The organism is Paenibacillus sp. P2(2022), from assembly GCF_029522175.1.
Taxonomy (GTDB): domain Bacteria; phylum Bacillota; class Bacilli; order Paenibacillales; family Paenibacillaceae; genus Paenibacillus; species Paenibacillus polymyxa.
Genome location: NZ_JAKWFI010000003.1, coordinates 288,358 through 403,700 on the forward strand (window position 1 = coordinate 288,358; position 115,343 = coordinate 403,700).

A 115,343-nucleotide genomic window follows, 5' to 3' on the forward strand; every position below is an offset into this window, starting at 1 on the left:
GTACATTGGACAGCGTAACAACAGACAGGAGTAGCCCTCCAAACAATATAGCAGAGACCCCTACCCCATTGGCACGATAGCCTTTTTTTAAGGTGGGAAGAATCATCGCAAACGTAACCATCTCGCCGTACGGTAGCATTACGGCCTGCGAATAAACTACTTGCCATATCCGCTGCCAGCCATGCTCGGCTATGGGCAATATATTGCCCACATCCACAATGCCTGCCAACAAAATCAACATATTAGTAGCGAGACCCAGCAGCAGTAGCAAAATCAACATGATAACGGCCGTCCGGCCTGCAACCTCAATTCCCAAATACACCACATACATGACAAGTACAACCATTAAGCCACAGATGACTGTCAACGGCGTATGCTGAAGTGTACGGTCAGCAATCAGGATCCCCGTGTCCCTAAGATCCCGTGCTCCGCCGTAGAGAAAAAACACGATATATAAAAAAGCAAGCGCGCTCCCTGCTTTCTTGCCCAAAAGAGCTCTGCAGTATTGTGTCATAAGCAAATCAGGAAAACGTCGGTGCAGGCTGCCATAGCATACAAAAAGCACTGCCCCAACAATCGTGGAAATGAGGATGGCGATCCATGCATCCTTACCCGCATCCCTTCCGGGAATAGACATCATGGATGTGCCCAATTCAAACAGCACCATGAGAGAGATCATTTCTTTTGAACTTATCTGTGTCTTCTTCATCGCCTTCCCCCCTTCCTGATTTCACTAGTCGGCTTCTCCCCTTGAGTACGGGTTGGTTCGCGACTGTGTATGCTTCAATACCGAAGTCACCTGAACACGAACGGTGCTTTCTGCAAAATAACGGCTCCAATCGGAAGAGAGCCTTTTCCATTGTTTTGGGTATCTCCTCTCAAGTGCAAGACCTAAGCCGAACACATCGCTGCCAGTACGCTGAACCTCTTTGACGGTTGATAAAATGACGCGTTTCGTTTCCTCTGCCCATTGCTCCTGCAATCGTTTGATAACCTCTGAACTTTTCAGGTTAATGGAACATTCAGCTTCCTGTATTGCTCCGGTCTGCTTCAAATGAATTACAAAAACAGGCTCCCCTCGCTCCATCTGACTGTCTATATGGGTTTTAGAGAACAAGGTTTCAATACTAACGGTTTCCCCTTTCTTATCACAACTCATTGTTGTTTCCGCACTTTTCACTTTGTTATTAATCAAAGACAGTCCAACTGCTTGGCCATCGTCCAACCAGCGGACAAGACGATCTTTTTGGAATACTCCCATCCCATTAATGTGAACAACTGCTTCCGGTAAGACATTGTCCACATTGTCCTTCCGTGAGGCCTGCTCCAAATTGCCGCTCACCTCTACGCCCGTAAGCACAGGACCACTCCCTTTACTGGACATGCTGCGAATGACATCATCGACACTCACCGCGTAATCCCCAGCGTACAAATTTTGAGATAATTCCAGCTTTCCTGAAATATCATTAGCGGGAATGCGGCCGATCGCAGTCATGGTTGCCAGTACATCCTTTCCAGTTTCACCGCGTGCTATCAGCATTTTCATCGTCAGACGGGTTTCCGTATACCTTTCCAGAAAATCCAGCGTATCGCCAATTCCATGCCGTGCCAGCTTTTCTCCGATGACGACCAATCTGGCATGCGCCAAAGAAATAGTCCGTGGGATCCTCTGTGAAGCTTTGCGAATCGCTTGAAACAGACTTTTGCCCTTTTCCCGATACAAAACGACAGGGGTATCTCCTCTCGCTTTGGCTCCAGCGATTTCATCTGCCACGATCACCTGCAGGGAGACCTCATATTCTGACTCCCCCGCCATATCAATTCCTATTCCCGCTACTACGGCTCGCTGGTTCAACTCCACAGAATCCCAGCAACCGGATAACAATGGAGCGAACAGAAGCAAGACCAAACACAGTCCTCCTATTCTCCCCTTAAAGGTTACAGCACTTTGTTCATTCCTCTTCCCCTGATACACCCTGATTGCCCCCCTCCTGCATCGGCGTGGTTTTATCCGAAGGGGAATTTCCGCTTCCATCCTTCATTCGTTTCTGGTTCTTAGACGTAATGCTTTTAGGACGTTTCTTCATCATCCAGAATGGGAGTCGCAATACGGCATCCTTTTGACTCTCCAGCACAAAAGGACTAAAAGGCGCCATGTAGGGCACCCCGAAGGAACTCAGACTGTTCATATGAGCAATTAGCGCAATCAGCCCCAATGTAATGCCGTATAGGCCCATGAACGCAGACAGGATCATGAAAATAAATCGGCACAGTCTCCCGGCTACTGCCATGTTGTAGGCTGGGATTGCGAAACTGGCTATCCCCGTCAGGGCTACTACAATCGTGAGCAGCGGGGTGACAATTCCGGCTTCCACAGCCGCTTGACCCAGCACAAGCGCTCCTATAACGGATACCGTTTGGCCACCCGCACGCGGCATTCGGATACCTGCCTCACGCAAAATCTCAAAGGTGATCTCCAGAATTAACGCCTCTAGAAATGCCGGAAAAGGAACGGATTCCCGCTGAGCTAATATGCTAATCAGCAATGGAGTCGGTATCATTTCATAATGATATGTTGTTAAAGCAATGTAGAGAGAAGGCCCTAGAATAAGAATAATGAAGCTGATATATCTAATGAGCCGAACAACAGTCGCCATATCGTAACGCTCTTCATAATCAGAAGAGTTCTGGAAAAATTGAGCAAACACTGTGGGCATCACCAATACAAACGGATTTCCGTCTATAATGAGCGCCACTCGGCCCTCCATAATATTGCTGCTGATGGTATCAGGTCTTTCCGTGTTAAAGATCGTTGGGAAGGGTGTGAAATGATTTTCTTGTATCATCTCCTCAACCATGCCGGACTCAAATATAGCGTCAATGTTGATGTTTTCTATCCGTTTACGAACCTCCTCTACGACACGTGGATTCGCAATATTCTTCATGTATAGCATGGCCACATTCGTGAGAGACGTGCTTCCCACTTGAAACATTTCCAGTGTAAGATCAGAGCTTTTAATCCGTCGCCGAACCAGAGAAATATTCGTGAACAGAGATTCCACAAATCCATCTTTTGGTCCTCTGACGACTGTCTGGGTTGTTGGCTCGCTGACAGCGCGTGTCTCTCCCCCACGTGTACCGCACGCAATGGCTTTTTCGCAGCCTTCCAATAAGATGATTGTGTCCCCCATTAACAATTGCTTCATCATGGAATTCCAATCATCACAGTCCTTCACTTCTCCAAGTGCAAGCGCGTGACTCTGTATTTTTGTGTACAGCGCCTCTGCGCTCTCCACCTCCACAGCTACCTCAGCAGATGGGCGGCTAAGCATGGATTTCATGATGAGTTCATTCACCGTATCCGTTTTGGCCATACTATCTAGAAACACAATAGCGGCGGGGACATCCGCCCTAAGGCCCACTTTAAAGCGGCGAATCAGAAAGTCTGGGCTATCTGACGTCAACTCCTTAACTTGCTGCAAGTTGGTTTCCAAACAAGCCTCGATTTTTAAATAGCGCGGAGAATTTCCATTCTTCTTATCCACACCCGATTTTCTATTATGTTTGCGATAGGGATAGCGAATCATGAGCAAACCTCCTCTCCAAATGGCAACAGTACACTACCTATTTCCTAATTAATGTATCTTTGGAGTATGCGCAATCTGTTCCCAGTTATGCACCAAGCACTCGATCGAAACGTTTTAAGCAAACCCAGCGTAATAAATTTGAATAAATTTTTAATTTTTAAGCCTAATGTCAGTTCTTTTTGATAAAATGAAGGAATATGCCTCTCGGGAGGGTTAACATCTTGTTTAGTACGTTTTTTGTAAATACCTGTATCCTTGTCACCTTTTTGTACATAACCGGTCTTGTTTCACAAAGGTATAAAATCCGTCTACACACCTTAACGCATAAGGTACATTGGATTGGTGGCGCTCTTTTTGGGTGCTATGGCATTGTTATCATGTACTACTCCATTCCAGTAGGATTTAATACCATCGCTGATCTTCGACATCTGGCTATCGTAGCTACCGCAACTTATATCGGCGCCCCAGCTGCGCTTATGGCAACGCTTTTTATATGTTTAGGCAGACTATTGCTGTTTGGTATCAACACTCAAGCCATCGTAGGCGCCATTTTTATGCTGCTCGCTGGTCTGGGGTGTGCTGTACTGTCACATTTATCCTGGTCGCGTTTACCCAAGCTGATTATGATGAATGTTTTTGCTTTGGGCATTATATTCTGTCCCCTTATGATAAATTTGAAAAATCTCGATGATGTTCTGCACGTGTATCCGCTCCAATTCTTCATTTCCATGGTCGGCGGATGTCTTCTGTACCTCATTGCTGAATCTATCAACACATCCAATGAGCTGTTACTTCGACTGGAGCATACCTCCTACACAGACCATCTCACTAATTTAAGCAATAGAAGACAGCTTGAGTTCTCATTGGAAGAACAGCTCCCTCAAGCTCGTCAACGTCATGAGCACTTATCTGTACTGGTGTTGGATATTGATCACTTCAAGGAAGTCAACGATACCTACGGACATGCCGCAGGCGATGCAGTGCTGCGTCAGCTTGGACAGATTTTAATGGAAAAGTGCCGTACTAATGATGTAGTCACTCGCAGCGGGGGAGAAGAATTCACCGTACTCTTGCCGAATTGTGCTTTTCGGCAAGCACTACGCATAGCTAATCAGATTCTTAGCGGAGTAAATCAGTATGAGTTTGTTTTAGCGGACGGACTTATTCTTAAAGTTACCGTGTCCATCGGCGTGACCACCTTCCCTGGTACAGGAGAAGATATATCCGGAGCAGCCCTGCTGGAACAGGCGGATAAAGCACTATATGAAGCTAAAAAAGCAGGACGTAATCGGGTTTGCTCCTATGAAATATAATTTGAGGCATGACCTTTACACAGAAATAGCCGATACAACCCTCTCTTGAGGATCGTATCGGCTATTATCCTTTTAAATGAAAAGATGTTAATCCCTTGGGGAAGGTGACTTGGCATCCTTATCTTCAGTATGATTGCAATTCCCTACCACAAGTGATGTACGCTTGGCGAGCGAAGCAAGCGTATGAGATTCCCATACTTCCAGCATGCGACGTTCACTCTCAGCTAAAATCTCAGATACGGCGATCGCCAACTCCCCGCAAAAAGGGTTCGTCTCCGGTTCATGCATCATCCCCGGGAAAATGGGATCACATATTTCAATGGCGTGGTATATATCAGCAAGTGTAATATGATCCGCCGAACGGGTAAGCACATAACCTCCCTCGCGCCCTTCACGTGCTGCAATCAAATCAGCCTGCACAAGCCGTGTCAGCACCCTGCGCACCAAAGTGACCTCGCAATCAATGGAGCGGGCAATAGAACCGCTGGCACAAAGCTCCCCGTGTTTTTCCAAATAGACAAGCGCCTTTACCGCAATTCCAAGCCATTTGGGCGTTGCGGTGCGTAGTCTTTTTTCACTATTCAAATGAGATGACACCCCTAAGCTGTAGAAACTTCGTTGAATGCATTGTACGTGATGTCAGATGTAAGTTCAAGCCTGAAAGCCGGAACCCTCTGGATCCCTAGCGCCCAAAGTAAAATGACCTAGTCGTACTTCTCCACTAAGTGACAGATAAACATCCCGGATGCCGGAGGCTGACTGTACCTTTTCCGAGAGTGTCACCCATGCTTGTGCCCCTCCTGTATTGCCCACATTGATGCGTGCCACAGCTTGGCTGTCTGGCCCATCCAAATGCAGTTCAATGGCTGCATCACTGCTGTTGCCTGACACGCGGCACTGAAACTCGGCTACACTCACCGTATTCATGTCTACGTCATAAAAAGCAATCCAACCAGAACGTTGCGCTGAACGTGGACGTACACAGGCCTCCCTTTGCTCCTTGCTTTCATCCAGCAGGATGTCGAAGCAATCATCAAAGTTTTCAGCTCGTATCCTTGGTCCAGCTTGCCGTGGTGGAATAACTTCACCTCGAACGTACACAGGATGCTCCAATCGAATATCTGCTGAGGAGGCACCTGCCAGCAGTGTATATTCACCCGATTCAACGCAATAACAATCCCGTGTGACATCCCAAATCGCCCAATCCTTTACCCGAACCGTAAAAGAGACCGTTCGCGTCTCACCTGACTCCAAGCGAATGCGTTGAAATCCACACAGTGTCTTCAACGGGCGCTTTACGCGCGAGGCTTCAGAGCGTACATACAGTTGTACAACCTCTTCGCCAGCAGCTTCCCCCCGATTCGTCACATCTACCCACACCTGGATAGTATCTGCGGCGTCAAGTGTAGCCATAGATTTAACGTTATCCTTATGGGCGTCTGTATGCAGATCACTATATTCAAATGGCGAATACGTTAGCCCGTGTCCAAATGGATATAACGGTTCACCTTCAAAATATTGATAGGTACGACCGCCACGAATAATATCATAATCCCTGATATCACCCAATTGATCCTCATTCTGAACCCAGGTCATGTTCAGACGCCCTGCGGGTGCGTAATCTCCAAACAATACATCCGCTATGGCTGTACCATGCTCTTGTCCCGCATGAGACGTATATACGATCGCTGGAATATGCTCTTGAAGCCAAGGAATCGCAAATGGATAGCTGCCCGTCAGAACCACAATCGTATTCGGATTGACGCGATATACTTCCTCGATAAGTCGTTGCTGGGAAGCAGCAAGTTCCAGGCCTGGGCGATCATTCTCTTCCTTTCCGTTAATGAGCGGGTGATTTCCAACGAATACAATCGCTGTATCTGCCGCTTGCGCAGCGGCTATCGCCTCCGCCAAGCCATCCGATACCGTCTCAATACGGAAAGTCGTACGGTCGGAGTCTGTGACATTAGATGCAGGAGTTGCGGATTCCATCACCTTTAAGGAGCCTTCCGTTCCTGCGATCACTGGCTTACCATTCCACGTGGTCCACAGATGCTCTCCTTGTTCTACAGGAGTCAGTCCAAAGACCTCTTTAACATACCAGCCATACGCTTCAGCAGCTGTCACGCGAAGCGTCTCCTCATCGCTCGTCACATAGGTACCCAGATGTTCATCATGCAGCGTCACGCTGCCATAGCCCCAATCTGTCATGGTCAATACCGTTGGCTCTCCATCCTGGGACAAGCGCATATCGCCAGAAGAATTAACTATGAGCTTCGCGCCATCAGTCGATGCCGTCAAGGTCACACGATCTTTGGCATCGGAGTACACGACACGTTCCTCCGCGCCCCCGCTTTCCAGCTTGGCACGAATCGCCTCCAGCGGTGTAACCCGGTAAGGTAGCGTACCGGAATACCAGTCGCGGAACACCTCATTGCCATGCAAACCAATGACCGCTACTTTGCCACACTGGGCAGGGTTCAATGGCAAAAGTTCCTGCTCATTTTTGAGCAGTACGATCTGCTCCCTCGCCGCACGCAACGACAATGCACGGGCTTGCTCTGTCATTAAAGCCTCCTCCCCGATGGAGGCATAGGGATTGTCTGCCGCCGGATCAAATTCCCCCAAACGAAAACGAACACGGAACGTATGGAACAATGCCCGATCCAAGTCCTCTTCTTGTAGCGAGCCCTGCTCCAAAGCTTCTCGAATCGCCTGCTTGGAGAGCTCTGCATCATCGGTAATGCTGTCAATTCCAGCGCGAATAGATTCAGCCACGCCCGGCGTATGGGAATCGTAATATTGATGGTCGTTTACAATCCCCATCACATCACCCGCATCACTTACGACAAAGCCGTCCATTCCCCATTCGCCTCTGACAATATCGTTAACACCATGGTATAACGTAGCAGGCGTCCCGTTAATCAAGTTGTAAGAAGTCATCATCGACTGGGCTCCGCCCTCCGTAAAAGGCTTCTCAAATGCTCTTAGATAATATTCTCGCAGGTTTCGTGGGTCTATGCTGGAGGAGCCAATACCCCGGTCCACTTCATTATTGTTACCTAGAAAATGTTTTAACGTCGCAACCGCTTTCAAATATACCGGATGATCACCCTGTATCCCTTTGACTAACTCCTTCGACAATTCTCCCGTCAAATACGGGTCTTCGCCGTAGGCCTCCTCATTCCTTCCCCATCTTGGGTCACGCTCCATATCCACTGTAGGCGCCCACAGGGTAAGACCGTTCAATTTTGGATCACGACGATAGTAGACACGCGCCTCATCTGCAATAACAGAGCCGATCTGACGCATTAACTCCGTATCCCAAGTACAGGCCAAACCCACAGGCTGAGGAAATGAAGTGGCCTCCCCCAACCAGGCTATCCCGTGTGCTGCTTCCGTACCGTGCTTGTAAGCTGCAACTCCCAAACGGTCAATGGCCGGCTGGTATTGCAGCATAGATTCGATCTTTTCCTCTAAGGTTAGTCGCGACACGAGATCCCGTACACGCTCATCTAGTTGAATCTTCGGATCTTGAAATAAATATTCGATACCCGTTGTTTCATGACTCAAATCCGTCATCTCCTTAGCTTCATTAAGATGATAAAAAGTTATGCACGAAAGCGCTTTAATATATCATAACGAAAAAGGAGTACACCAGCAACAATACCGAAAACATCCTAAATTGGATGAAATACAAACCGCGGCATACGAGAAAAAAAGTTACAATTTCTTTTTCTTATATAAAGCTAAAAATGATATTTTTTGGTATAATCAGGATATATCATTGAAGGAGGAAGCGCTGATGAAAAATACCGGAATGACACGGCCTCTGGATCAGCTGGGGCGAATTGTACTCCCTAAGGAAATGCGCACCACTATGGATATCAATATCGGTGATTCGCTTGAATTCTTCGTAGATGAAGAAGGATTTGTATTAAGGAAATACACGGGTGTCTCCTGCAAATTTTGCGGCGCAGTGGATCATTTAACTTATTTTCGGGACAGCTTTATTTGCGCTGATTGCATCCAGTTATTAAAGAACGATGAACATGTACATGCCACAAGCAACGATGCCATCCAGGCTCAAGAACATACCAAATCGAACCAAGCCAACACTACCTGGCAGCCCAAGCATTCCAGAGTGCAACAAGGTGAAATGGTAAAAAAGCTCCGCAAGCTGATTCAGGAACATCCGAACCTGCCACAAAAAGTGTATGCAGAAATGCTCGATATTTCCCAAGGCCGTGTGTCCCAACTGAAAAAGCTGCTCTAAACCTTCTAAAAATTTTTTTCCCAATATCATATACGATGTACTCGAAAACCTACTTATTTCACTGTAACTACAATGGCCAGGTGTAGAGTAAGGTGCATATCTGTGGATGTGTCCCTTATTCTATACCTGGCCTTTTCCTGCTTCTCGCCTCTATCAATGTGACAATAGTCACATACTCTCAATGTCTACGTATATACAATATATAGATCGAAACAATTGGTTATCACTAGATATCATCAATATGTTGTTTTTGTGAAAAATATATATTTTTTACTATATGGAGGGTTTTACGATGAAGGTGCTGGAGGAACATCAATTATACGACATCGGTGAGCGAGTCATTGGGGCACAAGATCTGGACATGCTGCGGGAGAATGCAAATTTAAATGGAGAATCGTTTAGCGGCAAAATGAGCAAGCTTGGCTCGGAATATGCCAAATGGTATGCGCGCCTGCGTGTACTTCCGCCTGAATTAACAGACGCGATTGACCATGGGTATGTATATGTTCACGATTTGGACCAATATGCGCTCGGAACTACAAATTGTATCTTTATCCCATTTGGTCGTTTGCTACAAGACGGTTTCAATACAGGCAATGGCTCTGTACGCACACCACAAACAATTATGTCTGCTATGGCACTGGTCGCCATCATATTCCAGTCTCAACAAAATAGCCAATTTGGTGGTGTCTCTGCCAATAAAATAGATTGGGATCTTGCTCCATACGTTGCTCGTTCCTTCCGCAAGCATCTGCGCAAAGGACTCCGGCTGTTCGAGGAAGAGCTAGACTCCCGTTGGTCTGACGACGAGCTGCATTTAGCCAATACTCACTTGCAAGAGGTCTGCCCTCGTTCATACTCATTCGCACGCGAAGAGACAGAGACAGAAACCCGGCAGGCGGCGGAATCGCTCATTCATAACCTGAACACGATGAGCAGTCGGGCAGGGGGGCAAATTCCATTCACTTCACTGAATTACGGGATGTGTACGTCTGCTGAAGGTCGGCTTGTTTCGCAATCGCTGCTGGAAGCCACGATTCGCGGACTGGGCAGCGGGGAAACTCCTATTTTTCCACAACATATTTTCCAATGTAAAAAAGGAGTCAACCAGGCAGAGGGCGATATCAACTACGATTTGTTCATAAAAGCGGTAGAATGCTCCAGCAAGCGGATGTATCCCAACTTTGTGAATGTGGATGCTACCTTCAATCTGCCTTATTACCGCGCAGATGACCCGGATACCATCATTGCCACGATGGGCTGCCGTACCCGTACCATTTCTGACCGTTTCGGCAGAAACCGCCAGAGCGGCAAGGGTAATCTCTCATTTAATACTATTAATCTGGTACGGCTCGGGATTGAATATGGTATTTGCACAGGCAAGCGTCTGACACCTGACCGTGACCGCTTTGACGCGAGACTGGAAGAGGTTATGCGAATTGCAGTAGACGGTCTAATCCATCGCTATCATATCCAGACCAGCCAGCCAGCCAAAGCCTCGGACTTTATGATGCGCGAAGGGGTATGGGAAGGCGGAAAAGAACTGGCACCTGATGAGAAGGTGGGAAGCGTCCTAAAGCACGGTACGCTTTCGATCGGATTTATCGGGCTGGCTGAGTGTATGAAAGCATTATACGGAAAACACCACGGAGAGGATGATTTTGTATACCGTGAAGCACAGCGAATCATCACCTCCATGCGCGTGTATTGTGATCGAATGAGTGAACATCACAATCTAAATATTACACTGTTCGCGACACCTGCCGAAGGGCTGTCGGGCAAGTTCACATTGCTGGATCAACGTGACTTCGGAGTTATTCCTGAAGTAAATGACCGGGAATATTACACGAATTCCTTTCATATTCCGGTGTATTACAAGCTCCCGGCTGCTCGTAAAATCAGCTTGGAGGCTCCGTTCCATAATCTATGTAATGCGGGTGCAATTTCATACATCGAGCTGGACGGTAATGCGCGGAATAACCCGGATGCGTTTCTTAAAATTGTTCAATACGCGCTGCATCAGAACATTGGCTACTTCTCCATCAACCATCCGGTGGATCGTTGTACGGAATGCGGCTATGAAGGAATTATCGGGACAAGCTGTCCTCAATGCGGCACGGATGAGGAACACACGCATTTTCAGCGTTTACGTCGGGTAACCGGATATCTGACAGGTGATTATACCGTTCGTTTTAATGCTGCCAAGCAAGCCGAAGTTCGCGACCGGGTGAAGCATAAGTGAATTTGTGCGGCTATATTCCGGAATCTCTGAATGAAGGATACGGCCTGCGCACCGTCGTATTCATTAGCGGTTGCCGCCATGCCTGTCCCGGCTGCTTTAATCCAGCTTCGTGGAACTTTCGCGCAGGGGAGCCATTCACGCCCAAGCGTCAACAGGAGGTCATCCGTGATATCATGGATAATCCGCTGTTGGACGGATTGACTCTCTGCGGGGGAGACCCTTTTTTCTCAGCAGCAGAATGCTCGCAATTTGTACGTGACTTCCGCGCGGCTTGTCCCGACCGAACCGTCTGGGCCTACACAGGCTTTGTCTACGAAGATCTGCTCATGGATCGGGAGCGACAGGAACTGGCGCTATTGTGTGACGTGATTGTGGACGGCCGTTTTGTTGAACAGCAAAAGGATTTGACCCTCCCCTTTCGGGGCAGCCGTAATCAGCGCCTGGTAGATGTGAAAGCCAGTACTCAAGCAGGTTACACCGTTTCATTAGCTTAAAGGCGATGTTCTACTTAGCAAGATGCTATACCAAAGACAAGTTCCCCACGATGGGTTGGACTTGTCTTTTTTGCATATAACTAACAGATTCCACTCCAGTTTCTATTACTGTTTCTATTGCACATCCTGTGAGTTTCACTTATGATGGTGAACAAGTATACGAGTGCATAATTATTCGTCATACCTTAATCGCATAGTTTGGAAATAGGTGTCTGTTCTATTCAGATCAGACTTAAAAGGGAAGCCGGTGCAAATCCGGGACGGTCCCGCCACTGTAAACGGGGAATGTTCAGCTGCTCATACACCCACTGGTCCACAGACCGGGAAGGGATGCTGAACGTCATGATCCGTAAGTCAGGAGACCTGCCTATTTTAACAACATCGCAGTACCTACGGAAGATAGGGAGGTGTTAAGAGCAGTCGCCGTATTTTTGAATTTTAATCGCGGAGGCATTCTTTCCCCTACTTATTTTTAGCCTTGGGGACAGAATGCCTTTTTTGGTACGTAAAAATAAACTGGCTACCACTTAGGAGGAAACCTACATGTCCATTAACGAACGATCTGCATTGTCCGGTTTGACTAGCAGTAATCTGGGATATCCGCGTATCGGCGGGAACCGGGAATGGAAGAAAGCACTGGAGCGCTTCTGGCAGGGTAGTATTAACGAAAGTGAACTGCATAGTGAGATGAAAAGATTGCGTCTGGAGCATCTGAGCAAGCAACGTGACAAAGGGATTGATCGCATTCCTGTCGGAGACTTTTCCTATTACGATCATGTGCTGGATACATCTGTGATGTTCGGTCTCGTACCCGAACGGTTCAACTATCGTCCTACAGGTCCGGTTCCTCTGTCTGTGTATTTCGGGATGGCACGTGGGCAGAAGGGAGCTACCGCCAGCGAAATGACCAAATGGATGAATACCAATTACCACTACATCGTTCCCGAATTGGAAAATGCGGCTCCAGTGCTCACTGAAAATAAGCCCTTACTCGCTTATCGTGAAGCAAAGCAGGAGCTAGGTATTGACGGTAAACCGGTTCTCATCGGTCCCTACTCATTTGTTGTTTTATCCAAAGGCTATGATCGTAAGGATCTGGCCTCTATTATACGAACCTTCCTGCCTTTATACGCCCGAGTCCTGTCCGAACTAGCAGCAGAAGGCGTACAATGGGTCCAAATCGATGAACCTGTCCTGACCACCTCATTCCCAGTAGAGGATCTGGATATTATTCAGGAGGTCTATGAAGCTTTGACCCAAGCTGCTCCCTCCTTAAACATCATGCTGCAAACCTACTTTGGTAGCCTAGATCATTATGAGCGTCTGACTGAACTTCCAGTCCAGGGACTGGGTCTTGATTTTGTCTATGATGATGGCGAAAATCTCCAGCATATATCGCGACATGGCTTCCCCAAAGAGAAAACGCTGGGTGCTGGTGTCATTGATGGGCGCAATATATGGCGCAGCGACCTGAATGCCGTGGCTGCGCTGTTGGGCCAGTTAGCAGAACAAATCAATGCAGAACAGCTTATCGTGCAGCCATCGTGCAGTCTGCTGCATGTGCCGGTCAGTCTGGAAGCAGAGCACAAGCTGGACCGAGAGCTGGTGCATGCCCTAGCCTTTGCCGATGAAAAGCTGGATGAAATCGCAGTCTTGGCGGCTGCACTTGGTAAGCATGATCCATCCGCACTTGCCAAGCTTGAGCAAAGTGCGGAAGCGGTAGCCCGCTTCAACAGCTCAGCGGCAAGGGTACAGACAGCTGCCGATTTGGCCGACCTGTTGGCAAAGGAGCCACTATCACGCAGCGTTCCTTTCGCCGAGCGCCGTATAATTCAGCAAAATAGGCTGAAGTTACCCCCACTGCCTACGACGACCATCGGCAGCTTCCCGCAAACTGCTGAGGTTCGCAAGGCCCGCCTGCACTATCGCAAAGGAGAATGGTCTGCCGAGCAATATCGGACATTCATCCAGCAGCAGATCAAGGAATGGATTGATATCCAAGAGGACATTGGCATAGATGTGCTTGTACATGGGGAGTTTGAACGGACCGACATGGTTGAGTTTTTTGGCGAAAAACTAAAAGGCTTTGCTTTTACACAAAACGGATGGGTGCAATCCTACGGCTCCCGCTGTGTTAAACCGCCGATTATTTACGGAGATGTGTCGTTCGATCAACCAATGACTGTGGAAGAGACGGCATTTGCCCAATCGTTAACCTCCAAGCCAGTTAAAGGAATGCTTACAGGCCCTGTGACCATTTTGAACTGGTCCTTTGAACGCAATGATATTCCACGCAGGCAAGTTGCTTTGCAATTAGCTCTGGCATTACGGGCAGAGGTAGAGGCACTCGAACAAGCGGGTATTAGCATGATTCAGGTGGATGAACCCGCAATTCGCGAAGGGCTCCCGTTGAAAAAAGAACAACAGCAGGCCTATCTGGATTGGGCGGTTCAAGCCTTCCTTGTGACCACGGCCACTGTTGAACCTGCGACCCAAATCCATACACACATGTGCTATTCCGAATTCCAAGATATGATCCAGTCCATTTCAGACATGGATGCCGACGTGATTTCTATTGAAACCTCTCGTAGTCATGGTGAACTGATTGTTAGCTTTGAGGATCAGGTGTACGACAAAGGCATCGGTCTGGGCGTGTACGATATCCACAGCCCGCGTATTCCTGATGAATCAGAAATGCTAAGCATGATTCAGCGTGCCTTGCGCGTACTGCCAGCAGATTTGTTCTGGGTTAATCCAGACTGTGGGCTGAAAACCCGCACCAAGGAGGAATCTGTCGCCGCGTTGCGGCAAATGGTACAGGCGGCTCAAGCAGCCCGAGCCGTGCTGTCTGTATCCAACTAATATTTTTATCGTATCCAATCACGTTGTTATATCCATCATATCCTATTCCCTTTTCGGTCTTTCTATTAGAGACCGGAAGGGAGTTATTTATTCCAAGTCATATAATGTATATAAACCTTGAATATGCTCGATTTTTAGCTGCTTCAGATGTACGCCTAAGCCATGCTCTCGATCCCAGGAACAATTAAAATTCAAATATAGTTCATCCTTTTCCGATGAGTCGGAAATCAGTATAGATATAAGCTGCATTCGATCCAGCAATTGCTCTGGTCGCTCCACATAAGGCGCATATTCATTAGGGTCCTCTCCCCATAAGCTGTATGCCTTCCGATACTTTTCCACGATGTCTACATAATGATGGTATATGGACTCCAATACTTGAGGATGGATCGCTGACGAACATGCCATATACTTCTCCCATGTCTTTCTCTGAGGTTCCGTAGGTTCTTCTATAGCCTGTGCCTGTTCTTCAGAGTCGGCTCCCACGATAAATTCGACTTCTACCTCCGACGGATGCCCGCAAAAATCAAGATGTACCACACCACGCAGTACAACCTCCTCCGACACATCCCAAGTCTCATCATCCTGTTCCAATTCCCTATACCAGTGCTTCCAGTCCATCCTTTATCCACCTCTTTATAATAGGTAATCTTTAGCTCTATTGAACACTTTACAATCTATCATTTTAATGAATGAAATTAAAGTAACATTCTGTGGGTGTTTCCAGCCAGAAATCGAGGAATTTCCAAATAAAACTACTTTATTCTACAAGATTTGCTATTCGTGTAAGCCTTCAAGAAAGAAAACCGGCCCATTTTGACCCGAATATTTTATTATTAAAAATTTAGTACCTTGCATTAATCAGTACATGATGTTAAATTATACCTGACTACTGATTTATAATTAGTACCCGTGACAAATTATGCACAAACACACGTTTCTTCCCCTTATTCCGAACGACACCTATGAATTATGATTACATCAGGAAGGGAGCATCGCTCGTGAATGTGAACATCCAATTCAAAAAAGGGGTACTGGAACTATGCGTTCTAGTTCTAATTGGACGTAGAGACCGCTATGGCTACGAATTGGCTCAAGCCGTCTCCCGTCATATCGAAGTAGCAGAGGGAGCCCTATATCCACTGCTTCGCCGTCTGGTATCCGAGGGATACTGCACGACGTATTTACAGGAATCGACCGAGGGCCCGCCCCGTAAATATTACCGGCTGACCGATACCGGCAGCCATTATACAAGATTACTTACACGGGAATGGAATGATTTTGTCCATCATGTCGCAAGCCTACTGAAGGAAGGAGATCCTGATGAATAGAAAACAGTTTCTTACAGAGGTGGAGCAGCGCCTATCTCCTCTCCCTGCAGAGGTACGCCATGAGTTGCTTAGTGATTTGAGCCAGCATTTTGACTACGGCTTGGCCAATGGAAAAAGCGAAACTGAAATTGCCCATGAGTTGGGGAACCCAGAGGATATTGCCCGAGAAGCATTGGATGTTCCCAATGTAGGCTGGAACGCTTCCCCTCCACTTCGCCAAGGAAGCTTCGCACGCAATCTTTTTACTTTCTTAGGGCTGCTGTTTCTCAACTTGTTGATTTCCATCCCGATTCTAGCTACCCTATGGGCGGTATGGGCTTCATTAACCGCAGTGGCGGTCAGTTTCGTTGCAGCCCCTCTACTCGCCGTCACTGATTATGCGCTCAACAGCACCTTTTACCCAACCAAATTCTTCTTCTCCATCACGTTAACAGGTATGGGGCTATTGCTGCTGCCTGGGGTACGTTATCTCCTACTCCTTATGGTAAAGGGCACAGTGCGATACTGGAAATGGAATCAGACTACCCTGAGGGGAGCTTACTAACAACATGAATAAAAAGTGGTTTATTGCAGCTGGGTTGTGCATTGTCATCGGTGTAGCCGGAATGGTGGTCTACGGCGCTCCATGGAATCAACAAGTAATGAAAGAAACAACAGCTATAAATAAAAAATGGACATTTACACGTGGTCAGCTTCAAAACCTGAAAGTGGACAGTTCTGATGATGTTTCTATTTTGTTCACTCCTGGCTCTGGCGACCAAGGTACGATACGCATCAGCGGAGAAGTTCAGACAAAAGTAGCCGACCAGATTCATAATGCCCGAATTGAGAACGGTAAGCTTACCATTCAATCGAAGCCGGCCCCTTCCTTGTCATTCTTTTCGTTTACCCCTGATTTGGATCAAACGATTACTGTAGAGATGCCTGCTGGGGAAACACTAGCTGATCTGCAGGTAGATACACATTCAGGAAATGTAAAACTTCAAGATGCCTCCGTGGAGAATACTTCTATTACTGCTACCTCAGGCACTGCCGAGATTACAAACCTCCGAAGTACCCACCTGATCGCAAATCTAACATCCGGTAACTTTATAGCCAATCAGCTTACAGCAGATATGGAGCTAAAGCTTACTTCAGGAGATGTCACCATCCGCGATTATAGCGGTAACGGCCTTCTATCCCTAACCTCAGGGGAATCTAATATTACGCAACGCACCGTATCCAACTTGGAAGTGAATTCTGATTCCGGTGATGTAAATATTAAGCAGGCTCCCGATTTTAAAGGTGTCTATAATGTCCACTCTGACTCTGGAAGCATAAACACTCCCGAATCTGTTCCCGGCGCCGCGAGCGTGATCAAGGTCGAAACCACTTCAGGGGATATTGATATTTCCAAATAGGAGGCTACTACATAATGTCTCATCAGGCGAAGTTTGGTTCTAGGGGTTTAACCTAGTATAATGTAACCATGTGCTCAGATGCACAACCACGTTATATAGTGATAAGGAGGAGACTGGATGGAACTTAAAAACAAAACAGCCATTATTACAGGAGCCAGCAAAGGAATCGGCAAGGCAATTGCCGAGACCTTGGCCAAGGAAGGCGTTAATCTGGGGTTAATCTCACGCACATTGACCGACCTACAAAAGCTGCAGGATTCACTGGGGAGTACATACGGTGTGAAAGTGGTGAGTGCTGTTGCAGATATATCGGATCGTACACAGGCCGCTGCTGCTGTAGCTTCACTGGAGCATGAGCTGGGTGCCGTCGATATTTTGATCAACAATGCAGGCATCGCCACCTTCGGCACAGTCGCAGATATGGACCCCGAAGAGTGGGAACGTATTATTCGCGTAAACCTGATGGGAACCTATTATGTTACACACGCCGCTCTTCCAAGCATGCTGGCGCAACAGAGCGGAAATATTATTAACATTTCCTCCACAGCAGGGGAACGAGGTTTTGCAACAGGCTCGGCATATTGCGCATCCAAATTTGCTTTGATGGGCTTCACGGAAGCACTGATGCAGGAAGTTCGCAAATCCAATATTCGGGTAACCGCGCTGACTCCAAGCACGGTCAATACAGAATTGGCGGTAAATGCGGGATTGAATATTGGTGACGAGGACCGCATGCTTCAGCCGCAGGATTTGGCCGATCTGACATTAGCTGCATTGAAGCTGCCGCCACGGGTTCAATTAAAAGTAGCCGGCATTTGGACAACCAACCCACAGTAATTCGACATGACATCTTAGATTCATTGGCTGCACCAAGCTCCGGCAGACGTAATTGTTCGTCATGCCGGAGCTTTTTTTAGGATAGCTATACCAAAACAAACTGTAATATAAGCGCTTTGTACTTCCAGCATACATAACATACAATTCCAGCAACCATAAGCGCATTCCAAGAAAGGGGAAAAATGATGAAGAATACAGGAATGACACGACCACTAGACCATTTGGGACGCATTGTGCTACCCAAAGAACTGCGCACCTCTATGAATATTAATATTGGAGATGCTCTCGATTTTTTTATTACACCAGAGGGACTGATGATTCGCAAGTATACGGGGGTTTCTTGTTATTTTTGTGGTGCCGTTGATCATTTAAGCTATTTCAGAGATCATCTGATATGCAAGAGTTGTATTGAGAACCTGAAGAGCGATAATCCCTCCAGTCATTTGAGTGAAGCACGTCCTGTCCAGCCGAAGAAAAGAAGGAGCTACAGAAATCAGAATGAGCTCCTGAATAAACTTAAGCAGCTCATGGAGGAATACCCTAATGTCTCTCAAAAAGAATTAGCCGAAATGCTGGAATTGTCTCAAGGTCGCGTCTCACAGCTTAAAAAGCTGCTCCTTTGAATCTATCCGTTCACCTCGTTTGTTAAAAATAATAAAAAAAGAGCCTGTCGGCTCTGGAATCATTCATTATTACGCAATGTCAGACTGCTCCATAATCGGGACTCGATAGGCAAGCAGGGACTCGTCTATTACGGCAGAAATAAACGATGCTTCTATTTCAGGCACCAGTCTAAGCGCATAGTTCCATGCGTTTTCCTCAATTTGCAGCGCAAGCCGTTGCCGGGTCCCGATCATGTTCTCTTGCTCCATCGCATCGGAGAGACCCTCTAATTCAGTATCGGCGGCGTGCCCGATCTCATGCGCAAGCACAACCGTAAAATACTCCTCAACTCGATCCGCGCTGCCGAACATCTGTAAACATTGTGTTTCAATAACATCCGTATACATGGTAATGGCGTGAGCATGCATAGCATATTTGCCCCCAATTAGCCGTCCACCAGGAAAACGTTTCTCCAGCTTCACTGTTACGCCTATAGCAGCCCGTTCCAAAAGCTCAGCGACAATGCGCTCTGCCTGATTTCTCTCCAACTTAGCTTCGCTCCTCAAACCAAGATATATAAAGTTATATTTACGATATAACTTATGAAATTATGAATGTACTCATACAATACATAGTACGATATTATACCTTTTTACAAAGGAGAATACCATGCCAGAAGATTATTATTTAGGCTGGGGAACACTTGCCCTTATTAATGCCGGCTTGGCACAGTCCAAAAATCGGAGCAGACTTAACTGGTTTGCGCTCTCACTACTTATAGGGCCGATCGCGACCCTATTGATCGTTGTCGGGGATAAACCGGATTCCTGATCCAGCAATTAGTCTCCCGTTAGGTTAACCAGAATGAAAAGGACAACCTTGCGGCTTTTCCGGCAGCGCTACATCTGTTGTTGGTTTAGCCTGTCTCGTCATATACGGCTTTTCCTGAACTCCAAAATTCGGCTTCACAAGCCGATTATCGTAAGAACTATGAAAAATATGTGTGGTTGCTGGGGATAATGGTGGAATCAACCACGTCCAATTACCTGTCAGTGCGCGGCCAGCCTTGGCTTCCCGTTCCTCAAACAACTTAAATTGGGCCGCTGCGGTATGATGGTCAACAATGCTGACCCCCGCTTTTTTAAAAGAATGCAGCACAGCAATGTTCAACTCCACCAGCGCCCGATCACGCCATAGCGTTGTTTCACTCGTCGTATCCAGCCCCATCAGTTTTGCCACCTGTGGCAACATATTATAACGGAAGGTATCCGCAAAATTACGGGCACCGATCTCTGTCCCCATATACCAGCCGTTAAACGGAGCTGCTGTATAGATGATACCGCCAATCTCCAGTGTCATATCCGAAATCATAGGCACAGCATACCAGCGCAATCCCAGAGTGGCTATACAAGAGAGTTCTGGATGCTCAATAGGCACCTCCATCACCAAATGTTCAGGAATATCAAAGAACTTGGGAGGCTGACCCCCCGCTTCCACAACCAGCGGCAATACATCAAAAGCAGTCATCGCTCCTTGCCACCCCATATCCCTACAAGCATTGGTGAAATCCACCGAGATTGGATCCCCGATGACCCCTTGATCCGTTTCATATCCAGCGTAACGAATGAGTTGATGGTTCCAGATACGAATATTCGGCTGTCCCGGCTGGGAGGCGCGAAATACAGTAAGCGTTGGCTTAATTTTACCGCCGTTCGTTCCTATACGGATATGCTCCAATAGCTCGTGAACTACTTGCGTCGCATCTGACGCTCCACGTGCATCCCTGACCAATAGCTTGTCCCAAAACAATCGACCGATACAACGATTGCTATTCCGCCAAGCCATAAGTGCCCCGTGTTCCAGCTCTTCGTAAGTATGATCGTATGTTCCAGTAGTCTCTATGTCGTGACGAATATTAAGAAGCCGGGCTTCCGCATTATCGCGGCTTCGACCCAGCTCCTCATAACATGTATATATAAACTGCTCCGCTTCATGCAAAAGCTGTTGTTTCACTTCCATAACCTACACCCCATCCCGGCAGCTCACTTCCTTATGAGCCTGTGGTCTTCCATGCTTCTTTGTCATTATACTCCAGTAGCAGGCCGGAACCAACGGGATGTATATCTTGTTCACCTGATCTCCATATCCGTGGAAAACACTCCCAGAAACTTATCCCAGATATGCGCTAAGCATCCAGATATGTTTATCCATTTCTTCTCTCAAGCCATTCAGAAGATCCTCTGTCGCTTTGTCCTGTGCCGCTTCTGCTGCTTCCATACCATTAGCCAGTTCAACAGTAATCGTTTTAAAATCGGCTACAACGGACTTCACCATATCTTCAGCTGTCTGCTCGCCTGCGGACTCCTGAATAGCTGACAGTTGCAAATGCTCCTTCAAGGTCGCAGCAGGACGGCCGCCAATAGCCAACAAACGTTCAGCAATCGTATCTAGATTAGCTGTTGCTTCATTGTAAAGCTCCTCGAATTTAGCATGCAGTGTGAAGAATTTAGGTCCTTTTACATACCAGTGGAAATAATGCAGTTTTGTGTACAATACAGACCAAGTAGCCACGTGTCGGTTCAATGCCTTGTGCAGTTCTTGAATTGCCTCTTGTGTAGGTGCGTTCGTATGATTTAATGTACTCATTTGTAAAATCCCCTCTCGTTATGATTCATAGTATAGTTGAGTGATGCTTGATACTCGCTAGCAGTAGTGTCTGATTTTCTTCTAAATCCCATGCGTAAAGCTAAAAAATATTTAGCAATTAATTTAGACTTAATCTAAATCCTGTTTTAATTATAACACTATGTTAGTGTTTTTCAAGCACTTTATTAGAGTTTAATCATGAAGATTATGTGAAGTTGCCAATTGATTAATATTCATCAAGTACTCCCAACGCATCATAAATAGGTTACAACAATTAGCCTCTACAAGATGTTAATTTTGTCTGCTACATAATAAAAAGAGCCGACCCGCAATGGATCAGCTCTACTTTTATTCTTATATTTCAGAAGGTTCCACGATTAAGGATACAACTTTGCCTGCATTTACATCAATCAAGCCATGATCGGTAATTTTCAAAGCCGGGCTAACTGGCAAAGAATGAGTACTGAGCGACATGATTGGATTGTAATGGCGATAGCCCAGCGACAGTAAGGCTGAACGCAGTTCCTTCACATGGGCAGCAACCATTTCTAGCGGTCCTTCTGTTAAAATTCCGCCCACCGTTAACGGTAAATGGGACAGCACCTTGCCATTTTCAACTACGCAAAAGCCCCCTTGGCTGGATAGAACCGTATTCGCGGCCAATATCATATCTTGCTTGTTATGCCCCACGACCAACAAGTTATGGTTATCGTGCGAATAGGTGGTAGCCACCGCCCCACGTTTAATCGTATCTCCCCCGATTAAACCGTAAGCACGGTTGCCGTTCTTGCCATACCGCTCAAACGTAGCAATGAGTCCATGTTCACCATGTTCCCATACCAGTTCACCCTGCTCTACTTGTGCAGGTGCAATCCGTTCGCTTGTAAAAGTAGATCCATCCTTGACCATCATAATACGGCATGGATGTGCGCCATCAGCTACATCCAACTTTACAGTAAAGTCCTGCTCCGTAAGCGGATTGAGCTTCACACTTTGATAAAAGTGGGCGGGAAAGCAACTTTTTACCGGTGCCTGATGGTATTCCTCGAATTTATCGAATACCTTGAGTCCGTCCTTATAGACTTGCTCTACATCAAATTGCTCCAGATCCGATAGCAGCACGAAGTCGGCTATTTTCCCTGGCGCAATGGTCCCGCGGTCATGCATACGCATCCGGGCAGCAGGAGTATACGTCGCTGCATAAATCGCATCCTCAGGCTTCATTCCCATCCCGATCGCTTTACTTACGATGTGGTTCAGATGCCCTCGCTCTACGAAAGAGTCCGGCATCACATCATCCGTTACGAAGCAAAAATGTTGTGCCACGTCTTCCTGAATGAGATAGTCCATCACCTCAGGGGTCATGGATTTTTCCTGGATCTCAATAAACATCCCGGCGGCCATTCTGGCCTTCATACCCTCAATGCTTTGGTGGGTATGGTCTGAGCCTATTCCTGCATAGATCAACTGATGCAGATCCAGATCAAGCAACTGCGGCGTATGGCCTTCAATGATCAGCTCTGGGTAGTTTTCACGAACGTGGCGTAAGATGCGGTTCGTCTTGCTCTCCGGATCACGAATGACATCCACATAATTCATAATTTCACCCAGACAGATCATCTCACCTGTTTGCAACAAAGCATCAATTTCAGGGATGTCAATTTCACCCCCTGAGGTTTCCAAAGGCGTCGCTGGAACAGAGCTAGGAATCCCGTAAAACATATCAGCCACGCAATCTTTGCTGGCCTCCATCATTTCCTGAATGCCTTCCAGTCCGAAAACATTCGCCATTTCGTGCGGTTCTGGTACAATCGTCGTGACCCCATTGCGAATGAGTCCATAGGAAAAGGTTGCTGGTGTCACCATTGTGCTTTCGATATGCAGATGGATGTCGATTAGGCCGGGAATCATATATTTCCCGTGCCCCTCCACAATTTCAGCAGCCTCAAAAGACTCCAGACCGCGCTGACCGATATACATAAACTTGCCGTCAAGTATAGCCACATTGCCTTCCTCGAACGTCTTGTAGTAACTGTTATACACCTTAACTTGTAAAATCATTTTGTCTGCACGCATGATGTATCTCCTTCATCGAACCCGCTGATTATTGGACCAGCACCATTTTGTCTGCCGGAAAATGCAGGGTAACCCGTTGACCACTCAAGTAAGGCGTATCCATTTCCTGATTAGCCGTAAAGTTTCCTTTCGCTGTCTCTACCACATACTGATAGCTGCGTCCTAGGTACGTACTTACCTTAATGACACCGGGAAGCTCATTTTCTCCTGTCTCGTTGCCTTCAGTTCGAATGACCAAATCATCCGGGCGAATAGCGCCTTGGCGAGCACCCGGTTGGACTGTACCCTGATTACGCACTACGCTAAACGAAAGGTCGCCTGTATTCAGTCGAATACGTTCCCCTTCTTCAGTGCGCTCGTCAAAGCTTAGAAAATTATTAAACCCAATAAAGCGGGCGACAAATTCGGTCGTCGGATATTTAAAAATGGTCGATGGAGCATCTAATTGCTCGATGTTCCCCTTATTCATAATCGCAACCTGGTCAGAAATCGAAAAACATTCCTCCTGATCGTGCGATACATATACGGTAGTGATGCCCAGTTCCTGTTGAATACGGCGGATTTCTACGCGCATATTCACACGCAGGTTAGCATCTAAGTTACTCAGAGGTTCATCAAACAACAGCAGATCGGGTTCAATTACAAGCGCTCGTGCAATCGCCACACGTTGACGCTGCCCGCCTGATAATTCGCCAGGGAAACGTTTTTCGAATCCCCCCAAGCTAACCGTATCCAGCATAGTCATAACACGTCGTTTTACATCATCTTCTTTTACTTTACGCAAGCGTAAACCAAAGGCTACATTATCAAAAACTGACAAATGCGGGAAAAGCGCATAACTTTGAAATACAAAACCGAAGTTCCGTTTATTCACTGGAACCCGGGTATAATCCTTATCACCAAACAAAAATGTTCCTTGTTTAGCCTCGAGAAATCCTGCAATAAGACGAAGTGTAGTCGTTTTGCCACAACCACTCGGTCCGAGCAACGAGAGCAATTGCCCCCGTTCGAGCTGCAAATCGAAATCCTGCAAGATCAGTTGGTTGTCATAAGCGACCGAGACGCGATCCAGAGTAAGCAGTGCCATAAGGTTGAAGCCTCCATTACCTTTTAGTGAAGTAAGACAATCCCATCAGTCGTTCAATCAAGAACATCAGGATACCCGTTAAAATCATCAGCATAACCGAGATCGCTGCAATCGTCGGGTCAAAGTAATTCTCGACGTAAGTCAGCATTTGAATAGGCAGGGTGCTGAAGCCCGGTCCTGTCATGAAGACGGAAATGTCGACATTGTTGAATGATTCCAGAAAGGCAATCAGGATAGCCGCAATAATACCTGAGCGGATGTTGGGTAGAACCACCTTGAAAAAGGTTTCCAGCCGTCCAGCTCCCAAACTAAGCGCTGCTTCCTCAATCGCAAAATCAAAGTTAGACAAACTGGATGCAATGACTCTAATGATGAACGGCAGCATAATCACCGTATGTCCGATCAAAAGTCCAGCGTATACCGGTAAATGGTACACAATGATCAAATAACGCAGCAATGTAAAACCAAGCACAATACCTGGTATAAGCAGCGGGGAAAGGAACAAGGCATTCAGCGCATCCTTCCCGCGAAAGGAAAACCGACTAAGTGCATAAGCGGCTGGCATACCGATTAACAACGCCAAGATATTGCCCAGCAGAGAGACGACAATCGACGTTTTGAATGTGGACATAAACAAATCCACTTCAAAAATATTTTCATACCAGCGCAAGGAAAAGCCCTGCGGAGGAAATTTTAATACCGTGCCCGGCTCGAAAGAAGTGACCGATATGATCAACAGCGGACCGAGCAGAAAGATGAAGACCAGCAGGCTAAAGAAGCCTAGTCCGTAATGTTTCTCCCGCATATCCACCTACCCCTTCGGATTGAGTTTATGGGCCGCCTTATTTAAGAGACCGACCACGATAAATGTAATAGCAATCATAATTGTCGCGATAACAGAAGCTAAAAACCAGTCGTTAAGCGTCATCGCATTTTGATACAAAAATGTAGCGATAACCCGCTGTTTTCCTCCCAGCAGTGCTGGGGTCGTATAAGCTGTCAGGCTGCCTACGAAAACAAGAATGCTTCCAATGATCAGACCCGGAACAGACAGCGGGAATACAATTTTACGAAATGCGCTGAATCTGGAAGCTCCAAGACTCTGCGCAGCATGGACAAGGTCACCGTCGATATTTTCAAGCACACCAATCAGTGAAATGATCATCAGCGGTAAAAACAAATGGACCAGACCAATAATCATCGCTGCCGGGGTGTACAAAATATTCAGCGGTTCATCCACGAGTCCTAAACTGATGAGCACGTTATTGAGTAATCCCTTGCGACCCAAAATGACCATCCAGCTGAATGACCGCACCACCGGACTCGTCAACAAGGGAAAGATAGCCAGCGCCAGCAAAATTCCTTTACGACGCGGGGCCTTTTGTGAAATATAATAAGCTGTCGGAAAACCGAGCAATACGCATACGAGGGTCGTTACGACACTGACCTCCAGCGTAGTCAGCAATATTTTCAGAAAATAAGGGTCCTTGAAGAAATGGAGATAGCCTTCTAGGGTGAATGAGCTGTTCTGTACAAAGGTCGAACCGATCGTCAACACAATCGGGATGACCATGAACACCGCCAGAAAGAGCAAACCTGGCAGCAGCAGCCAATACAAGTATGTTTTCTTCATGGGTAGCTCCTTGCGGTTATCAAAATGTTATTCCTTGTTCAGCACCTGGATAAACAGTTCCAGAAAAGCTTCGCTGTCCACCTGTTCGCACACAGTCATATTGGGACTATGATTGAGGCGGTTCTGCACATCGCCTACCGTTTGTCCGTCACATATGCGACTGGAGGTTTCCACGTCGACATATAACAGCGAGGTATCAACTAACCTCGAATTTAATGCCACACCTACGGCAAGCGGGTCATGAAGTGCACACGCTTTTACGCCGTTGCGTTCTTCATAACGCTTGGTATACACAGCCGTGCTTTCAGCTACATAATTACGAATCTCCGGACGGGTCAGACGAGCAATATGATCGGCAGTCAGCAGCGCCTTCCGTGTTACATCCAGCCCCACTTGTATCAATCGACCAAATCCTGCGTGAAATACGATCCGTGCGGCTTCAGGATCAGCGTACATGTTATACTCCGCTACAGGTGTGATATTGCCGCATCCGTGAATAACGCCGCCCATAAAAATGACCTCATGGACGTGATCCGTCAGATCGGGACACTTCAGCAGCGCCAACGCCAGATTGGTGAGCGGTCCGGTGCAAACCAGCGTTACTTCCCCCGAGTGAGCCATCACAGTCTCAATGATGATATCCGGTGCGAAACCTTCGGATGCAGAGATGGCTGGGACTATTCCACTCAATGCGCCTCCGATGCCGTCTTCTCCATGAACACGGTGCTCGTGCAGGCCTTTGCGTATTAATGGAGCCTCTGCCCCCCGATAGACCGGAATATCCGGTCTATCCAGCAGGTTGAGGATTTTGCATGTATTCAGTGTTGCTTGCTTAAGTGAAACATTACCGCATACTGTAGTAATCGCTTGGATATCCAGCTGACCACTTTTGGCCGCAAGTAAAATACCCAACGCATCATCAATGCCTGTATCTACATCTAATATGATCTTTTTCATTATTGTGCAACTTCCCGGTTCCAGCGATCTGTCCATGCCTTGATATGATCGTTAACGAATTTCATATCCAGCTTGGTCAGCTTATTCACTACATCTGCACCGTACGTAATTCCCTCTGTATCCGCACCAGACAGTACCACCTGTGTATTCACCGGAGAATCAACCTTTGCTTTGGCGGATTTTTCTTGAACTTCCTTGCTCAGCTGCCAGTTGATGAACTCCTCAGCCAGTTCCTTCTGATCAGACCCTTTTACTACATTAACTGTGTTCATTACTGCGTAGGCACCCTCGTTAGGAGCCACGAATTTCGCCCCTGGCACAGCTGCCTGCAAATCTTTGAAGTACATTTCCATAATCGGACCGCCCGCAATTTCCTGCTGGCTAAACATGTTTACGAACTCAGACGTTTTACTATAAAACTTAACAATATTCGGACTCAGCTCTTTCAGTTTCCCAAAGGCTTGGTCTTCATTAAATTCCTTGCTACCCGCTACCTTGGAGGCCGCATCCACCATCATCGGCCCAGCCGTTGCCGTAATATTCGGCAGAGTCACGTTTCCTTTGAATTCAGTGCCCCACAGATCAGCCCAGGAGGTCACATCTTTTTTCACCAGCTCCGGATTATAGGCAATACCGAGGCGTCCAACTGTATAAGCAGGTCCATATTCCTCACCCAGCGGTGCTTTGGCAATATCATAAATTTGGTTCAAATTCGGCACTTTACTGCGATCCAACTTCTCGAATAGCCCTTGTTGAATCCCCTGTTGGGCATAATAATCAGACAGATAAATCAGATCGACATCCGTGCTGCCTTGACTGATTTTGTTCAATCGCTCCGCATTATTTCCGATTTCTACAACAATATCAACGTTATGCTCCTTTTCAAAAGGCGCGTACACTTCTTTATTAAAAAAGTCCTCGGAGAAGCCCCATGTGGAAATAACTAGTTTCTTTTTCCCATCAGCTGAGCCATCTTTTCCATCTGCCTGACCACCAGTAGCATTGCTGCCGCAACCTGCCAGTACCACAGATGCCAAGGTCACAGCCATAAATCCTTTAAACCACTTTTTCATATGAAACTCCCCCTGTTTTTTATTCTGCACACCTTATGACACAAAAAAGAAAAGTACTCTTGTAAAACAAGAATACTTTTCTTCGTAAACAAAGAATAAGTTGATCCCGCTGCGCGTTATAACAGGTTCTCCCCTCAGATAGATCCGAAGCGAAAAGCCGAATATCCAATTTTATTAGGATTCTTTCAGTATGATGTTCGTAATGGCCCACTGCGTTGCTGAATCATAATCGCGCAGTAAAGCTTCTATATCGAGCTCCATATCCTCAATCAGCTTCTCGCGAAGTCTCTTCTTGTACAGCATGGACATTCGGAAATCCACTTCCAGCTTCAAGCCGGGGGCTTCCACTTCCAATGCCGCCGAGCGTGGAGAACGCCGGTGCTTCGCTACAAAGGTAACAATGTTGTTCTCAACGGTGGCCCGCAACAGCGTGGTCCCGAAGCCGAACAGTTCCTTTGAAACTTCATTGTAAATCTGGCACATCCGCTTCTTGCTTTCGTTACTGTCGAGCAGCGTCATGAACCCACCCTCATCAGCATATTACGTACAATCAATCTTTCAACACGATAGATTATACATAAATATACGATAAATAGCAAACTAAAATCCCTGATTCAATAGTATACATCGCGAAAAAGCGAACAATATGTCGAACTTTGTAGCTTTAGAACATTTTTTACACTTACCGACTTCAAAAATCTCGGTTTAGATCCATCCTACCAAAGGGCTGATAACAACGAAAGGAAATAAGTAGCTATTTCCATTGATCAGATGAAACTTACAACTGTAGCCCATACAACAATGCTCCAAAATAGCAGCAACTTCAAGCTACAGACTCCAAAGATGCTATTTTCGCATTTCGGGAGATATTTTTTCTTCTACTATATATGTAGTTTTTATGTACACACCATTAAACCGTACCCCGCAGAAGTCCCCTAGCGATAGTACGGTTCTTTTAAGTTATGTAGCTGGCACAACAACATAAAGTTAGCTATGATATACGCCTAATCACCATTGTGCTGCTCGTTTGCGCTTTTCTTCCCGCCGATCAGCTTCTTCCATTTTGCGAATATAACGTTTCAACTGCTCTTTATGCTCATCCAACTCGTGTATCCGTAATGTGGTTCCTTGGAGGAACGCCTCCATTTTGCGTGTTAATTCAGCAGCTGATTCACCCCGCCAGTCTTGCAAACGACTATATATAGTTTTCATCTGTTGCTCCTGATGCTGAAGTCTTTGCTTTAGCTGCTCGCACTGCTGTACAGCCCTCCGCAGATCCCCCAGGCTCAAAGATATTCTGCTCAACTCTTTCGCCTCCCGTTGTGTTCTTCCAGCTGCTCTTTCTTATTGATCCACCATCGTAAATTCCTGACCCTTGCGATCGATGTACTCTGCTATCTCTGTAATCGATTCCTGATACCAGCGATTAATTCGATCCAGTGTCGCCGTAGCACTATGCGCAAGCGGGGTCAAAGACTGACTTTCACTTGTTCCGATATGAGCCTGAAATAACTGAATGGACGCACGGGTATCACTAGAAAATCCATGCAAGCTAGAGCGCATCTGATTAGCCGCATGCTTTAGCTCTTCAGGTGTTAATTGAATTGTACCCCCATTTTTGTTGCCTACAAAATAAGCTCCACCATTAGCGCGGCCATTTTGTTGGCCTGCTCCCATCAAATTCACACCTAGGGCATTAGCAGCAAACTGACCGAAGGCACCCAGTTGTCCACCGTAGCGTTCGACCAAATCGCCCATGACTTGCTTGAGCTCTGCCTGCGCAGCCAGCATTTGCTCGTACGCTTGGACCCGCGGATTTCCTTCTACCAATTGTCCATCCATGGTGTACAGCGGATTGCTAATATTGCCATTTTCATCAAATGTGAAATGATCCATGCTATGCGTTGCTTCACCCAATACCGAATTATAGAACTTGGTAATTGCATCTTGCTGCATCATGGGCAACGTAATTGGGACATAAACAATGGGAGTCCATTTGGGTCCCAAAAAAAAGTTGGCCCATTTATTTTCTCTTTCGACTGGTAATGAAACAGGAACAGTGATTTTGGCTGCATTAGCTGTCTTATAATCATTGTCTATAAAGTAGGTTGCACCCACATGTGGCTGTGCATCATTAACTCCCGAACCAATAGTATCTTTCGGGTTGACATAAGCGACATTCGTCTTTCGAAAATCGCCATTTTCTACCTTCTTTTGAAGATCATCCGGTAATAGATGTACAATGCTTGGTGGATTATAACTGACGGATGTCAGTCCATTCCGCACCGCCACATATTCTGCCTCCGCTCCTCCTAAAGAATGGCCTGTGGTCGTTATCTCAGCAGAAGGATACTCTTTTTTTACAACATCATATAGATTTTGAGCTTGTGTAAATTGATTATTCTGATACTTTTCCTCATATTGAAGAAATGCAGTTTGCACTTGTGGTGGGAGTTTAGCCACCTCTTCCTTATTATTTTCATAATAATGATGGACTTCTTCCAACGTTTTTGCGCGTCCTCCGACGACATCGCTGATGTCCGTCCCCCAGTCCATCGCCACGCTCCACTTGGGCCGATCTGGAGGTTCTGTCCCCCTATAACCGATGATAACCTGATTGGTTTTTTCGTTATGGAATACCGTCGCATCGAATCCAGAACCGTTTGTGTCATGCAGCATAGCACCTTCAGGTTCAACAATCTTCCAGTCAGGAAGAATTCTGCTTTTAGCATCTTTAGCAGTCAAATCCCGGTCATACACTCTATCTGCAATGGTCCAATATGTTTTGTCGTTAATGTAGGTCAAGTTATTCCCACCTTGTCTATTGTGTAAATATATTATAGAGTTATGAAAAAAGGTGATTACCAGAAAAGGAGAATTGTAACTTGAACAGAAAAATCCAACTGATTCTGGCACTTATTTTAATTATTATGTATTTAGGAGGTTGTTCCAGCTTGTCCGACAAAGAGAAAAAAGAATTAGTAGACGTCGCCACTCCGATCGGCGTGGAATTTATTAAAGAACACTATAATGCTGATTTCATACTAAAAGATTATGTTGTGGACGATCCGGCTATCCACTCAAGAATATATCTGTATGGGTACATTAAAGGTCACGAAGACAGCAAAATTACTATTTATTACAGTTATAAAACCAAAGAAGTAATCGACGTCTCTGGGCCAGATTGGTTTATCGACAGCGAAGTTCCCAAATACAAGACCCCTTCTTCCTGAGAAAGGGCTATTATAAATGTTAACGTCTAATTTTTCCCAAATTAAGAAGTAGTATAATTATAGTGCATCCTATTTACGAGTGATATAGTCGAGAGGAAAAATAAGTATAAAGTCATTGGATTCAGTATTTCTGGTCATAGTACATAGTTTATGCGGAATAGGTCTTTGTAACTGTATGTTAGGTGAAAGTTGCACAGATGAACATAGAAATAAGGCTCCTAAGGAGCCTTATTTACTCGTTGCCTGACTTATTTAACGTTTTTCACTTTGAGCGAGAGGCTGATTTATATAAATAAAAGGATATTCGCCTTTGCTTATTTTACGTTTCCATTCTTGAACCATATCTTCCTGGGTCGGCGTTTTCTCATTCACGATTGCTCCTGTAGTTACTTTAGCCATGCTTTTCCCCTCCCTTGGTGGTTTTATTTACTGCGTCTTTATCTTTTCTCCAGTCATTTTGATGTTTCCGTCCATTTCGACCAAACTCGTTTTACATTTTAAACCGATGGCATCTTTGGCTGTGACTTGTATGGTGTTACCCGCATTGAGTACTAGGTTTCCATCAGCCTTAACACGGATGTCCTTTTTACTCCGCAATTCGATGCCATGGTCATCTAGCAGTCGAATCACTACTTCATCGTCGTTCCCCGTGATTAAAATTTCATTTTTCTCAAATATAATGGCTTTGCGGTACTTGGTCATAAAGATCTTCGTGGACGGGTCCTTAATAAAGTCGCCCCCTTTGGATCTCTTGCGGATTGAATGAGTTACAATGGCGTCCTTTTCTTTAGCGGTCGGAAAGTAAATATCTACAAAGTCAAACAACTCCGGCATACAGTACCATCCTGTATTTCCTTCCGATGTATAAAATGTAGCCGTTGGAAAAGCGTAGGTTTCCTTTACGTTCGGCTTGACCTTGTCCATTTCGTAAAAGAAAACCTTCACATGATCCTGCTCGATTCCAATGACCTTGGACTTCAACGAGATGCCACGAATGCTCTCATTTACAATCAAATCCTGCTTCATTCCATCCGCTGTAGTCAGCACATACTCATGCCACAAAGCACTATGACGTATAAACGCCACAGACTGCAGGACGTATAAAGTTTTCCCTTTAAATTTAACCTCAGCCCCAATTTGCAGTAGGACATGTTTGGCTCCTGTCGTTTGCACTTTATAATACAAAAGGTTATCGTCCTTGCCGGAACCTGGTTTGGTTTTTCTGGTCAAGGAGTAGTTATACTGTTTGAGCTCCCCTTGATTCACACCATCCGGTAATCCAAAATAAAACTGAGGTTTTTCTCCAATCGGATCAGGTATCAGTCCCCAACCGAGTCGAGACGCTATACGCTTCAAAAACGACCAGTCTGTTTCATCGAATTGCATCGTAAATTCCTGTAAAAGCTGATCTTTTAAGCGGCTCGTACAATTGGCTTTGGGATAGGATTTGAGCACATGTTCGAGCAATACTTGTAGCTTCATCTTTACATTTTGAAAAGTTTGTCTATGAAGCACTTCATCCAGCTGGCTTGTATAGGATAGAGCTTCGACGACCAAATGGGCTACATTGGACACCAACTTGATTCTAAACTGCGCGACTAATCCTCGAAATAATACAATCTGTTTATGATCATCATTCACATAAGATACAACTAACTTCGCCCCTGCTTCCATATGATCTGTATATTCTTCCATTTGGGCACCCGTTAACACACCTGTCAAAAAGACTTTCACATGCTCATTCATTTTCTGTACAACTTTAACTTTCGGGTTTTTAAGAGATAAAACCGTCCCGTTATACTTGATGATTGGATATCCCATGTTACCGCTCCCTTTTGTCGGTTAATTTACGTTTATCCGTTGTTTGCTTACATATTGAACGACATCTTGAATGGTTTGATTATGTCCCTGATCGTTAAGAGTCTCATCTAATGCAGGGATCGTGGTAAAAGTTTTATTTTTTTTCTGAAAATAAATATCCGCTATAGGGAATTCATCAACTCTACCAGGCCCATGAATCCCGTTGTCAACATCGGCAATGATGATAACATCCTTCAATCCATCCTTATTCACATCCTTGAAGGCCACTGCTTCTACTCCTCCGTAACGTGCAACCCACTCACGGTTCCCGTAGAAATTGGGGAATGAATATAGAATATGTCCTTGGTCATCCAGTAGGAAGAAAAAGAATTTACGAAAACCTTCTGGATACCCATATGTGGATACAAAACGTACTTTTCCAAAGCCTTCAAGAGTAGTTTGAAAAGACTGCGACTCTTCAATTTCATATTGGTCGGTATCCAATTTTTCACCGCCAACTGTGGAAACAGACTGATCCTCAACAGAACTTAGCTCACTCCATAGTTCCTCATTCTGCCTGATATTCTCTGGAATTTGTGCAAAATGAATTTCATACTCCGCATGGTCCCCTACTACATGAGCCATAGGCACACTCATCCCCAACGAATCATTTGTGAGATAACTAAACGATTCCATTTCTACTTCCGCAAGCGAACCTTTGGTTACATCTGCGTTGGCTAACAATTGCATCAAATCATCTTTTGTGAAATCACCGATTAATCCTTGTTGCTCCGGCTGAACAGCTGTAATCTTCCCGCTTTTTATAAGCTCAATAAAAGGTTTCTCGACCTTTACCAGATCCCTCAATCTTATTCTTGAAGCCTGCTTCATATCCAGGTTCGTCGTATAAAACATATGAGTAGGATAGGCTGCGTCCTTCACATAACGAATACCCTTATATTGAACGCTCAAGAATCGTTCACTTTGTCGTTTGATCTCATAATCAATTTCGACATGAACTCCAGAATTGGAATCCGCATAGTCGTGTAATCCTCCTAAAGCTTCGGTCTTAAGAATTTGGTTTAAAGATTTTTGCTTTGCAATATCCTTGAGTTTTGTAATTTGAGGGTATTTAATCACGATCCCATTTTTGGAATACTTCTCTCGAGTGAGCTCATAGCTTTGCGGTTCACCATGGGTATTCGAGGCGATGCTATATTCGGAATCAATACGGACTTCTCCACTTTTGGAGAACTCAATGATAAGGTTTTGTTCAGAATCATCACTGTTTATTAAGAAACCATCGCCGTGGTCTAAAACCTCGATACTCATGCTATCATGTTGTCGATTCTCGATAATAATAGGCCCATTCATATCCTTGTTCAGTTCCCACGCATCGGGGAGCTTCATCTTACCTACATCTATACTTTTCTGCATCCACTTTTGTCCAGACAACTCCCACAAATCAACAAATACGGGGTCTGGATGATATATGGAAACATGTCCCCCTAAACACAACTGTATTCCTTGGTCTGAATCTCGAACCACAAAGTCTGTAGTCAATTCTGGCCCGCCATCCTCAATCATCTGGGCGTGTACAAGTTGCTTCGAACTCCACCACTGAATAGATGTGTATTTATCTCCGATCGTACCTGTCAGCGTTTTAGGTGCTCTATAATTCACAATTCTAACGTTTAGCTGCCCACTTTTTAAATGAAACGATTTTGTTAAGATAGTGAAATTGTTATCGAACTTTTCTACTAATTCTCCATCCTTCATCTCTACACTTTCTGGCTCGTTTAACAACAAATTAAGTTCCTGTGTGAACTCCTCAAGCTTGTTTTGTCTGATATCAGAATCCTTATTCTCATCGTTGACTATACGAAGTTTTTGAACTAACGCATCCAACATTTTTGAATAAGAAATCGTTTTAACGTCATTTTTGAGAGAAAGTGTATGATTTGTTTCTGTTGCTGGAGGATCCTGTCCCTTCATGCATCCATTCAGCACTACACAGGAAATGAGTAATAACAGCACGTAACAAATTCGCACATACTTCAAGTAACTCATGCTGGAGATCACGCTTTCTACAATTTATCGTTCATCTCTATACTCATAATCTTCCACTTGCCTGACTGCTTTTCTAACGTAAATACAAGTCCTTGGTTTGATTCCTCTTCTTCTGAGCTACTCTTTACCAAAAACACCCGCTGATTAGCCTCATAAGCAATCTCTTTTACATTCAAGTCTAATCCTGTATAGTCCATAGCGGAAAAATCTATGATACTTTCAAAATTATTTTTTGGACTTGCTGACAAAGCAGTAAATTCCGCCATTTCAGGCAAGTGTATAAAGAAGCGATTCCTAAGATAATGATCCTCCAAATAATTTTGAATAATGTCTTTGGGATCCGTGGGATATACAAATTTTTTATTCTTATTTTCATATAGTACTTTTGTTTTTTCGGGTCCGGTACTGTCGAATTTTTGACAAGTTATTATTGTATGTTTCTGAGTATCCTGAAAACGGTAGTAACTCACATCCTCAAAAACACCATCTTTATTAATGTCCTCTAGCTTCCTGCTCCCTTGCCCTGTTGCTTCTGGATAATTGTAATTCAGGTTGCTAATTCGGTTATGGTCTACAGTAAATATAGAGAAGCCTTCTGCCTCATTCACTTCGCTAGTTGAATATACAACTATAAATTTTTGTTCTGTTTGATCTAATTTCATAATTTTCATGTCTGTATTAAGATGTGCAACCATAACTGGGTCCTCTAATTTACCAATGATGTGATAGCCAGCATCCTCCCGGACTACAAATATGTTGTCAATCCCCCCTTTTTCTAATCCAAAAGCAAGCACATATTCCGGCTTTCCATCAAGGTCCAAATCTTCTTTAAATATTCTCTGAAGCTGCTCATTTGAGGGTTGGACTTTCTTTATAAACTGATCTAATGTGTTAGAATCTGCGACGTAATTTCCATTTCTTTTATTAATCGGATTCGCAACATTACTATTTCGATCTTGTTTTTGAGCAGCAGACTCTGGCTCAGTCACGGCTTTTTGCTCTATCACTTGAGTGCTAGGATTGGTGGGGTCAACTGCCTGCTGCTTCTCATTCGTAGGTTCTACTGAACATCCATTCAAAAACAGACTAGTTAACAATATTAACAATAGTATTCTATTTATAAAGTTGATTTCACAAAACTCCCTTTTTTATATTAATTACTGCACGTTTATCCGTTGTTTGCTTACGTATTGAATGACATTTTGTAGCGTTTGATTATGGCCTGTTTGATTAATATTCTTATCCAATTTAGGAAGAGTAGTGTATGTGTTATCCTTTCTCTGAAAATAAATCCCCGCGACAGGCAGTGTCTCTATTCCGTGTGCATTAACTCCGGTGATATAATCAGCAATAATAACAATATCCGTACGTCCATCCTGATTCAAATCCTTAAAACTTACTGCTTTGATCCTATCAATCATTTTACCGTTGTTACCATAAAATTCGGGGAATTCGTACAGGATCTTGTTTTCCACATTTTTGTCACTGTTAACTTCCAAAAAAAACTTTGCTTGAATCAGATCATTCATATCCTCATCTTTTAAAGTGGATATAAACTTTACTTCTCCCCATCCATTAAGAGGGGTGGTAAATGATTGTTCTCTCTGAATAGTATATGGTTCTAGATCAGGATCGGGCTGAGCATCCTCTTCTACGTAATCACCACTACGTTGCTGCTTAACGGATTTTTCCATGTTATATTCAATAAAAATATTATTTACTTTCTCTGTTTTAGTATCCCAATTAATACTCAAATGTTGGCCATCTTTGGAGTAAATAACATTACCATTTTTCACAATACTTGGTTGTCCGTAAAGTTGTAGTACTCTGCTAAGTGTATCACCAATCTTCAATCCTCTTTTGGTTTTAAACTTGGGATTCTCCAAGCTCACAGCTACTAGATAACTTTCACCATCCACCAATTCCTCCCCTTCAAGTTCAATTTTAGATAAGACTACAAAATCAATTTCTGGATCTTCATATTTAGGATAAGACAAGCTCCATCTTCTATATGTTCCATTTCCACTAACATATCCCCGATTGAAGTTATCGTATCCTTCACCATAACCCCACTTACGGATAAGTTCTTTAATATCCGTATTTTTATCAATCTTGTGCGACCGATATGAGACTTCAAAGTCGTCGTCCTGAAGGAGTTTAGGATCGGCAGATACAACATTTTTGGCTTTGTCTAATTTTTTATCTGGATAGTAGCCAGTGTCTTCTTGCTTAACTTTGGTGGTAGCTGTTTCCCCACTATTAAAATCATGGATAGACGAAGAACTACATGCAGTTAACGCCAATATCATTACAAGCATTATAATGAGATAACCGTAGCCTTGCCTGTACATATCTTTTCCTCGTTTCTCATTATAGTTATCGTTTACCAACGATTGTCCACTCTCCGTTACGTTTTTTTTTGCTATCGTTACCATTTTGCACAGGTTTAAAATTAACATTAGGAAGCTTAATACCTTCGGATGCAGCAATTTTCTGAGCCACACTTTTATCGAGACTCAACAGATATTGTTCATAGTTAGAAGCTTCATTCCCACTAAATAAATTGTAAACTTCCTGCACATGTTCACCCCAATGGTTATCACTAGCATATTCCCCGCAATCAACTTGCTTTGATTTCATTCTAATGATTGGTGTGATCCAATTACAATATTGAAAAACGTTTCCTTTACCCGTAATCCCACTCAATTTATTGTTTTTTACTACGGCCTTTCTGAATTCCTGACCATAGTATATATAGCCCAATATTTTCCCAAATATTAAGCTATTGGCTTTCATCAAATCTTTAGCATAATTAGTTTCAGCACCATGTTCACCATCGGCTGCCCTATTTGTACTGCTAGTATTAAAACTGCCTGTTCCTTCTTGAATAATAATTGCTAACAAAAAACGGGGATCAATCTGAATGTCATACATTTCTTGTATCTTTTTTGTAGCTTCCCACAAACCGTGTATCTTTTCCTGATTCCATTGCATTTTAGTGAATTTTAATGAGCGTCTTTTAAATGTTTTTTCAGCTTTAGAACTACCGTTATACTGGAATTCAGCAGGTATCCATTTTCCAGCCGGAGTCTTTACGTTCGTTTTTATAGGTTCATCTTTCGATTCAGTGGTAATGGGTACTTCTGGTGGTGCTTTAGTACTCGTATCGATCAAACCTAGCTTCTCGCGAATTGCTCGTCCAGCCTTCTCAGCAGCCAGCTTTTCCCTGATATCTCCGCTTGCCTCCGCAGTCATCCAACGAACGGTTTCTTTTTGCATCTGTTCTTGAGCCCACTTGGGGAATGTGGCCATTTCACGTAATTTGCTTCGCAGCCCCTCTGCTAGCTTTTGTGCTTTACGCATGCCAACCTCATCACCGTTGGCTTGAGCAATGTACCAGTCCTCTTTGTATTTACGCAGCCAGGACTGGGCCCAGTCGGGGTAATTCAGTTTCTGTTTCTTCTGTTCTGCCACCAGATCAAAAGCCTGTGCTTTTCTGTGTGCATTAGCGGTTGTTAAAGCTTTCAACATAGGGGTTGCACCAAACGTTGGTTCTTTCCACTTCATATGCCTTCTCCTTTGTTAGGGATGCTAGAAGAATCGTATCTCCGACATACAGGTATCGTGATATTTGGTTCCTCGCTCTACGGCCTCAATCGATATTTTTACAAATGAAGTATGAATGGGCTTATCAAGAAATTCGTTTCTTATAAAATCATTATCTACCATTATGGTCTGTCCATTTGAAAACTCCAGTTTCATTCGTTTAACTCTATTATTTGCTTGGAAAGCATTAGATGACTTAGCTAAACCATTGATAAGCTCAAACCCCTTTAGTTCTTGCATAGAGCCGAAATCAATTCTGATCCACTCCCCGATCCCGTCTCCCTTAACTCCTTCACACCAGGCTGTTCTCGCATCTCCATCCATGATGTTACGGGCAGCATAGGAGTTCCCCGCCTGATCTGGAAGTGTAGATGAAGCAACAATTCTCTGTGCCGGAATGTTTTTCCGATATTTCATCAAATCCGTTGTAGTTTGTATCCATTGTGTAGGGGACACGTTATAGCCTATCCTGTGGAACACATTGGAGTATTTTATAGGCAGACCTGTTTGGATGTCTCGTTGTTGGATTTCACCCTTCAAGTTCAAATAAGCAACCCTGTGGTTATCCGAGGTTATAACAGGAGAGTCTGTGGCTTTCATTAGTAACTTCTTCTCCCCAGTCCTGATATTGAGCACATAAGCCTTATCATTATCGTTTGAATAAAGGACCATTTGATCGTTATACAGCCACTGTTCAATCTGTATGCCGTCTAATCCTGACTTGATTTGTTGGATTAGCTTGTTCTTGGACAAGTCATAGATCAATATATTATGGTTACTATCTACAAGGGCAAATTGGTTACTGTCAGGTGAGAACACGGGAAGAACGAGATAGTGACCATCGTATAAATGTCCTAATGCTTTCGTTTTCTGCATCTGATTTATATAATAAAAAAAGGCAGCATCCTCTGTGTAAACACATTTCCGCAAGTCAGGAGACATAACGGCGTAGTCCCTATTCGGCACCTTAAATTCAGTTATTTTCTTTGTGGTAGACAGATCAAAGATTTTGATCACTAAATAATTCAATTCGGTTGACTCTCTACATAAGGCAATACGCCTGCCATCATCCGAGAACCTATCCAGATACAACTCAGATTCAGGATACGCCTCACCTTCACTTGCATGTAATTTACCTATAATGTCGTCTAAATCAATATAGGTATTGCCTGTAGGATCATCCATGTCAGCTAAAAAATCCATAGGCATGTTTCCATTTTCCGCTTCAAACAACAACCAATTTACGGACTTTTTTGGTGGGGGAAGCTTCTTGGACTGAGAGACAGCAGCATGGGTTTCATCTCGCTCTGGTCCTACTTTTTGGCTCTCGTTCGATCGTATACAGCTACATAGCATGGAAAAGATTATGACTAATAACGCGATTTTACTTATCTGCATCATAGATTTTCCTCATTTTCTACAATTCATCACAATAACTTCAGCTCACCTATACATGTATTTGGGAAGTCCACGCCTTTTTTTACTTCTAGGATAGTAATCTTTACGAAAGAAGTTCGTATAGGTTCATCGAATTTAAAACGTGTGTCACTGTTCTCAAGCACTGTCGATTGTCCATCCGAGAAATCAAGTTTCATCCTCTGGATGGTATTCATGTCTATATACTTATTGTTAACCCATATAATTCCATCAACCATCTCTATACCTCTGACCTCTTGAGCTGAACCCAAATCTATAGTTACCGTTCCCCCTACTCCACCTGTCTTAGATCCTTCACACCAAGGGGTTAAATTATTATCATCCGTTAAATTGTCCACACGAAAAGAACGATTCCCCTGATTAGGCAATGTGGAAGAGGCCGTTATTTTTTCCACTTCGACCTTGTTGCTATACTTCATATAATCGGTTTTTGTATTTATCCACTGTATTGGTACTACCCAAGTACCTTCTCCATTTACAATGGACGAGATATCTTCTTTTTTTCCACTGGCTATATCAATCATGAACATTTTTACAACCTCATCATCTGCCAGTACTAATTTTTTTTGATCTGGAGATAGAATAAAGTCGCCCTCATTTTTAGTTATAAACTGTACTTTTCCAGTGGATATATCTAGTGAATAAATATCGTTTATGAAAGTATTATCTTTTTTATAAGTTGTATAAATAAGTTGGTTCCCCTGACCCCATTGCATAACGCTCGAGACACCTGTTCCTACAAGCAGGCGCTTTGCACCACTATTGCCAGACAGATCAAGCATTACGATTCCTGACTGACCATCCACAAAATAAAACTTGGTGTTATCCGGTGAAAAAACTCCTTGCCCATGAGAAATATTGCTCACGTCTGCTTCACCCTTTTCATTCTTCACTTCTGTAGTTCGGTTACTTATTGCATCATATAAACACAAATGCCCATTCATTACATATAAATATTTACTTAAATCAGAAGAGACAACAGGATATTGGGCAGCTGGCGGCAATTTAAACTCTTGCTCTTTTTCTTCCGTATCCAGATTGTACACTTCAATAATAAGTGGCTCCTCTGGTTGCTCCCCATAAACATCTCTTATAATCGCCATACGACTGCCGTCACTTGTTATTCTCCCGACATCTACCTGTGAGCCGCGATATTTTATACGTTCTTCACGAGTTTGCATAGTGTCAATCAGGTCGTCGATACGGATATTAGTTTTTCCAGTAGGATCATCTAAATCGGTCAAGAATTGAACTCGATCTTCTACGCCTTCTTGGCCATTCAAAAGCCAACTTTCTTTCTTTTCAGTCCCCTTTGCGGCATCCTGATTTATCTTAATTTCATTACTTGATGGTATATTAGGAGACTGCGAAGATGTAACAATGTCTCCATCTGTGGTTGCTGTACATGCAGACAACAACACTGAAAATACAATAATCAAAGCCACTTTTATATAACGCATGATTTCCCCTCTCTTTACACTCTCCAAAAATCCCCTTCATTAAGCGGGTTGTCCCAATTCTTTATGCGATTCTGTACTTCCTTATCCCTATTTATTTTTAATTGATCCATCGTCTTGAATAATACGCTTAACTGCTATTACGTTTGTATATATACGACCGTAAGACCCCTTCCAATCTTTGCTTAATTTATCTATCGTTACATTATGAGAAGGCTTTATATCTGAATCCATTTCACTAGGCTTAGTTGCGTTACCATGCTCGTGAATAAATTCCCCATTCCCGATATACATACCTACATGATTTGGTTGTCTTCCCTCCCTTTTTTTCCAGTCAAATAAGATTAAGTCACCTAACTTCAGATTTTTATAATTTCCACTAGAGCGTAAATTTTGATGATCAACCTCTATCCCCCGATTGATTTGGTCTCTTGTAGTACCGCCTATATGCACATCTAATATGGTCAAGTACACCGAGGAACTAAAATCAGAGCAGTCCATATATATAGGGGGATTATTAGGGTCTAGCTTCATCGTTCTAATTTTGGTATCCATACAATAAGGAATTTTGCCTAAAAACTTCTTGGCGAATTCTACAATGGCTTTCCTTTTCTCCTCGGCAGAACTGCTGGAAGGTGTAGGCTTCGTTTCCTCTTTCGACGGTTTATCAGGAGTAGTCGGCGTCTTCTTGCCCGGTTCCGTTTTCGTTGTTGGAGCTGCTGGCGTTGCAGCCTTATTAACCTTAGGCCATGGAAGAATACCATTGGCTACTTGATGCAGGTATACGGCCAGTACATCCCGACCATAACCCTTATTCTCCAGGCCGTATTTTTTCGCAAAATCATGCAGTGCGGCGTTAAGCTCTTTATCCCAATCGCCTGTAGTTGGTAGCTTGTACGAGAAGCTGTCTGGATACTTCTTGGCAAGCTTGTTCAAATTCTCTCTGGCAAGCTGACTGTTCACCCCGTACTTACTCCGCAGAGCGGCCGCTTCCTTAGCAATAGCCTTTTGGTCGGCAACGGTCAGCTTATGGGCCGCATCTGCGTATTGCCCGGACAGTTCCTCCAGCCGATTCGCATCCAGATAGGATTTGGCTGAATGACCACGAATCAGCTCGTTGATTAGCACGTTGTCACGCAGTTGGTTGGCGAGAAGATGCATCTGCTTTTGCTTGACCTTGTCGTTTGCGCCATGCGCTTCCCACCATTGGGACGTGTATCCATGCATTTGCGCTCTGGCCCAGGCAGGCATACGATCTATTTCTGCCACCTGCTGACGCAATTGCTTGGCCTTGGCCGCTGCTTCCTTGGCCCCCTTTTTGTCCCCTGCTGCCACGGCCTTGTAGTAGTCGGCTTTGTACTGAAGCAGCAAATCCTGTACCCATTGTGGATATCCCTTCCCCTTCAATTCTTGAATCAGGGATTGATAAGCTTTCAATTCGGCATCAGGCATCTGATTTTTCATGAACTTACTAGCCTTGATATGAAGTGTTCCATCGGTTCGGATATAGCTGGTTTTGCACGTCAGAGATATTTCGCGAGTAGCGGTCATCTGTACCTTTTTGCCATGCAGCACCAGGTCTGTATCGGCGTGAAAGGTAAGATCGTGATGACTGTACACGTGAATACCAGATGCAGGATTTAAGCGTACAAGTATCTTGTCTTTCTGGGTAGAGAGGGCCAATTCCTTATCATCGAATCTCGCCACTTTTTGTGATTTGGTATGAAGCAGCTTTCTGGATGGCTGGCTGATTTCATCTCCTGTGTAGTCTCTCTTACGCAGGGATTGAACTACACGAGCTTCCTTTTCTTTGTTGGATGGAAAATACAAATGGACATGATCCCCAAGCTCGGGCATGCAATGCCAGCCGATCCCATCACCGGTATACATAGTAGGGTAAGTAAACCAGCGTCCTTCAGCCTTGGACTGCGTGGAATCTACGGACAAGTGAAGTTTAACGGATTCGTTTTCGCTATTTAATTCAATAACCTTCCCTTCAATAGAAGCACCTTTGATAAACTGATTATGTATAACCTCCCTCGGAATGCCCGCTTCTGGAACGAGAACGTAGTCATATGTCATAATGCCCTGCTTCATCTCTGCATGAATCTGATCAATAACCCAATGCTTTCGTCGAAACAAGACCACATCTCCAAGTTCAAAACGTTTCGTGTCCTCCACTTCAGCATACGTATACTGGGGGCCTGACTTTGTTTTTTGGAGGGAAAAGTTAATGCTGCTCAGTTCACCTTTCACCTGTTCTTTTGAGGTACCTAACCATAGCCGCGGAAATACGGATGTAATCTCGGCAATCAGTCCAGTGTGCAGATGAGAGGCCATCCTTTTCAGAAACTCCCAATCACTCTCCCCATACTGAATAGTAAAGCCGCCCAGCTTTTGGTTGCTGTCTGTCAGGTCAATAAAATCGCCGTGTGGATAGCTATCTATAAGCTCCCGAAACAATTGATAATACGTCAAGCTGCTGTTTTGAAACGAACGATTTTTCCGTTGTCGATCCAGCATATATGTAGAAGAGGCTGCCTCTATGTACATGTGATATACACCATTTTTGAATCCAATTCTAATATGGGTGACGATTCCTTTAAAGATGCTTACTGTGCCTCGATCTTCATCCATCTCGTATACCTCTAGCACATCCTCATCATGCGCTAAACCATCATATTTCGCATGATCTTCATCCGGTATGAGAGCAGTGATGTACACTTTGCCGTGCTCATTTACCTTCAGTGTCAATTGAACATCCAGTAGACGGACAATTTCATACGGCGCATTCACTCTAATATTTCCATAAGTCAGCACAGTTCCTGCCAGTCCCATCTTACTCCCCCCATTTGTCTTAACATGTGATGTTTCTACAATGAGTAGCTATTCCTGCCCATCTGACGTGAATGAAATTTTTCCGCACCACATGCATAGGTTCGTGGAGCAGCTCATCAGAGCCGGAGATTGATCTACGTATACATCCTTCTTTCCATTCAACCAAGGCATAGACACGCTGGGTATGCAGGGTTGCGGAATGATTCTTCCAGAATTGCCCTTGTTAGCAGAAGAAACTGTAGGATTGTGCATACTACGGCACATGCCGAAAGATGCGATATGCGTCTGCGGGTGAAAATCCTGAATATTCCCCTGCAATTTATCACCAATACTAATCCCCCTGTTAGCTGAAACACTAAACCTGCCCGAATGACTTCCATAGGTACACTGTATCTGCGCCCCATCCACTACATAGCTCTCACTCATGATCGGACTCTCCTTTATATAGACGGCCTCTCCGTATCGACCTTTTGTAATTTCAAGCCAGCCAGATTAAACTTCAAAATACATTCAGCTACATCTAGGTCCACAATGATATGCTGATTGGCATGCTGAACCCTGAATATCTTATGATTCTCGACTGCATATTCATCTAAAATGATTTTCTTCAGTGTACCGTCCCTATGACATTCGCTAAGTGGTGATAAACACATCAGGCTAGGCGGATGAGCCAGCCAATACCTCGTTTGCTGCATACGCTGCATATCAGCAAAAACAATCAGCTTCCAGCGTAATCCGGCTTGGTATATATCAAAGATTTCCTTTAGTTGCTCAGAAACAATGGCTACTGGTTGCTCTATAAAATCAATATAGTCCGCATCGCCTGATACATAACATTGCAAAATAGACTCTTCATCAGTACACAATGAGCGTTCTGCCCATTCCAACATTTGTCTACGATTTGTCTCTACTGGAAACATATACTCTGTAATACGATTATCCTGTTGAATCATGTAGTACTCCATAAGCTGTTGGATACACCACCTCACTGATTCCTTTATACTCTCCTATTCTTATTTCCAAATCGTTCTCGCATTTCAATGCTTGGAATTCAGGGAGTTGTACAGCCTGCTGTATAGCGTCTTTAGCTAATTTCAAAATGTATTGATGAAATTCCCACGCAGCCTGAAGGACATATCGCTCGACATCAGGCTGAATAACCTTATTCATATAAGGTTTTCGAAGCTGATTCAGTTCGTCCTCCAGTTCTGCCAACAAGCTGAACGCCCAGCCTGCATCATAGGTTCCATGCCAAGGTTGAGGGTCAAAGTACCAATCCTTACCATGCACCTCGATGACATAGTTATAATTGCGATCCATCAGATATGTGCGCCGCATAGAATAGGTAATATATCCGATTCTTATTTTGGCCATTTCTGCAGAATTCGCTTGCAAGCAGATCAATTGAAAGGACTGGATAAAAGAGAAGATGAGCTCTTCTTTTCTGTGCTCATACAAAGACGCCACCTGATGTAATTTCTGATTCAACACAGCTTCCCCATAGGTCTTGTGGAAGTGATCTAGGGCTTCCAGTCTATTCATAATTCCACCTCTGAACCTATTATATAGAATATTTACATGATTTTACTGGTTCTATTCTCCTATTTAATTACACTTTTTTTCATATGATGAGATTGCAAACGAATGTATAAAAACCCAAAAAAATCATTTTATGATTTCATAAATGTGTACTCGCATACCCCATACCTCTTAGAAAAACTGTAGACTAGACCTAGGAGATGAAGGTTTGTGCAAATGAATAGGTAAATCGAAGTAGAAAGCTCGGTTTATAATGAAATAATCATGTATAATTAACGATACGCTCCAACAACACTTTCAGAGAACCAGGAATGGGGTACACAAACTACTAGAGTTTTGATAACCACCACTTTGCATCAGGATTGGAGACACATGACTACTTCACCTACAGGTTTTTATAATAGTATTCAAGAAGCTACCGCTCACGTCATTGATGTGCTGAGTGATATTTTACATGTAAATACCATTTTTATTGCCGCTAACGATGGGGTTACCAATGTGATTTTAGATTCATTTAACCGGGAAGAGGTACTGGTTCGCAATGGTGAGGAGCTTCCTTTTGAGCTTAGCTATTGCAGTCTGGTGCTGAACCATTCCGCCGATTATCTCACCATTTCGGAAACGTCTACTCACCCGCACACATGTGGTTTAGATGTGACTAAAACCATTGGGAACCACTCATTTACAGGAATTCCTATTCGCATGAAAGATGGTCAGGCTTACGGAACCATTTGTGTTTTGGATGCGCCATCTGCCCATTTGACAGAAACGGAAATAAAGGCTCTTCAGGCTATGGCTGTATTTCTGGGTTATGTGGTAGAACTGGAAAAAGACAAGTTCGATGCTGAAGTCTCTTCTATGAACAAGCTGGATTTGATTTCTTCCCTGAGTAATAAAATTCGGTTTTCGCTCACTGAAATTTGGGGAGCCACGGATCTCATGCTGACCACGGAGTTAACAGAAGAACAACAGCAATATATGAGTATCATGGAGTCGAGCAGTCGCTCACTTTTGATGCTGCTGAATAATATTTTGGATTATAGCAATATTGAATCCAGACAGATTGATGATCTTGAGGACCCATTTGACCTGAGAACGATGATGGAAAATGTGTTGAGCTTGTACACAGAAGTAGCTGTGCAACGGAATTTAGAATTGAAGCTGGATTGGAATCTTGCCAGTTCGCCTATTTTTATCGGGGATGAGGCTAAAATTCGGCGTATGCTGATTAATTTGGTGGATAATGCAGTGAAGTTTACAAGCACAGGATCAGTCATCTTATCTGCGACCACTCAATCTGTGACCGATGCGCCTGAGGTTGAATTGGAAGTACGGGTGAAGGATACCGGAATTGGTATATCTCCGAATAAGCTGAAATTGTGGCTTGAGCATGACCATGGGTACCCTCCCTCATATGACAATCCCGGCTTGGGTTGGCAGATTACCAAACAGCTGTTGAAACGAATGAATGGTAAAATGACAGGGATTAGCGAACCTGGTAGAGGGACGGAGATTACGCTCCAGTTTACCCTGAAAATATACCAGGAGTCAGCCTGAACAAACGGTAGGCTTGCGATCATATTGGGCCAATTAATAAAACCCGTGACGGATAACGTCACGGGTTTTAGCTATGCATACGCACTAGGCAGTATGATCACTGTATGCCACACGTTTGTGGACAGTTGGACTTAGTAACGTTTGGGAGCAGCCTGCTTGGCCAAATCCGCCATATACGTAAAGAAAGCTTCCGGGTCTGTATCATATACCAGGTTCACAGGGCGTCCATCCGCCTGTTCCACCGTTCTGCCCTGACTTGGGCCTTCTGCGATAACACTGCAATGCACCGTCTTTTTCTTGACAATATCCGGGCGTCCTACAGATGCAGTGGTTAGTACATCCCACAGGTAATATGTTGAGTTGGTCTCGCTATACACGAGCGGAGGACATCCTGCGTAGCAATTGCCCAGGAAATCAACGCCTTCATATCGGCGCTCGGCAGCCCAACGATTGCGTACGGCTGGAGTTAAAGGCACTTTGCTTGTGCTTTCCAGCGCTACCAGATCAATTGTGATGCCGCTTTGCCATACTCGATGGGCCGCTTCCGGGTCCCAGAACACATTCCACTCTGCGGTACCGTCATGCTCCGGCTCCTCCACATTCCCTTTTTCAAAGGTGCCGCCCATCCATACCAGCTTTTCAATCTTGGCTTCAATATCCGGTGCTTCATCCAGCGCCCGTGCCAGATCGGTTAGCGGTCCAGTGAATAGCAACAGCGTTTTACCTTCAGCTCCGCGTACCTTTTCAATTAGATGCTGATGAGCTGGCAGGGATGAAAGCGGTGCTTCCATTCGCCCCGATTCATTCAGCACAGGTAATGCATCTACATAGAAGGAATGTAAACGCCAAGCGGCAGGAAACGGATTTTTACCGCGTGAATTAGACTTGGCGACTTCAACAGGCCCTTTATTTTGTCCAAAACGATCAATAATTTTACGGCTGGCATCCGTCGCCGGCTCCAGGTAACCATCTGCTGGAATAACCGATACTCCGGTCAAATGAACCTGTTCCATCTGAAGCAGCATAAACAGGGATACTAGATCATCCACTCCACCATCATGATTAAAATAAACGTTTGTCTGACTCATCTGTCTCTTCCTTCCTTTATCCCCGTAAAACAGGCTTGTTCTTTTATCGGCAACCATCCTTCATTATGCCTGATCGCTACACAGGAGTAAATGTGTGATAGTACGTGCATCAGGGATTTTTTTATCTGCTCCATGCTTAAAAAAGGTAGAATTGTGTGTAATAACAGGGTAGAGGCATGGGTCCTAATCGGAAGCGTAGGAAGGAGAGATGCATATGACAGTCCGAACAATAGAAGAGTTGGAGCAGATCCGCAAAGAGTGTAAATCCATGGTGACGAAAAGGGCCGCAGCTTCAGGGGGAGCTGTATTGGTCCCCATTCCAGGGGCTGACGTTCTTGCTGATGTCGGCATTTTGATGCAGCTACTGCCTGCCATTAATGAAAAATTCGGATTATCTGAGCAGCAGTTGGAGGGTCTGGATGCAGAAACAAAGTCGATGGTGTATGGCTTTATCACTTCAATTGGCAGCAAGCTAATCGGACGACTCATCACCCGAGAAGCCATCGTGAAGATTTTGCAGAAAATGGGCATTCGCATCGCCACCAAGCAGGTTAGCAAGTTTGTCCCTCTACTGGGGCAAGGACTAGCCGCAGCGATTGGCTTTACTGCGATGCGAACCATTGGGAATCGGCATATCGATGAGTGCTACGAAGTGGCCAAACGCCTGCTGGAGCAACAAACTGCCGCAGATACGGCACGTAACTGGACGGTACCACAGCAGCCTCTAGATCCCGCGGGAGTTGATCAGTTGCCAAATCAAAATCCGGCAGCAGCGATTCCGCTACTGCCGACATCCCATAAAGAATAATTTTTCAGACTTAGTATTCTCCAATTCTCCAGCACGGGGTAACACAGGTCGAGATAGCCCCTGTATCTCCGTGCTTTTAACCATCTATCTTGGCTCCATAGGAGCGGGCCACTGCTACGGCCTGCTCGATATCTAGCTTGGCTCCGGTGATGTCCAAATCTTTAAAATTCACGCCATCCATCTTCGCACCGCGCAGGTCTGTTCCTTGAAGGTGGGCTTTGTGCAGCCTTACCCGAGTAAGATCCGCCTCCCGCAAATCTGCCTTTTCCAGATGGCATTCGGATAAATCAGCTTCCTTGAAGCGTATTTTTCGCAAATCCTGTTTTCTTAAATCTGCATGACGTAAGTTCGTATAAGACCAGTCTCCGCCCGTAATCGTGATCCCATCCATATTTGCTCCCGCAAAGTCTGAACCTACCAGCTTACAGTTATCAAAACGGACTACAAACAGATTCGCGCTGTTGAATAGACAATTGGTAAAAGCGGACTCCTTGTAGTGAGATGCATTCAGGATGGCTCCGGTAAAATCACAGTCCACAAAGGTACAACCTTCTACAAGAGACTCATTCATCTCTACACCCCGAAAGCGACAACGGGTAAACTCGCAATTTCTCCACTCGCCTTCTCTGGCATCCATTGAGCCAAAATCACGGCCTTCATAGACCTCATCTGTATAAAAGAACATATTTCCCTCTCCTATTCCTTATCCCCGACATCAGGGATTCAGCTTTTCGGCAACGACCGCTCAAAACCGTTTTTCATTTTTCCAAGCAAACCCTTCATCATCTTATGATCCTGTGGCGTAAACTCAGACATGCATGACCGAATCAGCTTCGTATAATAAGGGACTATCTTACTTAATAGCTCTCGTCCTGCCTCTTTTAAGCCGACAGTCACCATCCGTCCGTCACTCTCATGAGCCACACGTTCAATCATGCCATCTCGCTCTAATCCGTCGATCAACCCCGTCATGGTTCCACGCGTGACATCCGCTTTTTCCGCTAACTCCGATGGTGTCATGCGATGCGGCGCATGACAATGCAACAGACTAAGAACAATAATCCGGCCCTGAGAAGCCCCCAACTTGGTCAAATCTGTATCCATTTCCCTGAAAATACCGTTAGCCAAGCGCGCAAATGTCACAAAAGTCTCTATATTATCTACTTCGGCATCCTCATGTCCAAAGCTACGCAGCACCCCGCGTATGGAGTCATTATGAAAATTAAAATTCATAGTCCATCCATTCCTTCCTTAAATCCGCTTGTTCCGTCAAACGGTAGCTTTTCCATTCGTCTGGCAGCAAAGAAGCATATGGCTCCTTGGCAAAACGATCATCTACCAGGACCAGCAGCCCTTCGTCATGCTCTGTGCGAATAAGTCTGCCTCCTGCCTGAAGGACCTTGTTCATCCCCGGATATACATACGCATAGTTGAAACCATTTCGTCCCTGTTCCGAAAAATAATCCCGCAGCACATCCCGCTCCGCTCCAATTTGCGGCAAGCCGACGCCGACGACCACTACCCCGTTTAAGCGATCACCCGGTAAATCGACGCCTTCAGCAAACACACCCCCCAGTACGGCAAACCCAAGCAGGGTACGCTCTTGCCCAGGCTGGAAGGTGTCCAGGAACCGATCACGCTCCGGTTCGGTCATACCTGGACTTTGTACCAACGTATCTGCAGACACGTCCCGAAGCATGAACTCCTCATATACCTCACGCAGATACGGATAAGACGGGAAAAACACAAGGACGTTCCCTTTCCGCTCAGCAACCAATCCAGCCAGCATATCGGCAATCGCCCCTTTGGAACGCTCACGATCCCGATAACGGATGGAGAGCGGCAGCAGGCGTACATCCCATTGCTCCTGATGGAAAGGGGAAGGGACCTGTAACGTATAGTCTTCCTCGCTTGCTCCGAGCATGTCCCGGTAATAAGCAAGCGGTGTCAATGTCGCCGAAAAATATATAGTTGAGCGGTAGTTCTTTACAGCCTGTCCCAGCAAATGCGAAGGATCGAGACAAAACAGCTTGATCCTCACCTCACTGCGCCCCGCTTCAATATAAGTAATGTAACGTTCATCGTATAGAGCAGCGATTCGCAGCATATTTTGAGCGGTAAAATACGTATCCAGAAGCAATGCGTAGGCCGTCCCCTCACTGCTTGCGCGGCTTGTACTGCTCCCCGTCACCAGTTCACGTTCAGCAGCTTCCACAAAAGGCACTAACAGCTCTAGCACCCCTTGCGGTGCTGATGTTTCCACTGCTTTTTCTGTATCTGCATGCAGCTTGCGCAGCGTAATCATATGTGCGTTCACTGCACTCGCAGCCGCAGCAATCTCAGGGCTAAGCAACTTAAATTCTCTCTTCAGTTCCAAAAAAGAAGATTTCAGGATTTCCGCCGAAAACATGTCCCGACCGCGTTCCACCAGATTATGCGCCTCATCCACCAGCACAACACCTTTTCGCTTGTGCTCCTCCAGCAATCTTTTCAGAGAAATCCGTGGATCAAAAACATAATTATAATCACTGATTATACCATCCGAGGCATACGCCACATCTAGCGAAAATTCAAAGGGACATACCTTATGCTTGCGCGCATAATGCTCAATCACCGCCCGCGTCATTAACGTCTCATTCGCCAAAATATCGGACACCGCACCGTTAATCCGGTCGTAATAGCCCTCGCACATGCTGCATGCTCCTGCATCGCAATCATTTTCATCCTTGAAGCAAATTTTATCCTTCGCCGTCAACGTTACCACATGCATGTGCAGCCCTCGGGCCTGCATTCGGGCATATGCCTCTTCAGCTGCTGCCCGAGTGGTGGTACGAGCCGTTACATAATATACTCGCCTAGCCAGTCCTTCGCCAATCGCCTTAATCGCAGGATACAAAGTGGATACCGTTTTACCAATACCTGTGGGTGCTTTGGCAAACAGGTTAACCCCTTCGGCAATCGTCTTATACACCGAACCCGCTAGAGTTCGTTGACCTGAGCGATACGTGTCAAAAGGAAACTCCAACATAGCAATACTGGTATCCCTCTTCTCCGCATGTGCTCTCAGCAGGAATGCATACGGCGCATAACCAGCAATCATTTCCTGAGCGAAAGCCTCCAGCTCTGCAAAAGCTAGCATCCGTCTGAAGCGGCGAATATTTTCACTGTGTGCTTGTACATAAGTAAGTTGAACTTGCATGGAATGATGCTGTTCCTCACGAGCAATCATATAGGCATACAGAAATGCTTGTGCCCAGTGCACCGGCTGGCCGTCCCCCTGAATATCTTCGAGGGGCTGAGAGATTGATTTAATTTCATCAACCGTCCATACGCCATCCAGCTCAATCAATCCGTCACAGCGGCCTTCAATGATAAACAATTCGCCCTCATACAAAATTTCTGTACGTAAATGCACCTCTTTGCGGTCATGCTCCTTGTAACCTTTCTGAATAACCTGATGCACGCGAGTTCCTTCCTGCATACTGCTATTCGAACGAAAGCCGCTCTGAATGCTGCCACTTCGATGCACATATTCCACAAGTGGACGCACCGAAATGTGAATTGGTTCCTTCATACGATCACCCGTTCCGGTCATAGTCCTTACACTGTACCACGTAGATCAACGAAACGTAAGGGACATAAGAATCGTTTGTGGTCGATTGGTATTCATTCATATCTACTTTTTACCGAAATATAGAAACGAGGCCTTTTACTTTATTCCCAACGATACTACAACTCACATTACAGCATAAAGGACAGGGATATGTTAAAAGAATTAATTAACAATTTTGCGTTATTAACGAACTTCTTATTCTTTGGAAATTTATTTTCCCGGAAATATGAACGTTACCTGAAAAACCACGCACTCATTCATCGGGTAATGAACGGTTTAATGCTGGGTCTGTTTGGCATTCTGTTAATGATGACCGGTTTATGGATCCGTGGGCACTTTGTGGTTGATCTGCGCCAACTGGCGATTATCATATCTGTTTATATGGGGGGATCGGTATCCGGTCTGCTGACCACTCTGATCATAAGCCTGTACCGTATTTACATCACTGGAGGTTGGACGGATATTTCTTTGACTGCTACTGTCAATTGCTTCATGACATTAGTCGTTTCACTTATCTTTATTCGAGAAAAAAGACTAACACTCAGCAAATGGATGTCAGCCGTGCTTGGAGCTGTTGTTGTGTCGCTGTTATCTACTTTCTTTGTGGCTAATCCTCCGAATTCGGAAACTATTATAATAATCACAACCGTTAAGATGCTTGGCGGCTTGTTCACTTATTTTATGATGTCCCATATCAAAAAAACAGAACGGGCTATTCATCTGCTGGAAGAAGCTGCAAACCGGGATCATTTAACCGGGTTATACAGTCCGCGTGCTTTTGATGCGCTGTTCGAAGAGGTACTTCATGCTTCCAAGACTACAAAAAAACCCTTTGGACTCGTGATGCTAGATATTGACCACTTTAAAAAAATTAATGATACGTATGGCCATTTGAACGGAGACACCGTCTTAAGCCAACTGGGAATTCTGTTAAACCGGGAATCTACAACAAGAGCATATCCCTCCCGTAAGGGCGGAGAGGAATTTGCAATTTTACTCGGAGATTGTGATACCGAAAAGGCGGCAAGCTTTGCTGAGAAGATCCGGAAAGCTGTGGAAAATGAATGTTTTCTCTTGAATGACGGAACCATAATCTCTTTAACCGTATCCATCGGAGCAGGCAGTTCTCCTGTCATTGCATCAAGGCACTTACTCGAAAAAGCAGACGAAGCATTATATGAAGCTAAACGGTCAGGACGCAATCGGGTAAAGTTGGCAAAACCATAATTATTAGTCGCTAAATGTCAGGAAAGCTGGATTAATGTTAATAAAAAGTGGTAAAATGGAAATAACATCGTTATCAAAAAAACTTCTGCCGCTAGTGGAGACATGCCTTACAATCGACATGGGGGGTGGGCTTTGTGAACCTCGAACAATTGGAAAAACTCATGGAAAAAGAACGCCGTGAACTGAATCGCATGGCTGACTTACACGGATTAAGAGATGAACGTGTATTGGACAAATCCTCCAGGCTTGACCGTATTATGGACAAGTACCTTCACACCAAGCGCGCAATCAACCAAACACACTCATAAAAGCAAGCTACTTCGCTGCCCCTCAGGGCAGCTTTTTTATGATGTAAGCCACTTCCGTCCTTCTCACTGACGACTTCCACCATATTCTGTCCGCAACAATCGCTGTGTGAAGGATATCCACTCTCTGGCAGCAAAGGACAGATACCGATCGTTCCGCCAAATCATCCCCAAATGCCAAGGAATGACAGGGTCCACCAGCGGAAGAACACGCAAACGTTCGGAATCCAAATCCCGGCATATCGCCTCCGGCAATAACGCTACTCCCAGGTTGGCAGCAACCATTTCGCTAATCAAATCCCATTGAGAGCTTTCGTAGACTACACGCGGCTGAAAGCCGGCACGAACACATTCGGCAATGATACGGTCATGCAGCGTAAAATCCTCACGGAACAGCACAAACGCCTCCTCTGCTAACGCAGATAGCGGCACCTCCTTGCACTCAGCCAATGCATGCGTAGGATGAACGAGCAGATTCAGCTTTTCCTCCACAAATAGAAATGTCTCGAACATATCGCCAACCGGTGGCAGCACAATCACCCCGATATCCAGCGCGCCAGCTTCTACGTCCTGCTCCACTTTCTTCGCTCCATCCTCGAACAATTGAATCGTCACATCGGGAAAGGCCTTGTGAAATTCTCCAATGACACGCGGAAAAAAGCTCGATCCGACCATAGGAGGCAGACCAATGCGGATATGTCCTTTTTTCAGGTTCATCAAATCACTCAGTTCCGAGGACAGGCTCTGAAAGGACTTCACAATCGCTTGGGCCTGAAGCTCAATGACCTTGCCCGCATCCGTCAGTTCGATTTTTTTGCCAATCCGATCGAACAGAGTAACTCCCAATTCTTCTTCCAGGCTTTTAATCGTCTTACTGATCGTCGGCTGGGTAATAAACATGCTCTGGGCTGCCTTCGTAAAGCTGCGCAACCGCGCGACTTCCAGAAAATATTGCAAATGTCGGATATCCAAAGCTACACCTTCTTCCATAGACAAACGGAATAGACTTCATTCTTTATATGCATTTTACTCATGAAAGCTTGTGATGTAAAATTTCATTACAGTTTGAAAATAACGGATCTCGAAGATAGGAGACTTTATATATGAAAAGCTTCATACGCGGTGTCCTTCAGATCGCCGTCCTGATGGCCTTTTCGCTCATCCTGAACGCGGTGGTCTCCTGGCTCCACCTGCCTGTACCCGGTAGTATCATCGGTATGCTGATTCTCTTTATTCTGCTGCAAACGGGCGTGGTTCGACTAAGCTGGATCGAGGTTGGCGCTAACTGGTTGCTGGCCGAGCTGCTATTATTCTTTATTCCCTCTGCTGTTGGTGTTATGAATTATTGGCCGATGCTGGAACACGATGGCATGAGCATTATGCTGGTCGTGCTGCTCGGCACCTTCCTGGTGATGGCCTGCACAGGTATGATCGCCAGTCTGCTTGGCAAACGAAAGGAGCATAAATCATCATGACCGGTCTTCTATGTATTATATTAACACTTGCTATTTACTGGATGGCCAAACGCATGTACCGCACATTGCCCAAGGTGTATTTGTCCCCATTGCTCATTACACCTGTGGTTATCATTTTGATTTTGACGCTGACGGGTGTGAACTACCGTTCTTATAATTCAGGCGCTCATTTTCTATCCATGCTGCTACAGCCAGCTACGATTGCATTTGCTGTCCCTTTGTACCGATATTTCCCTGTGTTAAAAAAACACGCGGCTCAAATCGTGCTTAGCGTGTTATCTGGATCTGTCGTAGCCGTGCTGTCCTCCATGGCGCTCGCCAAGTGGATGCACCTGGACTCCTCGCTGCTAAGCAGCCTGATTCCTCGCTCCATTACGACACCTATTGCGATGAATGTATCGCAAACGATTGGCGGTAATCCGACGGTCACGGCTGTATTCGTTATTCTGACCGGATTGAGCGGTCTTATTATCGGCCCGATGATTGTCAAACTATTTCGGATTGAAAATGAGGTTTCACGCGGGGTATTGCTTGGTACCGGTGCTCATGGTACGGGTACTTCCAAAGCGTTCGAGTTCAGTTCGTTGACAGGTACGATTTCCAGCATCTCGATGGTGCTCGCCGCTCTCTTTACCTTGGCGGCTGCCCCATTCCTGTTCCACCTGATGCTGTAAGCCATCTGTATACAATGAAGCAGCGATTCTCTTATGAATAGAGAATCGCTGCTTTTGTTTTGTAGGACCCTTTTTCGCTTAAAGCAGTGGTGAGAAACGAAACGATTGTAGAGAAGCGGAGCGGTAAAGGATACGCATCCCTCACGCTGTATCAGATGGCTTTAACAGCGCTGGGTTCCGCCTCTACCTCTACAGGTGTCACAGCTTCATACAGATAAGCATCCAGCTCAGTCGTATATTGGCGTTCTTGCTCGGCGCTCCAGCCTGCGTACTCGGACATCCATGCAATGACAGCCTGCTTCCAGCGCTTCACCTCGTCAATCTGAAAGAACAGTGCTCCAGTGCGACGTATGAAAAAGTCAGACGGTGTCACCGTCATTTCCTGTTCCATCGCGTACAATAGCGGAACACGCACTTCTATAGGCAACGCCGCTTCCGTCTCGGTGGCGTTCTTCATGCTCCGTGTCGCTATGGCGAACAGTCGCTCCACATTTGAGCCATAGCGAGCAGCCCATGCTCTGGCGGTTTCTGGCGACAGACCGAGCGCGGCACCCGCTGCGGCTTGCTTGCTCACGAAAGCGTCCCAACCCGCCGAGCCGCCTACATTGCCGCCCGAAATCGGGATATGCCTTGTGCGGCATGCCCGAAAGCTTTGCCCATGCAAGCGGCCCAGCTCCCGTACCGCGCGATCCACGACGAGTTCGGACATTTTCCGGTAGCCTGTCAGCTTGCCGCCTGCAATCGTGATCAGACCTGAACGGGATTCCCAAATTTCGTCCTTACGTGAAATTTCCGAAGGGCTTTTACCGTCTTCATAAATGAGCGGGCGTACTCCTGCCCAACTGGATTCCACATCTGCAACCGTCAGCTTCACATCCGGGAACATCCCGTTGATCGCTTGAAGCACATACGCCCGGTCTTCGGCGGTCATCCGGGGATGCGACGTATCCCCCTCATATACCGTATCGGTCGTACCTGCATAGGTTTTGCCATCACGCGGGATCGCGAATACCATGCGTCCATCCGGTGTATCGAAGTACACTGCCTGTTGAAGCGGGAAGCGCTCAGCATCGAATACCAGGTGGATACCCTTCGTCAGGCGAAGCACCTTTCCCTCTTTGGAGCGATCCATTTCCCGCAACGTATCTACCCATGGCCCGGCAGCGTTAATGACCAGCGAAGCCCTGATCTCGTATGGCTTTCCCGTTACCCGATCGGTTACACTGGCGCCGCTTATTCGTCCGCTGTCATACAGCAGCTTGTCAGCCTTGGCATAGTTCACGGCCAGCGCCCCTCGTGTAACGGCTTCCTTCATCACCTCAATCGTCAGGCGAGCATCGTCTGTGCGGTACTCCACATAACTCCCGCTTCCCTTCAGTCCTTCTCTCTTCAGCAAAGGCTCGCGCTCCAGCGTAGCCTGGATGTCCAGCATGCGGCGGCGCTCACTACGCTTCACGCCAGCGAGGAAGTCATACACCAGCAGACCAATCGAGGTGGTGAACGCATTAAATGTGCCACCCTGGTGAAAAGGAAGCAGCATACGCTCCGGAATGGTCACATGAGGGCCATTTTCAAATACGATAGCTCGTTCCTTCCCGACCTCGGCTACCATCTTAACCTCAAATTGCTTCAAATAACGAAGACCGCCATGCACCAGCTTGGTAGAACGACTGGATGTGCCTGCTGCAAAATCCTGCATTTCCACCAGAGCCGTCTTCAAACCACGATCCGCAGCGTCCAGCGCAATTCCCGCCCCTGTAATGCCGCCACCAATAATTAAAATATCAAAATGCTCACGCCCCATACGTTCCAAAACAGCCGTTCTCTCCTGTGCAGCAAATCCCTGTTCTCCCATCATCTATCCCTCCAATTTCGTACATGTCTGCTTTGCCATCTGACACCGAATCACCAAAAGATACAAAAAAAGACCACGAACATCGCTGCGGCGGATGCCGAGCGGTTCATGGTCTCTCCAAGTCTCCTGACGAGTATTAACTTATCTATATCGTAGCATACACAGTACACGATGAAAAGGGGAATCTGCCTGTTGTCAGCTGACTGCCTACTGTCGTAAAACCACCTTTACTTGAATGCCATCGCGGCATGGACTGCCTTTTTCCAGCCGCCATATCGTTCAGCCCGCACTTCTTCACTCATGGTCGGAGTGAAGGTTCGGTCACTCTGAGCATATCCCCGGACTTCATCCAAACTGTCCCAGAAGCCGACTGCCAGCCCTGCCAAATACGCCGCCCCCAGTGCCGTTGTCTCGTTCACAGCAGGTCGTTCCACAGGCAGATCGAGAATATCGCTCTGGAACTGCATCAGGAACTCGTTCATCACTGCGCCCCCATCTACACGCAATGAGCGCACAGGTACACCCGAGTCGCTCGCCATGGCGGTTAGAACATCTTTGGTCTGGTAGGCCAGCGATTCCAGTACCGCTCGTATAAAATGCTCCTTGGATGTTCCCCGTGTTAAGCCAAAGGTCGCGCCGCGCACATCACTGTCCCAATACGGGCTGCCAAGACCCACAAAGGCTGGGACAAAATATACACCCTCCGTTGAGGTCACCCGCGCCGCATACGCTTCACTGTCTTTGGCCTCGCGGAACATACGCAGCCCGTCACGCAGCCACTGAATAGCAGACCCGGCTACAAAAATGCTGCCCTCCAACGCATACTTCACCTGACCGTTCAACCCCCATGCAATGGTAGTAATCAGTCCATGCTTCGATTCACAGGGTTCATCTCCGGTATTCATCAGCATAAAGCAGCCCGTACCGTATGTATTTTTAATCATGCCTTTGTCAAAGCATCCCTGACCGAACAAAGCTGCTTGCTGATCGCCCGCCGCTCCGGCAATGGGAATTTCCTGTCCAAAAAAATGATAATCCACCGTATTCGCATATATTTCGGAGGATGACCTCACCTCCGGCAGCATAGACGCAGGAACGCCGAGAATATCCAGCAGCTCCTCATCCCATTTCAGCTCATAAATGTTGTACATTAGCGTACGAGCAGCGTTGGAATAGTCCGTTACATGCGCTTTACCGCCAGACAGTCTCCAGATCAGCCAGGTATCGATTGTACCGAAAAACAGCTCTCCGCGTTCCGCCTGGGCTCTCGCTCCTTCAACGTTGTCGAGTATCCATTTGACTTTGGTACCCGAAAAGTAGGGATCAATGAGCAGCCCTGTTTTGCTATGAAAAGTTTGATCAAGTCCACGGCCTTTCAAGTCCTCGCAAATCCCGGCCGTTTGCCGTGACTGCCATACCAGCGCATGATATACCGGCAGGCCTGTATGTTTATCCCACACCACCACAGTTTCCCGTTGATTGGTAATGCCAATTCCAGCAATTTGACCGGCTTTCACACCTGATTCCGACAGACAAGAGGCGATGACAGCCAAAATAGAGCTCCATATTTCATTCGCGTTGTGCTCTACCCATCCCGGCTGGGGAAAATACTGCGGAAACTCCCGTTGTGCCCTGTACACCACTTTCCCCTGCCGATCAAACAAGATGGCCCGCGAACTAGTTGTGCCCTGATCCAAGGCAAGAATGTACTGTTCCATCATTTTTCAGTCTCCTTGCTTTATGTATGTTGCCTACTTGATTCAAATAGAAGCTATCGCTTATAGTGCTCAAACAGTTGTTTATTGGAGGTGGTAACTGCTGTAGCTCCCGCTGCCAACGCCGCCTCCACATCCTCAGGGGTACGAATAAGTCCGCCAGCCAAAATGGGAATCCCTGTACGTTCACTGACCTCCGCAATCATCGGTGGCACAACACCAGGCAGCACCTCAATATAATCGGGGCGCGTTTTTTCCACCAGTGCGTAGCTTTTTTCCAGCGCAATCGTATCCAGCAGGAACACTCGCTGTACAGCAAGGATCCCCTTTTTTTTGGCGGTTGCAATCACCCCGGAACGGGTCGAGATAATCCCAAATGGCTTAATCTCCTGACACAAATACTCAGCGGCATACTCGTCATTCTTCAAACCCTGCACCAGGTCGGCATGCAGAAGCATCTGCTTGTTGCGGCTCCTTGCCATCTGGTACAAGTTGCGCAGCTGCGCTACATGCGTATCCAGAAAAACAGCATACTCATAAGAGCTGTCCAAAATATCCTCCAACTGCTTCATGTGCTTAGCTGCAGGTAAAATGCGTTGTCCCTGAAATGGCATGGATATCCTCCTTAGGCCGAATGGCGGTCAAATTCGTTCAAATTTTATATTATCACTCTGGTCGACGAACGTGAAGCGGTTCCATAAGAATATCCCTTTACACTCCATATATTCCTTTATTTATAAACCACATCCATGGATCATCTCATGTTCTTTTTTTGTACTTTTTGGTTGTCCGTATGTCTATTACTTTTTCAGAGAATTCGCATAGATTGATATTAATCTTTCAAAGAATGGAGTGAATAGAATGGGTTTTTATGTTCGTAACAGTACGTCTAACCCTATTTCAGTTGCCGTTGGATACTATGATTCTGGTTGTAGTCCTATCACCTATGCTAAGAGAGGGTGGTACCGTATAGAACCCGGTAGACGCGCATTTCTTGTAGCTGGATCAGCCGCAAACCAAACGTTTTATGTCTACGGACATGACAGTTTTGGTAATTCGTGGGGCGGTGATTTCTACACAGATGTTCCTAGAGAGGCTTTCACAAGATGCTGGATAGCAAGTTGCCAGGGCCAGGGCTGTAGAAGCGTGGGGTTCGAGGAGATCAATGTTGGCAATTTTGAAAACTACACTCTAAACCTTGTAGATAGTACCCAAAGTGCATCTAAGTCAAGACGTACTCTAGTGGCGAAAAAAAGAAAAACCAATTTAAAATTAGGGAAGTTCAGCTTTATAAAATCACCTGGAAAATTAGGTAAGTTAGGCAAGAATAGAAAACCGCTATATGGTAAACGCAAATAGAATTATATAAACAGAACCAAAAGAAGCACCTCCCGCCATGAGCTGGGAGGCGCTTCCTTACATACTAACTGTGTATTCCTTCACTCGTCTATACAATTAGCCCCCAAACCCTTGGCGCAGCCACGAGGTAGCAAGCGTGATCGCACCGCGCTTGGCCGCGGTTTCCGACAATGGGTTCAACATCACAAAATCGTGTATGATGCCCTGAAAGCGTACAGCGGTTACATCTACCCCAGCTTCACGCAGCTTGTTCGCATAGGCCTCCCCTTCATCACGCAACACATCGGCCTCGCCTGTAATAACCAGCGCACGCGGTAGCCCTTTGAGCTGGTCCGTGTTGGCACGTAACGGGGACGCCGTGATCTGCGCTCGTTCGTTAGGATCTGTCGTATATTGATCCCAGAACCATTGCATCCCTTCACGGCTCAGGAAATACCCTGTAGCGAACTCATGGTACGATTCCGTATCAAAAGAAGCGTCCGTCACCGGATAGAACAGCAACTGTTGCCGAATGGCAGGGCCACTGCGTTCTTTGGCCAGCAGAGTTACAGCTGCAGTCATGTTACCACCGACACTATCTCCGGCGATCGTCAGCGTATCGGGCTTCAGCCCATGCTCGCGCCCCTGCTGTGCCACCCATTGAACGACCGCGTAAATTTCCTCAATCGCCGTCGGATATTTAGCTTCAGGTGACAAGCTGTATTCAGGGAATACAACAGCTGCCTGTGAGCCTACTGCCAATTCACGAATCAGACGGTCATGCGTATGAGCATTACCGAATACCCAGCCTGCTCCGTGGATATATACAATGACCGGGAGATCACCTGTCACCTGTTGTGGACGAACAATTCTGACCTTCACCTCACCGCCAGGGCCACCTGGAATCGACAGATCCTCCAGATCTGCGGCAGGTTTATCTGCTGGACCGGATTGAACCTCATTGACCGTTTCACGTCCTTTTTCAGGACCCAAATCATACAGAAACGGAGGTTTGGCATTATCGTCTGCGAATTTTTGCGCTGCGGGCTCCAACTGTACTTTTTTACTCATATCGTTTCACTCTTCCTTTCTTATTTGCGGTCTACATGTATTCAATATGGTTTACATTTATTCATTCAGTATCACCTTATATTTAAACGAGTTCCTCTCTTTCCAATCGGAGGACTCTATTTTGCCCAAAGAAGAGCTTGACTTTTATTTTATATTGTAACTATAATGGTTACATATTAAAGTTCAAGTATGAACATCATACAACGCATGAATTAAGCCAATAAATCATCCAAATTATTTTTTAGGAGGCTATTCTATTATGAAAATTGCAGTTATTGGTGCAGGCGGTAAAGCAGGAAGTAATATCGTAAAAGAAGCATTAGACAGAGGGCATGAAGTAACCGCCATCGTCCGTGACCCAGCTAAAGTAACGGATAATCGTGCAGCTGTAGTACAAAAAGACGTTTTTGACCTGAAAACAGATGATCTGAAAGGTTTTGACGCCGTTGTTAATGCTTTTGCCGCTCCGTTCGGACAAGAGCATCTGCATGTAGATGCAGGTAACGTGCTAATTGAGGCTCTCCGCAATGTATCCGGTACTCGCCTGATTGTCGTAGGTGGTGCAGGCAGCTTGTTTACGGATGAATCTCAGACACTCTTGGTCAAGGATACTCCCGACTTCCCTGATTTTGTATATCCAACAGCTCATAACCAAGGAAAGAACCTGGACATTCTACGCGGTACCAGCAACCTGAACTGGACGTTTATTAGTCCTTCCGCGGAATTTGCTCTCGGCCAACGTACAGGCTCTTACCAAGTGGGCAAAGACACACTACTGGTTAATTCCAAAGGTGCAAGCTATGTCAGCTATGAAGATTATGCAGTTGCCGTAGTAGACGAAATTGAAAAACCACAACATTTGAATCAACGTTTCACCGTCGTATCCGAGTCCTAATTCTACGACCGAACCGAACATTCCAACATAAAAAGACCCTTCGATCACTTTCCATCCTGCTTGGAAAATGAATCAGAAGGGTCTTACTGTATGTCTGGTTCGTCCAATCTTCTACTGTTTAACTCGGCTTACAGTCTTCCTGTCACTAAAACTTAGCTTAAGAATTGGAGGTGCAGCCAAAGTCGTCAAAATAACGGCAATGATGACTGATGTAAAATACTGTTGTGCCAACAGGCCTGTTTGCAGCCCGGTGGCTGCGATAATAAGCGCAACTTCTCCGCGAGATATCATGCCAGAACCAATCGCAAGCGAGGAACGGGTATTAAAACCTGTCAGCCGCGCGCCGATGCCTCCTCCGACCAACTTCGTCACCAGTGCTATCAGGGTCAAAACAACAACAAACCCAAGCTGCTGCCCCACTCCCTCAAAAGATACATTTAAGCCAATGCTGACAAAAAATACTGGCACAAAGATGGAATAAGCGATGGGCTCCACCTTTTCTTCTACGACAGGCTTAAAGCTTGTTTGCGAAATGGCAATCCCCGCAGCAAAAGCTCCGATAATGCCCGCCATACCCATCAAATCTGCAAAATACGCAAAACCGAAGCAAATGACCAACGCAGCAGTAATCACAGCTTCGGTCACTTTGAGGGGGGCAAGTATTTTCATAATCCATGGAACAACGAACCAGCCACCCAAAATAGCTACTACGAAGAAAACTAGCTTTTTGCCAACAAGAAGTCCCAGCGAAGTTTCTCCGCCCATACCGAATATACTCATCATGACCGCAAGCAGCACCACGACGAGCACATCGTCCAGCACTGCCGCACCCAAAATGGTCGAGCCTTCTCGGGTATTCAGCTTGTTCATATCCTTGAGCACCTGCACCGTAATGCTTACGGAAGTAGCGCTCAAGACAATCCCCAAAAACCATCCTTCATGCACGGAAAATCCAAAGGCTTCCCCAACTCCAAAACCACAGAGTAACGGCAAAATAATACCCCCGACTGCCACTGCTACCGCAGGCTTCCAGTTGCGCCGAAGCTGATCCAGATCCGTCTCCAGCCCGGCAATGAACATCAACAGCAACACGCCGATTTCAGACATATTATGAATCAGCGAATCATTTTGTACCCATCCCAAAACTGCCGGGCCCAGCACGATACCAGCGATCAGCTTCCCCAATACCGCAGGTTGACCGAGCTTAACCGATAAATGACCGGCTACTTTTGTAAACAATAGAATCAAAAGAAGATACAATATAAATTGCATAGGTTAATAACCTCCTTTTATTTAATCCTTGAACTCATTTGCGCATCATCTACAATTGAAGAAAACGGATAATCATAAAATGCAGAACAATCGTCCAAAATATGTGTCTGACCTTAAACAGACCACAACTCGCAAAATAAAAAGGGAAACCCTACATACAGCACAGGTTCCCCTAAAAAGACATAAAGGAGCCTTGGTGACAGGCTCCTCCGATAATTCATATATTCATTTGATATTGTCGGTCATCCTTGCGCAAACAAGTAACTTTATCATTTAATTATATCTCTTCTTTAAACCCCTGTAAACGTCATTGAGTCAACTTTTTGTTTTTTCCACATACCGGGCACAGTATTCATGCTGCAGCATACTCATCAAAATCGAATCGTGGTATTGATGATTGTAATATAGAGCATCCCGCTGCACACCTTCACGTTGAAAGCCTACTTTTTCATAGCAACGGATGGCCTGTTCATTAAAATCAAATACATTCAGCTCAATCCGATGCAGGTTACAAATACCGAATCCATAGCCTAGCATGAGCACAAGCGCTTCGGTGCCGTAGCCTTTACCTTGATTCCCCTGCTCATTGATCGCAATACGGATGTTGGCGCTGCGATTCAGGCTGTCCATATCCTGTAGCGCAATATCCCCGATGACACGATCATCTTCCTGAAGTGCAATGAGCAGCTGCAGGCTTGAGGAATCCTGTCCTTTAGCTTCTATATAACGAGCAATTTGCTCTTTGGTAAAGCTTCGCTGTGTGCCCGTCAGCCTCCGCACTTCCTGATGAAACAACGTATTATAATACAGCTCGGTGTCCTCCACGTTAATGGGACGCAAGTACACTCGTGATCCTTCAAGCAGTCGTGCCACTGGCGTTGCGGACGAATAATTTTGAGTCAACATGATCTCTCCTATGCTAAAAATATTGATGCTACAATAATATAAATTTCTTAAATGGAAGCAAACGATTACGCTAGATCGACATTTTGTTCAGTCGAAGGGGGAGGATCAGCAAGAGACTCGCGCCAAATTACAGATTGAAGCAGAAGTCCTGCCAAACCCAGGATTCCAACAGACATCCCGATCCAGACAAAAGCCGTTCCTGCCCCTGCTATTCGGATCAATACTCCCCCGGTAAGCGGCGAAATGACCATGATCGCTCCAATCACGGTACTTTGAATACCGAAGACACGCCCCACCATATCAGCAGGGGTTTTGGCTTGTAATATGTAATTCTGGGTGATAATGTACAGACCATTCCCCACACCTAGCATGGCCCCGATCGTAAGCAGTACGGGTAGTCCTGTCCCGGGCTGCGCCCAGCCTAAAGCGGCAATCGCTCCGCCAATCAGCACATAGCCTCCACCGAGTCCCCAGCCTGCGCTTATACGATTCAAGCGATTAAGCACAAGCATACAACCAACAGCGCCAGCACCTATGGCGGAAACCAGCCAGCCAAGCAGCGATTCGTTGCCCGGAGCGAGCACTCTCAGCAACGTAGGGAACTGGTAGTCGATCATAAGAATGGCGATCAAGCCGAACAGCCCGAATATGAGCGTATGCAAAAGCATTCGACTGCGCCAGAGGAACGCCCAACCCTCCCGCCACTGATTGAAAAAACGGGATACGTGAGCAGGCTCTCCCTCCATCTTGGCATCATCAGCCCCATGCGCTGTAACCGATGTCGACTTTCCGAGCTGCTCGTCAGCACCAGCAACCGCTTGCTGGTCTGTGCTGGCCAGCGCCGGACCGATTCCGCGCAGCGGCCATAGCAAGAGGCCGGAGCAGAGGCGCAGCAGTGCATTTAGGATAATGCATGCTTGCGGGGACAGCACAGTCAAGGTCATGGCGCCCAGCAATGGTCCCGCCACTTTGGAGGCCTGATTGACCAGGCCATTCAGTGAGGTTGCACGGAATAGGTCGCCACTGGCGACTACTGTACGAGTCAAACCTTGCTGTGACGGCATTTGGAATACGCCAGCCGCCGCGCGCAAGCCGAGCAAAGGCAACAGCCACACCGGACCAGGGACGGCGAGAATCGTCAGCGTCAATAAGGCGACAGCTATATCGCAGCCGATCATCAGTCGGGCCTTATGTACCCGGTCGGCTAACGTGCCTGCAATGGAACCGAGCAGCAGACCCGGTAGCGCCATAACTACCGGAATCAGCGCAATCAGCATCGGGTCAGCTTCCCAGCGGTAAGCAACAAGCACCTGAATGGCGATAGCATCAAACCAATCACCAAAGGAAGCAGCCGTATGTGCCGCAAACATCCGCCGAAAATGGCCATTACGCCAAATGCTAGGCGTGGATTGCAATTCTTTATTTTCCTTCATTTCTACTCACCCTGCTCTCATTTTCTGCTTCTTTAGCAATAAGAACATTCTAGCGGGCCTATATCAGAGGAAAATCAGACAGCTAATGAAGTCAGGCCTAAGAAAGGATCTGCTCCAGCCAGTGCCTTAGCACTGAACGATGCAGTGTTAAACTGTTGTCCCGGTCAAGCTGATCATACTGAGTCGCATACTTCTCTTCCAGCCTTGGATACGGGCTGCAAAGCTTTAAAAAACTACGAATTTGACTTATTGCTTTGATTTTTAATAGCTTCTGTTTCGCCATATCAAGGGTGACCAGCCCCTCATCCATGAGCCGCTCGGCCTGGTCTACATCTCCAGTACGCAACAGCATAAGTCCGCGCAGCAAGCGATAACGGCCCAGTTCGCGCAAATACGGAGCCTCTGACAGCATGCCTTCCAGACGATCAGACAGTTCGGCAGCCTTTTCCATATGATTGGCGACCAGATGCATGTACATCTCCATGAGCGCAACCGGCATCACAAATTTATCAAGATCATCCCGCTCCATAACCTTGAAGGTCAGTGGTAGACCTTTCTGTGCGCGTTCAGGTTGTCCATTCTCCACATAAGCCTCCAGAATATTGAGGATACGTAATTCCCGCTCCTGATCACTGGACAGCAATCCGCTGGCAAGCGCACGTTCACATAGGGCAAGCCCTTGATCCGTTACCCCTGCGGTGCACGTATAAAGCAGCAACATCCAATACAAACGGTCTGCGGGTGCAAAATCCTCTTGTTTCAAAAACCAAGCTACATCCGCCTGTACAAAACGGGTATACATTTGATAATAGGCAGACATTTGGAAACCCATCTGCTCCTGCTGTTCAGCCAGCGCTACGATGGAATCGCCTTGCCCCAGCAGGTGATACTTTCGGAAAAGTCCATGAACGGCGTCCTGTACTTCCTGATCGTGCAAAGAAGGATGATTTCGTGGTTGTATGCCAGTCAGGGTCAAGCTGTAGCCATATCCTCTGACCGTATGAATACGGAGTCCATTCCATGACTTAAGTTTTTTGCGCAATCTATAGATATGATCATCCACTGTACGCTCCACTGGATATTCCAGTGGCCACACACGATCCAGCAGTTGTTCCCGGGTGAACACCTGATTCCGGTTATCGTATAAAAAGCGCAACAATGCAAACTCTTTAGCCAACAACATAACACGATCTGCATTATAGACCACACTGTAGCCATCTGCATCAAATTGCAGCCTGATCATCCACCTCGCCTCCGACATATCGTTTCTTAGCTGCACCCAGCCCTGTAAACATAAGCAGAACACTCAGGCACAAGAGTAAAAGCAGCGGAATTGTCCAGCCTTGTGTCGCATCATGCAAATAGCCGAACAGCGTCGGCCCAGTCGCTGCTAGCAAATAACCAAAGGATTGCGCCATACCTGACAGCTCTGCTGCCTGCTGCGGTGTTCGCGTCCGCAAATTAAAGAACATCATAACTAGCGGAAAAGCAAAACCACCTGCTATACCCATACAAATGACCCAAATCACACTCCACTGTGTAGCCCCGAGCAGAAATCCACCCAGACCTATAAAATAGAGCGCAGCCATAATCAGAACCAATATCCGCTGATCCTTCACTCGCGCCGCCCAAATAGGCACAATAAAAGTAAATGGCATTTGCGAAAATTGCATCACAGACAGCATCCATCCCGCAGTCTCTGAATCCATTCCCTGTCCGCTCATCATTTCGGGAAACCAGGCAGCAGGAACATAGAACAGGGCAGATTGCAGCCCCATAAACAGAGTTACCTTCCAAGCCAAAGACGATTTATACACATTCACCGTTCGGGCAGATACTACCGCTTGACTTGCCGTTCGGCGCGCCTTAAGGAGCTGCGGCACCCAGAGTAAAATACCTAGGACACCGACAATCGCCCAAATCCCCAAAGCACCGCGCCAGCCCATTCCTCCGTTCAGAGCCAGCGGTATACTCAGACCGGATGCTGTTGCAGCGACCACATTCATGGATACGGAATATACGCCGGTCATTAGTCCGCTGTTGCGTGGAAATTCCTCTTTGATCAAACTGGGCAGCAAAACATTGCACACAGCAATAGCCAGTCCCAGCATCGCAGTCCCGACAAATAATGCAGTCACCCCCAACGTCGAGCGCACTACAATACCTGCGGTCAACAGCAGCAAGGCCGCAAAAATAATAAGGGAAGACCCGAAGCGCCGCGACAGTTTGGCTACAAAAGGCGACAACAGTGCAAAAGCAAGCAGCGGGAACGTCGTTAACAGACCACTTAGTGTATTCGAAATATGCAAAGAATCCTTAATCAAACCGATAAGGGGTCCTACCGAAGTAATCGAGGCGCGCAGATTGGCACCTACCAGGATGATCCCTGCGGCAAGCACCCAAGGACCTGCATGCCACAACGATTTGTATACCAAAGCTCGTTGGTGTTGCTGTGAACTCATCTCTCCATTCTCCAATCCATTCTGTATTATGCTCAAAGGCTCCAACCAAGTGTAACGGCTGGAGCCTAGGCAATTTTTATCTCATTAAATTATAAAGGCATTCGTGCCATATGCATAGGACGGATCGACACAACGCCCCAAATCTTCATATTCAGCTTACAGGTTCATCAAACAAATAAAAGCTGCCTGAAAGGACAAGTTCCTTTTGAGGCAGCTTTCAGTTCATAGCTTCGATGTGATTGGCGCTGATTAACGTACCAGCCAGCCGCCATCCACCGCCAAGATATGACCATTCATGTAGTCCGAACCCTGACTGGCGAGGAAAACAACAACCCCCATCAGGTCAGACGGATCACCCCAACGACCCGCAGGAATACGTGACAAAATCTCTTGATTGCGATTCTCATCCGCACGAATTGGAGCCGTGTTCGCCGTAGCAATATAACCAGGGGCAATCGCATTAATCTGAACGTTATGAACCGCCAGTTCGTTCGCAAATGCCTTGGTTATGCCAGCTACTGCGTGCTTGCTTGCTGTATATGGCGGAACGAACTTGCCGCCCTGGAAAGCAAGCATAGAAGCGACATTAATAATCTTCCCGCTTTTTTGCTCTACCATTATCTTCGCCACTTCCTGGCTCAAATGGTATACAGCATTCAGGTTGATTTCCATAACAGCGTCCCAATCTTCATCTTTATACTCCAGCAAAGGAGCGCGGCGGATCGTACCCGCGTTATTGACAAGGATATCAATTTTGCCAAATTCCTTGATGCACTCTTCTACAAGTTTTTTAATGGATGCTTTTTCAGTCAGGTCTGCCTGGTGAAAAGCAAACTTCACACCCGTTGGCTCCAGCAGACGTCTTGTTTCTTCATAATCATCATTGTTAGCTACAATGAACAGGTTTGCGCCTGCTTTGGCCAAAGCTACGGAATATCCTTGACCTAATCCACTGTTGCCCCCTGTTACAATCGCCGTTTTACCTTTTAGACTAAAAAAATCCAATGAAAAATCGTCCAGACCCATGCCTACGCCTCCATCACAAATTAGTATAAAAACCTATATTTTCTGAAGCCTACAACGCTGCACGTACTTCTTTGTATTTAGCCACATAACGCGCTGCATTTTCTGTGATCAAGTCGTAGCGACCTTCCTTGGCTGGAGCCGTCAAATTGCCTCCAATGCCCACGGCCACACAGCCGTTACGCAGCCAGGTTTCCATATTATCCAGATCAACGCCACCGGTTGGCATAATCTGCACGTGAGGCATTGGCCCTCTCACGGCCTTAACAAAGTCCGCCCCCATCGTATTGCCCGGGAACAACTTCACAACATCACTACCCAATTTCATGGCTTCCTTGATCTCATTCAGCGTCATGCAGCCAGGCATATAAGGAATCGCATACAAATTGCATAGCTTCGCTGTTTCTTCTTCAAAAGAAGGACTTACGACAAATTCTGCTCCAGCCAGAATAGCGATTCTCGCCGTCAGTGACTCCAGTACAGTTCCTGCACCAATAACGGCCCGATCCTTAAATTCGTCTCTCAATCTTCGAATGACCTGATCCGCATCTGGCGTGGTAAACGTAAGCTCAATATTATTCAAGCCGCCTTCAATACAGGCTTTGGACATTTGATACGCTTCCTCCGCTGTGTTTCCCCGTATGACTGCGACAACACCAACCGAAGTAATATGTTCCAAAACTTTCTTTTTCGTCATGTTCCTGATCCTTTCCACGAATGGGATGACCATGGTTCCTCAGCCGCTTGCAGGTCTACGTTCCAATGCAATGATTAACGCAACTCGCTCATGGCTACCTGATCCATGTCCTTGTATGTTTTATTTTCACCAGCCATGCCCCAAATGAAGGTATAGCTACCTGTAGCTGCACCGCAATGGATAGACCAAGGCGGAGAAATAACGGCTTCATCATTTTTCATGACCAGATGGCGTGTTTCGTTCGGCTCACCCATCAGGTGGAACATTCTGGCGTTTTCGTCCAGTTCAAAATAGAAATACACTTCCATGCGACGGTCATGAACATGTGTCGGCATGGAGTTCCACACACTGCCGTTCTCCAACGTGGTCATCCCCATAACCAACTGGCAGCTTTGAATGCCTTCGTCATGGATAAAGCGACGTAACGTACGGTTATTGGCTGTTTCTTGCGAACCCAGACTTTCAGACGGCACATCGGCAAAAGACTGCTTCGTCGTTGGATACGTGGTATGAGCCAAGGCTGAAACGATATAAAATTTCGCAGGCTTTTCGCTGGAATCGCTTTCAAAGATCAACTTCTTAGCACCTTTACCTACGTAGAGACAGTCTTTTGTGGCCAGCTCGTAAGTTTCACCATCCACCTTGACCGTACCGCTGCCGCCGACATTAAAAACACCCAGTTCACGGCGTTCCAGGAAAGTTTCCGCTTTGATTTGATCGCTACCTTCCAGTGCAACAGATTTATTCACGGGATGAATGCCCCCGATAATGACACGATCTTCATGCGTATAGACCAGCTTTACTTCCTCAGGTACAAAAAGCTCCTGGATCAGATAGTGCTGACGCAACTCTTCAGTCGTAAAATGCTTGGCATGTTCGGGATGAGTTGAATAACGCATTTCCATAAAAACATTCCTCCTGTTTAGATAAACTTTTTTATCAACGGAATTGTTATAAAAGCGGTTTCTAACTCTACTTCTTAGCTAGAATTGTAATAATTATCTAAGAGTGTGTCAACCCAAAACTTCATCATTCCTAGAAAAAGCCTTAATATTCGCGGATTTTTATACGATTTTTACCTTTTGATAAACAAAATCATATTTTTTTATCTACATTGCCCAAAAAGTTTTTAGCAAATATATCAACTTACTCATTGTGAAAAACCGATTTATGTGATAATTTCATTTTATTCAAGCGGCGCATACGCTTACAGATTTAGTTTACTAAACATAAGGAGGAATTCAAATGACCGCAACATTGGATGCTGTTACCTTTGGAGAACCCATGGCTATGTTTTACGCCAATGAAGCAGGCTCTCTGGATGAGGTGCGTTCATTTACCAAAGCGCTGGCCGGGGCGGAGACGAATGTTTCGGCCGGTTTGTCGCGTTTGGGGCTACGAGCTGGACTCGTGACCAAGCTCGGCGAGGATACGTTCGGCAAGTTCATTGCCGATGCACTGCGTCAGGAGAAGATTGACACCCAAAATGTCATGTTTACCAAAGACCACTCTACTGGGATGCTGATTAAATCCAAAGTTACCAGCGGCGACCCTGAGGTCGAATATTTTCGCAGGCATTCCGCCGCTTCCACACTGAGCATTGCTGATTTTAACGAAGCTTACTTTGCTGGGGCTCGCCACCTGCACTTTACAGGTATTTCTGTCGCACTTTCCCCTGAATGCCGCGACTTCGCTCGACATGCGAAGCAGTTTATGAAAAAGGCAGGCAAAACCGTATCCTTCGATCCCAACCTCAGACCCAAGTTATGGCCTGACACACAAACGATGGTGGAGGCGATTAACGAAGCATCCGAGGGTTGCGATTGGCTGCTGCCAGGCATCCATGAGGGTAAAATACTAACAGGCTATACTTCGCCTGAAGACATCGCTTCGTTCTACCTCGATCGCGGCACCTCGCTGGTGATCATCAAGCTGGGAACCGAAGGCGCCTATTACAAATCCGCAGATGCAGAGGGATATGTCAAGCGTTTCCGCGTAGATCATGTCGTGGATACTGTCGGCGCAGGTGACGGCTTTGCCGCAGGTGTGATCAGCGCGCTGCTGGAGGGATTACCCCTGGCTGAAGCGGTCAAACGTGGTAATGCACTTGGTGCGCTGGCTGTCATGTCCGCTGGAGACATGGACGGCTATCCGACACGAGCCGAATTGGAAGCTTTTTTGCTCAGCGCCAGCACGAATTAGTCTGGGCTCATTCCCCGCATAACCTTCACCGCTACGAGCGCAAGCTCAACAAGGCCGCATCCAAGTCAGCCTTAACTTCCAATAGCCCGTATTCACATTTGTGTGACCTGAGCAGCATGCGCATACTCAGGTCACACAAAGGAATACGGGCTATTTTTATAATATGTGACACAATGCTCGTCTACAGCGTTTTGACGGATTCTCCACGATTGATATCCGGCACAAATCGGTAAATAATCGGAACCGACTCGCCGCCTTCCTCAATGCTGGACAGCAGCGTTTTTGCCGCCTGTTTCCCCATATCCGCAATCGGTTGTGTAATGGTCGTAATCGGCGGATTGTAAATATGAGCAAACTCCGCATCGTCAATCCCGATAATGGAAAGCTCTACCGGAATGCGTATACGGCGGGCATTCACATACTTCAACGCCTCAGCCAACACGATATCATTCCCGGCCAACAATGCAGTCGGCGGCTCCGGCAGTTGGAACAGTTCCTTCAGCGTCTGCTGGATTTCTTCTCTCGGCACGCTGCGCATATATTCTTCACGAAATGGCAAGCCATGCTCCTCCAGCGCCTTCTTATATCCGCTGAGCCGCTCCACTCGTGGAGTAATCCGATTCAAGCCAAGGGGCAAGGTAATCAGCGCAATTCGTTCATGCTTGTGAGCCACAAGTTCCTGAATCGCCAGCTTAATCGCCATTTCGTTATCCAACAGCAGGCTGCGTGTATTGACACCGTCTACCAAGCGGTCCAAAAACACCAATGGATATTTTTCACGAATGAGCTGGTTGTAAATGTCTGCATGCTTTCCTGTCGGGAAAATGATTAAGCCATCCACTTGACGGGCCTTGAGCATCTCAATATACTGACTTTCCTTGTCGGGGTTTTCATCGGCGTTGCAAATAATCACCTGTATGCCAAAGCGCTGCAATTCCTCCTCAATCGCACGGATAGACTGAATCGACAGCGTATAATCAATGTTGGCTACAATGACTCCCACCATAAACGTCCGGTTTTGCTTCAAGCTGCGGGCTAGCCCGTTAGGCTGATAGTTCAGCTCTTGAATAACCTCGGCGATCCGGTCTTTGGTTTGGTCGCTCATATATTTATATCGTTTGTTCAGAAATTGCGAGACAGTGCTTTTAGACACTCCCGCCTTCTGGGCAACATCTTCAATCGTCGGCTTCTTCATCGGTACACTCCTTGTCTTTCATGTACTGCGTTAGTGCAACAAAAGTATATCTTTCTTTTAGTAAATTTACCATACTTCTATTTATGAATGCCATTATGATATATTCTGAGCTTAAAACTTACCTGTGGCGCCACTGCGCGTTTTTTTCATATACAGTTTCTGGTTCTCTGCTATTTCCTCTCTATGCAGCAAAAAGAGGCAGCTCAAGATGTTCTCTTGAACTACCTCCACGTATACAACTCTATCGAAAAGCTAGATTCTAGCTAACCCGAATTATTACTTGGATTAGTGCGCCGGAACAGGCGTTGCAGGCTGATCTGGTGTATCGTGCTCGACCAGCGAATGCTTCTCCCATAACCGGCTTCTCCAGCGGGCATACATGATGACAGCACGAGTCCATTCATCAGCAGCAATCGCCAGCCACACACCAGCCAGTCCCATATCCAGCTTGAATACCAGCAGATAACCCAGCGGCAAGCTCATGCAGACCATGGAGATCAGGCCCATAAAGACCGGGAACTTGGCATCTCCAGCAGCACGCAACGAGTTAATAATGACGATATTCGTCGTCCGGCCAGTTTCCAGCAGAATGCTAAGTAAAATAACCTGTGCACCCAAACGAATAATCTCAGGGTTTTCCGTAAACAAACCGAGCAAGGGTACACGGAAAAAGATAACTATCGCATCAATGATCACAGTCACGAGCAGCGCCCATTTCACACTGCTCAATACACGTTTATAAGCCGTATCCTTCTCTCTGGCTCCCACGAGTCTTCCCACTACGATAGCTGTTCCCATACCAACTGCCATACTGAACAAATAAATATAGCTCGAAATATTATTGGCATATTGACGTGTCGCCATTGCTTCTGCGCCCAGATAGGTCACGTACAGTGTGAATATGAGCTGACACGACTGATACATGATGGACTCCAGCGCGGATGGTACACCAATACGCAATATTTTTGAGATAAATTTTTTGGATAAATGGACGTAATATTTCCACTCGACACGGACCTCAGTTACCCGGTACATCAGCCAGAAGAAGATCAAGAGACAAATAAAGCGGCTACCTACTGTAGAAATAGCAGCACCCTCTACACCGAGTGCAGGCATTCCCCAATGTCCCAAAATCAAAACATAGTTGCCGACCACGTGGATCACGTTCATAAAAACCGATACATACATCGTTTCTTTGGTAAAACCGTGCGTACGAATGGTCGCCGCCAGCGAGTTAATCAATGCCTGAAGGAAAATGGCCCCCCCGACGATACTCATATAGGATTCCGCGTAAGTCAGAATATCACCCTGGACATTCAGCCATTGCAACATATGAGTACCAAACACAAGAAAAATGACGCTTAGCAAAAGACCTACCATTAAATTCAGAGTAATGGCCGTACCCGTCACCTGGGCCGCTTCGACTAGTTTCTTAGAACCGATATATTGAGCTACGACGATAGCAGCGCCGTTGCCGATAACCTCCAGTACAAGGATAGCGATTGAAATAATTTGATTGGATGCGCCCACACCCGACACTGCATTATCAGATACAGAGCTGAGCATGAATGTATCGACGCTTCCCATTAGCATAAACAGGAACAATTCAAGGAAAATAGGCCATGTCAAACGGAACAAATTCAGTTCCTTGGCTTCGGACAATACCGAACCATTTTTTAGTGCTCTGGTTGTCATTCATTCACCTTTCTTCATAGAATATTTAACGATCAAAGGGTATGTTAGCACAGTCATTCTGAAAATACATCCCGTTTACGTAAAATGATTTGAAAAATGCGTAAGAATTCATTTATCACTCTCTTTATAATTGATTATCGAACTTTATTGAAATAGATTGTTGCAAGAATATATCCATAATCCGGTATTTTCGACGTAATTATAAGCTAAAGGGTATAATAGATTAAGAGCTTGTGAGCATTGCCGCTGACAGGCTGTGCAGATTGTTGTATGCTGCATAAGCATAATTTGTATATTAGAGATGGAATATATAGACCATTCATAAGCTTAAACGGTAATAAAGGAGGCTTTTACAGATGACTCAGTCATTTCATGCCCTTGTCGTCGATCAGACGCAGGACGGTGAAGTTCAAGCAGAGGTTCGTTCTTTGGAAACTGGCAGTTTACCTGCTGGAGAGGTATTGATTCGTGTCGCTTATTCCAGTATCAACTATAAAGACGGGCTTGCCGCCCGCAAGGATGGCAATATTGTCAAAGCCTATCCATTCGTACCCGGCATAGATTGCTCGGGAACTGTCGTCTCCTCGGAGGATAGCCGCTTTAGCGAGGGACAAGCGGTACTCGTTACAGGCTACGGGCTGGGTGTGTCTCAATTCGGAGGATTTAGCCAATACGCGCGTGTGCCTGCGGACTGGGTAGTTCCGCTTCCAGACGGACTCACGCTGAGAGAGGCGATGATTTTCGGGACAGCCGGATTTACCGCAGCCCTGTCGTTATATCGGCTAGAGCAAAACGGCGTTGCACCGGAGAAGGGCAAGGTACTCGTCACCGGAGCAACGGGTGGCGTAGGCGGTGCAGCCATTGCCTTGCTGCACAAGAGGGGCTACCATGTCGTAGCCAGCAGCGGCAAAGCCGAATCGCATGATTACCTCAAGGCGCTCGGAGCAGCCGAGGTTATTTCGCGTGAGGAGGTCTACGACGGTGCCGAGAGCATCCGACCGCTAGGCAAGCAGCTTTGGCAAGCGGCTGTAGACCCTGTAGGCGGAAAGCCGCTCGCTTCGCTGCTTAGCCAGATCGCCTACAACGGCTCTGTTGCCGTGAGCGGCCTGACAGCAGGCACCAAGCTGCCTACGACGGTGCTACCGTTTATTTTGCGCGGTGTAAATCTGCTGGGCATAGACTCTGTCTTTTGCCCCTATGACACCCGCGTAGCGATCTGGAAGCAGCTCAGCAGTGACTGGAAGCCGGAGCAGCTGGAGCAGCTCGTTGAGCGCGAAATTGGCTTGGCTGACCTGCCAAGCGCGCTCGAAGACATCCTGGCAGCCCGCTCACAGGGTAGAACGATTGTACGGCTAGCTGATTAAGCGGGATTATGCCCGCAAGCTATCCGTTAGCGTGTTTTTGCCCCGAAGGAGTGCTCATCCCGTAGGGGCTAGCAATGAAACATATAAGAAGCCTGTAAATCTGCAGTTTTGAGATTTACAGGCTTCTTTTTTTGTGTGGTACATTGGAGAAAAAGTGGACACATTCGAAGCGGACGATCTATTTTTCACAACCAAATGAACCTTTTGAGGACTCCAGTTGTTATATAGGTAAACTGCACGAGAAAGGAGAGCCATCATTGCAAAGTAATCGAGAGTTGTTTGATCTATATCAACGGGATGTATACCGAACCTGCTATTACATGGTCCATAATGCCTCGGATGCAGAGGATTTAACGCAGGAAGTGTTTATTACTCTGTTTCACAGCAATCGCGAGCATATCGAGCAACTAAAAGCCTGGATCATGAAAGTTACGGTCAATCATTGTCTGAACCATCTTAAACGCCGAAAAAGCCTGCATTTAAAGGTAGCGGCTAATCCCCATCTCTTTACTGGAACAGAAGGCAAGCCTGTGGACAGGCAGGTGGAGGAACGCGAGTCGGCTGAGGAATGGGCCATTTACATGAACCGCCTTCCGGCCAAAATCCGTGCTGTGCTGACACTTCGCTATATGCATGATTTCACGCTAGCGGAAATATCGAAACTGCTGGAAATCCCGCTGGGAACCGTCAAATCCAGGACACACAAAGGACTAAAGTTAATGGAGCAAATACTGCGGGGGGCTGATGCACAGATTCCCAAGCTGGAAGGAGAGAACTATGAACAACGTAGAAAAGGCATTGAAGCGCAAGTTAAATGAAGATTCGGAATTGGCGCATCCTAACTTCGATGAGATGTGGAATCGGATGGAACAGGCAGGCCATACTGCCCTTACGCCAACCGGCGTTTCGGATTCATTCACTCCACACCAACATAGAAATTGGCGCAAAATAGCCATCGCTGCCTCCCTGAGCGCACTTCTCGTTGCCGTTCCCGTCTATGCTGCCATTCATTATAATTGGGGCAATCTGCTGCACGGAAGAAGTGGAATTGAGACAGCATTAGCTCAAGACCTGGGACAGCCATTAGAACAGTCTGTCACCAAAGACGGAATAAAGCTGACGTTGCATACCGCTATTGTCGATGAGAACCGGACTGTAATTCTGTACAGCCTGGAGGTTGGAAAACGCGCAGACAACGAGTTTTGGAATGTCAAAGGGGTATCGCTTAAAAATGCTGTGGGAAAAAGTAGTGAAGGGGAGTATAGCTTCCAACAATGGGATGAGAAAAACCAACGCTATAACGGCTACTTTGAAAGCGATTGGACACCGCAGCAAGAAACAGAAAACGTGCGGCTGACCGTGGATCATATTGAGCTTACCAGCGTTCAGGAATTGGATTTGCCGCTCGATATCACATCGCCTCAGAAACAGACTTTCAGGCTAGATCGTAACGGTCTACAAGATATGAAGGTACAGGTATTCGAACAAGGTAAGGACAAGCTGATGCTGTCATCAGCAATTACCTTCGATTCCTCCATACCAAAAGAATGGGACAATCCGCAAATTATTGCCTACAAAGATGGGAAGCCTGTGAACCCCCAATCTGGAGGGACATTTGGTACACCCGGTGAGGACGGAGAATACACAGCCCAGCAGTATTTTACTAAAGGGGATATACCAGAAGGGCAGACTACTTTTAAACTGCAATATGCACAAACGGAGAAAAGTATACATGAACCCCTAAACTTTGACCTGCAGCTAAGCAAGAAGAAAATGGAGAGCGGGACGATTAAAAGTGTGCTGAATACCCCCTTGGAGAACGGTAATCCGAATTTCATGCTGGAACAAATGATTGTCACACCGACACAAATCCGTGTCACGATCAGAAGCGAAAAGAAATTCGCCATGTTGCCTTATCAAAAATATTTTCTTTCTGTGAACGGCACAACGTTAGAGGGTAATCGTTGGTCTTCACCAGATCAGGACCACGATCTGAATACGATCCGTTTTGAACGGCCGGCCCATCTTGCGATTACCCGAGATACTCCCATTACTTTTACAGGCAAATACAAGGTTACGACTCATTCGGATGACAAAACGCCGCAGCATTTGACTGATATTTCTGAGCAAAAGCAGACGATAACGACGCAAATCGGCGGCTATCCTGTGAAGTGGACCTACTACAAACAAGGAGCAGATTTATTCGTAGAAACCGAAAGTGAGGATACTCACTTTGGAGGGATCAACCAGACGCATATTGGTCTGGGGAAAGAACGGATGATTGGCAAGCCGATCACAGCCAACTTCGCCGGAGACGGCAATAATAAGGCAGTCGATGTCTACAAGAACTTCAAGGGAAAGGAAGCTTCTATTTATATGTTCTACTATACAACGGACGAACCTGAAGCAGAGACGAGCGTACCCTTGCAGCCACTGACTAGCAACAGCCAAGCATCTAAATAACCATGCTATAAAAGGAGGGTTCTCTATACCTGTGTGATTCACAGTATAGGAACCCCCTTTTTATTCGCCTAGTAAGGCACAGCCTGCTGCTTGAAGCTGTTGTATTCTCATCTTATTTTACAGAACCTTGCGTAACACCATTAATAATCCATTTTTGTGCAATCAGATAGACAATAATCATCGGCAGCAAGGCCATCAAGTACGAGGCAAAGGCCAGATTAAAGTCAGTATTGAACTGTCCCTGGAACACATACTGGACGAGCGGCAATGTATATTGCTCCGCATCGCTGATAATAATGAGCGGCAGCAAAAAGTCATTATATGTGGACAAACAAGTGAGAATCCCCACTGTAGCACTAATCGGCGCCATCAGCGGAAATATAATACGCCAAAATGTCCCCCATGTCGTCGCACCATCTACCGTGGCTGCCTCTTCCAATGCCACTGGAATCGACCGAATATAACCGACATACACGAAGACATTAAACGCCAAGCCATACACCGTATGCAGCACAATGAGGCCCAACAGATTGGTCATATGTAGCCCCGAGGCCAGCTTTACAATCGGCAGCATGATGATCGGGAACGGAATAAACATGGCGCTGACAAAGTAAAAATATAATCCTTTGAAAAAACGCCGCTGCATATTGCGAGCAATGGCATAAGCAACCATCGAGTTGGTGAGCAAAGTGAGTATGACCGTCGATGTTGTCACCATCACACTATTCTGAAAAGCACTGAAAAAATGGGTCATTTCCACTGCACGACTAAAATTTTCCCAATGCAGCTCCGTCGGAAAGGCAAAGGCGGAATGCGCCATCTGCTCGGGATTTTTGAGTGCAATCGTCACCGTCATATAGAGGGGAAACAGGATAAATATTGTCCCCAACGCTACCAGAATCAGCACAGGCCAGTTGGTACGTCTGCTTGTTTTCATCAGTTATCCATCTCCCTTCTTTGGAGGAATCGCAGCTGTAAGATGGAAATGATCGCGATCACAATAAAGTAAATCACAGAGTTAGCTGACTGATAGGCAAATTCTCCTCCTCTAAAGCCTCCGGTGTATATCAGATGAGAAATCGACTGCGTGGCCCGTCCCGGTCCGCCGTTCGTCAAGGCCACGATCTGATCGAATACCATTAGGGAATTTTTCATCGCCAATACCATATTGATCGTAAAAAATGGAGCAATCAACGGAAAGGTAATGCTCCAGAATTCACGCCATTTACCTGCACCGTCCAGGTTGGATGCCTCATACAGACTGGTCGGAATTGTTTGCAGCCCTGCCAGATAGAGGATCGTATTAAAGGCAATGCCCTGCCATACGGCTACAATGACCACCCCCACCCAAGCCAACTGCTCGCTACCCAAGATGTTGGTCGATAGTGAACTGATGCCCAGATTTTGTCCCCAAATCGTAAACACGTTCGAGAACAGGTAATTAAATATGTAACCTACAATTAATACGCTCAAAATATTAGGCAAAAAATAAATTCCTCGAAAGAAATTACGGAAACGTATTTTAGCGTTCAGCCCCATGGCAATCAACAAGCTGAGAATATTAATCGCAATGGTAACCACAATCGCAAATTTGAAAGTAAACCAGTAAGCATTGCCCACATTGTCGTCCTGAAACAAATTAATATAGTTCTTAAATCCGACAAAGTGATACTGATGCCCGAATCCGTTCCAATTGGTAAGCGAATAATAAAAACCCTGCAAGGCAGGTAAGGTCAAAAATACAAAAAACAATAGCACCGCCGGCACCGTCATCCAGTAAAAAGTCGTCAGTCGCTTATTCATGTCTCATCCTCCTCCCCTATCGGCGGTTAGCTACCTTATTCCACTCACGGTCGAGCTTGGCTAGATAGGCGTCGATATCTCCATTTTGCAGGAAAGCCTGCACAATAGAATTCAATTGGACTGCTTTGGGAATATAATGATCGGCAAAATCAATGACACGGCCTGATTTAAAATACGGCAACAACTCTGCCACACTCGGGTCATCCTGTGTGACTCCCTTCACCGCTGAAAACAACGTTTGTTCCGTAATGTATTGCTTGCTGTTCTCTGGCTTCAATAGGAAGGCAATGAACTCTTCAGCTTCCTTTTTATGCGGGGTGCTTTCCGAAACAGCTAATAGCGTATCTATTCCAGACACTAGCTTGACCGCCTTTGCGTCATTCCCTGTAGGGAACGGGAAAAATCCGAGTTCCACTTTCGGGTTGGCTTTGCGAATTTCAGATATAGCCCACGAGCCCTGAATGTACATCAGTCCCTGCCCGTTAGCGAAAGCACGGTTCCCGTCAGCATAGTTTTTGCCGAAGTTATCACTATGTCCGTATTTCAGCAGCTCCAGCTGCTTTTCCGCAACCTCGCGGTACTTGTCCTGAAAGGTGACCTGATTCTCACGCCGTTGCAGGAAAAAATCAATACCCACCAGGTTCGGACCCAGTGCGTTAAAAGGAAGGTTCGTTTGCCAATCATCTTTATATGTAAAATAGAATGGGATCTTGCCAGCAGCCTTGATTTTTTGCGCTGTTGCAATCAGTTCATCCCACGTTTTGGGCACCTGTAATCCCATTTCCCTAAAAAGCTTTTTGTTGTACATCACACCATTCGCATTCGCAGCATAAGGAATTCCATACACAGGATCGACCCCGGTCACATCCTTAAGCATTTTGAGGTAAATCGGGTCCACCGTACGTGGTAATTCTGTATTTGCCAGATCCGTAAAAATACCGCTTTGCGCCAAAATGGAGTAGGTATCTGTGGCCCCAAGCCCCACAATGTCAGGTACATCGTTTTTGACAACCCGTGTCAATAGCACCGTTTCTGCCTCTGGCGGGTTGACCTGTGTCACTTCAATACCAGGATGCTCCTGATTGAATTGAGCGATCAGCTTATCGAATGAACCCTTAGCCTCCGGCTTATTTTGGAAAAACTCAATTTGCACCTTGCCTGAAGCGTCGCCCTTATTGCATGCGCTTACAACGATCGTTAGCAGCAGGATCGCCGCTAGTGCAGACAGCCTTTTGACCCCATTCCACATGCTCATACCTCCTTTTCCCCTATGTCAATCTATGCGGTACTAGACAATTAATACCCGTCCCTCGCAGAAAAGAAACGATACACCGTATTTCTACCCTAAACGTCCGTATAAAAAAAGACCCAGCTAACCTCGAATGGTCGCTTGGATCTTTTCTATTTGTATAGTGTCAGGTTAGGCAAAAAAATTTCTATATCTTAGCGAATTAGAAAAGCAGCATCCCAGTCCGGATTCTGATCTCCAATTAAGGAGGCTAACACCAAAGCAACTCCAGCACTTCCATTCAAAAAACCAGCCTCATCAACTTCCGCTAACCTTCCATCCAGTAAGCTATGATCATAGAAGCCAAACAACGAATTAGCATCGAACATATCTAATACATCTTCAAGTAGTCTGTCCCGGATCCTCCCTAACTGCTCATGGGAAGTATCTGAGTACATACGTTGGACTAGATGCAACAATCCCCCAATCCCATGACATAATGTAGCAGAAGATAATCCCCCTTTTCGATGGAGGCGTTTCTCTATATCTAAATAAGCGGAAAGCCCCGTTTCGAGCCATTCTTCATTGTGAACAGCTTGTCCTGCTAGCCAGATAGAACGTGCGATACCTGGTACACCATAGCACCAAGAATCACGATAGTTTCGAGTGCTTCCTGATAAAAGCTGGCCATCCAGCCACTCCCCAAAGGAAATTCGACCAGGCCAAATTATGCCCTCTACGTCCTGAACACGCCAATGATGTATAAACTTTCCCAGTCTATGTATATCGTTCATTAAAGGGGAGGCGTCCACTCCATGAAGGGCAGACAAGCTCAGAAAACATAAGGGACCTGCAATACCATGCGAAATACCTAAATTAAAATTCCCCTGAGGATACTGTAGCTTTTCATCCTCCTGAAACTGATGTTCCGAGGAAATGTGCCAAGCGGGTACAGTGTGACCATTTAGATTTTTCTCACCGCACATGACGTGGAACAAATCCATTGTCTGTTCCCATACCATCTGCATGCCCGGGCGGTTCAGGAACAGCATAGCTATACGCCCAACTCCCGCAAAGCCAGAGATGGTGTCATATTGACTCATCCGCAGCTCTCCCTTTTCCCACTCAATCCGATGTAGAGCCAGACTTTGTAAAGCAGCTTCTTCAAACCATGAAGCAAGTGCATCTAGCATACCTTGATAACGTGTACCCTTCCTAGATAAAGAGTAAATGGCCAGCATAATACCTGCCAATCCACTATACAAGGATAAATCGTGAACACCTTTTTGCTCTACCACCATACGGATTCGCTCTAAATATTGATGTCCTACAATATCCCAACCATTTTTGGGATAAAGATAATCCAGCTGACCCATGAGCAAACATATTCCCGTAAACCCACTACCCAAGCTTTCATCTGCCCAACGTTCCATTATCACCCCGTCGGCTTCTATTGGAGGTATCTTTTTCATCCATAAACGCACCTGATCCGGGTTTCTATAACGTTCGGTAATCTCCCGCAATAATGTAGATATCTTGTTCTTCATTTCCCCCTTGACGGGTATCCAGTTATCGCATGTATATGAAATCGTCGTCATCCTATACTCTCCCTCCGGTTTCGGCCAAAGCTTCCTCGTCATTGAATGAACTAGCTTGAATGTTGTACATCTCTGCATATAATCCATCCAGTAGCATCAGTTCCCGATGGGTTCCCTGCTCGACAATTCCCCCATTATCCATGACCACAATTTTATCCGCCAGGCGTGCCGAAGAAATTCGATGTGTTATAAAGATTCCGATGCTATCCTTCATTAACTCTAGAAATAACTTCAGCAAATCCCTTTCTGCTACTGGATCCAAGAAGGAACTCGGCTCATCTAAAATATATATATCTGCCTGGCGCAAAAAAGCCCGAGCAATTGCGATTCTCTGCCATTGTCCTCCCGAGAGCTGGAAGCCATCCTCGAACCATTTTCCGAGTTGTGTGTCTAATCCTTGCGGAAGCTCGGTTATAATCTGATCTATAGCTGCATATCGAGCCGCTTGGATGAGCTCTTCATCCTTTTCCAAACGTTCTAGCGACCCAAAGCCGATATTATGACGTGCTGACATTTCATAATGCATAAAGTCCTGGAACACAACTCCGATTTTGTCCTGAACTTGATGCAGATCATAATCCTGAACGGGAAGACCGTTAATCTTAAACACACCTTCATAATTGGAGTAAAGCTGCATCAGTACTTTCATTAGCGTTGATTTACCTGAACCGTTCTTTCCTACAATAGCTATAGTTTGGCCTCTATTCACGGTTAAGTGAATATCACGTATAGAGGGGACTGTTTTACCCGAATAAGTAAAAGAAACACCTTCTATACATATTTGCTCAATACAAAAATCTTCATTTTTTTTTCGGTTAATCGGTAGCGCTTGTTCCTTTTGCTGTCGGACCGGATCTGATGTGGGAAGCTGTAAAAATAAAAACAACTGTTCCATATACAAATTATTTTGCGAGAATTGAACAATTCCCTGAATCAATGCCTGCATCTGGCTTTGCGTCAGCATAATTGCTTGGATATAGCCATATAAGCTACCTACTAGTATTTTTTTCTCAAAGGTCTCCCTAATAGCCACCCATACTACTCCTAACAACACAGCAAGCTCCAGCAGACTGTACATAAAAGTGATTGTGACCCTTTTCCCCAGAATTCGTCGGTCCTCTACAAAAAATCTTTGTAGCAAATCCTCGTATCTCTTAAGCAAATAAGAACTCATATTAAAAATTTTGACCTCCTTGACTGCACGATCATTGGTCAACAAGTAGGTCATATACCAAGACTCTCGATATAATGGAGTTCGATTCATATAGATTTCAAATTGTTCTTTGTTTAGCTTAAAAATAGAGTATACAGATACCAGAGAGATCCCAAACAGAATGATAACTACCCACCATTTCCACAGAAGAATCAAGGTTGCGGAAGAGACCATGGTAACCATACTGGATAAAATTCCTGCCATTTGTGTATACAGTTGATACGGTCGATAAGAGGCCTCCTGAGAGGCCCGCTTTAATTGGTCATTTATTTCTGAATTCTCATAATCAGCTAATCCCAAAGAGCTTGATTTTTTCCCGATCATTAAGTTCAGAGACTTAGACAGCACTGATTCCAGCGTACCTTCAACAAACGTTTGGCTCATTGTAACTACACTTTTCAGTACGTGAATCACTATAAATATGCCAAACTGTAACATAATCAAGGAGATGCCTTGAGTGCCGAAGGAAACAATGCTGTTTAAAAGGTTTTGCATAATTATTAGTGTCAGGACTGGCATTAAGCCCTGAAGAATATGCAAGAAAATGCTTGATACCATGTACGTCTTATTCATACCAAATACCAACGAAAACAACTTTAACCCCTGTCGCACCGACCTCCAGATAGTGGAAGACTCTAGATTCATTTTCGCTTGAATATCGGTCATTGTCGATTCCCCCGATATTGAACTAAACTGTTCAGAGCATGTCTGGCCATAATCATGATCTTCCGTTCTCGATCCCTGTCTATCCCTAGCAGTCGATTCAGATGCATATGAATTACACTAAATACGATATCTTCTCTTGTGTTAGTGGATAATCCCCCCGTTTCATGCTCATAGAGTACATGGCTATACTGCTTTACGGCTTCTCTTCTTATCTTGAAAATACTCTCTATAGCTTGGAGATTGGATTGAATGGATTGTGAAATTTCCTGATCGGATGCAAACCATTGTAAAAAAAACTTCCGTTCTTTGCGGAAATTCTCCAGATATTCCTTAACATCAAAATATCGATTCAGTAAGTTGAACGCATCTTTCTCATGGTAACCAAATTGATAGAGAAGATTGATAACACTTAAGGTGGCTATAATATCTTCTTCTAAGGAAACTTGGTTAAACCGGATGAGGTGTACAAGCTTAGCTGTTACCTCACTATCGCACGAAAACATTCTCTCCGCCCAGGCCATGGGTTTACTTCCACCATATCGCTCTATCTCAGGCTCATATGTATCGATGACCACCCTGGCTATCATCCCTTCATGCAGCAGCATTTCTGTCCATTTATGAAACGTAGAGAGAAATCCATCTGCTGTCCTATTTTTTGAAAGCTCAAATCGGACACGTAGATGCTTGTCCGGATCGGCATATCGGATAAAATATGCCTGAAGGATAGTACCGTTGTCTTGATGCTTCCGCACAAATTCTTCCCAATATCCACCTATAAACTCATTTTGTCGGCTATTTATACCGTAAAGCTTCGCGTAGAACCAAGATTCTCCCGGCAGGTAAGTATAGTCTGCCTTTGTTGGTTGTTGCTCATTTTCTTTTGCAACCAATTCAAGAGAAGCTGCAGTCTCTTCCACAAAATGTTGCGTATCTTCAGCTTGATTTCGAACGAGAGGACATACAAATTCAGCAGTTAAATGTCCTTTTCCACAGGAGACTGGTGAATTGTCAAGGCCGCCAATGTGCTCTATCAAGGTAACCTTACCTTTAGACTGAAGGTCCCTGCATATTTGTTCGATATGCAACGGATGATCCATATCTAGTAAAATACGATTATCCGATTCAATCATATAAACATAACGTGGTATGTTCCACTTCTCTTGAAATAAACGTATCTCTTCGGCGAAGTCTGCCATCTTCTTCGATGAGCTACTTGCAATTCTCCATGTTCCCGGGTAGAGAATGATATGCTTGTACCTGAGACGTGGGGTAAAAGGGGCGTGAGCCACAAATCCCCACTCCATAGGCGACCAATGGCGGTAACTATTATCGCTAACCTCCACGAGAAAACGGTATATATTAGGCGTCAACTCTGCATTAAGCATGTGTCCCGAACTAGCAATAACCTCTCGATTGCGGCTTTTTGATTTCAAATAAAAGTGATCGTTCCGCACACCAACGACTAGATCGGAAATATGAATTTGTCGATCTTCCGGCATTGTATGATTAGCCCCTATTGCGATCTCATAAGGTCGAGTTTGTTTCGTCAACACGACATTAGCTGATCTTCCCGAGCTAGGCAAGTAAGATATCCCAGCAAGCAGCTTTCCAGGTTGCAAACGCTGCTCTTCCGACTGGATACTAGAAAATATATCGTTAAAAGGCTCCCCGAACAGGTCCATAAACCTACCGAATGTCTTTCCTGCTGCATCAGACCCCTGATTAGGTGCTAAGAGCAACGTATATTCACCTTGATCCAAAGCCTCCTGATCAGAAGTAATTAGCTGAAAAAATAATTCCATGGAGGGTGCAGCTAGCCATTTCTCCGTATCGTGACCCTTTATCAATTCATCGATCATGTTATCTGTCAATACAATTTCATGCTTTCCTTCATGCATAGCAGATACAAACCATTGAAACAAAAGCTTTTCTTGATGTGACCTCGACTTGGATGGAGACATGTCCTGTAACCGTACTCGACGACTCATAGGGTGTTTATAGCCTGCCGGGGCCCCTAGCCCTGTGTCCTCATCAAGCAGATCCAGCAAAGGTACCTCCCGATATGGTCCGTATTTCTCCAAAAATTCCACACAAAACTCATTCAAAGGTCTGTTTTCACGCGTTGAAAGTTTGGTCAATAATTCGGCAACACACTCAATATCCTTACGAATGGATTGTGGAAGGATGATACCTCTATCTTCCAGGGAGAGATCGATTTGCAAACTTGATTTTGCACTAAACATTTTGTTCATTTTTTGTCTTAAGCTCTCTAACAGTTGTTCTCCTTGACCTATAGGAAGATGATTATATTTAGCAGAAGTATCTGCGATTGTATCAAGATCTTCTTTTAACTCTTCGATACCTGTTACTGGTTTCAGAACAGACCGTATATAACTTAACGGTTCAGTAGTCGTCGTAGGTGGGATAAGTTCAGAAATCAGAAACTCTTGTTCGAAAAGTTGCCACACGTAACGTTCAATTACCTCAATATTAGCACTCTCAAAAGTTTTATTAAGATGATCGACCAAATCCAAAAATGGTATGAAGGCTGAACTCGCAGCCATTACACAGTCAAATACTTGAGTTATACGAACAGACACACTCTGATCTTCGCCATCGTTCATACTGCCATGTCTTGTCGTATAAGGAATTTTGGCACGGTTACCCTGGCGATAAATTAATTTATTACTCCGAACCCGCAGTTGGCGCACAATCTCCTTTCGACTTTCAACCAGCTCAACCGCTTTCATTAGCCATTCCATATCAGGTCTCGCACGCTTTTTAAACGTGTCTGTTCCTTGCAAAAATAGCTGCGATCGTTCCCCAAATCGCCCATATGTGATACCAGATAGTAAGCCAAACGGCGTTGGCCGTGTAATCATTCTAATGATATAACGCATAAAAGCTTTGATTACTTGTCCTTGTTTGCGCGGATTCTCATGATTACTGATATGTACCAAAGATTCAAGCAAAGTGGGACTGGAGGCGGCTAGAGCTTCACGAATGAACGGATCACGGGACAATTCCAATAAACGCTCTAATGCAATCTCTCTAGCGTCCCCCCCCTCTTTAATACTGCTCGGAAAGCATTTAGAAAACTCTTGAATGGGTAATACAGGAGTACGAAGCATGAAAAAATCTAACGTTTTGTACAGATTTCCTGTTGTCTTCATAAGGAACCTCCGTTCTAAAACAAACTTTTAAATTATTTTCTTTTGCCAACGTACAAAGCTGATAACTGAGCCGACCAAAATAATTGCGATTAAGCACATCCAAAACTTAAAGGAACCTTCCACCCTTAAAGCAAGCATAATTTGTTGAAAGGGATCCATGAGTAAGACAAGCGGTCTAACCACCTGATAAAGAGCGACAGATAAAACAAAAATTGCGATAAAAGCAAACAAAGGTCTTGAAATAAACAAGCAGACAGCACTAACTAACAGCAACTTTGCCACGCAGGCCAGTGTTAAAATCAAATAGAATGCAAGCGTATATGGGATTGCATCCGATGAGGGAGATATTACTCCTGAACCATATTTAAAAAAGGTAGAGGTATGGGGAAACAGTAACCATCCAGCCACTATGCCTATCACCAAAGCCGTACCTGTAAATATGGCGGTTGTAACAGATAAAGCGAGCAGCTTGCCAAGCCAGAATTGAAAACGACGATATGGTCGCAATACATATAGCCGATATGCTCCGCTATGAAGATCGCCGCCTAATTGATCGACATACAGTATAGGCAACATGGCTAAGATTAAAAAAAGAGAAATTTCGCTCATCATAAGCCATGGCAGATTTAAATTATTAACAACTATAGTTCCCTCACCAAATCGAAATCGCATTGTACCATTTGTTTTAAGACTCCATATATTCACAAAAATGATAAGGAGCATTGCTATATATAATAAAAAAGTAGATTTCCGATTCCAAATTCTCTCTAATTCGCTCAACCAAATTCCAGACATAAATAGATCCTCCTAATACAAATAATCATCCGTTGTAAAGCGGCGGTATGCCCACCCTGTAAAAAGAATCAGATGGAACAAGACGGCAATCACAATTGCCCCATTGACGGACCAATTCCATATCAGTGATTGATCTAGTCCCTTGTATTGTAAATATGGAATTAATAAAAATGGAATCAGATTCTTTAAGAGTGGAATAGAAGAGAATAAAGTAGCCAATTTCATGTACAACGGATCAAATAACAAAACACCCAGATTATAGGTCATACAAATACCAATTGCATATGTTACACTTTTACTGCACATAGCAATAAAAGAATAGAGTGAACTGATAGCTAATAAAGAAGCAAATGCCCACCCATAATATTCAAACACTTGGGACCATATTTGCCCGAAAATATCTGTACCGTTTATATTATGCGAGAACTTCCAAAAAACAACAATTACTTGCGAGGATACGGCGTATACAATCAGAAGAAGTAAAATAGAAGTATTAACTACCAATAATTTACTCCAAAAGATCTGACCACGGGTAAAACGACGCACAAATAACAACCTCAGCTGTCCGCTCCTAAACTCCTCCGTAAAAACAGCAGCCACCAGGGTAGCCACAGCAAAATTACATATTAAATATAGATTTTCACGCAAGCCTGCAACAATAAAAATTTTAGATAAGTCCTTCACAGGAATCCTTAACGTATGCTGTATGTATATCCCCGTCGAATATACAAGTACAGGGGTGCATAAAACCAATAACCAAAACCATTTCCTTCTCCATAATCTCTCAAATTCACTATAAACAAGTGTTTTCATAGCCCCATCAGCCCCATAAAGGCATCCTCTAACCGTTGGCCATCTTTGATAAGTTGATCAGCGGCCCCCTTCCAAATAAGCGTTCCTTCCTTAATGACAATCAACTCATCACACATTTGCTGTAATTCATCCAACAGATGGCTGGAGACAAAAAAAGCATAATTATCTGAATCACGCAAACGAAGAATTATATCCCTCAACTCACGCATCCCCATGGGATCGAGACCATTGGAAGGCTCATCAAGCAACAATAGCTCGGGGTTACCCAACATAGATTGGGCTATACCAAGCCGTTGCTTCATCCCTAGCGAGTAGGTTTTGACCTTATCATCCCCGCGATTTTCCAGACCAACCCGTTCCAACAATTCTTTAATATGTTTTTCTCGATCCGAAGATGCAACACCTAAGTGCAATCGGGACAAATTACGCAGCACCTGTCTGCCTGTCATATAATCAAAAAAGACCGGAGACTCAATGATAGCGCCTACTTTGGATAACGCTTTTTCCCGATCTGTCTGTATATTATATGAAGCTATCTTTACAGAACCACTAGTAGGCTGCATCAGTCCCGTCATGATTCGCATCATCGTCGTTTTTCCAGCTCCATTCGGGCCAATGAATCCATATATTTTCCCTTTTTCGAGCTCAAATGAAATGTTATTTAACAAACTTCGTTTACCTACAGTTTTGCTTACCTGCTTTACTTCCAATAAGAAATCGGTCATACCTTTTCCCTCCATCACCAAACACGATATCAAAAATATCTCTAAATATTATATAGTTAAAAAATAAATATTTATCAAACAAGAAGAAGGGACTTTAAGGTCCCTCCTTCTTGTTTTTCTTTTATGGAGTACAAAAAAATCCATTATCTAAAAAAAGCAACAATCGAGATTAGCAGAGTGAACCAACGTTAGTAAAGCACCGGTTGCCACAAGTTTCAACACAACTGGCAGCTGTTTTACCGCTACCACATCCGCTAGAACATGCCACAATGCTCAGAACCTGAGGCTCTACAGAACCTTGAGATTTGTTTACTTGAATGTCCAGATCAAATAAGTTTTCAGCCATTGCATTCCCCCCCTTTCATTTAGATATACCCTCAGCTTTCAACGAGACTCATATCTATCCCGCCGAAATGTCTTCCCTCTTTAGTAGAAAAGAAGGATTTATATGAACAACATCCCGCCCAGATCGTCATCCATACGAAATATTGTCATATATGAACATGTGGAAAACCCTATGTATAATTCTAGATGACAATATAAAATTCATTTAACAGCGATTAGCCTCGCCCTTACAAGTGAAATAATATCACATGTTGCAAAATGTAAATCTATTACTTTATATGTAAACATACATAATAAAAAAACATTATAATTCATTAATTTAAATATATGGTTATTCTTTTCCCACTCTCTCATTCTCTTTACCATACAAAAATAGCCCCTCGGCAGACGCGCTACCTCAGGGCTATTCTTTATGCAAATATACGTTGCCTACTTCAACAACCAGCCTGTCGCCTACTCCAGTTCAACCCACTCGCCGAGCAACGTGTCCAGCTCCGCTTGCAGTCGCTCACGCACGTCCCACAGCTCCGCCATGCGCGCTGTGTCGCTGCTTGTGCCGAGCAGTTCCAGCTCGGCATCTGTCGCCGCCAATGCTGCTTCCTTGGCGGCAATCGCCCGCTCCAACCGCTCGCGGGACACAGCGGGTGAGCGGGATGGCTTCGCGGCCTTCGCTCCGCGTGCCCCACTCCGGGCATCGGACGCCCCCAAGCGACCTGCCGCCCCGGAGCGAGCACGGCTCGCATCGGCTCCGGTAGTCGCCCCTGTCCGCGCAGCCGTTCCCGCATCATTGCTCGCTGCACTGGCGGGCGTAGCTAGGCCCGCGCCCGAGCCGCCACCAGATGCGGCTCTACCTGCAGATGCCGAGCGTACTCCTGCATCCGCTCCACGCTGCGAGTGGGCGTTTTCCAGCTCCCGCTTCTTCGCGCGGTATTCATCAAAGCCGCCCAGATAAAAGGACAGCTTTCCGTTTTCCAGCTCCCACACGCGTCCAGCCAGCTTATTCACAAAGTAGCGGTCATGGGAAATGGCTAGCACCGTTCCCGTGTAGGTGCCCAGCGCTTCCTCCAAGGCCTCGCGGGAATCGATGTCCAGATGGTTGGTCGGCTCATCCAGCACCAGCAAATTCGGCTTTTTCATAACCAGCAACGCCAGCCGCAAGCGAGACCACTCCCCACCGGACAGCATGCTCACAGGTTTAAACACATCCGCACCATAAAATAAATACTTCGCCAGCTGCCCGCGTGCTTCGCCTTCATCCAGCCCTGCTTCCTCCTTGAAGTAAGCAAGCACCGTCGCCCGGCTATTCCGTTCTCTCTCTTGCTGCGCCAAATATCCGTACTCGACGCGCGCGCCCCATTGGACCGTGCCTGCATCTACGCTTTCCTGACCAAGCAACAGCTTGAGCAGCGTCGTTTTGCCCGCGCCGTTATTGCCTAGCAAAGCTACCTTTTCACCAAATTCCAGGCTGCCTGTTGCCCCGTTTAATATTTGACGTTCTCCATAGGCTTTGGTGATGTCCTCGAATTGAAGCACCCTGCGACCGGAACGATCCTCCAACTTTAGGTGAAACTCCGCACCTTGAGGGTCCAGTACAGGTCGCTTCACCAGCTCCATTCGTTCCAGCGCCTTGCGGATTGAGGCTGCCTTTTTGAAAAACTTTTCATTATCGCCATTGCGTCCCCACTCTTCCAAACGGCGAATGGTCTCTCTCATCTTTTTGATCCGCTTTTGCTGCTCCTTATAATCCTCAAATTGCAGCAGCAGACGTTCTTCCTTCTCCTTAACGTAGCCGCTGTAATTCGTATAGTACGTAAAGGCCTCGCCATCCTCCAGTTCGATCATCTTGCCGGCAACTCGATCCAGAAAATAGCGATCATGGGATACAACCACACACGCACCTGCGTAGCCCTGCAAAAATTGCTCCAGCCATTCCAATCCTTTCAAATCCAAATGGTTGGTCGGCTCATCCAGCAACAGTAGATCTGGTCGTCCAATGAGCTGTGATGCCAGCGCTATTTTGGTTTTTTCTCCGCCTGACAGTGACCCGAAGTTGCGCGTATACATAGCTTTGGGAATACCTAGCCCATCCGCTATCTGATCCATACTGGCATCCATTTCATAGCCGCCGTTACGCTCAAACCGCTCCTGTAGAGAAGCATACGTTTGCAACAGCTTCTCTAACAGCTCGGGATTCGCTGCCACAACCGGATCTGACATTTCCCGTTCCAGTGTGGTCATCTGATTGCGGCAATCCTTCAGTTCACGATAGGCGTAAGCCAGCGTTTCGTATACGGTGAAGCTTTCAAACTCTGCCGGGATTTGCGGCAAATAGCCGATTTTCGTATCCTTGGCGATGACGAGCTGCCCTTCATCTGGGCGGGACAAACGCGCAATTAGGCGTAATAGGGTGGTTTTGCCGCTTCCGTTGCGACCGATAAGCCCCACCTTTTCTCCCTTATGGATATCAAACGTTGCTCCATCTAAAATCAGATTGGCAGCGTGGTATTTTTTCAATTGTTGACCGTTTACAATATACATGTTCAGGCTCTCCTTTATTTAGGAAGACCCTTACCCAGGTAACACAAAAAGAGCCGCAGGAGCAACCCCGCGACTCTTCGGAAGATATAGCAATCCGTTGGAGTTAAGGTAGGCGTCTTCTCGCGATGTTTACAACCGTATGATTAAAATTGGACAGACTTCTCCCGTTGTATGGAAAAGCATGAACAATGCCAGCCATAGCAATCGGCAGCTGGCTAATACGGTTGTTCAGCATCTCGTGATTCACCTACCTCACCCCCTTCTTCATAATTGGAAGTAGTATAACATGTTTTCTCGTTTTATAAAAGAGGACAATGACCTCCCACCTAAGAAACAGAGTGGTGTCCTCTGACTGTCTGCGATGTGCCCGCTCTGGTAATCGAAAAAACGCCGCAGACAAAAGCAACAATCACAAATGTCCCGCCTACCCAAGCGTTTGTGGCAACAGACTCGCTATTCTCAATCACTACCCCTCCCAAGGCAGAACCGAGAGCGATCCCGACCTGGAGTGCGGAGAAATTAAAGCTTTGCTGAATACTACCCGATTCGGGTGCATTTTCAATAAGATAACTTTGCATCGGGGGCGACAAGGCCCAACTCAGAATCCCCCAGATGATCAGAAGCGGCGCAAACATATACACCGAGTGAATCGAGAACGGCAGCAGGAACATCACGGCAATAAACACACCCACGACGATGAGAATGCTTTTCGCTGTGCCGAATCGGTCTGCCAAAGAGCCGCCAATAAAACCTCCACTCACTGCCGCCAGCCCAAAGACAAAATAGGCTACACTCACCCACGAGGCGTTCAAGCCCATCAGGTTTTCCAAAAACGGAGTGAAATAAGCATACAACGTGTAGTGTCCCGCCAGTGTCAGCGTTGTTACCAGATGGGCGCTGATTACTTTAACATTTTTCAAGGACTTCAACTGCTCACGCATAGGCACAACATGCTCTGTTGGAATCCGCTCCATAAACAAGTGCATAATGATCATAGAAACTACGGTCAACAAGGCAATGATCAGGAATAGCACCCGCCAGCCAAACGCATTTCCAATCAGCACCCCGGCTGGAATGCCTAGCACGATGGAAGAACTTACCCCCATGGAGATCACGCCGAGAACGCGGGCTTGATAAGCTTTGGACACTACTTTGACTGCAATGGTTAGCGACAATGTCACGATCAATGATCCACTGGCAGCAGTAATGATACGAGATATAAACAACACAGCATAGTTCGGACTCCAGAAAGCCAGCAGACTTCCCAGAATAAAGATAAACATCGACCACAAATACAGTCGCTTTCGTTCGATTTTGGCGGTCAACGCCAACAAAGTCGGCCCGGCAATAGCGTACACGAGCGCATAGATCATGATGAGCTGTCCTGCCGTGCTTACAGAGACGTTCAAATCCTGTGCAATCTGGGGCAGCACGCCACCGATAATCAACTCCACCAGACCTACCGTAAAGGTCGCAATGGTTAAAATAACTACTTTGAAGTTCATTACATTAGCTCCTTTGCTGTCATGTAAATCCCTCGCATCACGCAAAAAAATCCTGACCACAAGAAATGTACAAGACGTACACTTTTTGTAATCAGGATTTATCGGTTCCTGGTAGAGACCCTCAAACCATATTATTGAGGTTATACAAATGGGGTATTCATTTATTACGCTTCACGAAGGTTATAGCTATTACTATAAAGGAGCCTCTGGTTAAGTTCAACCCCTACAGCCGCAAAAATTCGCTCATGGCACGATCTGACAGATAGGGTAAATACTCATGACCGTATTCGTGATACACAAGCAATTCCTTGTCCGATACGATTTTATTGTACACCGCAAACTGTGTGGAAGGTGGGCAAATCACATCCGATAGCCCTGTCACGAATAGCACCCGTCCTCGAATACGGTCTGCTAAATGTTGAATGTCGATGTAGCCTAAGCGGTGAAACACTTCGCTCTCACGTACATGATTGGGATCAAACCAGCGAAAATAATAAACCAGTTCCTCATAGGCCGATGTCGTTGCATCCAGCGCCCAAGCTCTTTTATAGTCCGACAGGAACGGATATACCGGTACCGCCACACGGACACGCGGCTCCAATGCAGCGCAAGCAACCGTTAGTGCCCCGCCTTGGGAGCAGCCAAATGCACCGATCCGTTCAGGGTCAACCTGCTCCATAGACATTAGAATGCGCACCGTCTGCACCGTATCCAAAAATACGTTGCGGTAGTACAACCGATCCGGGTCCGGGTCGTCAATTCCGCGGATAATATGACCTCGAACCGTCGTTCCCTGAACCTGCAAATTGTCCTCAGACAGCCCGCCTTGCCCTCGGCAGTCCATGGCCAGCACAGTGAATCCGTGTGCCGCATAGCTCACCTTGTCGAACCAGTCGCCACTGTCGCAGGAATACCCATGAAACATAGCCAAGGCTGGACCTTGTTCCGTAAGATGCTTGGGACGAGCCAGCTTCCCATGAACCCTCGCTCCGCCCACTCCAGTAAAATACAGATGGTAACACTCCACCAGCGGAGAGACAAATTCGGCAGGCTCAAGTGTATATTCCAGTGGCTGTCGTTCCAGCTCCTGTAGCGCCCGTTCCCAGTACATATCAAAATCCTGCGGCTTTGGATTACTTCCCATGTATGACTGTAGCTGCTGTAAAGACATATCCTCCGGCATGTAAAATTCCTCCTACATCCGGCCTGACTCACGATCATCTGCGACTACTTCATCCGTCGCGATGACATACTTTATAATGTCAGATACTGTCGTGTATGCGATACCTACATACGTATCAGCGGCTCCATAATAAATCGCAATTCTTCCGGTGTCCGCATCATGCAGTGTAGCACACGGGAACACCACATTTGGCACAAATCCCCGCTCTTCGTACCATTCCTCTGGGGTCAACACGAAGTTGGAGGAACGATATTTGACTTTGGAAGGATCATCCAGATCAAGAACAGCTACACCCATGCTGTATACCAGTCCATTGCATGTGCCTGTCACCCCGTGATAGAACATCAGCCAGCCCTCTGTCGTCTCAATCGGTGCTGGTCCGCCACCAATCTTCACCGATTGCCACCAGCCCTGACCACCCTTGCTCATTACATGACGATGCTTGCCCCAATACACCAAGTCAGGACTTTCGCTCAGGAAAATATCACCAAACGGAGTATGACCACTGTCGCTCGGACGGGATAGCAACATAAAGTTTCCATTTAGCTTACGAGGCAACAGCACTCCATTGCGATTAAACGGCAAGAACGGATTTTCCAAGCGCACAAAGCTTTTGAAATCCTTCGTTTGTGCGATTCCCAGCGCTGCACCATAGAAATCTGTACACCAGATGATATAATACGTGTCTTCCACTCGAACCAGACGCGGATCGTAAGCATAATTAGGCTGATATTCATTTCCTTCCTCATCGACCATATGCAGACGCTCTGTCTCAATGTCCCAAGCCAGCCCGTCGTCACTCCAGCCGAGATGCAAATGCGGGCGTCCATTAATCGTTTCAGCACGGAATATCCCTACAAACCGTCCTTCATACGGAGCTACGGCACTGTTGAAAATACGGGCAATGCCAGGCACCGGATTTCGTCCAATGACCGGATTCTCAGTATGCCTCCATACTGGAGCCTCACTGCCTTCCGGCTTATCCTGCCAAGGCATTTTCGACAAGCTGTCTCCTACAATTCGTACGTTACCTACATCCAAATCCACATTCAATTTACTCATACTTAACTCTCCTCTCACCTAGACACTTCATTTTATTTTTTTCTATTTCACTGAACCCTGTGCAAATCCGTTATAGATATATTTTTGTAATGATAAAAATGCAACCAGCGTCGGAATAATCGCAATGATGATGCCTGCGCTAATGACTTCCCATTGCGAACCGTATGGCCCTTTAAACTTAAACAGTGCCGTCGATATCACCTGAAGGCTTGTTTTGGGCATATACAGGAACGGGGTGTAAAAATCGTTGTAAATATTAACACCCTTGATGATAATTACCGTCACAATGGCAGGCTTCAGCAGCGGCAAAATAATGCGCCAGTAGATGGTCAGATAGGAGGCCCCATCCAGCATGGCAGACTCATCCAGCGCCACCGCGATGGAATCCAGAAACTGAAGGAAAATATACACCGCGATAATATCGGTTCCTAAATACAGTAAAATGGCTGCCCAAGGTGTGTTAAACAGTTCCAGCTTGTTAATGATCTGGAATGTCGATACCTGTGTCGTCACCCCCGGAATGAGCGTGGCGAGTAAGAACGCACCCAGCATGAGACTTTTACCTTTAAATTTAAAGCGATTCAAAATATACGCGATCATGGAACCGGTCAACGTAGCCCCGATGATGGAAATCAGCAAAATAAAGGCTGTGTTCAAAAATCCGGTTAGCATATTTCCATCCACAAAGGCCTTGGCGTAGTTCGCCCAGTTCAGCCAGTTCACCGGGGGAGTCAGAGGACTGGTTGCCGCATATTCAGCCTTCGTCTTCAAAGATGCAAACAAAATCACAACAATTGGCAGTAGAGCAATGAACGCACCTAGCAATAGCGCACCATACTTGATGGTGTTTGCCAGTAATCTTTTTAGCTTATACATGATTAGTCCTCCTCCCCCCGAATCAGCAACCGCTGAAGCAGTGTAACAGCAACTACGATCAGTAGCAGAACAACCGCCATCGCTGAGGCTAAACCAACCTTGCTGTATTTAAATGCCACATCAATCGTCTGAATGACGAACGTCTTACTGCCGTTGGAGCCACCAGTCATAATGTAAGGAATATCGAATGCACTGATCGCGCCACTAATCGCCAAGATCAGATTCAGCTGCAAAATTCGCTTAATAGTCGGCAAAATGATAGAGCGGAACTGATGCCAGCGGTTGGCTCCGTCGATATCGGCTGCTTCGTACAGATCACTGGATATGGAAGAAATCGCACCTAGAAACACAATAAAGTTAAAGCCCATGTATCTCCAGATAGACGTACCAGCCAGCGAAATATTAATAATCTCCGGGTTGCCCAGCCACAGCTTGACATACGAACCCAATCCCATTGCCTGAAGCAGTGTATCAAGGGTACCGTCTGGCTTAAAAAAGAATAGAAAAATAAAACCAATCGCCACCCCGTTCATCAGGGAGGGAAAGAACAAAATGCCTTTAAAGAAATTTTTAAACCAGGTCTGAAAGCTGAGAATGGTTGCAAAATAAAGGGCCAAACCCATCTGTACAAACGTAGCTACAAAGTAATACAAACTGACCTTAAACACCGAGAAATACTCGGGGTCGGTAAAGATTTTGATATAGTTTTCAAAGCCCACATATTCCAGACGCTTACTATAACCATTCCAGTCCGAAAAGCTGTATTTAAACATATTGATCACCGGCAAGTACGCAAAAGTGACCAGCAGCGCCAGCGGAATAAATGAAAAGGCAACAATAATCGCTAATCTTTGTTTGGAGTAGCTGAGATTCGAAAATTTAAACATGCTGCACCTCCTGGCTATCCGTCCATCAACTGCCACTTCAATCTCTTCTTATGGTCAGTTCAGATGGCTATTTTGCTTCCTTGGCTGCCACTTCAGCACGCGCCTTCACCCATGCATCGTTCAGATCCTTCATAATGGTGTCATACGATTCCGGGCGGTTACCCACCGCTGCCTCAATAATTCGTTTCTTGAAATCAGGTTGCCACAAGCCGATTTCTCCCATTTTGTCGATTTTATCGACAATTCCTTCCTGCCCCTTCGGTGACGGAGTGAGCGCTTCAAAAACAACTCCCTCATTCTCATACTGCTTCAAAATGGCAGGCATTGCGGCACCCTTCAGCGGACTAATGCTGCCTGCCTGCTCTACAGCATAGTTGGACTTTTCGGTAAACCAATCCACCCAGGCACGGGCCGCCTCTTTATTTTCACTGTTTACATTAATACCGAGGTTAAAATCACCAGCCAGCGGTACAAGTACCTTGGAGGCATTCGTTGGGAAAGGCATGAAACCGATATCATCCTTGTTAGAAGCTACGCTTTTGATCTGATCAATCGCCCATGAGCCAAGCACCATCGTACCGATTTTGCCTTGAGCAAGATCCGCCTTGGAGGTCTCCCAATCCGTAGTCGTTGGATCTTTTTCAATCAGACCATTTTTAGCCGCATCGTACAGGACCTTGTACAGCTCATAGTGAGGCTGACCCTTCGTGAAATTATCATCTGTAGTCGGTTGTGTGACATTCACGTATTCCTTCGTACCTGCTACTGTTGCCAGGCTAGACTCCCACTGAGTCAGTGCCCAACCAGAGGCATAGTTGGTAAACAGCGGCACTGCCTTGGTTTTGTCCTTAATTTGCTGTAACGCTTTCAGGAATTGATCCGGTGTTTTAGGAATTTGTGTGATTCCTGCTTCCTTGAACACCTTTTTGTTATAAATCACACCCGAGTAAACCATCGCAATCGGAATACCGTAGCTGTTACCATCCACTGTACGTTCTTCAATGCCGGTATACTTGTTTTTCATCTCCTCATAAGTACCTAGAGGCTCGAAAAAATTGGGTAACTCTTCAATTGGAATGCTGCCAGGAATCAGCAAGACATCTCCGTAATCCCGAGTCCCCATCCGAATTTTAATTTGACCATCATAATCGGCCAATGCCTGAAAATTGACCTTCACGTTCGGATAAATTTTGTTAAATTCCTTGGCGTAATCCTGAAATACGGTATCCACAATATCTGTCCGCTGTGTGATCACCGTAATTTCCCCTTCCGGTCCCTTCGGATCAGAGCTGGTAGCTGGCGCATCCTTCTTTGAGGTACAGCCAGTAAACAGTCCCGCTAACAAAAGCACGGATAGTAATGACATTAAAACCTTGGACAACTTCATGAGACGACCCCTCCTGTTGTTTTGAATAAGGTTATCGTTAAACTAACAAAATCATTTTATTATGTTAGCGCTTACTGTGTCAATTACAATATTTTTTTGTAATAACAACACCCGAATGTTATGCAGAAACACAAATTAAGTATAGTTGACAGTTTATAAATACATAGATAAGATACCTTTTGTAAGGTTAACGATAAGCTAATAATTCATTTTCCGAAGGAGGCTTGTCTCTTGGAAACACTAGTACACGAAATTAGACAGGAATGGCAGGAACACATACTCCCATTCTGGCTCGGCTTGAAAGATGAAGCGCATGGCGGATTTTATGGCGAGGTAGACGCAGATCTGCACATCCATAAACAAGCGGACAAAGGTGGCATCGCCACTTCGCGGTTACTCTGGTCTTTCTCAGCAGCAGCCCGTGTAACAGGGGAACGTGCCTATGCACATGCGGCACGACATGCCTTTACATTTCTGCAAAATCATCTGCTCGACCCGTTACATGGCGGAATGTACTGGATGGTGGACTACACCGGGCAACCTGTGGATACGTGTAAACATGTATACGCGCAGGCATTTGCCATCTATGCGTTGGCAGAATATGCACGAGCTACGGATGACCCGAATGCATTGCCACTGGCAATGAAACTGTTTCACCTCGTGGAGCAAAAAGGGTATGATCCTGCTCTCCAAGCATACGGAGAACAATATGATCGATCGTGGAACGAGCAGCCTAATGAGCTACTCAGCGAAAATGGAGTTACCGCGCATATTACCATGAATACGCATATTCATGTTTTGGAAGCGTATACCCAATTGCTGCGCGCCTACCCAAACGAAGAGGTTCGAGACGCACTGAAGAACGTGCTGGACATTTTATACCAGCGTGTTTACGATGCTTCCGCCCGGCGGTTGGGAGTATTCTTCGACCGCGAATGGCACTCTCTGCTTGATTTGACCTCATATGGTCACGATATCGAAGCCAGCTGGTTGATGGAGGACGCCATGAATGTGCTGGGTTATCATCCATCCGAGTATGTGAATATGGTGGTGGATATTGCCAGCGCGGTAGCTGAGCGGGCTGTTCAGCCAGACGGATCGCTCATCAATGAACGGGAGGGAGAGCGGGTAGACACCACACGTATCTGGTGGGTACAGGCCGAGGCAATGGTTGGTTTTTACAATGCGTTTCAGCGGACACAGGATGAACGATTTTTGAAAATTGTGCGAAATCTATGGACCTATACCCGGCAGTATATCATTGATCCGCGCACCGGAGGCGAATGGTTCTGGTCGGTTCAAGCGGACGGTAAGCCTGACGCGAGAGAGATTGCAGGCCCTTGGAAGTGCCCATATCATAACAGCCGATTTTGCATTGAAATGCTGGAAAGGATGGATAAACAATGATTCATAACAAATACGATGAGCTGCTAGCGCAGCAAGAAGAACTGATTACGCGCCCCAATGAGGTTAAAACCTCCTTTTACAATGGTATCTATGAACGCTACCTCTATCCGGTGCTCACACGCCATCATGTTCCCATTCACTGGCGGTTTGATCTGGATGCACAAACCAATCCCTTTTTCATGGAACGACTGGGTGTCAATGCAGCACTGAATCCTGGAGCGATCTATCATGAAGGAAAATACATTCTTGTTTCGCGCACCGAGGGACTGGACCGAAAGTCATTTTTTGCCTTAGCAGAGAGCGATAACGGCATTGATCAGTTTCGATTCGTTGACGCTCCCTTAGTATGGGATGATATCGACCCGGAAGAAACCAATATGTACGATATGCGGCTGGTGAAGCATGAGGACGGCTGGATTTACGGTATTTATTGCTCGGAGAAAAAGGACCCTGACGCGCCATCCCACGATACCTCCAGCGCTGTCGCTCAGGCTGGACTGGTCCGCACTCGTGATCTCCGCACATGGACCCGGCTCCCCAACATCACTACCCAGTCCCCGCAGCAACGTAACGTTGTCCTGCATCCCGAATTTGTGGACGGCCAATATGCCTTCTATACTCGTCCCCAAGATGGGTTTATTTCGACCGGATCAGGCGGAGGCATCGCGTTCGGTCTCTGCAAAGATATTACACAGCCCGTGATTGAACATGAGACAGTCATTGACGAGCGCTACTATCATACGGTATACGAAGTTAAGAACGGCCAAGGTCCTGCTCCGATCAAAACGAGTCGAGGCTGGATTCATATCGCTCACGGGGTACGCAATACAGCCGCCGGGCTGCGATATGTGCTGTATACCTTTGCCACCAGTCTGGAAGACCCTACGCGCGTCATCGCCAAGCCCGGTGGGCATTTTCTGGCTCCTTATGATGAGGAACGCGTGGGTGATGTTTCGAATGTTATTTTCTGCAATGGAGCAGTCGTTAATGAACGGGATGAAGTCTTCATATACTATGCGTCCAGTGATACCCGTATCCACGTGGCGACGACCACGATTGCCCGTCTGGAGGACTATACTTTCAATACACCATCCGACCCATTGCGTTCTCTTGGCAGCGCCGCTGTCCGCCGTGAGCTGATCCATCGCAATGAAGCGCTATTGCAAGCAAGCAACCGTCCTTCCCAGCGGATCTAAGCCGTAAGCTTTATCATGCTTGCGGAACCATGTATACTATCCATAGAACAATTGTTACCCGCAGGCTAATCGTTGTTCTATGGGCAGCTATGCTGCCAATCCTTGTATCTTTACAGAGCAGCTGCACCGCTAAGCTAATTGAATTTCTACAAGCGGATAAGCTATTCATATTCACCCCAGCATTTTGCAACCGTTATCTGGATGTAGGCAAAATGCTTATCTTTTTACAATTGGAAGGCGGAACAGGAATGAAGAGCAACGTAACGATGCGGGATATTGCAGATAAGCTGGGAATAAGCAGCGTGACCGTGTCGAAGGCGCTCAATGACAAGGATGGGGTTAGCGAGGAACTCAAAGAACGTATTAAAACACTCGCGGGCGAAATGGGTTATCGTTTTAATACCGTTGCCAAGTCCATGAAAGAGGGGCTCACCTATAACATTGGTGTTGTCATCCCTGAACGTTTTACTGGTCCTGGCCAATCGTTTTATTTGCATATTTACCAGCAAATTTCACGGGCACTGGAGCCATACGGCTACTACGGTATCCTTCACATCCTCCATCGCGAGGACGAAGAGCAGCTTAATCTGCCACGTATCTATTACGACCGTAAGGTGGACGGCTTCATTCTTCTGGGCCAAGTGAGCAAGCCATATATTGAGCTGGTACAAACCATGGACCAACCTAAAATGTTTCTCGACTTTTATGATGAGCATGCCGATATCGATTCTGTGGTGACGGATAATTTTTACGGAGCCTACGAGCTAACCAATTATTTGATCGCCCAGGGACACCGGGATATTGCTTATGTGGGAAATATCTATTCCACCAGCAGTATTCAGGACCGTTTCCTCGGCTACTATAAATCCTTGCTGGAGCACAGGTTGCCCCTCCGTAACGAGTGGGTACTCAGCGACCGGGACGACGAAGGGTCCTATGTTGAAATGGATCTGCCTCAGCCACTACCGACCGCCTTTGTATGCAACTGCGATCAGGTCGCTCACAATCTGGTGCACCAGCTGATTGGTCTGGGATACCGCGTACCCGAGGACTGCTCTGTGGTCGGCTTTGATAACGATGTATACGCCACGCTTATTGTTCCGCAACTGACCACGGTCGGAGTAGACATTGAGCAAATGGCACGTACGGCGGTGGATTCAATAATGAAAAAAATAAGCCATCCCGGCAGTCGTTTTGGTCGAGTCCTCGTACAGGGTCATATTGTATATCGTGATTCCGTGCAGCCCCTTGAGAGGTCATGATCCGTGAATATTCCACAACCAAAAGCCGCTCAGCATGTCGTTGGAGCGGCTTTTGACGTTTAGAATCTTTGCAGCGTAATCATGGGCTTACCCCTCAATTAAGAGCGCTGGGCGACAAAGGAATTGCCCGTCCGATTGAGAATCGGCAGCATTCGCATTTCCTGTCCCATCGTGGCTTGGCAAAGTGGACAAGCCGGCTCGCTCAAAAAGGTAAAATCCGTTCTCATCCATCCGTTGCAACCCTCGTTGGTACACGACCAAATAGCCGTATTTTCCTCTGGAATGATTTCCGGGGCCTGGCGTCTGTACATCTATATCCCCCCTTGGTTGTTATAGGGGAACATCCCCCTGTCGGCATACTGTTAATTCCGTCCTGTGCGGGTATTAATATGCTCCAATCTACGGAAAATATGCGTATTTTACCAAAATTCTTATTTGCGGATAGCCTTGGTCCAGAAACCACCATGAAATTGCTTTGGCTCCACCGTAATGACAAAAGCCTTGGGATCCAGCTCCAGGATAGACTGATACAGCTTATTCTGGTTTTTACGCTTGGCCAAAATCTCCATTACGAGGCGTTCTCCATCACGTCCACTGCCCAGCCAGGCTGTAACGCCATACCCCTTGTCTCGCAGCGCATTGGCAATTCCTCCATTGATCTCATTGCTGATCACCTTCACGGTGACATAACCGAGCGCTATTTTTTCCTCAATCCACGCTCCAATAAGAATCCCCACTGCGTAGCCTATAGCGTATACCGCAAGACTTGCCACTTGATCCAGATACTTAAGCACGACATTCAAGCCCAACACATAAACTGTAACTTCCACGGTGCTGATGAGTGCAGCAATGTACTTCTGTCCTTTCAGCGTCAAAATCATGCGCAGTGTGTAGGCCGATACATAAATAAGTTGAATAACGAGAATAAACAATAAAATTTTGAGCATACGCTCACCCCTTATTTCACGATCTAGTTGACCCCGTCCCCAACATTATGCCCCTGTCTGTGAACTACAGCCTCACGTTTCGTATTACCCTCGCTCGGGTAATGACTAACTACAGCATGCTGAATGAAAGTTTGATTATATGAGGAGGGCTATACCATGAAGGATAACGGAATTAGCGATAAAATCAAAGGTAATGTAAATAAAGCTAAAGGTGAAATCAAGGACCAAATCGGGAACGCCACGGATAATAAGTCCCTTCAAGCTGAAGGTAAATTGGATAAAGCCAAAGGTCACCTTCAGGAAACAGCAGGAAAACTGAAGGATCACAAATAGTCCAACTTTTGATACCCTAACGCACTGTACTCCAAACAAGTCTTGCTGTCTTGTACAGCGGACTTGTTTTATTTTGTTCGGTTACTTTTGGAAAAATATTTACGCAAACAGGGCAACTTTTACAGTCGCTTTTGCGTCTAACTAATATAAGCACAACCAATAACAACCCTTCCAACCTGTTGGATTTTGTATGTATTAATGTTACTCTAGTCTATGTATCAAGCTATAATTCTTAAATAAAGGGGTAGACCAACGAATGAAATCATTGAAGTCCATGAAGAAACCTGTCATCATCACTGCCGTGTCGGCCTTGGCCATCTCCGGGGTTCTGTTCAGCCAATCTACATATGCTGCACAAGTAACTAAGCCGATCCAAGCAGTATATAACAATATTAAAATTATCTATAACGGAACCGAGGTTGCCTCGGATGCTAAAACAGAACCATTTCTGCTGGATGGCGTGACGTATATCCCGCTGAAGCTGGCAGGTACAGCTTTGGATAAAAAAGTAACATGGGATGGCACAAACAAACGCGTAGTCATTGCTGATAACGGCGTTCCTATTGATCAGTCTACGGTTACAGCACTGAACAACCAGATTACGACGCTGACTCAAGAACTGAACACAGCCAAAGCAGCGAACACTACGAAAGATGCTACCATCGCTCAGTTGCAAAAAGACAATCAGACGCTGAAAGATGATGCGAGCAAAAATAGCTCAAGCACCTTGAAAGATCTTCAAAAGCAATTGAATAAGGATTACAGTGATTCCTACAACACGAACTCGGATATCACGCTGGATGGTAACAAAAGTGATATTACAGTAACCATCGAAATGACAAAATCCAGATGGGATGATCTATCCGATAGCAGAAAGGAAAGCTACCTGGAAGACATCGTAGATGATATTTTGAAAGAGTATAAAGATGCCGATATTGAAGGCACAGTGAAAAACTCCAGTAATAGAGATAAACTGGCCACCTTTACAACTAACAGCAGAGGCGATGTGACGATTAAAAAGGTAGCTTCTTCTCTGGATTCAAGTACGATCCAACGTAACTTGTCCGATAGATATGGCACCTATAATGGAGTCGGCTTTGATTTCACCGTACGAGGCGACAGCAGTGAAGCTATCGTCGAGGTTTATGTAAATTCGGATGACTGGAATAAACTTTCGAACAATCAAAAAAACACCCTGACAGATGGCGTTAGTGATTATCTTAAAGACAGACAGTCAGTATCCAAAGTCATTGGATATGTACGTAATAAAGGAAATAGCAGCCAAATCATTACTTTCTAAAAAATTAATCTTTCAAAAAAGCGACAAAGGCTATATAGCCTTTGTCGCTTTTTTATAATGCACAACCACCATGAATTCAATTATTGAATCAGCCTGCCTACGGAAGTAATGTATTTTATGTAATCACTATCCGCATTAGTTGTACCGATATTTTTTGTATAAACCAAATGACCTGCGCTGGTTATTTTGACTTTGTGAAATGAACCGGGTTTAGAATAAGGATCTACACTATAGGTCCCTTTGCTATACACAATCATAGGATTGAAGTCAATTTTCTTGAAAACGGGCGATAAGTCACTCTTATACGTAGCATGAATATTCAATACGCCCTGCTTTTGATCCCAGTCAAAGGAAGTAAGATCAAATGCATTTGCATCAATGACTTGGGCCAAGTCTTGTCCCTTGAACCTCATAAGAATTGGACTTTCTGTAAAGCTGTCATGCCTTAGCTTCAATAAACCGCGCTTCGAATCCCACTCCATCTGCGCATCTGTATCTTTCAACAAAATGGAAACTGGTAAAAACATCGCGTTGCTTTTCATGATGGGGACTGTGTCCATTGTCAACGGCTCACCGTTAACCGATATTTCGGGTGAACCGATCGTAGTCGTTACATTACGGCCTAGCAAATCAACAGAAGCCGTTTTGTTCGCTGCATTATAAGTTACTTTGCCGCCCAGTATATCTTCAGCTGCTTGAAGCGGTATAAGCAATCTACCTTTCTTATCCACAAAGGGTGATGCAGGGTAGGTGTATAAAACGTAATGATCATTGACCTTCAGGTGTATGGGGGTCTGAGCTTGGGCTGATGTCGAATTCGAGTGTACAGTAGCAACGCTAAATAAAATCACAAGGCATACGAGCAACCTGATTTTCATAATACCCTCCTTTTTCATAAACAGCTCACAACAAACATAACTGTTTTATTCATATATAACGTACCTCCACAAATGCAAACCGTCAACCATAATTTATAATATATACCTAATTATAGATTATATCGTCTTCCCTACAGCTATGTAATTCATAAATACATTAATTATATTTATAAATATAAAGGTATTTTAGCGATGAAAGCAGAATATATCACTGTATTCCACTTTAGAAAGGGGTAAATATATACGATGAGAAGATTGCTTAAACGTAGAGCCAGGTCGAGCATTGCATTAACAATGACTTTATTATTGGCAATTGCAGCCGTACCATTAGGTACACTGGACGCCGCAGCAGCGGAGCCGAACCAAAACAAGAAGCAGGATGTGCCGACCTTCTCTAATGTATCGGTTCACGATCCTTCGATTGTCAAAGACGGTGACACTTATTATGTGTTTGGGTCGCATATCGCCGCAGCGAAGTCAAAAGATCTCACAAATTGGACTTCTTTTGCAAACGGTTACACTACGCCTGGGAATACCCTTTACGGGGATTTATCGAAGAATCTGGCCGGATCTTTCGCTTGGGCGGGTGAGAATGATGCGGACAGCAAAGGAGGATTCTCAGTATGGGCACCCGATGTATTTTGGAATGAGCATTATGTCAATAAGGATGGCACAAAAGGGGCCTACATGATTTATTATAGTGCCTCCTCCACCTATATACGCTCCGCGATCGGCATTGCCGTTGCCCCCAACATTGAGGGACCCTATCAATATGTGGATACCATTGTGAATACTGGTTTTACAAAGGAGACTGCATTCGATAAAAATAGCAAAGTAGATAAAAAGTGGACAAATACGCCGATTCCACAACTCATTAATGAAGGCAAGCTGAAGGGTCCCAGAGCAGGATGGTTTAATGCCGACGGTTCTTATGCGAATCGGGTGTTCCCGAATGCAATCGATGCAGCAGTCTTTTATGATACAGACGGGCGCTTATGGATGACGTATGGGTCATGGTCCGGAGGCATTTTTTTGCTGGAGCTGGATAAAGCAACTGGCAAACCGATCTATCCAGGCCAAGATGGAACGACGGAGGATGGCCGGTTGATTGATCGTTATTTTGGCACCAAGATTGCAGGTGGATACGGTGAGTCCGGGGAAGGTCCGTATATTGAATACAACTCAAAAACGGGTTACTACTATCTGTATGTAACCTATGGCGGACTTGCAGCTGACGGTGGATATAACATGAGATTATTCCGTTCCAAGAGTCCGACAGGACCTTATAAGGATGCCAAAGGGCAGAATGCTGTTCTGCCAGCAAACACCAAAAATGCAGCCTATGGCAACAAATTAATGGGTAACTTCTTGTTCGATAGTCAAATAGGCGATCCAGGTACAGGTGTGGGCTACGGCTATGTATCTCCTGGGCATAACTCGGTGTACACCGATCCTGCTACCGGACAAATGTTTGTTGTCTTTCATACCCGATTCCCTCAGCAGGGGGAGACTCACGAGCTGCGTGTACATCAAATGTTCATGAATCAGGATGACTGGCCTGTGGTAGCTCCTTACCGTTACGGTGGCGAGACGCTTACAAAGCTGGATGAGAAACAATTCATTGGCGATTATCAATATATTAACCATGGTAGTGATTCTTCGGCGACAATCAAAAATACGCAGTTCATTCAGCTGAAAGCAGATCACACTATTAAAGGCGATGTGCAAGGAACATGGCACAAGTCGGGGGATGCGAATATCCAACTAACACTGGATGGCATTGTGTTTGATGGAGTATTCCTGAGACAATGGGACCAGGTAACGAATCAATATATTTTGGCGTTTACAGTTCTATCGAATAAAGGCGAAATGGCCTGGGGCAGTAAGTTCCCTGATATGCCGGATACGACAGTCGTTGACAGTGTGTATCGTGAATTAGATCTTGGCGATACGAGCCGGGTGACGGCTAATCTGACGCTTCCGAAGGAAGGCAGTCGGCAATCCGCGATTACCTGGAAAACTTCAAACCCAAACGTCATTTCTGATACTGGTGAAGTCAAGCGCCCCGGGATCGGTGAAAAGGCTGTATCCGCTACTTTGACGGCTTCCATCACCAAAGGAGACAGCAGTCGGGATAAAACTTTTAACATTACGGTAGCTCCTTATGAGAAGGCAACATTGACCGCTTCATACCCATTTGAAAATAACCTAAAGGATCAGAATGATGCTTTTGCCAATGGTAAGGTTATTGGTGACCGGATCGATCGTCAGGGAGGAAGTGTATCCTACGCTGAAGGCGTAAGGGGCCAAGCTGTAGTCCTTGATGGACAGTCAGGTATTGCTCTGCCTGAAGGACTCATATCCAGCTCAGCCTATTCTGTGTCACTGTGGGTGAAGCCCAGCGAGTTGACTGTCCATACACCAACTTTTTTTGGAGCTATGGATAGCAACCACTGGGTTAGCCTTCTGCCCAGAGGACCCGAGAAGGATAATACGATGGTCTGGTCCGGCAGCTCAACTTGGTATACTGGCAGTACGGGCCTGAAGATCAAAGCCAATGAATGGACACATCTGGCCTTCACTGTAGATCGTGGGGTATTAGAGGTGTATGTGAATGGCAAAATTCAATTTACCGGCTCAAAGTTCCCGGATGTCTTTACCTCTAAATCTGGAACATTCAGCCTAGGGGTCAATTGGTGGGACCCTGCGTTCAAAGGATCTATAGATGAGCTGAGTATATTTGAAGGCGCGCTCCCTCCTGCACAGGTGGAAGAGTTAGCCATGATGAAGTGAATTAAGACTATTTGTGAAATGTGTAAGCATAGCTAGTGTCGAAGAATGAAAAAAAGAGAGCGCTGAACAGCGCTCTCTTTTAATAAACCATATAAATATTAGTAGGCCAGTGCAAAAAGTCCTTTGATATGGGACAGGTAACGGATGTTACTGCCTTCTTTCATCAAAGTAGCTACAGCGCCTTTCAGTTGGGTGCCATTCGCGCCTACAGTACCGATCGCGTCTGTTCTTCCCAAGCTGCCCAGTGTACCGGAGAACACTGGCGTAAAGCGTTCCATTTTCGCTCCGTTGAAATAAGCGAAGATGTTGTAACCAACTAATTCACCCATTTGCCAAGCCAACTGTGCAGTTGGAGGGTATGGACGCTCGCCTTCACCTGGGAACACTACTGCGCTGTCGCCAGCGAGGAAGATGTCTTCGTGGGAAGTCGATTGCAGTGCGCCATTCACAGTTGCACGACCACGGTTTACTTCGATACCGGATGCGCCAACCAGTGCATTACCTTGTACGCCGCCTGTCCAGATCAGTGTGTTCGTTTTGATCGAACGTCCGTCTTTCAAGAGAACTTCGTCAGCTTTCATTTCTGTAATCGGAACACCCGCTACGATTTGAACGCCACGTTTTTCAAGACTTGTTACTGCACGATCAACCAATGGTTGAGGGAAGCCTGCCAAAATAGATGGTCCAGCTTCTACGCAATACAAGTTGATATCTTCGTAGTTGATGCCTTTTTCACGGCAAACTGCAGGCAGTTTGTCAGCATATTCGCCCACCAGCTCAACGCCAGTCAGACCGCCGCCACCGATAACAATGGTAGCGTCCGCTTTGTTACCGGATTGCTTGTAAGCATCCAGACGAGCTTCCACATGTGCACGGATGCGATTAGCTTCTGCCACTGATTTCAGTGTGAAGCTATGCTCTTGCAGCCCCGGAATACCGAAGTATGCCGTTTCACTGCCCAGGGAAATAACGAGAGCGTCATAGCTCAACGTAGCACCACTGGCCAGAGTTACTTTCTTATCGTCCGGTTTGATTTCGGAAACAGTATCCACTTTCAGGATAATATCTTTGTTACGCAGCAGTTTTTCCAAAGGAAGCGCCACAGCTTTTTCGGCAATCGTACCTGCCGCCAAACGGTGCAGTTCCGTAATAATTTGGTGCGACGCAAAGCGGTTTACCACTGTAATGGTTGCTTGGCTAGCGTCCATATGCTGGCGTGCTGTAAGAGCGGCCAGCAATCCGCCGTATCCGCCGCCCAAGATCAAAATTTGCTTCGACATGTCCATCCTCCGTTCTCGATCAGGTAATTATTTGCTTTCGCGTTGGCGCTCATTCAGAATATCCAGGAAAGCCTGGCTGAAACGCAGCGTTTTTTGTACATTAGGATCTTTAAGCATTTTGAGCAGGCCAAACAGACCTACACTGCCGTCCGTAGTTTGTACACGGTCATTTGCTTCAATTGCAGCAGAAGCCAATCCTTTAGCCGAATCTGTAACAGGCTTCACAAACTCTCCCATGGAGTTTTTCATATCTCCGATAAAGACAGGGTCAGTTGCCAGACTGCGGGCTACATCATAAGCATCGGTCATCAAAGTAACCATCTCAGTCAACTTTGGCAGATTCTCTACCAGTACGGTCAGCGATTGCTGAACCTCCGGTTTCATCAATTGGTCCAATACATCCCGAGACTCTTTGGTAGCTTCTTGTGTTACGGCCACCTCTTGTTGGTTTTCAGACATGCGTGAACGTCCTCCTTTACTGTGAAAATAGAAGTCCATTCCTTTCTCGTAACCTGCATCATAAACTCTAGCAATAAAACGTTCAATGAATTCGCCCTTAAACATGCAAGAAGCACAGCTTAAACCGGCCTATACCCTAAAGGGCAAGACTGATGATCGCAGATGCCAATTGTATATTGCTTGGACGTTATTCTGTTGTTGTTACTGCTGCGGAATATCTCACGAAGCGCTCCCTCGTGACTACAACAGGCCGAAACGGAACCCTATACCTCTATATTACACCTTTCACAACCCAATCGTCGAAGAAATTTTAAATTTGCACAAATTTCTGCAAATTTTTTATTGTTATTTTAGATAAAAATTAGAATAAGCACGATTTTTGTCTAAGTTTACCTTAAAAAAAGGGGCATTTTATACTAGAGATGGGTAATAGAGAGAGTGAGTTTCTGTTCATTAATATGAAAAACAATACAAAACATATTCCTACGGAGGGTTGAACGATGGCTAAAACATTTGCAGATATGGTTCAAGAAGCGAGGCAGCACGTTCAGGGCATTACTTCACAGGAGGCACGTCAGCGAATTGAATCCAATCCAGATACATTCGTTATCGACGTACAGGATTCTCATGATGCAGGTGCTTGCGGCCTAATTCGCGGTAGCGCCAATATTTCACTGGGTATGCTACCCATCCGCGCTGACCTGGACGTTCCACAAGATTTGCGTGATGAACGCTTACGTGACCGCAACCGCCCGATTATCACCACCTGTGGGGCAGGCGGACAAGCTGCATTGGCAGCTTATATACTGCAACAGATGGGCTTTACCAATGTGGCCTTTATTGAAGGCGGAACAACAGCCTGGAAGGAATCTGGCTTTGAAGTAGAACTGTATTAAGGGAATGTAGCCGATTCCCCAGCAAATCGTCCTAGGTGCGTAAGGTGTCCTCAGAAGCATCGGAA

The 115,343-nt window shown here is 45.8% G+C and carries 104 protein-coding genes and 2 riboswitches (2 of these 106 only partly in view); of the genes, 31 read left to right on the plus strand and 73 right to left on the minus strand.

What is annotated here, in order from left to right; genetic code table 11:
* The 3 genes in view from MMB75_RS13075 to MMB75_RS13085 are tightly spaced (at most 43 nt apart) and all read right to left on the minus strand, a layout consistent with a single transcriptional unit that may run on beyond the window.
* Nucleotides 1–709 carry the 5' portion of a GerAB/ArcD/ProY family transporter gene (locus tag MMB75_RS13075; protein WP_277507924.1) on the minus strand. It extends 401 nt beyond the left edge of the window, so 709 of the gene's 1,110 nt are visible here — the first part of the coding sequence; its start codon is at nt 707–709; its stop codon lies beyond the left edge, outside the window.
* Nucleotides 710–733: 24 nt separating this feature from the next.
* Entirely contained in the window at nt 734–1,909 is a 1,176-nt protein-coding gene (locus tag MMB75_RS13080; protein ID WP_031462397.1) for a Ger(x)C family spore germination protein, read from the minus strand.
* Between the two features lie 43 nt (nt 1,910–1,952).
* Nucleotides 1,953–3,587, minus strand: coding sequence for a spore germination protein (locus tag MMB75_RS13085; protein WP_277507925.1), 1,635 nt, complete (start codon nt 3,585–3,587; stop codon nt 1,953–1,955).
* A 221-nt stretch (nt 3,588–3,808) separates the two neighbouring features.
* Here MMB75_RS13085 and MMB75_RS13090 point away from each other — a divergent pair, with 221 nt between their 5' ends.
* Complete coding sequence (locus MMB75_RS13090) at nt 3,809–4,900, plus strand: diguanylate cyclase (RefSeq protein WP_031462399.1); 1,092 nt, start codon at nt 3,809–3,811, stop codon at nt 4,898–4,900.
* Nucleotides 4,901–4,987: 87 nt separating this feature from the next.
* On the opposite strand, the gene MMB75_RS13095 is transcribed toward MMB75_RS13090, so the two are convergent.
* Both MMB75_RS13095 and MMB75_RS13100 read right to left on the minus strand, forming a co-directional pair.
* The gene (locus tag MMB75_RS13095; protein WP_016822775.1) at nt 4,988–5,485 is read right to left on the minus strand and encodes an Rrf2 family transcriptional regulator; all 498 of its coding nucleotides are present in this window, start codon (nt 5,483–5,485) and stop codon (nt 4,988–4,990) included.
* Nucleotides 5,486–5,551: 66 nt separating this feature from the next.
* Complete coding sequence (locus MMB75_RS13100; protein ID WP_277507926.1) at nt 5,552–8,473, minus strand: glycoside hydrolase family 3 protein; 2,922 nt, start codon at nt 8,471–8,473, stop codon at nt 5,552–5,554.
* A 232-nt stretch (nt 8,474–8,705) separates the two neighbouring features.
* On the opposite strand from MMB75_RS13100, the gene MMB75_RS13105 reads away from it, so the two are divergent.
* The 4 genes from MMB75_RS13105 to metE all read left to right on the plus strand — a co-directional run bounded on the left by MMB75_RS13105 (nt 8,706) and on the right by metE (nt 14,774).
* The gene (locus tag MMB75_RS13105) at nt 8,706–9,176 is read left to right on the plus strand and encodes an AbrB/MazE/SpoVT family DNA-binding domain-containing protein (RefSeq protein ID WP_017428580.1); all 471 of its coding nucleotides are present in this window, start codon (nt 8,706–8,708) and stop codon (nt 9,174–9,176) included.
* A gap of 292 nt (nt 9,177–9,468) precedes the next feature.
* Nucleotides 9,469–11,418: an anaerobic ribonucleoside triphosphate reductase gene (locus tag MMB75_RS13110; RefSeq protein ID WP_277507927.1), complete on the plus strand. Its 1,950-nt coding sequence runs from the start codon at nt 9,469–9,471 to the stop codon at nt 11,416–11,418.
* The gene (nrdG, locus tag MMB75_RS13115) at nt 11,415–11,912 is read left to right on the plus strand and encodes an anaerobic ribonucleoside-triphosphate reductase activating protein (protein ID WP_277507928.1); all 498 of its coding nucleotides are present in this window, start codon (nt 11,415–11,417) and stop codon (nt 11,910–11,912) included. The genes MMB75_RS13110 and nrdG overlap by 4 nt, the downstream gene beginning before the upstream one ends.
* A 189-nt stretch (nt 11,913–12,101) precedes the next feature.
* Nucleotides 12,102–12,297: riboswitch (cobalamin riboswitch) on the plus strand.
* Between the two features lie 158 nt (nt 12,298–12,455).
* Nucleotides 12,456–14,774 (plus strand): 5-methyltetrahydropteroyltriglutamate--homocysteine S-methyltransferase, encoded by a 2,319-nt coding sequence (gene metE / locus MMB75_RS13120; RefSeq protein WP_277507929.1) that lies wholly within the window; start codon nt 12,456–12,458, stop codon nt 14,772–14,774.
* Between the two features lie 87 nt (nt 14,775–14,861).
* On the opposite strand, the gene MMB75_RS13125 is transcribed toward metE, so the two are convergent.
* On the minus strand, nt 14,862–15,395 hold the full coding sequence (locus MMB75_RS13125) for a DUF6985 domain-containing protein (protein WP_016822769.1): 534 nt from the start codon (nt 15,393–15,395) through the stop codon (nt 14,862–14,864).
* Nucleotides 15,396–15,775: 380 nt separating this feature from the next.
* Here MMB75_RS13125 and MMB75_RS13130 point away from each other — a divergent pair, with 380 nt between their 5' ends.
* The 5 genes from MMB75_RS13130 (at nt 15,776) to MMB75_RS13150 (ending at nt 18,965) form a co-directional block, all read left to right on the plus strand.
* A complete protein-coding gene (locus MMB75_RS13130) occupies nt 15,776–16,105 on the plus strand; it encodes a PadR family transcriptional regulator (protein WP_016822768.1) in 330 nt (109 codons plus the stop codon).
* The gene (locus MMB75_RS13135) at nt 16,098–16,649 is read left to right on the plus strand and encodes a DUF1700 domain-containing protein (protein WP_017428577.1); all 552 of its coding nucleotides are present in this window, start codon (nt 16,098–16,100) and stop codon (nt 16,647–16,649) included. Before MMB75_RS13130 ends, MMB75_RS13135 begins: the two co-directional genes overlap by 8 nt.
* Nucleotides 16,650–16,653: 4 nt before the next feature.
* Entirely contained in the window at nt 16,654–17,505 is an 852-nt protein-coding gene (locus tag MMB75_RS13140) for a DUF4097 family beta strand repeat-containing protein (protein WP_277507930.1), read from the plus strand.
* 117 nt (nt 17,506–17,622) lie between these two features.
* Complete coding sequence (locus tag MMB75_RS13145; RefSeq protein ID WP_016822765.1) at nt 17,623–18,342, plus strand: 3-ketoacyl-ACP reductase; 720 nt, start codon at nt 17,623–17,625, stop codon at nt 18,340–18,342.
* A gap of 185 nt (nt 18,343–18,527) precedes the next feature.
* A complete protein-coding gene (locus MMB75_RS13150) occupies nt 18,528–18,965 on the plus strand; it encodes an AbrB/MazE/SpoVT family DNA-binding domain-containing protein (protein WP_013373561.1) in 438 nt (145 codons plus the stop codon).
* A 69-nt stretch (nt 18,966–19,034) separates the two neighbouring features.
* Here the strand turns inward: MMB75_RS13150 and MMB75_RS13155 are convergent, their stop codons facing one another.
* Nucleotides 19,035–19,493, minus strand: a complete 459-nt coding sequence (locus tag MMB75_RS13155) for a hypothetical protein (protein WP_019688890.1) — start codon at nt 19,491–19,493, stop codon at nt 19,035–19,037.
* 121 nt (nt 19,494–19,614) lie between these two features.
* Between MMB75_RS13155 and MMB75_RS13160 the strand changes: the two genes are divergently transcribed.
* Nucleotides 19,615–19,776, plus strand: coding sequence for a hypothetical protein (locus MMB75_RS13160; protein WP_017428612.1), 162 nt, complete (start codon nt 19,615–19,617; stop codon nt 19,774–19,776).
* Between the two features lie 24 nt (nt 19,777–19,800).
* On the opposite strand, the gene MMB75_RS13165 is transcribed toward MMB75_RS13160, so the two are convergent.
* From MMB75_RS13165 to MMB75_RS13215, 11 genes are all read right to left on the minus strand, one after another.
* Entirely contained in the window at nt 19,801–20,964 is a 1,164-nt protein-coding gene (locus MMB75_RS13165) for a nitric oxide synthase oxygenase (protein ID WP_277507931.1), read from the minus strand.
* 150 nt (nt 20,965–21,114) lie between these two features.
* On the minus strand, nt 21,115–21,591 hold the full coding sequence (locus MMB75_RS13170) for a Dps family protein (RefSeq protein WP_017428614.1): 477 nt from the start codon (nt 21,589–21,591) through the stop codon (nt 21,115–21,117).
* A 354-nt stretch (nt 21,592–21,945) separates the two neighbouring features.
* Nucleotides 21,946–23,667 carry an adenine deaminase C-terminal domain-containing protein gene (locus MMB75_RS13175; RefSeq protein ID WP_045244688.1) on the minus strand — a complete coding sequence of 574 codons (1,722 nt, stop codon included), beginning with the start codon at nt 23,665–23,667 and terminating at the stop codon, nt 21,946–21,948.
* 28 nt (nt 23,668–23,695) lie between these two features.
* Nucleotides 23,696–24,754 carry an ABC transporter ATP-binding protein gene (locus tag MMB75_RS13180; protein WP_017428616.1) on the minus strand — a complete coding sequence of 353 codons (1,059 nt, stop codon included), beginning with the start codon at nt 24,752–24,754 and terminating at the stop codon, nt 23,696–23,698.
* A gap of 16 nt (nt 24,755–24,770) precedes the next feature.
* Nucleotides 24,771–25,559 (minus strand): ABC transporter permease, encoded by a 789-nt coding sequence (locus tag MMB75_RS13185; protein WP_013312456.1) that lies wholly within the window; start codon nt 25,557–25,559, stop codon nt 24,771–24,773.
* A 6-nt stretch (nt 25,560–25,565) separates the two neighbouring features.
* Nucleotides 25,566–26,387 (minus strand): ABC transporter permease, encoded by an 822-nt coding sequence (locus MMB75_RS13190; protein WP_016822759.1) that lies wholly within the window; start codon nt 26,385–26,387, stop codon nt 25,566–25,568.
* 27 nt (nt 26,388–26,414) lie between these two features.
* Entirely contained in the window at nt 26,415–27,344 is a 930-nt protein-coding gene (locus MMB75_RS13195) for a nucleoside hydrolase (protein ID WP_277507932.1), read from the minus strand.
* Complete coding sequence (locus MMB75_RS13200) at nt 27,344–28,417, minus strand: ABC transporter substrate-binding protein (protein WP_017428619.1); 1,074 nt, start codon at nt 28,415–28,417, stop codon at nt 27,344–27,346. Before MMB75_RS13200 ends, MMB75_RS13195 begins: the two co-directional genes overlap by 1 nt.
* A 174-nt stretch (nt 28,418–28,591) precedes the next feature.
* Complete coding sequence (locus MMB75_RS13205; protein WP_013373571.1) at nt 28,592–28,936, minus strand: hypothetical protein; 345 nt, start codon at nt 28,934–28,936, stop codon at nt 28,592–28,594.
* 489 nt (nt 28,937–29,425) lie between these two features.
* On the minus strand, nt 29,426–29,722 hold the full coding sequence (locus MMB75_RS13210; protein ID WP_017428620.1) for a WXG100 family type VII secretion target: 297 nt from the start codon (nt 29,720–29,722) through the stop codon (nt 29,426–29,428).
* 39 nt (nt 29,723–29,761) lie between these two features.
* Nucleotides 29,762–31,222: a lipase family protein gene (locus MMB75_RS13215; protein ID WP_038978173.1), complete on the minus strand. Its 1,461-nt coding sequence runs from the start codon at nt 31,220–31,222 to the stop codon at nt 29,762–29,764.
* Nucleotides 31,223–31,302: 80 nt separating this feature from the next.
* Between MMB75_RS13215 and MMB75_RS13220 the strand changes: the two genes are divergently transcribed.
* Nucleotides 31,303–31,650 carry a hypothetical protein gene (locus tag MMB75_RS13220; protein ID WP_016822754.1) on the plus strand — a complete coding sequence of 116 codons (348 nt, stop codon included), beginning with the start codon at nt 31,303–31,305 and terminating at the stop codon, nt 31,648–31,650.
* 252 nt (nt 31,651–31,902) lie between these two features.
* On the opposite strand, the gene MMB75_RS13225 is transcribed toward MMB75_RS13220, so the two are convergent.
* The 12 genes from MMB75_RS13225 to MMB75_RS13280 form a co-directional block, all read right to left on the minus strand.
* On the minus strand, nt 31,903–32,049 hold the full coding sequence (locus MMB75_RS13225) for a hypothetical protein (protein WP_016822753.1): 147 nt from the start codon (nt 32,047–32,049) through the stop codon (nt 31,903–31,905).
* Nucleotides 32,050–32,076: 27 nt separating this feature from the next.
* The gene (locus tag MMB75_RS13230) at nt 32,077–33,471 is read right to left on the minus strand and encodes a hypothetical protein (protein WP_277507933.1); all 1,395 of its coding nucleotides are present in this window, start codon (nt 33,469–33,471) and stop codon (nt 32,077–32,079) included.
* Between the two features lie 21 nt (nt 33,472–33,492).
* Entirely contained in the window at nt 33,493–35,520 is a 2,028-nt protein-coding gene (locus tag MMB75_RS13235) for a polysaccharide deacetylase family protein (RefSeq protein WP_346842755.1), read from the minus strand.
* A gap of 17 nt (nt 35,521–35,537) precedes the next feature.
* Nucleotides 35,538–36,617 carry a hypothetical protein gene (locus tag MMB75_RS13240; protein WP_277507935.1) on the minus strand — a complete coding sequence of 360 codons (1,080 nt, stop codon included), beginning with the start codon at nt 36,615–36,617 and terminating at the stop codon, nt 35,538–35,540.
* Nucleotides 36,618–36,677: 60 nt separating this feature from the next.
* On the minus strand, nt 36,678–37,871 hold the full coding sequence (locus MMB75_RS13245) for a hypothetical protein (RefSeq protein WP_277507936.1): 1,194 nt from the start codon (nt 37,869–37,871) through the stop codon (nt 36,678–36,680).
* A gap of 25 nt (nt 37,872–37,896) precedes the next feature.
* Nucleotides 37,897–39,087 (minus strand): hypothetical protein, encoded by a 1,191-nt coding sequence (locus tag MMB75_RS13250; protein ID WP_016822748.1) that lies wholly within the window; start codon nt 39,085–39,087, stop codon nt 37,897–37,899.
* A gap of 24 nt (nt 39,088–39,111) precedes the next feature.
* On the minus strand, nt 39,112–40,527 hold the full coding sequence (locus MMB75_RS13255) for an NADase-type glycan-binding domain-containing protein (protein ID WP_016822747.1): 1,416 nt from the start codon (nt 40,525–40,527) through the stop codon (nt 39,112–39,114).
* Between the two features lie 26 nt (nt 40,528–40,553).
* The gene (locus tag MMB75_RS13260; protein WP_016822746.1) at nt 40,554–42,023 is read right to left on the minus strand and encodes a discoidin domain-containing protein; all 1,470 of its coding nucleotides are present in this window, start codon (nt 42,021–42,023) and stop codon (nt 40,554–40,556) included.
* 87 nt (nt 42,024–42,110) lie between these two features.
* Nucleotides 42,111–44,858 carry an NlpC/P60 family protein gene (locus tag MMB75_RS13265; RefSeq protein ID WP_016822745.1) on the minus strand — a complete coding sequence of 916 codons (2,748 nt, stop codon included), beginning with the start codon at nt 44,856–44,858 and terminating at the stop codon, nt 42,111–42,113.
* Nucleotides 44,859–44,906: 48 nt separating this feature from the next.
* Entirely contained in the window at nt 44,907–45,284 is a 378-nt protein-coding gene (locus MMB75_RS13270) for a DUF4280 domain-containing protein (RefSeq protein WP_016822744.1), read from the minus strand.
* A gap of 14 nt (nt 45,285–45,298) precedes the next feature.
* Complete coding sequence (locus tag MMB75_RS13275; RefSeq protein WP_016822743.1) at nt 45,299–45,811, minus strand: hypothetical protein; 513 nt, start codon at nt 45,809–45,811, stop codon at nt 45,299–45,301.
* On the minus strand, nt 45,795–46,400 hold the full coding sequence (locus MMB75_RS13280) for a hypothetical protein (protein ID WP_016822742.1): 606 nt from the start codon (nt 46,398–46,400) through the stop codon (nt 45,795–45,797). The genes MMB75_RS13275 and MMB75_RS13280 overlap by 17 nt, the downstream gene beginning before the upstream one ends.
* 369 nt (nt 46,401–46,769) lie before the next feature.
* Between MMB75_RS13280 and MMB75_RS13285 the strand changes: the two genes are divergently transcribed.
* Complete coding sequence (locus MMB75_RS13285; protein WP_277507937.1) at nt 46,770–47,954, plus strand: GAF domain-containing sensor histidine kinase; 1,185 nt, start codon at nt 46,770–46,772, stop codon at nt 47,952–47,954.
* Nucleotides 47,955–48,085: 131 nt separating this feature from the next.
* On the opposite strand, the gene MMB75_RS13290 is transcribed toward MMB75_RS13285, so the two are convergent.
* The gene (locus MMB75_RS13290) at nt 48,086–49,042 is read right to left on the minus strand and encodes a nucleoside hydrolase (RefSeq protein WP_025366091.1); all 957 of its coding nucleotides are present in this window, start codon (nt 49,040–49,042) and stop codon (nt 48,086–48,088) included.
* Between the two features lie 214 nt (nt 49,043–49,256).
* On the opposite strand from MMB75_RS13290, the gene MMB75_RS13295 reads away from it, so the two are divergent.
* On the plus strand, nt 49,257–49,850 hold the full coding sequence (locus MMB75_RS13295) for a hypothetical protein (RefSeq protein WP_016822740.1): 594 nt from the start codon (nt 49,257–49,259) through the stop codon (nt 49,848–49,850).
* Between the two features lie 76 nt (nt 49,851–49,926).
* Here MMB75_RS13295 and MMB75_RS13300 read toward each other — a convergent pair whose 3' ends face one another.
* From MMB75_RS13300 to MMB75_RS13310, 3 genes are read right to left on the minus strand one after another with little or no spacing between them, the layout of a single operon-like run.
* Nucleotides 49,927–50,535, minus strand: coding sequence for a pentapeptide repeat-containing protein (locus MMB75_RS13300; RefSeq protein WP_025366092.1), 609 nt, complete (start codon nt 50,533–50,535; stop codon nt 49,927–49,929).
* Nucleotides 50,536–50,573: 38 nt separating this feature from the next.
* Complete coding sequence (locus tag MMB75_RS13305) at nt 50,574–51,083, minus strand: MarR family winged helix-turn-helix transcriptional regulator (protein ID WP_016822737.1); 510 nt, start codon at nt 51,081–51,083, stop codon at nt 50,574–50,576.
* The gene (locus MMB75_RS13310) at nt 51,073–53,445 is read right to left on the minus strand and encodes an ATP-dependent DNA helicase (RefSeq protein ID WP_045244699.1); all 2,373 of its coding nucleotides are present in this window, start codon (nt 53,443–53,445) and stop codon (nt 51,073–51,075) included. Before MMB75_RS13310 ends, MMB75_RS13305 begins: the two co-directional genes overlap by 11 nt.
* Nucleotides 53,446–53,613: 168 nt before the next feature.
* On the opposite strand from MMB75_RS13310, the gene MMB75_RS13315 reads away from it, so the two are divergent.
* Together MMB75_RS13315 and MMB75_RS13320 are read left to right on the plus strand one after the other, a co-directional pair.
* Entirely contained in the window at nt 53,614–54,690 is a 1,077-nt protein-coding gene (locus MMB75_RS13315) for a diguanylate cyclase (protein WP_045244700.1), read from the plus strand.
* Between the two features lie 134 nt (nt 54,691–54,824).
* Nucleotides 54,825–54,998 (plus strand): aspartyl-phosphate phosphatase Spo0E family protein, encoded by a 174-nt coding sequence (locus MMB75_RS13320; protein WP_013373596.1) that lies wholly within the window; start codon nt 54,825–54,827, stop codon nt 54,996–54,998.
* A gap of 63 nt (nt 54,999–55,061) precedes the next feature.
* On the opposite strand, the gene cidR is transcribed toward MMB75_RS13320, so the two are convergent.
* Entirely contained in the window at nt 55,062–55,967 is a 906-nt protein-coding gene (gene cidR, locus MMB75_RS13325; RefSeq protein WP_329957189.1) for a cidABC operon transcriptional activator CidR, read from the minus strand.
* Between the two features lie 131 nt (nt 55,968–56,098).
* Here cidR and MMB75_RS13330 point away from each other — a divergent pair, with 131 nt between their 5' ends.
* On the plus strand, nt 56,099–56,470 hold the full coding sequence (locus MMB75_RS13330; protein ID WP_016822733.1) for a CidA/LrgA family protein: 372 nt from the start codon (nt 56,099–56,101) through the stop codon (nt 56,468–56,470).
* Nucleotides 56,467–57,144 (plus strand): CidB/LrgB family autolysis modulator, encoded by a 678-nt coding sequence (locus MMB75_RS13335; RefSeq protein ID WP_016822732.1) that lies wholly within the window; start codon nt 56,467–56,469, stop codon nt 57,142–57,144. The genes MMB75_RS13330 and MMB75_RS13335 overlap by 4 nt, the downstream gene beginning before the upstream one ends.
* Before the next feature lie 151 nt (nt 57,145–57,295).
* Here MMB75_RS13335 and MMB75_RS13340 read toward each other — a convergent pair whose 3' ends face one another.
* The 3 genes from MMB75_RS13340 to MMB75_RS13350 all read right to left on the minus strand — a co-directional run bounded on the left by MMB75_RS13340 (nt 57,296) and on the right by MMB75_RS13350 (nt 61,328).
* On the minus strand, nt 57,296–58,999 hold the full coding sequence (locus tag MMB75_RS13340) for a glycerol-3-phosphate dehydrogenase/oxidase (RefSeq protein WP_277508302.1): 1,704 nt from the start codon (nt 58,997–58,999) through the stop codon (nt 57,296–57,298).
* Nucleotides 59,000–59,226: 227 nt separating this feature from the next.
* Nucleotides 59,227–60,717, minus strand: a complete 1,491-nt coding sequence (glpK, locus tag MMB75_RS13345; RefSeq protein WP_257127113.1) for a glycerol kinase GlpK — start codon at nt 60,715–60,717, stop codon at nt 59,227–59,229.
* 53 nt (nt 60,718–60,770) lie between these two features.
* Nucleotides 60,771–61,328 carry a glycerol-3-phosphate responsive antiterminator gene (locus tag MMB75_RS13350; protein WP_031462425.1) on the minus strand — a complete coding sequence of 186 codons (558 nt, stop codon included), beginning with the start codon at nt 61,326–61,328 and terminating at the stop codon, nt 60,771–60,773.
* Nucleotides 61,329–61,575: 247 nt separating this feature from the next.
* On the opposite strand from MMB75_RS13350, the gene MMB75_RS13355 reads away from it, so the two are divergent.
* Nucleotides 61,576–62,073 (plus strand): DUF1036 domain-containing protein, encoded by a 498-nt coding sequence (locus tag MMB75_RS13355; protein WP_045244703.1) that lies wholly within the window; start codon nt 61,576–61,578, stop codon nt 62,071–62,073.
* Nucleotides 62,074–62,169: 96 nt separating this feature from the next.
* Here MMB75_RS13355 and MMB75_RS13360 read toward each other — a convergent pair whose 3' ends face one another.
* Nucleotides 62,170–63,123 carry an alpha/beta hydrolase gene (locus tag MMB75_RS13360; RefSeq protein WP_257126423.1) on the minus strand — a complete coding sequence of 318 codons (954 nt, stop codon included), beginning with the start codon at nt 63,121–63,123 and terminating at the stop codon, nt 62,170–62,172.
* Between the two features lie 259 nt (nt 63,124–63,382).
* On the opposite strand from MMB75_RS13360, the gene MMB75_RS13365 reads away from it, so the two are divergent.
* Nucleotides 63,383–64,018 carry an NAD(P)-dependent oxidoreductase gene (locus MMB75_RS13365; RefSeq protein ID WP_257126424.1) on the plus strand — a complete coding sequence of 212 codons (636 nt, stop codon included), beginning with the start codon at nt 63,383–63,385 and terminating at the stop codon, nt 64,016–64,018.
* Nucleotides 64,019–64,129: 111 nt separating this feature from the next.
* On the opposite strand, the gene MMB75_RS13370 is transcribed toward MMB75_RS13365, so the two are convergent.
* The 8 genes from MMB75_RS13370 to kduI form a co-directional block, all read right to left on the minus strand.
* Complete coding sequence (locus tag MMB75_RS13370; protein WP_025366099.1) at nt 64,130–65,290, minus strand: cation:proton antiporter; 1,161 nt, start codon at nt 65,288–65,290, stop codon at nt 64,130–64,132.
* A 315-nt stretch (nt 65,291–65,605) separates the two neighbouring features.
* On the minus strand, nt 65,606–66,196 hold the full coding sequence (locus MMB75_RS13375; RefSeq protein ID WP_257126425.1) for a GNAT family N-acetyltransferase: 591 nt from the start codon (nt 66,194–66,196) through the stop codon (nt 65,606–65,608).
* 65 nt (nt 66,197–66,261) lie between these two features.
* On the minus strand, nt 66,262–67,629 hold the full coding sequence (locus tag MMB75_RS13380; RefSeq protein ID WP_257126426.1) for an MFS transporter: 1,368 nt from the start codon (nt 67,627–67,629) through the stop codon (nt 66,262–66,264).
* A gap of 97 nt (nt 67,630–67,726) precedes the next feature.
* The gene (locus tag MMB75_RS13385) at nt 67,727–68,872 is read right to left on the minus strand and encodes a winged helix-turn-helix domain-containing protein (RefSeq protein ID WP_257126427.1); all 1,146 of its coding nucleotides are present in this window, start codon (nt 68,870–68,872) and stop codon (nt 67,727–67,729) included.
* Nucleotides 68,853–70,091: a CynX/NimT family MFS transporter gene (locus MMB75_RS13390; RefSeq protein ID WP_025366103.1), complete on the minus strand. Its 1,239-nt coding sequence runs from the start codon at nt 70,089–70,091 to the stop codon at nt 68,853–68,855. Before MMB75_RS13390 ends, MMB75_RS13385 begins: the two co-directional genes overlap by 20 nt.
* Nucleotides 70,092–70,340: 249 nt before the next feature.
* Nucleotides 70,341–71,117: a 2-dehydro-3-deoxy-D-gluconate 5-dehydrogenase KduD gene (gene kduD / locus MMB75_RS13395; protein WP_123797773.1), complete on the minus strand. Its 777-nt coding sequence runs from the start codon at nt 71,115–71,117 to the stop codon at nt 70,341–70,343.
* 49 nt (nt 71,118–71,166) lie between these two features.
* Nucleotides 71,167–71,811 carry a bifunctional 2-keto-4-hydroxyglutarate aldolase/2-keto-3-deoxy-6-phosphogluconate aldolase gene (locus tag MMB75_RS13400; RefSeq protein ID WP_257126428.1) on the minus strand — a complete coding sequence of 215 codons (645 nt, stop codon included), beginning with the start codon at nt 71,809–71,811 and terminating at the stop codon, nt 71,167–71,169.
* Between the two features lie 74 nt (nt 71,812–71,885).
* Nucleotides 71,886–72,716 carry a 5-dehydro-4-deoxy-D-glucuronate isomerase gene (gene kduI / locus MMB75_RS13405; protein ID WP_017428648.1) on the minus strand — a complete coding sequence of 277 codons (831 nt, stop codon included), beginning with the start codon at nt 72,714–72,716 and terminating at the stop codon, nt 71,886–71,888.
* Nucleotides 72,717–73,056: 340 nt separating this feature from the next.
* Here kduI and MMB75_RS13410 point away from each other — a divergent pair, with 340 nt between their 5' ends.
* The gene (locus tag MMB75_RS13410) at nt 73,057–74,013 is read left to right on the plus strand and encodes a sugar kinase (RefSeq protein ID WP_025366106.1); all 957 of its coding nucleotides are present in this window, start codon (nt 73,057–73,059) and stop codon (nt 74,011–74,013) included.
* Nucleotides 74,014–74,194: 181 nt separating this feature from the next.
* Here MMB75_RS13410 and MMB75_RS13415 read toward each other — a convergent pair whose 3' ends face one another.
* A complete protein-coding gene (locus tag MMB75_RS13415; protein ID WP_257126429.1) occupies nt 74,195–75,208 on the minus strand; it encodes a LacI family DNA-binding transcriptional regulator in 1,014 nt (337 codons plus the stop codon).
* Nucleotides 75,209–75,493: 285 nt separating this feature from the next.
* The gene (locus MMB75_RS13420; protein WP_016822716.1) at nt 75,494–76,903 is read right to left on the minus strand and encodes an MATE family efflux transporter; all 1,410 of its coding nucleotides are present in this window, start codon (nt 76,901–76,903) and stop codon (nt 75,494–75,496) included.
* A 356-nt stretch (nt 76,904–77,259) separates the two neighbouring features.
* On the opposite strand from MMB75_RS13420, the gene MMB75_RS13425 reads away from it, so the two are divergent.
* The 3 genes from MMB75_RS13425 (at nt 77,260) to MMB75_RS13435 (ending at nt 80,730) form a co-directional block, all read left to right on the plus strand.
* Nucleotides 77,260–78,267, plus strand: coding sequence for an acrylyl-CoA reductase family protein (locus MMB75_RS13425; RefSeq protein WP_277507938.1), 1,008 nt, complete (start codon nt 77,260–77,262; stop codon nt 78,265–78,267).
* Nucleotides 78,268–78,524: 257 nt separating this feature from the next.
* Entirely contained in the window at nt 78,525–79,085 is a 561-nt protein-coding gene (locus MMB75_RS13430; protein WP_045244708.1) for an RNA polymerase sigma factor, read from the plus strand.
* A complete protein-coding gene (locus tag MMB75_RS13435; RefSeq protein WP_045244709.1) occupies nt 79,045–80,730 on the plus strand; it encodes a DUF4179 domain-containing protein in 1,686 nt (561 codons plus the stop codon). The genes MMB75_RS13430 and MMB75_RS13435 overlap by 41 nt, the downstream gene beginning before the upstream one ends.
* 112 nt (nt 80,731–80,842) lie before the next feature.
* Here MMB75_RS13435 and MMB75_RS13440 read toward each other — a convergent pair whose 3' ends face one another.
* From MMB75_RS13440 to MMB75_RS13525, 18 genes are all read right to left on the minus strand, one after another.
* The gene (locus MMB75_RS13440; protein WP_016822712.1) at nt 80,843–81,667 is read right to left on the minus strand and encodes a carbohydrate ABC transporter permease; all 825 of its coding nucleotides are present in this window, start codon (nt 81,665–81,667) and stop codon (nt 80,843–80,845) included.
* A complete protein-coding gene (locus tag MMB75_RS13445) occupies nt 81,667–82,533 on the minus strand; it encodes a carbohydrate ABC transporter permease (RefSeq protein WP_016822711.1) in 867 nt (288 codons plus the stop codon). Before MMB75_RS13445 ends, MMB75_RS13440 begins: the two co-directional genes overlap by 1 nt.
* Nucleotides 82,534–82,549: 16 nt before the next feature.
* Nucleotides 82,550–83,782 carry an ABC transporter substrate-binding protein gene (locus MMB75_RS13450; RefSeq protein WP_019688922.1) on the minus strand — a complete coding sequence of 411 codons (1,233 nt, stop codon included), beginning with the start codon at nt 83,780–83,782 and terminating at the stop codon, nt 82,550–82,552.
* A 194-nt stretch (nt 83,783–83,976) separates the two neighbouring features.
* The gene (locus MMB75_RS13455; protein WP_045244710.1) at nt 83,977–85,359 is read right to left on the minus strand and encodes a lanthionine synthetase C family protein; all 1,383 of its coding nucleotides are present in this window, start codon (nt 85,357–85,359) and stop codon (nt 83,977–83,979) included.
* A 1-nt stretch (nt 85,360) separates the two neighbouring features.
* Nucleotides 85,361–87,238, minus strand: a complete 1,878-nt coding sequence (locus MMB75_RS13460; protein ID WP_052679230.1) for an ABC transporter ATP-binding protein — start codon at nt 87,236–87,238, stop codon at nt 85,361–85,363.
* Nucleotides 87,235–90,411, minus strand: a complete 3,177-nt coding sequence (locus MMB75_RS13465; RefSeq protein ID WP_045244711.1) for a lantibiotic dehydratase — start codon at nt 90,409–90,411, stop codon at nt 87,235–87,237. The genes MMB75_RS13460 and MMB75_RS13465 overlap by 4 nt, the downstream gene beginning before the upstream one ends.
* Nucleotides 90,412–90,438: 27 nt before the next feature.
* The gene (locus tag MMB75_RS13470; RefSeq protein ID WP_045244712.1) at nt 90,439–91,206 is read right to left on the minus strand and encodes an ABC transporter permease; all 768 of its coding nucleotides are present in this window, start codon (nt 91,204–91,206) and stop codon (nt 90,439–90,441) included.
* Between the two features lie 12 nt (nt 91,207–91,218).
* Nucleotides 91,219–92,019, minus strand: a complete 801-nt coding sequence (locus tag MMB75_RS13475; protein WP_044786940.1) for an ABC transporter permease — start codon at nt 92,017–92,019, stop codon at nt 91,219–91,221.
* A complete protein-coding gene (locus MMB75_RS13480; protein WP_045244713.1) occupies nt 92,016–92,744 on the minus strand; it encodes an ABC transporter ATP-binding protein in 729 nt (242 codons plus the stop codon). Before MMB75_RS13480 ends, MMB75_RS13475 begins: the two co-directional genes overlap by 4 nt.
* Before the next feature lie 169 nt (nt 92,745–92,913).
* On the minus strand, nt 92,914–93,090 hold the full coding sequence (locus MMB75_RS13485) for a gallidermin/nisin family lantibiotic (RefSeq protein ID WP_113050054.1): 177 nt from the start codon (nt 93,088–93,090) through the stop codon (nt 92,914–92,916).
* 452 nt (nt 93,091–93,542) lie between these two features.
* Entirely contained in the window at nt 93,543–95,627 is a 2,085-nt protein-coding gene (abc-f, locus tag MMB75_RS13490; RefSeq protein ID WP_044786942.1) for a ribosomal protection-like ABC-F family protein, read from the minus strand.
* A gap of 103 nt (nt 95,628–95,730) precedes the next feature.
* Entirely contained in the window at nt 95,731–95,874 is a 144-nt protein-coding gene (locus MMB75_RS13495) for an RAxF-45 family protein (protein ID WP_016822706.1), read from the minus strand.
* Nucleotides 95,875–95,953: 79 nt separating this feature from the next.
* Entirely contained in the window at nt 95,954–97,132 is a 1,179-nt protein-coding gene (locus MMB75_RS13500) for an MFS transporter (RefSeq protein ID WP_045244714.1), read from the minus strand.
* Nucleotides 97,133–97,200: 68 nt separating this feature from the next.
* A riboswitch (purine riboswitch) is annotated at nt 97,201–97,300 on the minus strand.
* Between the two features lie 55 nt (nt 97,301–97,355).
* Nucleotides 97,356–98,315 (minus strand): acetylxylan esterase, encoded by a 960-nt coding sequence (locus tag MMB75_RS13505; RefSeq protein WP_017426155.1) that lies wholly within the window; start codon nt 98,313–98,315, stop codon nt 97,356–97,358.
* Between the two features lie 12 nt (nt 98,316–98,327).
* Nucleotides 98,328–99,377, minus strand: a complete 1,050-nt coding sequence (locus MMB75_RS13510; protein WP_045244715.1) for a glycoside hydrolase family 130 protein — start codon at nt 99,375–99,377, stop codon at nt 98,328–98,330.
* 42 nt (nt 99,378–99,419) lie between these two features.
* A complete protein-coding gene (locus MMB75_RS13515; RefSeq protein ID WP_016822702.1) occupies nt 99,420–100,253 on the minus strand; it encodes a carbohydrate ABC transporter permease in 834 nt (277 codons plus the stop codon).
* 2 nt (nt 100,254–100,255) lie between these two features.
* The gene (locus tag MMB75_RS13520) at nt 100,256–101,140 is read right to left on the minus strand and encodes a carbohydrate ABC transporter permease (RefSeq protein WP_016822701.1); all 885 of its coding nucleotides are present in this window, start codon (nt 101,138–101,140) and stop codon (nt 100,256–100,258) included.
* A gap of 67 nt (nt 101,141–101,207) precedes the next feature.
* Nucleotides 101,208–102,527, minus strand: a complete 1,320-nt coding sequence (locus MMB75_RS13525) for an ABC transporter substrate-binding protein (RefSeq protein ID WP_016822700.1) — start codon at nt 102,525–102,527, stop codon at nt 101,208–101,210.
* 231 nt (nt 102,528–102,758) lie between these two features.
* On the opposite strand from MMB75_RS13525, the gene MMB75_RS13530 reads away from it, so the two are divergent.
* The 3 genes from MMB75_RS13530 to MMB75_RS13540 all read left to right on the plus strand — a co-directional run bounded on the left by MMB75_RS13530 (nt 102,759) and on the right by MMB75_RS13540 (nt 106,392).
* Entirely contained in the window at nt 102,759–103,934 is a 1,176-nt protein-coding gene (locus MMB75_RS13530) for an AGE family epimerase/isomerase (RefSeq protein ID WP_045244716.1), read from the plus strand.
* Complete coding sequence (locus MMB75_RS13535) at nt 103,931–105,130, plus strand: glycoside hydrolase family 130 protein (RefSeq protein WP_017426153.1); 1,200 nt, start codon at nt 103,931–103,933, stop codon at nt 105,128–105,130. The genes MMB75_RS13530 and MMB75_RS13535 overlap by 4 nt, the downstream gene beginning before the upstream one ends.
* Before the next feature lie 248 nt (nt 105,131–105,378).
* Entirely contained in the window at nt 105,379–106,392 is a 1,014-nt protein-coding gene (locus MMB75_RS13540) for a substrate-binding domain-containing protein (RefSeq protein ID WP_045244819.1), read from the plus strand.
* A 98-nt stretch (nt 106,393–106,490) separates the two neighbouring features.
* Here MMB75_RS13540 and MMB75_RS13545 read toward each other — a convergent pair whose 3' ends face one another.
* On the minus strand, nt 106,491–106,703 hold the full coding sequence (locus MMB75_RS13545) for a cold-shock protein (RefSeq protein ID WP_016822696.1): 213 nt from the start codon (nt 106,701–106,703) through the stop codon (nt 106,491–106,493).
* Nucleotides 106,704–106,823: 120 nt separating this feature from the next.
* Nucleotides 106,824–107,339, minus strand: a complete 516-nt coding sequence (locus MMB75_RS13550) for a DUF2179 domain-containing protein (protein WP_013373641.1) — start codon at nt 107,337–107,339, stop codon at nt 106,824–106,826.
* 156 nt (nt 107,340–107,495) lie between these two features.
* Between MMB75_RS13550 and MMB75_RS13555 the strand changes: the two genes are divergently transcribed.
* Together MMB75_RS13555 and MMB75_RS13560 are read left to right on the plus strand one after the other, a co-directional pair.
* Nucleotides 107,496–107,672, plus strand: a complete 177-nt coding sequence (locus tag MMB75_RS13555; protein ID WP_013373642.1) for a CsbD family protein — start codon at nt 107,496–107,498, stop codon at nt 107,670–107,672.
* 256 nt (nt 107,673–107,928) lie between these two features.
* Entirely contained in the window at nt 107,929–108,972 is a 1,044-nt protein-coding gene (locus MMB75_RS13560; RefSeq protein ID WP_045244717.1) for a stalk domain-containing protein, read from the plus strand.
* Between the two features lie 80 nt (nt 108,973–109,052).
* On the opposite strand, the gene MMB75_RS13565 is transcribed toward MMB75_RS13560, so the two are convergent.
* On the minus strand, nt 109,053–109,850 hold the full coding sequence (locus tag MMB75_RS13565; protein ID WP_045244718.1) for a copper amine oxidase N-terminal domain-containing protein: 798 nt from the start codon (nt 109,848–109,850) through the stop codon (nt 109,053–109,055).
* A gap of 246 nt (nt 109,851–110,096) precedes the next feature.
* Between MMB75_RS13565 and MMB75_RS13570 the strand changes: the two genes are divergently transcribed.
* A complete protein-coding gene (locus MMB75_RS13570) occupies nt 110,097–112,643 on the plus strand; it encodes a LamG-like jellyroll fold domain-containing protein (RefSeq protein WP_045244719.1) in 2,547 nt (848 codons plus the stop codon).
* Between the two features lie 98 nt (nt 112,644–112,741).
* On the opposite strand, the gene MMB75_RS13575 is transcribed toward MMB75_RS13570, so the two are convergent.
* Both MMB75_RS13575 and MMB75_RS13580 read right to left on the minus strand, forming a co-directional pair.
* Nucleotides 112,742–113,923 carry an NAD(P)/FAD-dependent oxidoreductase gene (locus tag MMB75_RS13575; protein WP_013373647.1) on the minus strand — a complete coding sequence of 394 codons (1,182 nt, stop codon included), beginning with the start codon at nt 113,921–113,923 and terminating at the stop codon, nt 112,742–112,744.
* Between the two features lie 27 nt (nt 113,924–113,950).
* Nucleotides 113,951–114,382 carry a DUF1641 domain-containing protein gene (locus MMB75_RS13580; RefSeq protein WP_017426146.1) on the minus strand — a complete coding sequence of 144 codons (432 nt, stop codon included), beginning with the start codon at nt 114,380–114,382 and terminating at the stop codon, nt 113,951–113,953.
* A gap of 500 nt (nt 114,383–114,882) precedes the next feature.
* Here MMB75_RS13580 and MMB75_RS13585 point away from each other — a divergent pair, with 500 nt between their 5' ends.
* Nucleotides 114,883–115,278 carry a rhodanese-like domain-containing protein gene (locus MMB75_RS13585; protein WP_017426145.1) on the plus strand — a complete coding sequence of 132 codons (396 nt, stop codon included), beginning with the start codon at nt 114,883–114,885 and terminating at the stop codon, nt 115,276–115,278.
* 31 nt (nt 115,279–115,309) lie between these two features.
* On the opposite strand, the gene MMB75_RS13590 is transcribed toward MMB75_RS13585, so the two are convergent.
* Nucleotides 115,310–115,343 carry the final stretch of an HNH endonuclease gene (locus tag MMB75_RS13590; RefSeq protein WP_103042622.1) on the minus strand. The gene runs 800 nt beyond the window's last position, so the window shows 34 of its 834 coding nt (coding positions 801–834); the start codon falls outside the window, past its right edge; its stop codon occupies nt 115,310–115,312.

Bases quoted from the DNA above. Each gene is read 5' to 3' on its own strand.
- MMB75_RS13185 (WP_013312456.1), bottom strand. From the start codon at position 25,559: ATGCGGGAGAAACATTACGGACTAGGCTTCTTTAGCCTGCTGGTCTTC.
- MMB75_RS13480 (WP_045244713.1), bottom strand. From the start codon at position 92,744: ATGACCGATTTCTTATTGGAAGTAAAGCAGGTAAGCAAAACTGTAGGT.
- MMB75_RS13510 (WP_045244715.1), bottom strand. From the start codon at position 99,377: ATGAGTAAATTGAATGTGGATTTGGATGTAGGTAACGTACGAATTGTA.
- MMB75_RS13535 (WP_017426153.1), top strand. From the start codon at position 103,931: ATGATTCATAACAAATACGATGAGCTGCTAGCGCAGCAAGAAGAACTG.
- MMB75_RS13265 (WP_016822745.1), bottom strand. From the start codon at position 44,858: ATGGGACTGGCAGGAACTGTGCTGACTTATGGAAATATTAGAGTGAAT.
- MMB75_RS13180 (WP_017428616.1), bottom strand. From the start codon at position 24,754: ATGGCACTGCTTACTCTGGATCGCGTCTCGGTCGCTTATGACAACCAA.
- MMB75_RS13160 (WP_017428612.1), top strand. From the start codon at position 19,615: ATGCCAGAAGATTATTATTTAGGCTGGGGAACACTTGCCCTTATTAAT.
- MMB75_RS13435 (WP_045244709.1), top strand. From the start codon at position 79,045: ATGAACAACGTAGAAAAGGCATTGAAGCGCAAGTTAAATGAAGATTCG.
- MMB75_RS13280 (WP_016822742.1), bottom strand. From the start codon at position 46,400: ATGAATAGACTGGAAGCCCTAGATCACTTCCACAAGACCTATGGGGAA.
- MMB75_RS13300 (WP_025366092.1), bottom strand. From the start codon at position 50,535: ATGTTCTTTTATACAGATGAGGTCTATGAAGGCCGTGATTTTGGCTCA.
- MMB75_RS13165 (WP_277507931.1), bottom strand. From the start codon at position 20,964: ATGGAAGTGAAACAACAGCTTTTGCATGAAGCGGAGCAGTTTATATAT.
- kduD (WP_123797773.1), bottom strand. From the start codon at position 71,117: ATGGGTCTGGACGATTTTTCATTGGATTTTTTTAGTCTAAAAGGTAAA.
- MMB75_RS13475 (WP_044786940.1), bottom strand. From the start codon at position 92,019: ATGAAAACACTTGTTTATAGTGAATTTGAGAGATTATGGAGAAGGAAA.
- MMB75_RS13350 (WP_031462425.1), bottom strand. From the start codon at position 61,328: ATGCCATTTCAGGGACAACGCATTTTACCTGCAGCTAAGCACATGAAG.
- MMB75_RS13140 (WP_277507930.1), top strand. From the start codon at position 16,654: ATGAATAAAAAGTGGTTTATTGCAGCTGGGTTGTGCATTGTCATCGGT.
- MMB75_RS13470 (WP_045244712.1), bottom strand. From the start codon at position 91,206: ATGTCTGGAATTTGGTTGAGCGAATTAGAGAGAATTTGGAATCGGAAA.
- MMB75_RS13170 (WP_017428614.1), bottom strand. From the start codon at position 21,591: ATGAGTACATTAAATCATACGAACGCACCTACACAAGAGGCAATTCAA.
- MMB75_RS13330 (WP_016822733.1), top strand. From the start codon at position 56,099: ATGAAAAGCTTCATACGCGGTGTCCTTCAGATCGCCGTCCTGATGGCC.
- MMB75_RS13585 (WP_017426145.1), top strand. From the start codon at position 114,883: ATGGCTAAAACATTTGCAGATATGGTTCAAGAAGCGAGGCAGCACGTT.
- MMB75_RS13380 (WP_257126426.1), bottom strand. From the start codon at position 67,629: ATGAAGGAAAATAAAGAATTGCAATCCACGCCTAGCATTTGGCGTAAT.
- MMB75_RS13455 (WP_045244710.1), bottom strand. From the start codon at position 85,359: ATGACGACGATTTCATATACATGCGATAACTGGATACCCGTCAAGGGG.
- MMB75_RS13360 (WP_257126423.1), bottom strand. From the start codon at position 63,123: ATGAGTAAAAAAGTACAGTTGGAGCCCGCAGCGCAAAAATTCGCAGAC.
- MMB75_RS13260 (WP_016822746.1), bottom strand. From the start codon at position 42,023: ATGCGTTATATAAAAGTGGCTTTGATTATTGTATTTTCAGTGTTGTTG.
- MMB75_RS13315 (WP_045244700.1), top strand. From the start codon at position 53,614: ATGTTAAAAGAATTAATTAACAATTTTGCGTTATTAACGAACTTCTTA.
- MMB75_RS13175 (WP_045244688.1), bottom strand. From the start codon at position 23,667: ATGCGTGCAGACAAAATGATTTTACAAGTTAAGGTGTATAACAGTTAC.
- MMB75_RS13385 (WP_257126427.1), bottom strand. From the start codon at position 68,872: ATGATCAGGCTGCAATTTGATGCAGATGGCTACAGTGTGGTCTATAAT.
- MMB75_RS13225 (WP_016822753.1), bottom strand. From the start codon at position 32,049: ATGGCTAAAGTAACTACAGGAGCAATCGTGAATGAGAAAACGCCGACC.
- glpK (WP_257127113.1), bottom strand. From the start codon at position 60,717: ATGGAACAGTACATTCTTGCCTTGGATCAGGGCACAACTAGTTCGCGG.
- MMB75_RS13275 (WP_016822743.1), bottom strand. From the start codon at position 45,811: ATGATTCAACAGGATAATCGTATTACAGAGTATATGTTTCCAGTAGAG.
- MMB75_RS13520 (WP_016822701.1), bottom strand. From the start codon at position 101,140: ATGTTTAAATTTTCGAATCTCAGCTACTCCAAACAAAGATTAGCGATT.
- abc-f (WP_044786942.1), bottom strand. From the start codon at position 95,627: ATGTATATTGTAAACGGTCAACAATTGAAAAAATACCACGCTGCCAAT.
- MMB75_RS13560 (WP_045244717.1), top strand. From the start codon at position 107,929: ATGAAATCATTGAAGTCCATGAAGAAACCTGTCATCATCACTGCCGTG.
- MMB75_RS13335 (WP_016822732.1), top strand. From the start codon at position 56,467: ATGACCGGTCTTCTATGTATTATATTAACACTTGCTATTTACTGGATG.
- MMB75_RS13285 (WP_277507937.1), top strand. From the start codon at position 46,770: ATGACTACTTCACCTACAGGTTTTTATAATAGTATTCAAGAAGCTACC.
- MMB75_RS13370 (WP_025366099.1), bottom strand. From the start codon at position 65,290: ATGCAATTTATATTGTATCTTCTTTTGATTCTATTGTTTACAAAAGTA.
- MMB75_RS13105 (WP_017428580.1), top strand. From the start codon at position 8,706: ATGAAAAATACCGGAATGACACGGCCTCTGGATCAGCTGGGGCGAATT.
- MMB75_RS13150 (WP_013373561.1), top strand. From the start codon at position 18,528: ATGAAGAATACAGGAATGACACGACCACTAGACCATTTGGGACGCATT.
- MMB75_RS13415 (WP_257126429.1), bottom strand. From the start codon at position 75,208: ATGAAGAAGCCGACGATTGAAGATGTTGCCCAGAAGGCGGGAGTGTCT.
- MMB75_RS13125 (WP_016822769.1), bottom strand. From the start codon at position 15,395: ATGGACTGGAAGCACTGGTATAGGGAATTGGAACAGGATGATGAGACT.
- MMB75_RS13255 (WP_016822747.1), bottom strand. From the start codon at position 40,527: ATGATGCAGATAAGTAAAATCGCGTTATTAGTCATAATCTTTTCCATG.
- MMB75_RS13525 (WP_016822700.1), bottom strand. From the start codon at position 102,527: ATGAAGTTGTCCAAGGTTTTAATGTCATTACTATCCGTGCTTTTGTTA.
- MMB75_RS13290 (WP_025366091.1), bottom strand. From the start codon at position 49,042: ATGAGTCAGACAAACGTTTATTTTAATCATGATGGTGGAGTGGATGAT.
- MMB75_RS13545 (WP_016822696.1), bottom strand. From the start codon at position 106,703: ATGTACAGACGCCAGGCCCCGGAAATCATTCCAGAGGAAAATACGGCT.
- MMB75_RS13570 (WP_045244719.1), top strand. From the start codon at position 110,097: ATGAGAAGATTGCTTAAACGTAGAGCCAGGTCGAGCATTGCATTAACA.
- MMB75_RS13200 (WP_017428619.1), bottom strand. From the start codon at position 28,417: ATGAAAAAGTGGTTTAAAGGATTTATGGCTGTGACCTTGGCATCTGTG.
- MMB75_RS13410 (WP_025366106.1), top strand. From the start codon at position 73,057: ATGACCGCAACATTGGATGCTGTTACCTTTGGAGAACCCATGGCTATG.
- MMB75_RS13445 (WP_016822711.1), bottom strand. From the start codon at position 82,533: ATGAATAAGCGACTGACGACTTTTTACTGGATGACGGTGCCGGCGGTG.
- MMB75_RS13235 (WP_346842755.1), bottom strand. From the start codon at position 35,520: ATGAGTTACTTGAAGTATGTGCGAATTTGTTACGTGCTGTTATTACTC.
- MMB75_RS13145 (WP_016822765.1), top strand. From the start codon at position 17,623: ATGGAACTTAAAAACAAAACAGCCATTATTACAGGAGCCAGCAAAGGA.
- MMB75_RS13195 (WP_277507932.1), bottom strand. From the start codon at position 27,344: ATGAAAAAGATCATATTAGATGTAGATACAGGCATTGATGATGCGTTG.
- MMB75_RS13310 (WP_045244699.1), bottom strand. From the start codon at position 53,445: ATGACCGGAACGGGTGATCGTATGAAGGAACCAATTCACATTTCGGTG.
- MMB75_RS13355 (WP_045244703.1), top strand. From the start codon at position 61,576: ATGGGTTTTTATGTTCGTAACAGTACGTCTAACCCTATTTCAGTTGCC.
- MMB75_RS13515 (WP_016822702.1), bottom strand. From the start codon at position 100,253: ATGTATAAGCTAAAAAGATTACTGGCAAACACCATCAAGTATGGTGCG.
- MMB75_RS13270 (WP_016822744.1), bottom strand. From the start codon at position 45,284: ATGAGTGAGAGCTATGTAGTGGATGGGGCGCAGATACAGTGTACCTAT.
- MMB75_RS13465 (WP_045244711.1), bottom strand. From the start codon at position 90,411: ATGAAGACAACAGGAAATCTGTACAAAACGTTAGATTTTTTCATGCTT.
- MMB75_RS13500 (WP_045244714.1), bottom strand. From the start codon at position 97,132: ATGAACTTCAAAGTAGTTATTTTAACCATTGCGACCTTTACGGTAGGT.
- kduI (WP_017428648.1), bottom strand. From the start codon at position 72,716: ATGGAAATGCGTTATTCAACTCATCCCGAACATGCCAAGCATTTTACG.
- MMB75_RS13420 (WP_016822716.1), bottom strand. From the start codon at position 76,903: ATGACAACCAGAGCACTAAAAAATGGTTCGGTATTGTCCGAAGCCAAG.
- MMB75_RS13245 (WP_277507936.1), bottom strand. From the start codon at position 37,871: ATGTACAGGCAAGGCTACGGTTATCTCATTATAATGCTTGTAATGATA.
- MMB75_RS13205 (WP_013373571.1), bottom strand. From the start codon at position 28,936: ATGACGCTGCTCGACAGTAACGAAAGCAAGAAGCGGATGTGCCAGATT.
- MMB75_RS13110 (WP_277507927.1), top strand. From the start codon at position 9,469: ATGAAGGTGCTGGAGGAACATCAATTATACGACATCGGTGAGCGAGTC.
- MMB75_RS13505 (WP_017426155.1), bottom strand. From the start codon at position 98,315: ATGCCGGAGGATATGTCTTTACAGCAGCTACAGTCATACATGGGAAGT.
- MMB75_RS13085 (WP_277507925.1), bottom strand. From the start codon at position 3,587: ATGATTCGCTATCCCTATCGCAAACATAATAGAAAATCGGGTGTGGAT.
- MMB75_RS13565 (WP_045244718.1), bottom strand. From the start codon at position 109,850: ATGAAAATCAGGTTGCTCGTATGCCTTGTGATTTTATTTAGCGTTGCT.
- MMB75_RS13460 (WP_052679230.1), bottom strand. From the start codon at position 87,238: ATGACCGATATTCAAGCGAAAATGAATCTAGAGTCTTCCACTATCTGG.
- MMB75_RS13580 (WP_017426146.1), bottom strand. From the start codon at position 114,382: ATGTCTGAAAACCAACAAGAGGTGGCCGTAACACAAGAAGCTACCAAA.
- MMB75_RS13400 (WP_257126428.1), bottom strand. From the start codon at position 71,811: ATGACGAAAAAGAAAGTTTTGGAACATATTACTTCGGTTGGTGTTGTC.
- MMB75_RS13485 (WP_113050054.1), bottom strand. From the start codon at position 93,090: ATGGCTGAAAACTTATTTGATCTGGACATTCAAGTAAACAAATCTCAA.
- MMB75_RS13440 (WP_016822712.1), bottom strand. From the start codon at position 81,667: ATGAAAACAAGCAGACGTACCAACTGGCCTGTGCTGATTCTGGTAGCG.
- MMB75_RS13340 (WP_277508302.1), bottom strand. From the start codon at position 58,999: ATGGGAGAACAGGGATTTGCTGCACAGGAGAGAACGGCTGTTTTGGAA.
- MMB75_RS13365 (WP_257126424.1), top strand. From the start codon at position 63,383: ATGAAAATTGCAGTTATTGGTGCAGGCGGTAAAGCAGGAAGTAATATC.
- MMB75_RS13425 (WP_277507938.1), top strand. From the start codon at position 77,260: ATGACTCAGTCATTTCATGCCCTTGTCGTCGATCAGACGCAGGACGGT.
- MMB75_RS13575 (WP_013373647.1), bottom strand. From the start codon at position 113,923: ATGTCGAAGCAAATTTTGATCTTGGGCGGCGGATACGGCGGATTGCTG.
- MMB75_RS13305 (WP_016822737.1), bottom strand. From the start codon at position 51,083: ATGAATTTTAATTTTCATAATGACTCCATACGCGGGGTGCTGCGTAGC.
- MMB75_RS13135 (WP_017428577.1), top strand. From the start codon at position 16,098: ATGAATAGAAAACAGTTTCTTACAGAGGTGGAGCAGCGCCTATCTCCT.
- metE (WP_277507929.1), top strand. From the start codon at position 12,456: ATGTCCATTAACGAACGATCTGCATTGTCCGGTTTGACTAGCAGTAAT.
- MMB75_RS13295 (WP_016822740.1), top strand. From the start codon at position 49,257: ATGACAGTCCGAACAATAGAAGAGTTGGAGCAGATCCGCAAAGAGTGT.
- MMB75_RS13555 (WP_013373642.1), top strand. From the start codon at position 107,496: ATGAAGGATAACGGAATTAGCGATAAAATCAAAGGTAATGTAAATAAA.
- MMB75_RS13450 (WP_019688922.1), bottom strand. From the start codon at position 83,782: ATGTGGAATGGGGTCAAAAGGCTGTCTGCACTAGCGGCGATCCTGCTG.
- MMB75_RS13390 (WP_025366103.1), bottom strand. From the start codon at position 70,091: ATGAGTTCACAGCAACACCAACGAGCTTTGGTATACAAATCGTTGTGG.
- MMB75_RS13250 (WP_016822748.1), bottom strand. From the start codon at position 39,087: ATGAAGTGGAAAGAACCAACGTTTGGTGCAACCCCTATGTTGAAAGCT.
- MMB75_RS13540 (WP_045244819.1), top strand. From the start codon at position 105,379: ATGAAGAGCAACGTAACGATGCGGGATATTGCAGATAAGCTGGGAATA.
- MMB75_RS13190 (WP_016822759.1), bottom strand. From the start codon at position 26,387: ATGAAGAAAACATACTTGTATTGGCTGCTGCTGCCAGGTTTGCTCTTT.
- MMB75_RS13230 (WP_277507933.1), bottom strand. From the start codon at position 33,471: ATGGGATATCCAATCATCAAGTATAACGGGACGGTTTTATCTCTTAAA.
- MMB75_RS13550 (WP_013373641.1), bottom strand. From the start codon at position 107,339: ATGCTCAAAATTTTATTGTTTATTCTCGTTATTCAACTTATTTATGTA.
- MMB75_RS13375 (WP_257126425.1), bottom strand. From the start codon at position 66,196: ATGTTGACTCAAAATTATTCGTCCGCAACGCCAGTGGCACGACTGCTT.